The 115,343-nt window shown below is 36.9% G+C and carries 117 protein-coding genes, 2 pseudogenes, 1 riboswitch and 2 other annotated features (2 of these 122 running past the window's edge); of the genes and pseudogenes, 98 read left to right on the top strand and 21 right to left on the bottom strand.

Features of this window, described 5'->3' with window-relative positions; translation table 11 throughout:
- The 6 genes from V6S17_RS05370 to V6S17_RS05395 form a co-directional block, all read left to right on the top strand.
- On the top strand, window positions 1-470 hold the 3' portion of the coding sequence (locus V6S17_RS05370) for a helix-turn-helix domain-containing protein (protein WP_080712975.1). It extends 253 nt beyond the left edge of the window; only the last 470 of its 723 coding nucleotides appear in the window; its start codon lies beyond the left edge, outside the window; the stop codon is at window positions 468-470.
- A gap of 105 nt (window positions 471-575) precedes the next feature.
- Window positions 576-1,805, top strand: coding sequence for a BglG family transcription antiterminator (locus tag V6S17_RS05375; protein ID WP_080712974.1), 1,230 nt, complete (start codon window positions 576-578; stop codon window positions 1,803-1,805).
- Window position 1,806: 1 nt separating this feature from the next.
- Window positions 1,807-2,088 carry a PTS sugar transporter subunit IIB gene (locus V6S17_RS05380; RefSeq protein WP_029092553.1) on the top strand — a complete coding sequence of 94 codons (282 nt, stop codon included), beginning with the start codon at window positions 1,807-1,809 and terminating at the stop codon, window positions 2,086-2,088.
- 18 nt (window positions 2,089-2,106) lie between these two features.
- Window positions 2,107-3,468, top strand: coding sequence for a PTS ascorbate transporter subunit IIC (locus V6S17_RS05385; RefSeq protein WP_029092552.1), 1,362 nt, complete (start codon window positions 2,107-2,109; stop codon window positions 3,466-3,468).
- A gap of 11 nt (window positions 3,469-3,479) precedes the next feature.
- Window positions 3,480-4,322: a transketolase gene (locus V6S17_RS05390; protein WP_029092551.1), complete on the top strand. Its 843-nt coding sequence runs from the start codon at window positions 3,480-3,482 to the stop codon at window positions 4,320-4,322.
- Entirely contained in the window at window positions 4,315-5,241 is a 927-nt protein-coding gene (locus tag V6S17_RS05395; RefSeq protein WP_029092550.1) for a transketolase family protein, read from the top strand. Before V6S17_RS05390 ends, V6S17_RS05395 begins: the two co-directional genes overlap by 8 nt.
- A gap of 177 nt (window positions 5,242-5,418) precedes the next feature.
- Here V6S17_RS05395 and V6S17_RS05400 read toward each other — a convergent pair whose 3' ends face one another.
- Both V6S17_RS05400 and V6S17_RS05405 read right to left on the bottom strand, forming a co-directional pair.
- Window positions 5,419-6,528, bottom strand: a complete 1,110-nt coding sequence (locus tag V6S17_RS05400; RefSeq protein WP_141690174.1) for a hypothetical protein — start codon at window positions 6,526-6,528, stop codon at window positions 5,419-5,421.
- Between the two features lie 190 nt (window positions 6,529-6,718).
- Window positions 6,719-7,252 (bottom strand): hypothetical protein, encoded by a 534-nt coding sequence (locus V6S17_RS05405; protein WP_211250383.1) that lies wholly within the window; start codon window positions 7,250-7,252, stop codon window positions 6,719-6,721.
- A gap of 553 nt (window positions 7,253-7,805) precedes the next feature.
- Between V6S17_RS05405 and V6S17_RS05410 the strand changes: the two genes are divergently transcribed.
- Genes V6S17_RS05410 through V6S17_RS05420 form a run of 3 tightly spaced genes read left to right on the top strand, consistent with a single transcriptional unit; the run spans window position 7,806 to window position 11,511 of the window.
- Window positions 7,806-9,851: a BglG family transcription antiterminator gene (locus V6S17_RS05410; RefSeq protein ID WP_029092548.1), complete on the top strand. Its 2,046-nt coding sequence runs from the start codon at window positions 7,806-7,808 to the stop codon at window positions 9,849-9,851.
- A complete protein-coding gene (locus V6S17_RS05415; protein WP_029092547.1) occupies window positions 9,844-10,125 on the top strand; it encodes a PTS sugar transporter subunit IIB in 282 nt (93 codons plus the stop codon). Before V6S17_RS05410 ends, V6S17_RS05415 begins: the two co-directional genes overlap by 8 nt.
- 21 nt (window positions 10,126-10,146) lie before the next feature.
- Window positions 10,147-11,511: a PTS ascorbate transporter subunit IIC gene (locus V6S17_RS05420; RefSeq protein ID WP_029092546.1), complete on the top strand. Its 1,365-nt coding sequence runs from the start codon at window positions 10,147-10,149 to the stop codon at window positions 11,509-11,511.
- Window positions 11,512-11,665: 154 nt separating this feature from the next.
- On the opposite strand, the gene V6S17_RS05425 is transcribed toward V6S17_RS05420, so the two are convergent.
- Window positions 11,666-12,007, bottom strand: coding sequence for a DoxX family protein (locus V6S17_RS05425; RefSeq protein ID WP_029092545.1), 342 nt, complete (start codon window positions 12,005-12,007; stop codon window positions 11,666-11,668).
- Between the two features lie 142 nt (window positions 12,008-12,149).
- Between V6S17_RS05425 and V6S17_RS05430 the strand changes: the two genes are divergently transcribed.
- On the top strand, window positions 12,150-12,491 hold the full coding sequence (locus tag V6S17_RS05430; RefSeq protein WP_029092544.1) for a winged helix-turn-helix transcriptional regulator: 342 nt from the start codon (window positions 12,150-12,152) through the stop codon (window positions 12,489-12,491).
- 100 nt (window positions 12,492-12,591) lie between these two features.
- Window positions 12,592-12,852 (top strand): hypothetical protein, encoded by a 261-nt coding sequence (locus tag V6S17_RS05435; protein ID WP_029092543.1) that lies wholly within the window; start codon window positions 12,592-12,594, stop codon window positions 12,850-12,852.
- Window positions 12,853-12,948: 96 nt separating this feature from the next.
- On the opposite strand, the gene V6S17_RS05440 is transcribed toward V6S17_RS05435, so the two are convergent.
- Window positions 12,949-13,509, bottom strand: a complete 561-nt coding sequence (locus tag V6S17_RS05440; protein WP_036027743.1) for a GNAT family N-acetyltransferase — start codon at window positions 13,507-13,509, stop codon at window positions 12,949-12,951.
- A gap of 131 nt (window positions 13,510-13,640) precedes the next feature.
- Window positions 13,641-15,128: a DHA2 family efflux MFS transporter permease subunit gene (locus V6S17_RS05445; RefSeq protein WP_029092541.1), complete on the bottom strand. Its 1,488-nt coding sequence runs from the start codon at window positions 15,126-15,128 to the stop codon at window positions 13,641-13,643.
- Between the two features lie 194 nt (window positions 15,129-15,322).
- Between V6S17_RS05445 and V6S17_RS05450 the strand changes: the two genes are divergently transcribed.
- The 15 genes and pseudogenes from V6S17_RS05450 (at window position 15,323) to V6S17_RS05520 (ending at window position 28,218) form a co-directional block, all read left to right on the top strand.
- Window positions 15,323-16,219 carry a TetR/AcrR family transcriptional regulator gene (locus V6S17_RS05450; RefSeq protein WP_051536021.1) on the top strand — a complete coding sequence of 299 codons (897 nt, stop codon included), beginning with the start codon at window positions 15,323-15,325 and terminating at the stop codon, window positions 16,217-16,219.
- 97 nt (window positions 16,220-16,316) lie between these two features.
- Entirely contained in the window at window positions 16,317-17,438 is a 1,122-nt protein-coding gene (locus V6S17_RS05455) for a glycerate kinase (RefSeq protein WP_029092540.1), read from the top strand.
- Window positions 17,439-18,212: 774 nt separating this feature from the next.
- On the top strand, window positions 18,213-18,407 hold the full coding sequence (locus tag V6S17_RS05460) for a hypothetical protein (RefSeq protein ID WP_211250381.1): 195 nt from the start codon (window positions 18,213-18,215) through the stop codon (window positions 18,405-18,407).
- A gap of 47 nt (window positions 18,408-18,454) precedes the next feature.
- Complete coding sequence (locus V6S17_RS05465; protein WP_211250379.1) at window positions 18,455-19,192, top strand: helix-turn-helix domain-containing protein; 738 nt, start codon at window positions 18,455-18,457, stop codon at window positions 19,190-19,192.
- Window positions 19,193-19,207: 15 nt separating this feature from the next.
- Window positions 19,208-20,068: pseudogene (locus tag V6S17_RS05470) on the top strand (transcriptional antiterminator); the annotation flags it as partial.
- Window positions 20,069-20,083: 15 nt separating this feature from the next.
- Window positions 20,084-20,416 carry a PRD domain-containing protein gene (locus tag V6S17_RS05475; RefSeq protein ID WP_029092539.1) on the top strand — a complete coding sequence of 111 codons (333 nt, stop codon included), beginning with the start codon at window positions 20,084-20,086 and terminating at the stop codon, window positions 20,414-20,416.
- A gap of 25 nt (window positions 20,417-20,441) precedes the next feature.
- Window positions 20,442-20,792 (top strand): glycine-rich SFCGS family protein, encoded by a 351-nt coding sequence (locus tag V6S17_RS05480; protein ID WP_029092538.1) that lies wholly within the window; start codon window positions 20,442-20,444, stop codon window positions 20,790-20,792.
- A gap of 23 nt (window positions 20,793-20,815) precedes the next feature.
- The gene (locus V6S17_RS05485; protein WP_029092537.1) at window positions 20,816-21,181 is read left to right on the top strand and encodes a DUF4312 family protein; all 366 of its coding nucleotides are present in this window, start codon (window positions 20,816-20,818) and stop codon (window positions 21,179-21,181) included.
- 33 nt (window positions 21,182-21,214) lie between these two features.
- Window positions 21,215-21,997, top strand: a complete 783-nt coding sequence (locus tag V6S17_RS05490) for a DUF4311 domain-containing protein (RefSeq protein WP_029092536.1) — start codon at window positions 21,215-21,217, stop codon at window positions 21,995-21,997.
- 18 nt (window positions 21,998-22,015) lie between these two features.
- Window positions 22,016-22,666 carry a DUF4310 family protein gene (locus V6S17_RS05495; protein ID WP_029092535.1) on the top strand — a complete coding sequence of 217 codons (651 nt, stop codon included), beginning with the start codon at window positions 22,016-22,018 and terminating at the stop codon, window positions 22,664-22,666.
- A 15-nt stretch (window positions 22,667-22,681) separates the two neighbouring features.
- Complete coding sequence (locus V6S17_RS05500) at window positions 22,682-23,788, top strand: amidohydrolase/deacetylase family metallohydrolase (RefSeq protein WP_029092534.1); 1,107 nt, start codon at window positions 22,682-22,684, stop codon at window positions 23,786-23,788.
- Entirely contained in the window at window positions 23,775-24,884 is a 1,110-nt protein-coding gene (locus V6S17_RS05505; RefSeq protein ID WP_029092533.1) for a DgaE family pyridoxal phosphate-dependent ammonia lyase, read from the top strand. Before V6S17_RS05500 ends, V6S17_RS05505 begins: the two co-directional genes overlap by 14 nt.
- 15 nt (window positions 24,885-24,899) lie before the next feature.
- A complete protein-coding gene (gene dagF / locus V6S17_RS05510) occupies window positions 24,900-25,640 on the top strand; it encodes a 2-dehydro-3-deoxy-phosphogluconate aldolase (protein ID WP_029092532.1) in 741 nt (246 codons plus the stop codon).
- A 428-nt stretch (window positions 25,641-26,068) separates the two neighbouring features.
- Window positions 26,069-27,409: an aldehyde dehydrogenase family protein gene (locus V6S17_RS05515; RefSeq protein ID WP_051457377.1), complete on the top strand. Its 1,341-nt coding sequence runs from the start codon at window positions 26,069-26,071 to the stop codon at window positions 27,407-27,409.
- Between the two features lie 185 nt (window positions 27,410-27,594).
- The gene (locus V6S17_RS05520; RefSeq protein ID WP_029092531.1) at window positions 27,595-28,218 is read left to right on the top strand and encodes a GyrI-like domain-containing protein; all 624 of its coding nucleotides are present in this window, start codon (window positions 27,595-27,597) and stop codon (window positions 28,216-28,218) included.
- Window positions 28,219-28,423: 205 nt separating this feature from the next.
- On the opposite strand, the gene V6S17_RS05525 is transcribed toward V6S17_RS05520, so the two are convergent.
- Window positions 28,424-29,167: a helix-turn-helix domain-containing protein gene (locus V6S17_RS05525; protein ID WP_029092530.1), complete on the bottom strand. Its 744-nt coding sequence runs from the start codon at window positions 29,165-29,167 to the stop codon at window positions 28,424-28,426.
- Between the two features lie 247 nt (window positions 29,168-29,414).
- Here V6S17_RS05525 and V6S17_RS05530 point away from each other — a divergent pair, with 247 nt between their 5' ends.
- From V6S17_RS05530 to V6S17_RS05540, 3 genes are all read left to right on the top strand, one after another.
- Window positions 29,415-30,767, top strand: a complete 1,353-nt coding sequence (locus V6S17_RS05530) for an aldehyde dehydrogenase family protein (RefSeq protein ID WP_036027773.1) — start codon at window positions 29,415-29,417, stop codon at window positions 30,765-30,767.
- A 258-nt stretch (window positions 30,768-31,025) separates the two neighbouring features.
- Window positions 31,026-33,191: a DUF2339 domain-containing protein gene (locus V6S17_RS05535; RefSeq protein WP_029092529.1), complete on the top strand. Its 2,166-nt coding sequence runs from the start codon at window positions 31,026-31,028 to the stop codon at window positions 33,189-33,191.
- Window positions 33,192-33,208: 17 nt separating this feature from the next.
- A complete protein-coding gene (locus V6S17_RS05540; protein ID WP_029092528.1) occupies window positions 33,209-33,712 on the top strand; it encodes a DUF1648 domain-containing protein in 504 nt (167 codons plus the stop codon).
- 83 nt (window positions 33,713-33,795) lie between these two features.
- Here the strand turns inward: V6S17_RS05540 and V6S17_RS05545 are convergent, their stop codons facing one another.
- The gene (locus V6S17_RS05545) at window positions 33,796-34,332 is read right to left on the bottom strand and encodes a hypothetical protein (RefSeq protein ID WP_029092527.1); all 537 of its coding nucleotides are present in this window, start codon (window positions 34,330-34,332) and stop codon (window positions 33,796-33,798) included.
- A 220-nt stretch (window positions 34,333-34,552) separates the two neighbouring features.
- On the opposite strand from V6S17_RS05545, the gene V6S17_RS05550 reads away from it, so the two are divergent.
- The 8 genes from V6S17_RS05550 to V6S17_RS05585 all read left to right on the top strand — a co-directional run bounded on the left by V6S17_RS05550 (window position 34,553) and on the right by V6S17_RS05585 (window position 43,836).
- A complete protein-coding gene (locus V6S17_RS05550) occupies window positions 34,553-34,876 on the top strand; it encodes a hypothetical protein (RefSeq protein WP_141690173.1) in 324 nt (107 codons plus the stop codon).
- 20 nt (window positions 34,877-34,896) lie between these two features.
- Window positions 34,897-36,138: a Y-family DNA polymerase gene (locus V6S17_RS05555; RefSeq protein WP_029092526.1), complete on the top strand. Its 1,242-nt coding sequence runs from the start codon at window positions 34,897-34,899 to the stop codon at window positions 36,136-36,138.
- A 183-nt stretch (window positions 36,139-36,321) separates the two neighbouring features.
- Window positions 36,322-37,482: an MFS transporter gene (locus V6S17_RS05560; protein WP_029092525.1), complete on the top strand. Its 1,161-nt coding sequence runs from the start codon at window positions 36,322-36,324 to the stop codon at window positions 37,480-37,482.
- 129 nt (window positions 37,483-37,611) lie between these two features.
- On the top strand, window positions 37,612-39,186 hold the full coding sequence (locus tag V6S17_RS05565) for an ABC transporter substrate-binding protein (RefSeq protein WP_029092524.1): 1,575 nt from the start codon (window positions 37,612-37,614) through the stop codon (window positions 39,184-39,186).
- Window positions 39,187-39,274: 88 nt separating this feature from the next.
- Complete coding sequence (locus V6S17_RS05570) at window positions 39,275-40,225, top strand: ABC transporter permease (protein ID WP_029092523.1); 951 nt, start codon at window positions 39,275-39,277, stop codon at window positions 40,223-40,225.
- Between the two features lie 7 nt (window positions 40,226-40,232).
- Entirely contained in the window at window positions 40,233-41,123 is an 891-nt protein-coding gene (locus V6S17_RS05575; RefSeq protein WP_029092522.1) for an ABC transporter permease, read from the top strand.
- Window positions 41,124-42,059: 936 nt separating this feature from the next.
- Window positions 42,060-42,659: an ECF transporter S component gene (locus V6S17_RS05580; RefSeq protein WP_029092521.1), complete on the top strand. Its 600-nt coding sequence runs from the start codon at window positions 42,060-42,062 to the stop codon at window positions 42,657-42,659.
- Window positions 42,660-43,536: 877 nt separating this feature from the next.
- Complete coding sequence (locus V6S17_RS05585) at window positions 43,537-43,836, top strand: rhodanese-like domain-containing protein (protein WP_036027739.1); 300 nt, start codon at window positions 43,537-43,539, stop codon at window positions 43,834-43,836.
- 38 nt (window positions 43,837-43,874) lie between these two features.
- Here V6S17_RS05585 and V6S17_RS05590 read toward each other — a convergent pair whose 3' ends face one another.
- Window positions 43,875-44,591, bottom strand: coding sequence for a DsbA family oxidoreductase (locus V6S17_RS05590; RefSeq protein WP_080712973.1), 717 nt, complete (start codon window positions 44,589-44,591; stop codon window positions 43,875-43,877).
- A gap of 249 nt (window positions 44,592-44,840) precedes the next feature.
- Between V6S17_RS05590 and nagA the strand changes: the two genes are divergently transcribed.
- The 3 genes from nagA (at window position 44,841) to V6S17_RS05605 (ending at window position 47,283) form a co-directional block, all read left to right on the top strand.
- On the top strand, window positions 44,841-45,986 hold the full coding sequence (gene nagA, locus V6S17_RS05595) for an N-acetylglucosamine-6-phosphate deacetylase (protein ID WP_029092519.1): 1,146 nt from the start codon (window positions 44,841-44,843) through the stop codon (window positions 45,984-45,986).
- Entirely contained in the window at window positions 45,987-46,697 is a 711-nt protein-coding gene (locus V6S17_RS05600; protein ID WP_029092518.1) for a glucosamine-6-phosphate deaminase, read from the top strand.
- A gap of 175 nt (window positions 46,698-46,872) precedes the next feature.
- On the top strand, window positions 46,873-47,283 hold the full coding sequence (locus tag V6S17_RS05605; RefSeq protein ID WP_029092517.1) for a GNAT family N-acetyltransferase: 411 nt from the start codon (window positions 46,873-46,875) through the stop codon (window positions 47,281-47,283).
- A gap of 291 nt (window positions 47,284-47,574) precedes the next feature.
- Here the strand turns inward: V6S17_RS05605 and V6S17_RS05610 are convergent, their stop codons facing one another.
- Both V6S17_RS05610 and V6S17_RS05615 read right to left on the bottom strand, forming a co-directional pair.
- On the bottom strand, window positions 47,575-47,964 hold the full coding sequence (locus V6S17_RS05610) for a tautomerase family protein (protein ID WP_029092516.1): 390 nt from the start codon (window positions 47,962-47,964) through the stop codon (window positions 47,575-47,577).
- Between the two features lies 1 nt (window position 47,965).
- Entirely contained in the window at window positions 47,966-48,745 is a 780-nt protein-coding gene (locus V6S17_RS05615) for a DeoR/GlpR family DNA-binding transcription regulator (protein WP_029092515.1), read from the bottom strand.
- 310 nt (window positions 48,746-49,055) lie between these two features.
- Between V6S17_RS05615 and V6S17_RS05620 the strand changes: the two genes are divergently transcribed.
- The 11 genes from V6S17_RS05620 (at window position 49,056) to V6S17_RS05670 (ending at window position 60,907) form a co-directional block, all read left to right on the top strand.
- The gene (locus tag V6S17_RS05620) at window positions 49,056-50,516 is read left to right on the top strand and encodes a CoA-acylating methylmalonate-semialdehyde dehydrogenase (protein WP_029092514.1); all 1,461 of its coding nucleotides are present in this window, start codon (window positions 49,056-49,058) and stop codon (window positions 50,514-50,516) included.
- 15 nt (window positions 50,517-50,531) lie between these two features.
- Window positions 50,532-51,338: a 5-deoxy-glucuronate isomerase gene (gene iolB / locus V6S17_RS05625; RefSeq protein WP_029092513.1), complete on the top strand. Its 807-nt coding sequence runs from the start codon at window positions 50,532-50,534 to the stop codon at window positions 51,336-51,338.
- A gap of 21 nt (window positions 51,339-51,359) precedes the next feature.
- A complete protein-coding gene (iolC, locus tag V6S17_RS05630) occupies window positions 51,360-52,337 on the top strand; it encodes a 5-dehydro-2-deoxygluconokinase (RefSeq protein ID WP_029092512.1) in 978 nt (325 codons plus the stop codon).
- Window positions 52,338-52,352: 15 nt separating this feature from the next.
- The gene (gene iolD / locus V6S17_RS05635) at window positions 52,353-54,260 is read left to right on the top strand and encodes a 3D-(3,5/4)-trihydroxycyclohexane-1,2-dione acylhydrolase (decyclizing) (RefSeq protein WP_029092511.1); all 1,908 of its coding nucleotides are present in this window, start codon (window positions 52,353-52,355) and stop codon (window positions 54,258-54,260) included.
- 11 nt (window positions 54,261-54,271) lie between these two features.
- Window positions 54,272-55,153 carry a myo-inosose-2 dehydratase gene (gene iolE, locus V6S17_RS05640; RefSeq protein ID WP_029092510.1) on the top strand — a complete coding sequence of 294 codons (882 nt, stop codon included), beginning with the start codon at window positions 54,272-54,274 and terminating at the stop codon, window positions 55,151-55,153.
- A gap of 43 nt (window positions 55,154-55,196) precedes the next feature.
- The gene (locus V6S17_RS05645) at window positions 55,197-56,585 is read left to right on the top strand and encodes a sugar porter family MFS transporter (protein ID WP_029092509.1); all 1,389 of its coding nucleotides are present in this window, start codon (window positions 55,197-55,199) and stop codon (window positions 56,583-56,585) included.
- A 65-nt stretch (window positions 56,586-56,650) separates the two neighbouring features.
- Entirely contained in the window at window positions 56,651-57,664 is a 1,014-nt protein-coding gene (locus V6S17_RS05650) for a Gfo/Idh/MocA family protein (RefSeq protein WP_029092508.1), read from the top strand.
- 26 nt (window positions 57,665-57,690) lie between these two features.
- Entirely contained in the window at window positions 57,691-58,566 is an 876-nt protein-coding gene (locus V6S17_RS05655) for a sugar phosphate isomerase/epimerase family protein (protein ID WP_029092507.1), read from the top strand.
- A gap of 13 nt (window positions 58,567-58,579) precedes the next feature.
- Window positions 58,580-59,410, top strand: coding sequence for a sugar phosphate isomerase/epimerase family protein (locus tag V6S17_RS05660; RefSeq protein WP_029092506.1), 831 nt, complete (start codon window positions 58,580-58,582; stop codon window positions 59,408-59,410).
- 39 nt (window positions 59,411-59,449) lie between these two features.
- A complete protein-coding gene (gene fba, locus V6S17_RS05665; protein WP_029092505.1) occupies window positions 59,450-60,304 on the top strand; it encodes a class II fructose-1,6-bisphosphate aldolase in 855 nt (284 codons plus the stop codon).
- A gap of 138 nt (window positions 60,305-60,442) precedes the next feature.
- Window positions 60,443-60,907, top strand: a complete 465-nt coding sequence (locus V6S17_RS05670) for a GNAT family N-acetyltransferase (protein WP_029092504.1) — start codon at window positions 60,443-60,445, stop codon at window positions 60,905-60,907.
- A gap of 57 nt (window positions 60,908-60,964) precedes the next feature.
- Here the strand turns inward: V6S17_RS05670 and V6S17_RS05675 are convergent, their stop codons facing one another.
- Window positions 60,965-61,594: a 3D domain-containing protein gene (locus V6S17_RS05675; protein ID WP_029092503.1), complete on the bottom strand. Its 630-nt coding sequence runs from the start codon at window positions 61,592-61,594 to the stop codon at window positions 60,965-60,967.
- Between the two features lie 110 nt (window positions 61,595-61,704).
- Window positions 61,705-63,150: an amino acid permease gene (locus V6S17_RS05680; RefSeq protein ID WP_029092502.1), complete on the bottom strand. Its 1,446-nt coding sequence runs from the start codon at window positions 63,148-63,150 to the stop codon at window positions 61,705-61,707.
- A gap of 202 nt (window positions 63,151-63,352) precedes the next feature.
- Between V6S17_RS05680 and V6S17_RS05685 the strand changes: the two genes are divergently transcribed.
- From V6S17_RS05685 to V6S17_RS05710, 6 genes are all read left to right on the top strand, one after another.
- A complete protein-coding gene (locus tag V6S17_RS05685; RefSeq protein ID WP_029092501.1) occupies window positions 63,353-63,919 on the top strand; it encodes a histidine phosphatase family protein in 567 nt (188 codons plus the stop codon).
- A gap of 12 nt (window positions 63,920-63,931) precedes the next feature.
- Entirely contained in the window at window positions 63,932-64,939 is a 1,008-nt protein-coding gene (locus V6S17_RS05690) for a YcjF family protein (protein ID WP_051536019.1), read from the top strand.
- 200 nt (window positions 64,940-65,139) lie between these two features.
- The gene (gene alsS, locus V6S17_RS05695) at window positions 65,140-66,828 is read left to right on the top strand and encodes an acetolactate synthase AlsS (RefSeq protein ID WP_029092499.1); all 1,689 of its coding nucleotides are present in this window, start codon (window positions 65,140-65,142) and stop codon (window positions 66,826-66,828) included.
- A 16-nt stretch (window positions 66,829-66,844) separates the two neighbouring features.
- A complete protein-coding gene (gene budA / locus V6S17_RS05700) occupies window positions 66,845-67,567 on the top strand; it encodes an acetolactate decarboxylase (protein WP_029092498.1) in 723 nt (240 codons plus the stop codon).
- A gap of 288 nt (window positions 67,568-67,855) precedes the next feature.
- On the top strand, window positions 67,856-68,368 hold the full coding sequence (locus tag V6S17_RS05705; RefSeq protein ID WP_029092497.1) for a GNAT family N-acetyltransferase: 513 nt from the start codon (window positions 67,856-67,858) through the stop codon (window positions 68,366-68,368).
- Entirely contained in the window at window positions 68,365-68,850 is a 486-nt protein-coding gene (locus V6S17_RS05710; protein ID WP_036027734.1) for a DUF6884 domain-containing protein, read from the top strand. Before V6S17_RS05705 ends, V6S17_RS05710 begins: the two co-directional genes overlap by 4 nt.
- Window positions 68,851-68,894: 44 nt before the next feature.
- Here the strand turns inward: V6S17_RS05710 and zwf are convergent, their stop codons facing one another.
- Window positions 68,895-70,364, bottom strand: coding sequence for a glucose-6-phosphate dehydrogenase (zwf, locus tag V6S17_RS05715; RefSeq protein ID WP_029092495.1), 1,470 nt, complete (start codon window positions 70,362-70,364; stop codon window positions 68,895-68,897).
- 317 nt (window positions 70,365-70,681) lie between these two features.
- Here zwf and rnz point away from each other — a divergent pair, with 317 nt between their 5' ends.
- The 12 genes from rnz to V6S17_RS05775 all read left to right on the top strand — a co-directional run bounded on the left by rnz (window position 70,682) and on the right by V6S17_RS05775 (window position 84,646).
- The gene (gene rnz, locus V6S17_RS05720) at window positions 70,682-71,608 is read left to right on the top strand and encodes a ribonuclease Z (protein WP_029092494.1); all 927 of its coding nucleotides are present in this window, start codon (window positions 70,682-70,684) and stop codon (window positions 71,606-71,608) included.
- 40 nt (window positions 71,609-71,648) lie between these two features.
- Window positions 71,649-72,416 (top strand): SDR family NAD(P)-dependent oxidoreductase, encoded by a 768-nt coding sequence (locus V6S17_RS05725; protein WP_029092493.1) that lies wholly within the window; start codon window positions 71,649-71,651, stop codon window positions 72,414-72,416.
- Between the two features lie 89 nt (window positions 72,417-72,505).
- Entirely contained in the window at window positions 72,506-73,579 is a 1,074-nt protein-coding gene (gene dinB / locus V6S17_RS05730) for a DNA polymerase IV (protein WP_029092492.1), read from the top strand.
- Window positions 73,580-73,594: 15 nt separating this feature from the next.
- Window positions 73,595-74,368 carry a DNA repair protein RecO gene (gene recO, locus V6S17_RS05735; protein ID WP_029092491.1) on the top strand — a complete coding sequence of 258 codons (774 nt, stop codon included), beginning with the start codon at window positions 73,595-73,597 and terminating at the stop codon, window positions 74,366-74,368.
- 57 nt (window positions 74,369-74,425) lie between these two features.
- Window positions 74,426-74,596 (top strand) — a binding site (T-box leader).
- 80 nt (window positions 74,597-74,676) lie between these two features.
- Window positions 74,677-75,552 (top strand): glycine--tRNA ligase subunit alpha, encoded by an 876-nt coding sequence (glyQ, locus tag V6S17_RS05740; RefSeq protein WP_036027733.1) that lies wholly within the window; start codon window positions 74,677-74,679, stop codon window positions 75,550-75,552.
- Window positions 75,553-75,556: 4 nt separating this feature from the next.
- The gene (glyS, locus tag V6S17_RS05745; RefSeq protein WP_029092489.1) at window positions 75,557-77,623 is read left to right on the top strand and encodes a glycine--tRNA ligase subunit beta; all 2,067 of its coding nucleotides are present in this window, start codon (window positions 75,557-75,559) and stop codon (window positions 77,621-77,623) included.
- A gap of 102 nt (window positions 77,624-77,725) precedes the next feature.
- Window positions 77,726-78,193 (top strand): YaiI/YqxD family protein, encoded by a 468-nt coding sequence (locus tag V6S17_RS05750; RefSeq protein WP_051457218.1) that lies wholly within the window; start codon window positions 77,726-77,728, stop codon window positions 78,191-78,193.
- Between the two features lie 16 nt (window positions 78,194-78,209).
- Window positions 78,210-80,027: a DNA primase gene (dnaG, locus tag V6S17_RS05755; RefSeq protein ID WP_029092487.1), complete on the top strand. Its 1,818-nt coding sequence runs from the start codon at window positions 78,210-78,212 to the stop codon at window positions 80,025-80,027.
- A 21-nt stretch (window positions 80,028-80,048) separates the two neighbouring features.
- The gene (gene rpoD, locus V6S17_RS05760) at window positions 80,049-81,137 is read left to right on the top strand and encodes an RNA polymerase sigma factor RpoD (protein WP_029092486.1); all 1,089 of its coding nucleotides are present in this window, start codon (window positions 80,049-80,051) and stop codon (window positions 81,135-81,137) included.
- A 310-nt stretch (window positions 81,138-81,447) separates the two neighbouring features.
- Complete coding sequence (locus V6S17_RS05765) at window positions 81,448-81,822, top strand: lactococcin 972 family bacteriocin (protein WP_051457217.1); 375 nt, start codon at window positions 81,448-81,450, stop codon at window positions 81,820-81,822.
- A gap of 72 nt (window positions 81,823-81,894) precedes the next feature.
- Window positions 81,895-84,027 carry a DUF1430 domain-containing protein gene (locus V6S17_RS05770; RefSeq protein WP_029092485.1) on the top strand — a complete coding sequence of 711 codons (2,133 nt, stop codon included), beginning with the start codon at window positions 81,895-81,897 and terminating at the stop codon, window positions 84,025-84,027.
- A 1-nt stretch (window position 84,028) separates the two neighbouring features.
- Window positions 84,029-84,646 (top strand): ATP-binding cassette domain-containing protein, encoded by a 618-nt coding sequence (locus V6S17_RS05775; RefSeq protein ID WP_029092484.1) that lies wholly within the window; start codon window positions 84,029-84,031, stop codon window positions 84,644-84,646.
- Window positions 84,647-84,962: 316 nt separating this feature from the next.
- Here the strand turns inward: V6S17_RS05775 and yidD are convergent, their stop codons facing one another.
- Entirely contained in the window at window positions 84,963-85,235 is a 273-nt protein-coding gene (gene yidD / locus V6S17_RS05780) for a membrane protein insertion efficiency factor YidD (RefSeq protein WP_080712972.1), read from the bottom strand.
- Between the two features lie 102 nt (window positions 85,236-85,337).
- On the opposite strand from yidD, the gene V6S17_RS05785 reads away from it, so the two are divergent.
- From V6S17_RS05785 to V6S17_RS05805, 5 genes and pseudogenes are all read left to right on the top strand, one after another.
- Complete coding sequence (locus V6S17_RS05785) at window positions 85,338-85,832, top strand: NUDIX domain-containing protein (RefSeq protein WP_029092483.1); 495 nt, start codon at window positions 85,338-85,340, stop codon at window positions 85,830-85,832.
- A gap of 68 nt (window positions 85,833-85,900) precedes the next feature.
- Window positions 85,901-86,009, top strand: a riboswitch (SAM riboswitch).
- A 152-nt stretch (window positions 86,010-86,161) separates the two neighbouring features.
- On the top strand, window positions 86,162-87,358 hold the full coding sequence (metK, locus tag V6S17_RS05790) for a methionine adenosyltransferase (protein ID WP_029092482.1): 1,197 nt from the start codon (window positions 86,162-86,164) through the stop codon (window positions 87,356-87,358).
- 86 nt (window positions 87,359-87,444) lie between these two features.
- Window positions 87,445-88,131: pseudogene (locus tag V6S17_RS05795) on the top strand (uracil-DNA glycosylase).
- Between the two features lie 96 nt (window positions 88,132-88,227).
- Entirely contained in the window at window positions 88,228-90,129 is a 1,902-nt protein-coding gene (gene asnB / locus V6S17_RS05800; RefSeq protein WP_029092481.1) for an asparagine synthase (glutamine-hydrolyzing), read from the top strand.
- 125 nt (window positions 90,130-90,254) lie between these two features.
- A complete protein-coding gene (locus tag V6S17_RS05805; RefSeq protein ID WP_029092480.1) occupies window positions 90,255-90,644 on the top strand; it encodes a DUF2283 domain-containing protein in 390 nt (129 codons plus the stop codon).
- A gap of 81 nt (window positions 90,645-90,725) precedes the next feature.
- Here the strand turns inward: V6S17_RS05805 and adhP are convergent, their stop codons facing one another.
- Both adhP and V6S17_RS05815 read right to left on the bottom strand, forming a co-directional pair.
- A complete protein-coding gene (gene adhP, locus V6S17_RS05810) occupies window positions 90,726-91,736 on the bottom strand; it encodes an alcohol dehydrogenase AdhP (protein WP_029092479.1) in 1,011 nt (336 codons plus the stop codon).
- 203 nt (window positions 91,737-91,939) lie between these two features.
- Complete coding sequence (locus V6S17_RS05815; RefSeq protein WP_029092478.1) at window positions 91,940-92,515, bottom strand: class I SAM-dependent methyltransferase; 576 nt, start codon at window positions 92,513-92,515, stop codon at window positions 91,940-91,942.
- Between the two features lie 284 nt (window positions 92,516-92,799).
- Between V6S17_RS05815 and V6S17_RS05820 the strand changes: the two genes are divergently transcribed.
- From V6S17_RS05820 to leuS, 11 genes are all read left to right on the top strand, one after another.
- Window positions 92,800-92,997, top strand: a complete 198-nt coding sequence (locus V6S17_RS05820; protein ID WP_029092477.1) for a hypothetical protein — start codon at window positions 92,800-92,802, stop codon at window positions 92,995-92,997.
- Between the two features lie 310 nt (window positions 92,998-93,307).
- Window positions 93,308-94,123: a hypothetical protein gene (locus V6S17_RS05825; RefSeq protein WP_338515863.1), complete on the top strand. Its 816-nt coding sequence runs from the start codon at window positions 93,308-93,310 to the stop codon at window positions 94,121-94,123.
- A gap of 21 nt (window positions 94,124-94,144) precedes the next feature.
- A complete protein-coding gene (locus tag V6S17_RS05830; RefSeq protein WP_141690612.1) occupies window positions 94,145-94,333 on the top strand; it encodes a hypothetical protein in 189 nt (62 codons plus the stop codon).
- Window positions 94,334-94,619: 286 nt separating this feature from the next.
- A complete protein-coding gene (locus tag V6S17_RS05835) occupies window positions 94,620-94,910 on the top strand; it encodes a hypothetical protein (protein ID WP_141690171.1) in 291 nt (96 codons plus the stop codon).
- 24 nt (window positions 94,911-94,934) lie between these two features.
- Window positions 94,935-95,111, top strand: a complete 177-nt coding sequence (locus tag V6S17_RS05840; protein ID WP_154657750.1) for a hypothetical protein — start codon at window positions 94,935-94,937, stop codon at window positions 95,109-95,111.
- A 45-nt stretch (window positions 95,112-95,156) separates the two neighbouring features.
- Entirely contained in the window at window positions 95,157-95,351 is a 195-nt protein-coding gene (locus V6S17_RS05845; protein ID WP_029092474.1) for a hypothetical protein, read from the top strand.
- A gap of 274 nt (window positions 95,352-95,625) precedes the next feature.
- A complete protein-coding gene (locus V6S17_RS05850) occupies window positions 95,626-95,811 on the top strand; it encodes a hypothetical protein (protein ID WP_029092473.1) in 186 nt (61 codons plus the stop codon).
- A 285-nt stretch (window positions 95,812-96,096) separates the two neighbouring features.
- On the top strand, window positions 96,097-96,378 hold the full coding sequence (locus V6S17_RS05855) for a hypothetical protein (RefSeq protein WP_051457214.1): 282 nt from the start codon (window positions 96,097-96,099) through the stop codon (window positions 96,376-96,378).
- Window positions 96,379-96,882: 504 nt separating this feature from the next.
- Window positions 96,883-97,164, top strand: a complete 282-nt coding sequence (locus V6S17_RS05860) for a hypothetical protein (RefSeq protein WP_338515864.1) — start codon at window positions 96,883-96,885, stop codon at window positions 97,162-97,164.
- 30 nt (window positions 97,165-97,194) lie between these two features.
- Window positions 97,195-97,371, top strand: a complete 177-nt coding sequence (locus tag V6S17_RS05865) for a hypothetical protein (protein WP_157679053.1) — start codon at window positions 97,195-97,197, stop codon at window positions 97,369-97,371.
- A 513-nt stretch (window positions 97,372-97,884) separates the two neighbouring features.
- Window positions 97,885-98,103: a binding site (T-box leader), on the top strand.
- Window positions 98,104-98,189: 86 nt separating this feature from the next.
- Window positions 98,190-100,607: a leucine--tRNA ligase gene (gene leuS / locus V6S17_RS05870; RefSeq protein WP_029092471.1), complete on the top strand. Its 2,418-nt coding sequence runs from the start codon at window positions 98,190-98,192 to the stop codon at window positions 100,605-100,607.
- Between the two features lie 920 nt (window positions 100,608-101,527).
- Here the strand turns inward: leuS and sdaAB are convergent.
- The 3 genes from sdaAB to V6S17_RS05885 are packed head-to-tail and all read right to left on the bottom strand — an operon-like array spanning window position 101,528 to window position 103,581.
- Window positions 101,528-102,199 (bottom strand): L-serine ammonia-lyase, iron-sulfur-dependent subunit beta, encoded by a 672-nt coding sequence (sdaAB, locus tag V6S17_RS05875; protein WP_029092470.1) that lies wholly within the window; start codon window positions 102,197-102,199, stop codon window positions 101,528-101,530.
- Window positions 102,196-103,098, bottom strand: a complete 903-nt coding sequence (gene sdaAA, locus V6S17_RS05880; RefSeq protein WP_029092469.1) for an L-serine ammonia-lyase, iron-sulfur-dependent, subunit alpha — start codon at window positions 103,096-103,098, stop codon at window positions 102,196-102,198. Before sdaAA ends, sdaAB begins: the two co-directional genes overlap by 4 nt.
- A 21-nt stretch (window positions 103,099-103,119) precedes the next feature.
- The gene (locus tag V6S17_RS05885) at window positions 103,120-103,581 is read right to left on the bottom strand and encodes an Lrp/AsnC family transcriptional regulator (protein ID WP_029092468.1); all 462 of its coding nucleotides are present in this window, start codon (window positions 103,579-103,581) and stop codon (window positions 103,120-103,122) included.
- 255 nt (window positions 103,582-103,836) lie between these two features.
- Here V6S17_RS05885 and V6S17_RS05890 point away from each other — a divergent pair, with 255 nt between their 5' ends.
- The 3 genes from V6S17_RS05890 to V6S17_RS05900 all read left to right on the top strand — a co-directional run bounded on the left by V6S17_RS05890 (window position 103,837) and on the right by V6S17_RS05900 (window position 106,690).
- Window positions 103,837-105,468 carry a putative polysaccharide biosynthesis protein gene (locus V6S17_RS05890; protein WP_029092467.1) on the top strand — a complete coding sequence of 544 codons (1,632 nt, stop codon included), beginning with the start codon at window positions 103,837-103,839 and terminating at the stop codon, window positions 105,466-105,468.
- An 8-nt stretch (window positions 105,469-105,476) separates the two neighbouring features.
- Window positions 105,477-106,193, top strand: coding sequence for a pseudouridine synthase (locus V6S17_RS05895; protein WP_029092466.1), 717 nt, complete (start codon window positions 105,477-105,479; stop codon window positions 106,191-106,193).
- A 77-nt stretch (window positions 106,194-106,270) separates the two neighbouring features.
- Window positions 106,271-106,690 carry a Fur family transcriptional regulator gene (locus V6S17_RS05900; RefSeq protein WP_029092465.1) on the top strand — a complete coding sequence of 140 codons (420 nt, stop codon included), beginning with the start codon at window positions 106,271-106,273 and terminating at the stop codon, window positions 106,688-106,690.
- A 359-nt stretch (window positions 106,691-107,049) separates the two neighbouring features.
- On the opposite strand, the gene V6S17_RS05905 is transcribed toward V6S17_RS05900, so the two are convergent.
- Window positions 107,050-107,418 (bottom strand): DUF4064 domain-containing protein, encoded by a 369-nt coding sequence (locus tag V6S17_RS05905; protein ID WP_029092464.1) that lies wholly within the window; start codon window positions 107,416-107,418, stop codon window positions 107,050-107,052.
- A 223-nt stretch (window positions 107,419-107,641) separates the two neighbouring features.
- On the opposite strand from V6S17_RS05905, the gene V6S17_RS05910 reads away from it, so the two are divergent.
- Entirely contained in the window at window positions 107,642-108,187 is a 546-nt protein-coding gene (locus V6S17_RS05910) for a GNAT family N-acetyltransferase (RefSeq protein WP_029092463.1), read from the top strand.
- A gap of 136 nt (window positions 108,188-108,323) precedes the next feature.
- Here V6S17_RS05910 and V6S17_RS05915 read toward each other — a convergent pair whose 3' ends face one another.
- Window positions 108,324-108,905, bottom strand: coding sequence for a DJ-1/PfpI family protein (locus V6S17_RS05915; protein WP_029092462.1), 582 nt, complete (start codon window positions 108,903-108,905; stop codon window positions 108,324-108,326).
- Between the two features lie 131 nt (window positions 108,906-109,036).
- On the opposite strand from V6S17_RS05915, the gene V6S17_RS05920 reads away from it, so the two are divergent.
- The 9 genes from V6S17_RS05920 to pyrR form a co-directional block, all read left to right on the top strand.
- Complete coding sequence (locus tag V6S17_RS05920; protein WP_029092461.1) at window positions 109,037-109,453, top strand: Lrp/AsnC family transcriptional regulator; 417 nt, start codon at window positions 109,037-109,039, stop codon at window positions 109,451-109,453.
- A gap of 98 nt (window positions 109,454-109,551) precedes the next feature.
- On the top strand, window positions 109,552-110,484 hold the full coding sequence (locus tag V6S17_RS05925) for a LacI family DNA-binding transcriptional regulator (RefSeq protein WP_029092460.1): 933 nt from the start codon (window positions 109,552-109,554) through the stop codon (window positions 110,482-110,484).
- Window positions 110,485-110,521: 37 nt separating this feature from the next.
- Window positions 110,522-110,743 (top strand): DUF3006 domain-containing protein, encoded by a 222-nt coding sequence (locus tag V6S17_RS05930; RefSeq protein ID WP_029092459.1) that lies wholly within the window; start codon window positions 110,522-110,524, stop codon window positions 110,741-110,743.
- A 59-nt stretch (window positions 110,744-110,802) separates the two neighbouring features.
- On the top strand, window positions 110,803-111,114 hold the full coding sequence (locus tag V6S17_RS05935) for a winged helix-turn-helix transcriptional regulator (protein ID WP_029092458.1): 312 nt from the start codon (window positions 110,803-110,805) through the stop codon (window positions 111,112-111,114).
- A gap of 109 nt (window positions 111,115-111,223) precedes the next feature.
- Window positions 111,224-111,856 (top strand): NAD(P)-dependent oxidoreductase, encoded by a 633-nt coding sequence (locus V6S17_RS05940; protein WP_029092457.1) that lies wholly within the window; start codon window positions 111,224-111,226, stop codon window positions 111,854-111,856.
- 183 nt (window positions 111,857-112,039) lie between these two features.
- A complete protein-coding gene (locus V6S17_RS05945; protein ID WP_029092456.1) occupies window positions 112,040-112,879 on the top strand; it encodes a ComEC/Rec2 family competence protein in 840 nt (279 codons plus the stop codon).
- An 81-nt stretch (window positions 112,880-112,960) separates the two neighbouring features.
- Entirely contained in the window at window positions 112,961-113,455 is a 495-nt protein-coding gene (gene lspA / locus V6S17_RS05950) for a signal peptidase II (RefSeq protein WP_029092455.1), read from the top strand.
- Complete coding sequence (locus V6S17_RS05955; RefSeq protein WP_029092454.1) at window positions 113,448-114,380, top strand: RluA family pseudouridine synthase; 933 nt, start codon at window positions 113,448-113,450, stop codon at window positions 114,378-114,380. The genes lspA and V6S17_RS05955 overlap by 8 nt, the downstream gene beginning before the upstream one ends.
- Before the next feature lie 540 nt (window positions 114,381-114,920).
- Window positions 114,921-115,343, top strand: partial view of a bifunctional pyr operon transcriptional regulator/uracil phosphoribosyltransferase PyrR gene (gene pyrR / locus V6S17_RS05960; protein WP_029092453.1) — the 5' portion only. Its footprint extends 132 nt past the window's final position; 423 of the gene's 555 nt are visible here — the first part of the coding sequence; the start codon lies at window positions 114,921-114,923; its stop codon lies off the right edge, out of view.

Consider the following 115,343-nt stretch of genomic DNA (forward strand, 5'->3'; position numbering starts at 1 on the left):
TAGTCTATAGTGAGTCTGACAGACAAGCACTACTCTATTTAATTACTTTTACTGAGTTAGAAAATTTATCAGTTTTTCATTATCAGTCTTTTTTAAGAGTTAGTCGTAATACAGTGTTGGCTGATATAAAAAAAATGCGAAAAAAATTAGAGAGAATGAATATTCAATTAACATATTCTCGTAGAACTGGTTTTCATCTCGTGGGTAATGAAAAAAATGTAAGAACTGTTGCACGAAAATACATTCTTAAAATAGCTATAACTGAGACAGGAAAGTGGGGACTTTCACAAATATTGAAAATAAAAACGAATACCTTTTATTGGGAATTAACAGCAAATTTTGAAAAATTTATTCAAAATAATGAATTGTCAGTTGTCCCAAGTCGTATTGAGGAAACTATTTGGTTTATTGGTTTGTTACTATGTCGAAGACTACAACATCCAGTTATTTTTTCTAAGCAAGAACTTTAAGAGTTAGAACAACTTAATATATATAAACTAAGTGAACTTTTTTTAAAAGAGTATACCGAGGATGAAGATAATAGTAGTGAAATTGCTTATTTCACAATCATTTTAATGACAATTGTACAGGGTGATATTAGTGATACTTCGCTCAATCATTGGATGCAAACTGCTGATAAAATCATCCGTAATATGGAACGATTAGCAGTTGTGAATTTTAGTAATCGACAAAAATTCGCAATTGATTTGTTTAGCCATCTTGTCCCTGCTATCTATCGAATCAAATATAAAATGCCTCTAAGTAATGTCATGATTGATCAGATTAAAGAGTCGCATGAGGAACTTTTTGAATTGACGAAGAGTGCACTTTATCAACTAGAAGAAGAGATGAAAACAGTTATTCCCGAAGATGAAGTAGGTTATTTTACAATTCTATTTGGTGGTCAAATTGCTCACCAAACACACACAGAAAAAATAAGTAATTACAGAGGTATTATTGTTTGTCCTAATGGTATTAGTTCTTCTCTTATTATGTCAGCAGAGTTAAAAAAATTATTCCCCACAATTGAATTTAAAGGTATTTATTTAGTTAGTGAAGTGTCTCAACTATCAGATGCAGAATACGATATGATTTTTACAAGTGCTCCAATAGCATCGCCCAAAAAGGGTTATCAGATATGCCCCCTTTTAACGACAAAAGAAAAAAATCAATTATTACATGAAGTGCAACATGATTTCTTAATTCCTGGACTAGTCGTTCCCTCTATTAATGAAATTGTTGAAATAATTTTAGATCATGTCGATTTACGCAAAGGCATAACCAAAGAAAAACTCTTACGTACCGTTACAAATAAGGTGATGAAAGAGGTTAGAGGAATGAAGGAGGACGGCCCTATGTTGAATGAAATATTAGATAAAGATACTGTCCAAGTATCCGATGAAAAGCTTGATTGGGAGGAAGCTATAGCTCTCAGTGCAAAACCATTAGTGAACAATGGTAGTATTGAAAAAAAATATATCGAAGCGATGATAAATAAAGTGAAGGAATTTGGTGCTTTTATTCATATTGGCGAAGGTGTTGCCTTACCGCATGCACGTCCAGAAGATGGCGTTAATAAGTTAGGAATGTCATTGCTTAAAATGAAAGAACCAGTTTTTTTATTAGATGATGAAAAACATCCGATCAGAATTTTTATTTGTTTAGCAGCGGTGGATAATGAGATGCATCTTAGAGCATTATCTGATTTGACAAAAATCTTGTCCCATAAAGAAAAATTACAGTGTTTATTAGAAGCAAAGACGCAAACAGAACTATTGAAAATTATAAATGAAGGAGTGATTTAGGATGAAAATTGCAGCGGTATGTGGATCAGGACTAGGGTCAAGTTTTATGGTTGAAATGAACATTAAAACAGTGCTAAAAGAGCTTGGATTAGAAACTGTCGAGGTGAATCATTATGATTTGGGGAGTACAACACCCGATTTAGCAGATATCTTTTTTGTAGCGGCAGATTTAGCAGATAGTGCGGGACATCTGGGAAATGTTGTTGTTTTAAATAGCATTATTGATATGGATGAACTGAAAGAAAAGGTTACAAAAGCATGTCAGAACTTTGGAATTTTATAAAAATGAGGAGGGAATAACATGAAAAGTTTTTTGAATGTCTTAATCGATGTCGCAAGTACACCAGCTATTTTAGTAGCATTAATTGCTGTGCTTGGTCTTGTTTTACAAAAAAAATCAACAAGTGATATTTTTCGAGGCGGTATTAAAACATTCGTAGGTTTCCTGGTCGTCACCGCTGGAGCAGGTGTTGTACAGGCATCATTAGAGCCATTTGGCGAGATGTTTAAAGTTGCCTTTAATATGCAAGGAGTTGTGCCAAACAATGAGGCGATTGTAGCGATTGCACTTACCAAATTTGGAACATCAACGGCTCTTATTATGTTAATTGGAATGATATTTAATGTCCTCATTGCGCGTTTTACACGCTTTAAATATATTTATTTAACAGGGCATGCCACTCTTTATATGTCATGTATGATTGCGGTTATTTTATCAGTGACAGGTTTTACAACCGCACCACTGATATTATTAGGCGGTTTAGCACTGGGTATTGTAAATACCTTATCTCCTGCGATCTTACAACCTTTTATGAAAAAAATCACAGGTAATGACACTGTTGCATTAGGTCATACAGGAGGTGTGGGTTATGCATTAAGCGGCTTAGTTGGTAAATTATTTGGAACTAAAAGCAAATCAACAGAAGATATTAATTTTCCAAAAGGTCTTGCTTTTTTACGTGATTCTACGGTCAGTATTACAATTACGATGGGAATCATTTATATTATTGTGGCGTTATTTACAGGTAGCAGCTACATTACTGAAAACCTTAGTGGAGGAACAAACTACTTGATCTATGCTTTACAGCAAGCTGGTACTTTTGCTGCAGGTGTATTTGTTATTTTATCTGGAGTACGTTTAATACTTGCTGAAATTGTGCCCGCATTTAAAGGTATTTCCGAGAAACTTGTCCCTAATGCAAAACCGGCGTTAGACTGTCCGATTATTTTTCCATATGCACCTAATGCAGTTTTAATAGGCTTCTTTTCTAGTTTTGCTGGTGGTATTGTCAGTATGATGATCATGATTTTTTCAGGGGGTGTCATTATTATCCCAGGCGTGGTCCCGCATTTCTTCTGTGGTGCAACTGCAGGTGTTTTTGGCAATTCAACAGGTGGTTTAAAAGGAGCTATATTTGGTTCATTTATTCAAGGAATTCTTATTAGTTTTTTACCTGTATTATTAATGCCTGTTTTAGGGAACCTAGGTTTTGCGGATTCCACATTCTCAGATGCAGATTATGGCATTGCTGGTATTTTCTTAGGTGGCTTGTCCTCCATTGGAGGGAAAATAGCCGTTATCATTGGTATTATGTTAGTTTTAGCAGTGATGTTTGTTTTGACATATATGAAAAAAAATAAAAATACAGAAGTAATAAAATAGGAGGAATCAATATGAATTTAGAAGTATTTGCTGATAAAATTCGATATTATACTTTACGAGAACTTCATACGTTAGGTTTTGGGCATTACGGTGGCAGTCTTTCAATTGTGGAAACATTAGCCGTTTTATATGGTGAAGAAATGAACACATCAGTTGCTCAAAAAGATGATGTTCAACGCGATTATTTTGTGTTATCAAAAGGCCATGCAGGACCATCTTTATATGCAACGCTATTTTTGAAGGGTTATTTTGATGAACAGACACTGTATAGTTTGAATAAAAATGGTACAAGCTTACCATCGCATCCGGATCGTAATAAAACCCCAGGAATAGACTTAACGACAGGTTCATTAGGTCAAGGTATATCAGGTGCAACTGGTATCGCTAAAGGACATAAAATTGCAGGACGATCTAATAACACCTATGTTATTGTTGGAGATGGTGAATTAAATGAAGGGCAATGTTGGGAAGCTTTTCAATTTGCAGCACATCATCAATTAGACAACTTGATTGTTTTTATAGATGATAATAAAAAACAACTAGATGGCTTCACCTCTGAAATATGCGAACCGTTTGATTTTGTAGAAAAAATGACAGCTTTTGGTTTTGCAAGCTGGCGAATAGATGGAGGAAGTACTAAAGCAATATCTGAAGCTGTGAAAGAAGCAAAAAAAATGATAGGAAAACCAATAGCAATCGTGTTGGATACAGTTAAAGGTCAAGGTGTGCCTTTTTTAGAAAACTTGAAGGATAATCATCATCTTCGACCAGATGAAAGCATGCAACAACAAATTAATGATGCGATTCAAGAGTTAGGATTAAGACTAGGGAATGAGGTGTCGAATCATGTTTAACCTGGAAATGAGACAAGTTTATTCACAAACATTGCTTGAACTGGCACAAAAAGATGAGCGAGTAGTCTGCTTAGAAGCCGATTTATCAAGTTCGATTAGCACGAATAAAATAAAAGAAGAGCTAGGAAAAAGATATATAAATGTCGGTATTATGGAAGCAGAGGAAATGGGTGTCGCTGCGGGTTTGTCAGTAACGGGCTATATCCCTTTCATCCACACATTTGCTCCTTTTGCGACACGACGTGCATTTGATCAGGTGTTTATTTCGTTAGGGTTTGCTCAAAATCATGCCATTATTGTCGGTAGTGATGCCGGAGTGACTGCAGAGATGAATGGTGGTACACACATGCCATTTGAGGATCTTGCTTTAATGAGAGCCATCCCTAATATTTCTGTTTATGAAGTATCAGATCCACATCAATTCAAATATATTTTAGAGCATTGTTATAAAACGAAAGGTTTGCATTATATTCGTACTGTTCGTAAAGTGACACCACCTATTTACGAAGGAAATGAAGCTTTTGGAGAGGGATTGTTAACGGTAGTAGAAGGAACCGATGTTACAATAGCAGCGTCGGGTATCATGGTGAGTGAAGCAAGGTGTGCGGCTGAAACCCTACTGAAAAAAGGTATTTCTGCAAAAGTAGTAGATGTGTTTCGTATTAAACCGATAAATCAATCGAAAATCGTTGAAATTGCCCAGATGGGACCCATAGTAACCGCAGAAAATCATAATGTTATTGGTGGTTTAGGTAGTGCAGTTGCAGAAGTTGTTGTCGAACAGCATCCTGTAAAAATGAGTCGTATTGGTGTAAAAGAACAATTTGGTCAAGTCGGAACAATGGCTTATTTGATGGAAGAATATGAGCTGACAAAAGAAGCTATTGTAGCGGCTGTTGAACAAGTTTTGAATAAATAAAACATAATATAAAAAACAGCACATGACTGAAGCGACCCCCAAAAGCTAGACTTAAAATCTAACTTCTGGAGGTCGCTATTTTTATGGGGAAATATAGTTTTGAATTTAATTTGAAAATTGTTAATGACATTTCAAACGGATAAGGAGGTTATAAAATGTTTTTTTAAAAGATGGCGGCTATTTTTTAACCTTAAAGTTAGAGAGGTACATACCGGAGATCGTTAACGGAAACATAACGTTAGTCGTGCTTTTCAAATGCAATGTTCCATCAGATTTTAATGTGTATTCTTTCAGCAAATTATTTGTATCATTTTCCTCAAAGAGATACAGCGAATCTTTCTTAATATCAATATATCTATTTGTCGTATCGTTTGCTAATGTTTGTTTGGTTAATGTGAGCGTTTTTAAATCTACTTGGTGTAAAATACCTGTGGCATCTAAAAAATAGCAATTTTCTTTAAATAGAAAGACAGAATTAGTATTACTATAAGGTGTTAATTCAGATATTTCATCGCTTGTTTTATAGCTTAAAAGCTTTTTCTTAGTTATTTTATTATCAGGAAGATTAATCATCACGAAGTTCACTTTGCCAATACCATCATCTTCGACAAATAAGAGTGACTCATTATAATAAATTAAATCGCCAATGATATGAGACTCACCATTGTTAGTTCCTTGAAAATAAAGTTTTTTAGCAGGGGTGAGTTGGTCATTTTTTGATGTAACAGTGTAAATAGTCATCCGATTGTTTTCATCCCGATCAGACATTAAAAATAGTGTATTATTTGAATGACCGACATTCGAGATTATATCTTTAATTATAAGCTGATTATTTTTTGTAGCGTTATATAACGTTGTATTGTAGGAGTTGTCATCGCCATAACCACTATTATTTATATGAACTATATCACTTCCAAATTTAAATGAACTGATACTCATGCTTTCAAACTTACGCTTCTTTTTATACGTTTGAAGATTATTTTCATCATAGGCAAACATTGTTTCTGTATCTGATGAGTGTAGTGTGTTTTCATCGTAAAAAATAATGCCATTATCAATCCCTGTAGTAGAAATTTTATTTTTTATTGTGGAGTCTTGATATGAAATTATTTTACCTTTGTTGATGCCAGAAGTCATATCTTTCGTGAAATATAAGGAGAATGCTATTTTGTTATTATCAGTTGTTGAGGTATCTGTAGTGTTCGTTATTATGTGATATAAAACCACAGTCAAAATAATGATGAGCGTACTGCTTATTAGTGTGACCTTTATTTTTCTATTCATCATTTAATCGTTTTATAGGTGTGCGTATAGTTCGAATCACGAATATCTTTTGGATAAACACCAGCACCCTTATCTTTATCAATATCGATATCAGCTTTTAAGATGTAAGCACTCCAAACAAGTTTAGAACAATTTTTTGCACCATATTTGCCTGTTTTTCTATTTGTAGCAAAGTTTTTAGAGTATTTTTCACCTACTTGTGAGTTTGCCCAATTAGCGGCGGCAGTGCATTTTTTTTGAGATACTTTGACATCTTGCATGACTGTGTTTTTTCAACATTACGCCCGTTGTAGGCAATATTGCGTACACCAGTTTTAGGAATACTTTCAACTATACGATCCTTTTTGACATAGATACCGTTGTGTCCATGAGGGATCCCTAAAGTAGAAGAGGGTGTATAAAAGACATCACCAACATATTTGGACTTAGAAAGCTTATACTTGCCAGAGCTAGCTCCTCTAGTTGTGTGAGTTTGGTTCATTTGTTCGGAACGATCCTCTTTAATTTTAGACTCAAGCTCAGCTGTTAATTGTTTTTCTGCTTCATCAACGCTTAACGACGTATTTGTTGCATAGTTAGCAACGATTATTTTTGCTTCGTCCAATGTTAAAGTGGTTTCTAATGCTTTTAAATTAGCTCCAGTAGTGTTGGCGTTTGTTTCTTGTATCGGTAAACATACTGTGAAAATAGTTGCTAAAACAACGAGTGATATAACTTTTTTAATCATCTAATCCCTCCTATTTTTAATGTCTATTAAACATATTGCTAATTATAGCTTAATAGTGTGAATAGTTTTGGTTATTTTTTGACACGCTTTAAGTTCTAATATAGCAACTTAGAGATACTGAACACTTTTTTTAAAAAAGTATTTACATAAAGCCCATTTTACAATAATAATGTCCTGTTTTTTCTTATAACAAGAACGTTTTTAACTGTAAAAAAATGACAAACGCAAGCTATTAAATAGAGTCAAACTGTTAAAAGGCGGATAAAGCCACTTTTTAAGTCAAACGCTTATAAAATATCGTTTAGATATAGAACGAAAGAAGAAGGTTAACGACTATTCAAAGGGTCTTATCGTTCTCAAAAACGCATCAATCAATTGTAATTGGTTTGGTATACTAGAAAATAAGCACAGCATCTAAAGTCATGTGGGATAAGGTCTTATAAACCATCCGCCCAATAAAAAGGAAATTGGCTCTAATATTTAGTGCTTAAAATAGATTGAATAAAGAAAGCGGTTACAATAGACTGAAAGTAGAGATAGGAGAGGCATACACATGTTAGATTCTAAATTTGTTACGACAGTGACATTATTGTTGACGCACTCAACTTTGTCGATTGCAGAGTTTGCAATTGAGCAGCAAGTAACGAAAAAACAAGCGTGGTATGAAATAGAGCAGTTAAATAAGCGACTTGCTGCGTTATCACTCCCACGGGTTACGATTAAAGAGGGACATATTAGTGTACCAGCCACATTAAAAACTGACTGGACGACAATACAAGCACAAGAACTTTTGCTAGACGGCGAAGAGCGTATACATATGGTGATCTTATATACGTATTTGAGGCAAGAGTGGGTGTCTAACGCACATTATCAACAGTTATTGAATATGAGTAAGAACTCAGTCGTGCTCGCCTTAAAAAGAGTGAAGTCCTCTTTATCAGTATTTGATTTAACGCTAAAATACTCACGTAAAGAAGGGTATGTTATTTCAGGTCCTGAACACGATATTCGTCGATGTATTGATGCCAGTTTAAACAGCTTACGAAAATCACCGCACGCGGGTCAATTACTCGATTTAATTTTTGCGAGATGGCAGCTACCAGATGATAAACAGGCATTAAGAGAATTTGTGATGTCACTTGCTGCAAAATATGATGTGCGTTTCGTTAATGAACGGTTTGAACATGTGATTCAGCTCCTACTTTTTATCAAACATGGTGAACAGCAACATGAATTAGTTTATTCGCCACAACAATTGCAATACATTCAAAGCGTAACCATGCAACAAATGGCTGAAGAGGTGGCGACGTATCTAGGCTTAACTAACGATAGGTCTGGTAACGTGATTTTCGTCACCGCTCAGTTATTATCAAGTTTGCAAGGTAAGCAAGGATTGGTGCAAGAAAAAGCGTTTTTAGTATTAACAGAGGCTATCATAAATGAGGTGCAACGCTACACGTTAAACAGTTTTGAAGCATCACAAACATTAATTGATAGTTTATATGAGCATTTAGTCCCTTGCTATTTTCGTCTATTATTTGGAACACCGCTTCATAACCCTTATGTTAAAACGATACAAGACGAGTACACGGATTTATATGAACTTGTAAAAAAGGGATTGCGACCTTTAGAGGAAGCGGTCAAACAACCGTTAACCGCTGATGAAATTGCTTACTTTACCATTCATTTTGGTGGACAGTTACAATTGCCGACTGAAACTAAAAGTATCCGCGCATTGGCAGTATGCCCTAACGGTGTCAGTTCTTCTTTGATCATGGTATACCAACTGCGTTTGTTATTCCCAAATATTACGTTTCAACCCGTACACAGCGTATCAGAAGTAGCAGATTTAGCAGCGGGTACATTTGATTTAATTTTCTCGACTGTTCATTTTGTTACAACACAACCCTTATACGTTATTAAACCGATATTGAACCCTGTTGAAAAAGAGATGTTAAAAAAACAATTACGTCATGATTTTAATTGGCAACCTGCACAAGCAGCTGTCAATGTCAGTGATGTCATGTCAGTTGTACAGCGTTATGCTTCAGTGAAAGATGAACAGGCGCTCTTTAAGGCACTATCTGACTTGATGAATTTAAAAAGACAAGATCAAGGAGGGATTAACTTGCATGAATTAGTAACCACAGACTTTATTCAACAAACCGAGCAGCAACTCACATGGCAAGAAGCAATCAAACAAGCAGCACAGCCATTATTAGTGAATGATTATATTAGTGACGGTTATATTGAAGCGATGATAACAATGGTGGAAGATGTTGGACCTTACATCGTGATTGCACCACATGTTGCCATTCCGCATGCTCGACCAGAAAGTGGCAGTAAGAAATTAGGGATGAGTCTTTTACAATTAAAACACCCCGTCGATTTTGATTTACGACATGACGGTGATGATGATTATCAGGTGCAATTGGTGTTCGTATTGAGTGCAGTAGACAGTGAAAGTCATTTAACGGCTTTGAAGCAATTATCCAATATCCTCGAAGATGAAGAAACGATTGCCGAACTGGTAGTCGCTCCAACAATTGAAGCAATTTATAGCATTATTAAAACAAAAGGGAGTGTTGACAATGATTAAAGTTGTAACAGTATGTGGGAATGGAATTGGTAGCAGTTTAATGTTGAAATTAAAAATTGAAGAATTAGCGAAGGAAAATGGCATTGAAATTGATGCGGAATCTATTGATTCTAATGCAGCGGTAGGCAAAGATGCTGATTTATTTGTGACAGTGAAAGAATTTGCTGATATTTTTAAAGCGGATCAAAAAGTTGTTTTTACACGCAGCTACATGAACCGCAAAAAAATTAAAGAAGATGTGTTACCAACACTATTGGAAATGGCTCAAAAATAAACGTACAGAGGAGGAACTAAAATGGCATTTTTAGAATTTCTTAAAGATATGTTAAGTGAACCGGCAATTTTGATGGGGCTTGTGGCGATGGTAGGTTTGATTGCATTGAAGTCACCGGGTCATAAAGTGCTGACAGGAACATTAGGACCGATTTTAGGTTATTTGATGTTAGCGGCCGGTGCCAATGTAATTTCGAGTAATTTGGAACCGCTTTCGAAGATGATTGAAGCAGGTTTCCATATTAAAGGTGTTGTTCCTAATAATGAAGCGATCACTTCAGTGGCTCAGGATTTATTAGGTGTCGAAACGATGAGTATTCTCGTTGTAGGTCTTTTATTTAACTTATTAATTGCACGTATTACGCGTTATAAATATGTTTTCCTAACAGGTCACCATAGTTTCTTTATGGCTTGTCTCTTATCAGCTGTTTTAGGTGCAACAGGCTTCAGTGGCTGGAAAATGGTCTTGTTAGGTGGTTTCTTCCTCGGTGCATGGTCAGCAATTTCACCAGCAATCGGGCAACGCTTTACGCTTAAAGTGACTGATGGTGATGAAGTTGCACTGGGTCACTTTGGCAGCTTAGGCTATTACTTGTCAGCAGTGATTGGTAAAGCTGTAGGTGGAAAAAGTGCGAGTACAGAAGATATTAAAGTGCCTGAAAAATTTAGTTTCCTACGCAACACAACAATTTCGACAGGTTTAACAATGGTTGTCTTTTATCTGATTGCTGCGATTGCAGCAGGTAGCGATTTCGTCTCTACTATATCGGATGGTAAGTCACCTTATATCTTTGCTGTATTAAGTGGTTTACAATTTGCAGTCGGTGTAGCCATTGTTTATGCAGGTGTTCGTATGATTCTTGCAGATTTAATTCCTGCTTTCCAAGGAATTGCAACAAAACTAATTCCTAACGCAGTACCAGCAGTTGATTGTGCTGTCTTCTTCCCTTATGCACCAACAGCAGTCATTATCGGGTTTGTTAGTAGTTTTGTAGGTGGTTTAGTTGGAATGTTTATTCTTGGAGCTGCCGGAGGCGTTTTAATTATTCCAGGCTTAGTACCGCATTTCTTCTGTGGTGCAACAGCAGGTATTTTTGGAAATGCAACAGGTGGGCGTCGTGGAGCTATGGTAGGTGCGTTTGTTAACGGTTTATTACTTGCATTCTTACCAGCACTATTATTACCAGTGCTTGGTGACCTTGGATTTAGTAATACAACCTTCGGTGATGTTGACTTTGGTGTTATCGGAATTGCACTCGGTAAATTGGGCGACATGATGGGATCATTTGGTGTATACGGTTTAGCGATTGTACTTGTCATTGTATTAGCTTTACCAAGTATTCTCCGTCCTTCAAAAGTAGCAGTCAATAATATTGAAGAAGAATAAAGATGGGTAGTAGATTCGGTTGATAACATTAATTTTGAGAGATAGTATCTAGCAAAAATAGTATTTGAAACAATCAGGTAGTATACAAAATAAAACCTATAGAGATCACTTTTTAGTGCCAACTCTATAGGTTTTTTTGATTGTCATTTTTAGGTTAGGCAATGATTACAATAATAATAGCAAAAATCCCAACGAAAATAATCGGTAACATTTTAACAAAATCATCTTTTGCACGTATATGTGCCAAAGTGCCTCCGATAGCTACACAGATAGTAAGCACAGCTCCAATTAATAGTGTGATAGGGAACCAAAATCCTAGTATTAATAAAATAACAATTAGAATTTCAACAATACCAGTAACACGCACAAACCAAGCAGGTAAACCGTAGGCTTCGAAGCCTTTTTCATATTCGGTACCACCTTTTACTTTTCCAGCGCCAGACATTAAAAATATAAGTGCTAATATGACTTGTAGTATCATTTGAAAAATAACCATTCCTCACGCATCCTTTAATTATAATTTAATCACTATCAAAAATAATAACTTGTTATCGATAAATGACTAAGGTTATAATACAATATATCTTTTAAGTTTGTAAGGAGGCACTTTATAGTGACCTGGTATCTAAAGAGTAACCATGGATGAAAAAATCGGCACAAATGCGATTGAAAAATCATTAGAAATTTTCACCGGGAAATGGAAAGTCATCATTTTATTTCAAATTTTTCAATATGAAACGCTACGATTTAGTGAATTACAACGACTGATTCCTTCAATCACGAAAAAAATGTTAAGTGGGCAACTACGAGATCTAGAAAAAAACGGTATTTTGAAAAGAGAAGTATTCCCTGAAATCCCGCCAAAAGTGGAGTATTCAGTTACTGCACATGGAAAAACACTAACCCCTTTACTTTCAGAAATGCATCGATGGGGAAGTGAACATATCGATTACATTGAAGAAGGTAATCCCCTCAACTAAAGATTACGTGTAATTATAAAACAAACGAGTAGATATGGCTCTCACTAGTTGATTGAATCTGTCTACGTCTTTTGATTTACGACAAAAAAGAGGTGAAACGGTGTTTATTATTGATATGAAAAAAGATGATTATCAATTTTTAATGGAAGTATCTCCTACAATTTTTGAAGGGTTTATCCAAGATATCAAGGTTGAGGAAGATAAGTTCAGGTTGTATTTTGAAAATTATGCTAGTTACGATAAATTTGACACGAACTACAACTGTGCAATTGTTCATTTTGGGATGATTAATCAAGATTTTTTGAATGAAACAGGTGAAAGAATGCAAAGAATTTATGATTTAATGATATATGCAGACTAACTTTTAATTTATTTTTATAGTTAGTTTTTTTATGGGGAAATTTAAACAGCCACGCTATAGTTACGTGGCTGTTTAAGTAAGGTAAACACAGAGTCATTAGTGATATTCTGTTTTTAAGATAGAGTAATAACTGTAGTCACAAAATTTCCCTTTAAAGAATTTATCTTGCCGTAAAGTACCTTCATAGGTCATATTAAGTCGTTTCATCACTGCCCCTGATTGGGGGTTTTTCACATCATGTAACGAAAAAACTTTATTTAAACGTAAGGTATTGAAAGCTAAATCAAGTATTAATGCACCGGCTTCGGTCATATACCCGTTTCCCTGACAGGCTTTATTAAGAACATAACCAATTTCTGCTTTTGAATCGTTTTCATTAACACGTAAATCAAACGTACCAATCATTTTGTTTTCTGAACGTAATTCAATGGCAAATTTTCCAATGGGATCAGACATAAAATAAGTACCAATACCCAAAATGCTTTCTTCAATAGTGGCATGTGTTTCAAAGACGAATTCAGTTGTTTCAGGATCATGTCCATATTCATATAAATCAGCGGCATCATCGAATGTAATAGGACGTAGAATAATTCTTTCGCCAGGAATAACAGTGTTTTGTGCCAATAAAAGTTGTGTTTGCGTACGTTCTGCTGTCATAATTAGCCTCCTATCAGTTAAATTGAGACTAGTATACCATATATATTAGTGGTCTTACAAAATAGAAAAAGCATCTTGACAAGAATCGTCAAAATGCTAATTTAATTCGTTTCATTGTTCTGCAGTTCGTCTTACTTTTCAGAAGTAGGTGCTTTTGCGCGTTTAATAAAGAATGAGGCAATTAACGCAATGACAGCTACAAATGCTGAAACTAGGAAAGCATCATTAATCCCTTCGATAGTTGCTTTCATTGTGATTAATTCTTTTAAGTGTGCTAAAGCTTCTGGAGACGTTGCGGCTTGTAATTGTTTGGCAGCATCTGCAAACAGTTCTTTACCGTGGGTGACACTTCGATTCGACATAATCGTTACGAGTAATGAACCACCAATCGCACCAGATACTTGTTGAATGGTTGAGTTTACAGCAGTACCATGTGGCGTGTATTTAGCTGGTAAAGCATTAAGACCATTTGTCATAACAGGCATCATTACCATTGAAATACCAAACATACGAATAGAGTAAAGCCAGATTAACTGAGTATAAGTGGTATCTAATGTAAGTTTTGCAAAGAAATAGGTGGTAACAATTGTAATTGATAATCCGATAATAGCCAAGATGCGGCCACCAAAACGATCAAATAAACGTCCTGTAATAGGTGACATAATCCCCATTACGATTGCCCCCGGCAATAATAGTAAACCAGAGTCTAACGGTGAAATGCCTCGAATGTTTTGTAAGTAGATGGGCATCAACAGCATTGCTGAGAACATTGCCATGTTGAGTGTGAATGAAATGACAGTTGATAAGGCAAACATTGGGTATTTAAAGACATGAAAATCGAGCATAGGTTCTTCTAATTTGAATTGACGCCATACGAGTGAAATTAAGCTGATAACACCTACTACTAAAGATGTAATAACAATCGCATCGCTCCAACCTTTATTACCTGCTGAACTGAAGCCGTATAAAATACCTCCGAATCCAAATGTTGAGAAGATAACCGATAAGATATCAATACTACCAGGGAGACTTTCTTTTTTATCATGTAATCTAAAGACAGCGATTAATAAGATGATAAATGCAATCGGTGCAATCATGAAGAATAACATCGGCCATTCATAATTTTGGATGATCCAACCTGAAAGTGTAGGTCCAATTGCTGGAGCGAAAATCATTACAAGACCAAAAAGTCCCATCGCGCTCCCGCGTTTTTCAGGTGGAAAACTTGTTAACATTACGTTCATCAAAAGTGGCATCATAATTGCTGCCCCAGAAGCTTGAACCATACGACCCGTTAATAGAATACTGAAACTTCCTGCAAAACCGGCAATTAAAGTACCTGTTGTGAACAACGCCATCGCAGTAATGAACAGTTGACGCGCAGAGAATTTTTTAATTAAAAAGGCTGTGGTTGGCACTAAAATACCATTAACGAGCATATAACCCGTAGATAACCATTGTACCGTTGCAGCTGAGACGTTAAAATCCTTCATAATTGAAGGCAACGCGATGTTAAGTAGCGTATTGCTGAGTAACGCTACGAAAGCCCCTAACATTAAGACCACTAGGACCCCGTAGGCTACTTTAGGTTTGTTGGTTTGTGTGTGTGTTTCTGACATTATATTCATTTCTCCTTTTAATTGAAATTACGATTGGAACGATAGTACATTTTATGAACTATCAGTTTATGTATGAGCTAATAGTACACCGATTATTAGTGGATTGCAAGGTTTTTATACTAGCGGTTTATTATTGGACTAATTGTACATGTGTTATAATAACCCTATTATTCGATTGAAAGGATGCGCTCAATATGAACAAACGCAAAATGCATGTCATCGATACTGCCCGTGAGCTTTTTATAAAACACGGTTATCATGCCACATCAATTCAAGATATATTAGAAGCAAGTGGTATTTCAAAAGGTTCATTCTACAATTATTTTTCATCAAAATCTGAATTATTTCAGTCGGTTTTTTCATCGATGTTTGCACTGTTACGTGAACGCCGAGATGCTTTGGTAGTAGGCAAAGACTTGAAAGATCCCACTATTTTCATTGAACAAATGGTATTGTTGATGGGGAATAACGATAAAATTAAAATACAAGAATTAATTAATGATGTGATGATTTCAAATGATTTAGAACTCATCGCCTTTATTAAAAATTTCCGCTACTTTATGATTGTTTGGGTCAATGAGCGTTTGATGGATATTTTACCATCAGACAAAAAAGAACATTCCTTTGATGTGACACTGCAATTCATGGGATTAACGCATATGATGTTTGAAATGAATCGTGCGGTGAATAAAAAATACACAAATGAGGAAATGATACGGTACGCATTGGATCAGTCATTATTATTGGTACAACATAGTGATGTAATGGCGACACCTTTGTTTACCAATCAAGATATCGCTGATTATTTTCCGCAAATTGAAGGCGGTATTGATAATAAACGTCGTTTAACTTTAGTTACGATGAATTTAAAAAAAGCGCTAGATACTAAAAGTAATCTTTCAGAAGGTGATAACGATTATCTAACAAAAATGTTGTTCTTTATCCAAAAAAATATTTTGGACGAAAATTTCAGTGACGATTTTATTTTTGAAAGTTTTACACTATCGATAGAGAAGGTTTTACATAATAAAGAGATAGAAGAATATTGTGTCTATAGAACATTTTTAAGAGAATTATTAAACGAACGTTAAATGAAGTCTATTTATATTCGAAAAATAGGTTAATTATTACTATAAGAGGATATATAACTAAGAGAGAAGGTTTTTAAAACAACAATGGGGTGAGTCTATGAATATTATCATTGCGATGGATTCAATGAAAAGTGCGTTAACAAGTGAAGCAGCTAATCGTATTATTGCAGATATTGTGACAACAAGAGGTCATCATGCACTATCATTTACAATGGCGGATGGTGGCGAGGGTACAGCTGAGGCCTTCATGTCAGGTCAATCAGACGGTGAATGGTGTCATGTCGTTACGGTATCACCCGCTTTTAAAAAAATCGAAGCAAAGTATGGCTGGGTCCCTACTGAAAAAACGGCTTATATTGATGTGAGTGCTGCGTCAGGTATTCAGTATGCATCAGCTGATACACATCCATTGAATCGTACAAGTGCAGGAACCGGTCATTTAATGCGCGATGCATTGGATAAAGGGGCACAAAAAATTGTGCTTGGTTTAGGTGGTAGTGCAACAATTGATGGGGGGATTGGCTTAGTGACTGTTCTAGGCGGTCAATTTTTTAATCGACGCGGTGAACGTTTACAGGGGTGTGGTGCTGATCTCGGTGAAGTGGCTTATATTGATTTATCTCTCTTAGATAAACGATTAGCCAACACAACCATCATTGGTGCCAGTGATGTTACGAACCCTTTGATTGGTGAGAACGGTGCAGTGCGAGTATTTGGCGCCCAAAAAGGCTTATTACCTGATGAAGAAATTGCCTATGATGAAGCAATGCAGCATTATTTAGAAGTAGCAACTGGCGCGCTTACAAGCGAAGCGGGTGATGGGGCAGCTGGTGGGATTGGTTTTGCGCTCCGTTTCTTTCTAAAAGGTCAACTGCAATCTGGCGCTACGATGTTAGTAGAAGCTAATCAATTGCAGGAAGCATTGGAAACAGCAGATTTACTGATTACAGGTGAAGGTCGAATGGATAGCCAGAGTTTAATGGGAAAATTACCGATTACACTCGCACGTCAAGCTAAAGCTGCAAAAGTACCAGTTATTGCGTTTGTTGGCGGATTTGAAGGTGATGTTGCAGCAGTTGCATCTGAAGGAATTAGAGCTGTGGTACCCATTGTGCAAGGGCCAGTGACTATCCCTGAAGCGATTTCTGCGGCAGCAACTAATTTGGCAGCTGCAGTTGAACGTACTTTTATCCTATTAGAATGGGATAAAAAAAGCTGACGTACAAAAAAGTTATCATCAAATGAGTTATATTGTCGGTTATAGCTTCAAATTTAATTGATAAATAAGCTGGTTTTAATTAAGCAAACAGTCGATTCTTCAATATTGTAACTTAAATAGCTAAAATTGAAGAATAATAATGGGGTCAAACGTGTTAAATTAAAACAGTGCTAGTTAGATGTTTATCTCAAATTACACTCTCCCCAACCCTATAGGTGTAATTTAGTATCCCCAATACAGTAGATATTTAACGAATTTTTTTCCCAACTCCCTATTATAATTAATAGCACACAAAGCAACTGTGTAGAATAAAGTCATCACTTTATTCTGTGCAGTTGTTTTTTTGTTTACAAAGAATAGCGGAACCACTAATTTTCAACAAAGAAGTAGTCGATAAATAGATCTAAAAAGTAGTTCTGAAATGGACTGCTTTTTTATTTGAGTTGCAAATAGATTCCGCTAATAAGTGCATTTTATTTCAGAATAGGTGCAACATACGCAAAAAAATTTGAACAAGCAATGTATTTTTTGTATTAAAACAAGTGTGTGGATGAAAAAATAGTTACTTTTACATAAATTGTTGTCCATTAGTCACCATTTGTTCTTAATATTTGGAAGTATAATAAAAACGACTTATTAATTAATGCAATGTAATCGTTCCAAAAACTGCGCATTGCACTACTAAAAGTGCAATTAATTTGTATTGTATTGATGCAATTCCTGGTCTATATTGAATGTAGAGTGATATCACTACTACAAAAACGAGGTGACACAGTGCAGCTTTCAAAGCGCGAAATCAGTATTACGCTTACGCTCATTGATGCAAACGGACCGTTGATGACTGCCTTATTAGCAGAACAGTTCGAAATGAGTGTGCGCAGCATCAAATATGATTTAGATAATATTCGTGCGTGGTTAGAACAAAAAAACTCTCGCTCGTATCTCGAAGAAATAAAGGTATTTGGTTAGAATGGCCCGATTCAAAAAAACTTGAAATCAAAAATGAGTTGTTACATGTGGCACGTTATGCACTTTTCCCTGATCAGGAAGTACGCATTTACCGTCTGATTTTAAGGTTAGCACTAGCAGAAACGTTTTTAACTTCAGATACATTGGCTGAGGACATGTCCGTGTCACGCAATACGATTTTAAGCGACCTTGAAAAAATGGAACTTCTACTTTATGAATATGACGTTACGCTACAACGACGTAACCACTATGGTTTTTGTTTAGCAGGCGAAGAAAGTCAGATTCGATTGTTGATGGAAATTGTTATCCAAAAAGGTATGACTGATTATGATGTTTATAACATGATGCAAACGATTGTTAATCAAGAAAAAACACAAGCAACTAATTATGGAATGCCACATGAAATGGCAACGATTTTTAACGTCACATTAACAGAGATGGCACAGTTGGTTGACCAAGAAATGCTCGATCAATTTAATTACAGTGAAATTTTAGCCATCATTTTACGCGTTGCTATAGCGACAGGTCGTTTAAAAAATACGCATACAATGAAAAGTTATAAAATTCTAGATAATCAGCAACAGCTTGAACAAAAACGAGAACTGCCATTCTTATTGATGCAAGCTGTGTTTAACTACTATCACTTTCCTAATTTAGAAGATGAATATATTTATATCTTTAGTGACATATTGATTAATTATCAAGATGCCAATATTGCAGAGTTAACTACCGCATTAATTGCAGAGGTAAGTGAAAAAGAACAAGTGCCATTTAATGCAGATTAGCAGCTTTTTAATAATCTCTTTGCTCATTTATCATTAAAACTACATAAAAAACATGTTTTTGTTAATGAATACAATCCCTTTGTGGATGATATAAAGTCGAAAGATTCACACTTATTCAGACATATTCAGTTCGCTTCAGAAAAACTGATTGCCAGTTCGGCAGTGATTGTGAACGATTCGTTTGTATCTTATATAGCATTACATTTTTTAGTAGCCTATGAAAAAGCACAACCCAATCGTGATGTTGTTTCAATTGTCTATATCTGTTCAACAGGTTTGGGTGTGACAAGTTTAATCCAGCAAAAGATTATGGAAGAAGTAGCAAATGTTGAATTAGTTAGTTTTGCATCTGTCCTTAAAGCACAGGAAGTTATTAAGGAAAAAAATCCAGATTTAGTGGTTAGTATTTTTCCATTAGAAGGCATTCAACGTCCTTTTATCAAGGTACAGCCATTACCGACCGCTCAAGATATCACGATGATTAATGAGCTTGTACAAGGTGTGTTGCAAAACCGTTCCGGTGAACATAAATTAACGCGTTTAGTTGCGCGTCAACAAGTCCCCAATAAACAGGGCGTAGAAGATGAAAGTCGTGATCTTTTACTGAGTGCGTTTGTGGTTTATGAGGAATTGAAACGCCTGTTTGAAGGGCAAATTCAAAGTGGTTATGAAGAAGCTTTCTTGTTGCACGTCATGATGATGGTACATCGTATACATTTTCAATCACAGTATCAAAATGAGGACAATGTTGTCCCCGAAACATTAGTAACAAATCAAACAGATGTCTGCGCCATTGAAAAAATTATGGCTCATAATAAACTTGCAATTAATCGTGCTGAAATAACAGCACTATTACAATATGTATGCATTGAATGAAGGAGGTAAAATGTGATGATTTTACCAATAGACGCACAAATGATAATTGATGAAAGTGAAGACCGTGAGCGAACAGCAGAAGTAGTCGCTCATACATTAGCTTTAATGTCAGTCCAAGCAATAGTACCGACAGAAATACAGGTGGTTGTACTAACGAACCATCTTAATGAAATGGTTAAACGCGCGCGTTTATCAGAAAAAATGATGACGATTGATCCGAGCATGTTCAGTGACGTTTCAAGTGAATCATTAGCACTCGCAACTGAGGTTGTACAAATGATTGGTAATCTACCTGAAGATGAATTGTATTTATTATCCATTCATTTCGAAACAGCAAAATATAACTAAAAAACAATTAGAGGAGGAAATAATAATGATAACAGTCGTAATAGCAGATCGTTTAGGAAAAGGACAAAATGTAGCAAAAGGTGTGGAAGCAGCAGGCGGACGTGCCGTTGTAGTACCAGGAATGGGCGCTGACATGCGTTTAGGTGATGTGATGCAAACAGAGAAAGCTGATATTGGCATTTCCTTTTGTGGAAGTGGCGGCGCGGGCGCAATTACAGCTGCAACAAAATACGGTTATGCGGAACGTCATGGTATGCGCTCTGTAGAGGAAGGTGTTACAGCTATTAATGATGGTAAAACAGTGCTTGGTTTTGGTTTTATGGATCAAGAAGAATTAGGCCGTCGTCTTGTCGAAGCTTATATGAATAAAAAATAAAAGTGGTGAAAGAGGGATAACAGATGGCAAATGTGAAAGAAAAAACAACGGAAATTGTAACAGTTAAAGGCTCTGGCTCGCAAAAAAAACAGGCATTTGCCAGCGCTTTGAATACGATTCATAATCAAATTTTAAAATCAGCCAATGATGTCATTGTCAGAATCGAGCTCATTGATATTGAAATTATAACGGCAGAAGCTGTGAATAGTACAGAGCGCTTTCTGTTCTTCTTTATGCCACGAAAACGCGTTGATTATCATGTGGAGTTGAAAGTAACGATTGAATTAACAAAAATTATTGTTGATAAAGTGCCATTTGTTAATAAGCAAAAGAAGACATATGAACGTTTAAGTTTACCAAAACGCAAACGTAAAAAACTTGAAGTGTAAATCATACAAAAAGAAGGATAGGTGAGTACGAAAATGGAAATCCTGATTGTTTTAATGAAATCTTTACTCATTGGGGGATTGCTTGGATTTGCGGCAGCAGCAGGTGCAGCACGAATGTTTCACGCGCCAGCAAGTCAAGGTCTAGGTGCCTTTCGAACATTGGGTGAAATGAATGCCTGTGAGGGAGATGCCGCTTCGCATTTCTCATTCGGTTTAGGTTTCTTCTTCAATGCTTGGGCATCAAGTGTTGGAGCAGGTGCCTTCACACAAGATGTTACGCATCGAGTGATACCTAACTGGGCAACCGCTGTTTTACTAACGAAAAATAAAAATGTAGCAGAAACAATGCATAATCCTAAAAAAATGGGTATAGTCGGTGGTTTAATTGGAATGGTGCTAGTCGCGTTCTTAAATACAACCGCTTCAGCAATCCCAGAATCGTTACAAGTCGCTGCTGTTGCAGTATTGGTACCGGCAGCAACGATTTTAATCAATACAGTGATGCCTGTTCTATTTTGGTTAGCTGCCATTGATGCCGGTCGTCGTTCTGGTTTTTGGGGAACGATCTTGGGCGGGTTATCTCAACTCGTAATGGGTAACGCTGTACCAGGTGTTGTTTTGGGTATTTTGATTGGTAAAGGTGTGGATGATATTGGTTGGAACCGTGTGACTAAATCAATTATGGTAGCCATCATATTATTGTTCTTATTTAGTGGTTTCTTCCGAGGTTTTGATATGCAAATGATTGAAAGTTTTAAATTAACGATTCCAAACTGGTTAAACGATGTGCATAACGTCTTTAATTTCGGTAAATAATAAAAGAGGTGAAAAAGGATGACAGAAGAAGGATTGAAACGTAATTTTTGGTACGCGGATTGGTCGTTTCCCATTTTCGTAGGAATAATGGCAGCTGCCGTTTTTGCAGGAACGCACATGTATTATGTGTATGGTGTGGGTGCTTTTAACGAGGTATCGATTGTTGCAATGCTAAAAGCGGGTATGGACGGTGGTTCTTATGGTGCAGCTGCCGCTTTTGGTGCAAGTTTCTTATTTGCGCGTATTCTAGAAGGGTCACTCGTAGGGATTCTTGATTTAGGTGGGTCCATTTTAACGGGTGTAGGTATCGGTATACCAGCGATTTTTTTGAGTATGAATATCGTCGCACCGATTACTAACTTTGGTTTGGCATTATTGACGGGTGCTATTTGCGGCTTGTTAATTGGTGGTATCATCATTCTTATTCGTAAAGTCACTATTAATGGATCGAGTTCTACTTTTGGTGCAGATGTCATGATGGGTGCTGGGAATGCGGCTGGTCGCTTTTTAGGACCACTATTAATTTTATCTGCATGTACAGCGTCGATTCCAATTGGTATGGGTTCAGTACTAGGGGCATTGATTTTTTATATTTGGCGTAAACCGATTGCAGGTGGTGCGATATTAGGTGCCATGATATTTGGCGCAATTTTCCCAATTGCGTTATAAGAAAGGGTGATAAAAATGTATGATTTATTGATACGACAAGGCCGTTTAGCGACGGATGACATCGTCGATATCGCTATTAAAGATAAAAAAATTATAGCAGTTGCTCCCTTAATAGAAGCAGACGCTCAGGAAGTCATTGATTTGGCAGGCGAAAGTTATGTGTCAGCGGGCTGGATCGATGATCATGTTCATTGTTATGAAAAGATGACACTTTATTATGATTATCCTGATCAAATTGGAATTCCTAAAGGTGTAACAACAGTGATTGATGCTGGTACAACAGGTGCGGAGAATGTGGGAGATTTTTATGAATTGGCACAACAGGCAAACACCAACGTTTATGCGCTCTTGAATATTTCTAAATGGGGAATCGTGGAACAAGATGAACTAGCTGATTTGGCTAAAATTCAATCTGCATTAATCACTCAATCGTTGGCAGATTACCCTGATTTTATAGTAGGGTTGAAAGCGCGTATGAGCAAAACTGTTGTGGGTGAAAATGGTATTGTCCCCTTACAAATGGTAAAAAAAATACAGTCTGAATGTAATCACTTACCATTGATGGTACATATCGGTTCTGCTCCTCCTGAATTAGAGGACGTCCTAACCGAAATGTCAGCGGGTGATGTCATGACACATTGTTACAATGGTAAACCGAATGGTATTTTTAATACAGCAGGTCAGTTGAAACCTTTTGTTCGTGAAGCCTATGATAAAGGTATTCTCTTTGATATTGGTCATGGGACGGACAGTTTTAATTTTAACGTTGCCGAACAAGCGAAAGCAGCAGGAATTATCTGTCAAACGATTAGTACCGATATTTATCATCGCAATCGTGAAACGGGTCCTGTCTATGATTTGGCGACAACAATTGAAAAAATGTTAGTGATAGGCTATTCATTGGCTGAAGTGTTACCGATGATTACTGAAAACCCTGCAGCAGCATTCCATTTGGATAATAAAGGGCAACTAGCAGCAGGATATGATGCTGATATTACTATTTTCAATTTAAAAGAGCGTCGTAAAACATTGGTGGACTCGAATGGGAACACGCGTGAAACAACGACGGTTATTGTACCATCTCATACTATTATTGGAGGGAGCGTGTATGACTGTGACTGAAGGAATAAGTTATCAAAAATACGGTTTAAAAGAAGTGATTAATGCCTCTGGTAAAATGACGATTTTAGGTGTATCAAAAGTGTCTGACAACGTATTAGCCGCACAACAATTTGGCGGGCAACATTTTTTTGAAATGAGTGATCTCGTCATCCAAACAGGTCGACATATTGCGCAGTTATTAGAGGTTGAAGATGCAATCGTTGTTTCAAGTGCTTCTGCTGGGATTGCACAAAGTGTGGCGGGAATAATTGGCCAAGGTGATTTATTCCATGCGTATCATCCTTATACAAAGAAAGTGAGTCGACGTGAGATCATTGTACCGAAGGGTCACAATGTTGATTATGGGACACCCGTTGAGGTCATGGTTGGTCTGGGTGGCGGTAAAATAGTCGAGGCGGGGTATGCTAATATGTGTCATGCAGAGCATATTGAGATGATGGTGACACCAGAAACCGCTGCTATTTTATACATCAAGAGTCATCACACTGTTCAAAAAAGTATGTTGAGTGTAGCAGAAGCGGCAGCTATTGCCAAAAAATATCAGTTGCCCTTAATTGTTGATGCAGCAGCCGAGGAAGATTTAGAAAAGTATACAGCTGAAGGTGCAAACCTTGTCATTTATAGTGGAGGCAAGGCCATTGAAGGACCGACATCTGGCTTGGTTATTGGTGATGCAACACTTATTGAGTGGGTGCGATTGCAAACTAAAGGTATTGGACGTGCGATGAAAGTAGGCAAAGAAAACATTTTAGGGTTTACGACGGCAATCGAGGATTATATCCAGAACGATAGTGAAAGTGGACATGCGATGAAAGCGCGGTTACAGCCATTTTTAGCGGATTTAAATACAATTGCGGGCATTGAGGCAACAGAAGAACAAGATGGCGCTGGACGTGATATATACCGTGCCAAAGTAGCAGTGAATGGTCCAGTAACGGCACTTGCAGTTGTTAAACAGCTTAAAGAAGGTCAATTGGCAATCTATACACGTGAATACCGTGCAAACAATGGTGTGATTGAATTTGATATTCGTGCAGTTAATCAGTATGAGATGACTCAAATTGTTGAACGTTTACGCAGTATTTTAAATAACTAGAGAAGAGGAAATGATATGAAAAAAACACCCCAATATATGTCAGATCGTTTATGTTTAAATGTTTTAGCAGGTTCAGTGGAAAACGCAAAAGATTGTTATGAGGCGGCAAACGGTCAAATCGTTCTTGGTGTGCTCTCTAAAAATTATGAAACGGATGAAGCAGCAATCGCTGATATGAAAAAATATGCTCATGCAACCAACAACGCTCTTTCAGTCGGTTTAGGTGCAGGTGACCCAAATCAGAGTCAAATGGTGAGCCGTATTTCAGCTATTTTACAACCCCAACATGTGAATCAAGTATTCACTGGTATTGGCGCAAGCCGTGCGTTACTAGGGCAAAATGAAACAATTGTTAATGGTTTGGTGTCACCGACAGGTAAAGTAGGGTACGTTAATATTGCAACAGGCCCTTTAAGTAGCCAAGCGCCTGCAACAGAAGTGCCAATTGAAACAGCAATTTCATTGTTAAAAGATATGGGTGGTAGTTCTATTAAGTATTTTCCAATGAAAGGTCTTGCGCATAAAGAAGAATACATTGCTGTAGCAAAAGCGTGTGCAGACTATGATTTTTATCTTGAGCCGACAGGTGGCATTGATTTAGAAAACTTTGAAGAAATAGTGCAAATTGCGATTGATGCAGGTGTGAAAAAAGTGATTCCACACGTTTATTCTTCTATTATTGATTCAGAAACTGGACTTACGCGTCCAGAAGACGTTAAAACCTTGATTCAAATGATGGAAAAAACGCTGAGTTAAGTAAATTAGAGCTAGTTGATCTGTATAAACAGTATTTTGACGTTTTCGTTGAAATACTGTTTTTTAGTGTTTTTTTGCAACAGGAGAGGTCTGCTTATTCTTAATAAAGCTAATTATGTCCTTTTTATCAGCAAAAACATACAATATTTACGAACTGTTATAGTACAGATTTAAATAGAAAGACGATTTTTAGTTTAAATATGGCGAAATTGTTACTTTTATGTGATAACGCTTACTTATTGTGTTGTTAAGGTTGGAAACCCTTACAAAATAACAACTAAAAAGAGCGTTATGATTATATGGATGGAAATTGCGAAAAACGTTGTCAAATCAGTGTTATTTGTCATTTTTTGTCCCCATCAATTAGCGATATTATCTGCTATGATAAGGATGTAAACAAATAAAACATTTGAAAAGAGGCGCTTAAAATGATTAAAATTACAGACGCTACACTTGAGGTCAGCCAGTTAATTGAAGCTGCTAAGGATGCCCAACGCTCTTATGAAAACTTTACACAAGCACAAGTTGATGAAATTATTACAGCTGTATCAGTACAGTTGGGAACAGTTGCTGAAGAGTTAGCAACACTTGCTCATAATGAAACAGGTTTCGGTAATATTAAAGATAAAATAACAAAAAATATTTACGCAAGTGAACATGTTTATAATAGTATCAAGGACATTGCAACAGTTGGTGAAATTGCACGTGATGAAGAAAATAAAATTATGGATATCGCTATTCCAATGGGTGTAGTTGCAGGATTAATTCCATCAACAAACCCGACATCAACAGTTATATTCAAAGCGCTTATCGCTCTGAAATCACGTAATGCGATTGTATTTTCACCCCATCCAAAAGCATTACAATCAATTTTAAAGGCTGCGCATTATGTTGAAAAAGCAGCAATCAGTGCAGGTGCACCTGCAGGGCTCATTCAAGTAATCGCACAACCGAGTTTGGATGCGACCAACCAACTAATGACACACGACGATATCGCTTTGATTTTAGCGACAGGTGGTGGAGCAATGGTTAAAGCTGCTTATCGCTCAGGAACCCCAGCAATTGGTGTAGGCCAAGGTAATGCGCCTGCATATATTGAAAAATCTGCAGATATTAATAAAGCGGTAACAGATATTATCAACAGTAAGACATTTGACTATGGAACAATTTGTGCTTCTGAACAATCAATCGTTGTGGATGTGGAGATTAAAGAAGCAGTGAAACAAAAACTGGAAGCAGAAGGCGCTTATTTCTTATCTCGTACAGAAGCTGATCAATTAAGCCGTTTCATTATGCGAGAAGGCGGTGGTATGAATCCTGAGCTTGTTGGTAAGCCGGTTGAGACACTTGCGGCAATTAGTGGTTTAGACATTCCAGCAGGGATTAAAGTATTGATTTCAGAGGAAACTGAAATTGGCGAACATAATGCGTATTCATGTGAAAAATTGATGCCTGTTTTAGGGATGTACACCGTTCATTCATGGGAAGAAGGCGTAAGAACTTGTAATATGTTATTGCATAATGAAGGTGCAGGACATACGGCCTTACTACATACAAGTAGTGAAGAACTTGCATTGGAATATGGCTTGAAAATTGCTGCATCGCGTGTGTTAATTAATACGTACGGTTCACTTGGTGCAATTGGTTTCACAACTAACTTAATGCCATCGCTCACTTTAGGTTGTGGGGCAGTCGGCGGTAGTAGCACAACTGACAATGTTAGTGTGATGAACCTTTTAAACATCAAACGTGTCGCGTTTGGTAAATAAGTAAAAAATAAAACACCTCAAAAGACAGCTATTAAGTCTGCTTTTGAGGTGTTTTTATTTTAAAAGCGCGTGTGATGAATAAAGGGATAGTTTAGGCATGATTTCACACACTATATAAACAAACAATTATTTTTCTAATTGATATAATGAATAAAGTGAAATATAAATTGAAAAGGAGTATACAAATGAAATATGAATGGAGAAAAAGAGAAAAAAGCCTGTATATGACAACAGGCATTCAAATGCTTAAAATTCCAAAAATGAAGTTTATTACGATAGCAGGGGAAGGTAATCCAAATACAGCACAGTTCACCCATCAAATCGAAGCGTTATATGGGTTGTCTTATGCCATTCGAATGAAGTACAAAACAGGATATTATGAAGATCCCTTTATTTACACCGTTTACCCATTAGAAGGTGTATGGACTTCTAAAGAAAAACCAATAGATGGTGTTGTGGATAAAGAGGGCTTGGTTTATCAAATTATGATTCGACAACCTGATACTTTTAATGCTGAAAGATTTGATGAAATTGTTGAAGAAACGTATGCTAAAAAAAATAATCCGTTTATAAAAGTAGCACAGTTAATTGAGTATGAAGAAGGGCATGTCATTCAAGGGTTACATATTGGTTCATTTGATACAGAAAAAGAAACGTTTGATCAAATGGAGCAATTATTGGCTACAAATAATATGAAAAAAACGGTTATTATGGAGAAGTATCAGCATCGTGAAATTTATTTATCCGATGCGAGAAGGGTACTGCCTGAAAAGCAAAAAACGTTACTGCGTTATAAAATAATAGAGTAAGTCTAAACCTATTTTCCTTGTCGATAATTAACAAATAAAAGTAGCGCGGAAAATCCTGCGCTACTTTTATTTTTTTTGCTATTATCTAAAAAATGATAAAAAAGCTCCTGCCGAACGATGTTTTCATTAATAGTTTAATGACCTAAGGGCAAAGTATACATTTAATTTATGTAACGAAAACAAGCGGTGATTAATGTAATGAGAATTAATCGATATGATAACGTTGTCGATATTGTAAGGGGGTAAGGAGTGTATCTTTTTTAAACACGCGACTGAAATATGTCGGTTCAATATAGCCAACGGCCATAGCAATATCAGTTATATTATCAGTGGTTGATCGCAATAAATCTTTCGATCGTTGAATGCGATAATTTGTTAAATAAGCGATAAAAGTCATTCCCACCGTTTCTTTGAATAAGCGACTGACATAATTTTTGTTTAAATGTACATGATCGGCTAAATCATTTAATGTCAGATTTTTTTGATAATTGGAGTGTAAGTAAATAAACATACGGTCAACGCTTTGTTTTGTTTTATAAGTTGTTAACTTTCCGTCTCTATTAAGTAAAGATACATGGTTAAGGTTTATAATTGCTCGATGAATTGCATTTTTAACATCAGTTGACTGAAGAGGGCGCACTAAATAATCAATTGCACCTGCCCTCAAGGCAAATTGTGCACGTTTAAAATCACCAACATCATCAAATAAAACAACTTTGATAGACGGATGTAATGCAAGAATTTCTTTATATAAGAGCGAACTTTCTTCATCGGGCAATGTTAAGCTGAGTAGCAATAACTCAGGTTGAGATAATTGTGCGATTTTTAATGCTTCAGTTGCGGTTGCTGCTTCAGGAAGAACAACAGCATTTAAAAAATCTTCATTCAGAACTTGATGCAAATATTGACGTTCTTTAATATCGTTGCTGACGATCATCACGTAACACATGGACTGCCCCCTGTAATACAAATTAGTTAATATAATGTAATTTTAGCACATTAGCATAGTTATTTATAGTGTATTTAGTAGATGTTAAACAATCTAAAGTAATAAATGAAAAGGTGTATAAGATGGGGGTCGAAAAGTGGATTTAATCCAGAAAGACCAGAATAAAATCCTAACATTAAAGACATATTATTTGATATGATTATTTTGTAAGCGCAAACAAAAAGGGTGTAAGAGGGAGAGATAATCAATGGTTGAAACAATGTTTAAAGACGTAGAAGCAGTTGAAGTCGTAGATGAATTAATATCAACTGCGCAGAAGGCTCAACAAATATATGCAGGGTTCTCACAAAAACAGGTGGATCATTTAGTAGCAGTTGTATCGCAAAAACTAGGTGAACAAGCAGAAAAATTAGCAATTCAGGCTCATGAAGAGACGGGTTTTGGTAATGTAAAAGATAAGATAATAAAAAATACTTTTGCCAGCGAACACGTATACAATAGTATTAAAGATATACCGACTGTTGGGGAAATTAAGCGTGATGATATCAACCAAATTATTGAAATTGGCATTCCAATGGGCATTGTTGTGGGGTTAATTCCGTCGACAAATCCAACGTCTACTGTTATTTTCAAGGCACTCCTAGCTTTAAAATCAAGAAACGCGATTATTTTTTCACCACATCCCAAAGCGTTGAAAGCAATTATGATGACGGTCGAAATGATTGAAAAAGAGATTGTAGCAGAGGGGGCACCAGCTGGCTTAATTCAAGTTATTAAAAAACCTACTTTGGAAGCGACTCAGTACCTTATGCAACATGATAAAGCGGCTTTAATATTAGCTACTGGTGGAGGAGCAATGGTCAAAGCGGCCTATCAATCAGGCACACCCGCAATTGGTGTTGGACAAGGAAATGCGCCTACATATATCGAAAAAACTGCAAATGTTAAAGAAGCTGTGGCAGCTATTATTGAAAGTAAAACGTTTGATTATGGTACTATCTGCGCCTCTGAACAGTCACTAGTAGTAGATAAAGAAATTTGTAAGGATGTCATAAAGGCACTCGAAAACAAAAAAGCTTACTTTTTATCTGCTGAAGAAGCACAGAAAGTAGGTGCCATCATTATGCTAGAGAATGGTGGGATGAATCCTGCAATTGTTGGAAAACCAGCTGTATTTGTCGCAAAATTAAGTGGTATCGAAGTGCCAGAAGATACGAGTGTATTAATTGCTAAGCAAACAAATATCGGTAAAGAGTATCCGTTCTCACGTGAAAAATTAACGCCCGTATTGGGTTTTTATACGGTAGAGACATGGGAAGAAGGCATGACAACTTGTAATGCATTATTAGCAAATGAAGGCGCTGGACATACTGCGATATTACATACTCAATCAGATGAACGTGTATTAGATTATGGCTTACAGATTACGGCATCACGAGTACTGATCAATACGTTAGGCGCGTTGGGTGCCATTGGTTTTACCACGAAATTGGCTCCTTCATTAACATTAGGATGCGGTGCAATCGGTGGAAGTAGTACAACGGATAATGTCAGTGTATTGAATCTTTTAAATATCAAACGCATTGCTTATGGCGTATAAGATGAATGTGAATAAACGATTGAAATTGAAAATTAGTCTATAGCGTTTACTGACACGTAATCATTGATTGCGTGTTTTTTGTTGGAATAGGTACCTAAAGTGAAGAGTGACAAGGGATAGGCTGTTGATAAAACAGTATAAATAGACTATAATTAGCAAGAAAACCTAGTTAATATTTGGTGCTGACATCTACCTATGTAAGTGTATTTATTAGTATGGATTAAAATAATAGCATAAAGGCTAAAAGGAAGTGGTAGCATGGATAAAAAATTATCTATTTCGGAACGCTTAGCGCAAGTAGAACAAGAATTAGCTGAATTGAAGCTTCAAGTTAAGAAAAATGCAGCGTCTGTTAGTATAGAGCGAGAGGTGCCTCGACGTACGGATGAAAAAAATGCATTAAAGGAGAAACCTGCGATTCAAACGAAAAAAGTGACTGTGGTACAAACGCCCGTGCAAAGACGTCTTGCGCAACAAGCTGACAGTGCTAAAGGTCACACAACGTTAACATCAACCAAAGTAGAGACACTGCGTAATGAAGAACCTTTAAAGAAAGAACCTATAAAGACTACTTCAATTGAAGCCATGATTCGTAAAGTATTACCTAAAGTGTTTATTACCATGATAATATTCGGCGTTTTATGGGGACTTAAAATTGTAAATGATTATGGTGTGTTTGGTTTCGGTTTAAAATTGGGAATCGCCTATATTATATCGATAGCAACAGGTGTTTATGCTTACCGTATTTATCAAAAAAACAGTGTGCTCTCAAGTCACTTACTATTTGCACTTAGTTACATCATTGGTATCTTAACAACAGCCGCAGGAACTTTTTTATATGGAGCGTTTAGTCAGGGTGCAGGTTTAAGTATTGCACTACTGTATATTGTATATGGGTTGTTATTAGCGTACTATAAACGTTATCAACCACTAACAATTTTCATCGCTCTTACATCGTTGTTATTGCCATATCTATTGGAATATATGGCCGTTTCAAATAATTATATATACGCCTATGTCCTTTTAGTATTTATTGCCCTACAGTGGCTCACCGTGTCGCAATCACACGTGATGGCTTTTATTGTTAATCATCTATTCTCACTACTGGCAGTTATCTTTTTGAATGTAGCAAATTATGGTGACAATGACACGATGGGTATCATTACTCTGATGTGCTTATTGATACTTACAGCAATTACTTGGTTAGGGATGAATCAACGTTGGGGAAATAGCAGTTCATTCCATAGCGGTTTGATATATTCACTCTTAATGGTAACATTTGCTGTTTTTATTCTGATGGCAGGCTTTGAAAATTTAATTTCACATCTCATTTTGATAATTTTCTTCATCGCTATTACAGCATGGAGTTGGAAAAAAGTGATGCCGCGTGTATCTGATATTTATCTTGTTATTACACTAATGACAATAATCACATTAGTTGGTTATTTTACAATTAATGCTGCCTGGATGCTTATCTATACGACGTGTGGTTTTGTTTTTGCGCTACTACTGGCTATTAGGTTACAAGCGCCATTCTTATATGCAACGAATGGTATTGGTTTTTTCATCTATATTTATTTGGTTATATTTAACACCCATCGACCCGTTTTTACAGTGTTAAATTTGAATGTCGTGTTAATAATTGTTGGATGTTACCTTATTTATAGTTACTTGAAAAAGACAACGAAGCTTAATAGTAAGGCAACGTTTAGTATTATTAATAGTAATATTGCTGTCTTGGAGTGGTTGCCACTTGTTACAATCGGTTTAACCTATTTCTTCATTAATCAATTATCTATTATTAGTTTCAATTATCCACTGTATTTAATTATTTTATTAGTAACAGTTGTGTTATTGTATGATGAGAAGGTTCGATTTGGAAGCCTAATGACAATTTTCCATTTGGCATTAGCTGCTTTTATTTATTGTCGTACACTAGTCAGTTTTACGTTTGGACAATCTATCTGGGTATTTTTACTTGTAGGTATAGGACTCTTAATTGTGCTGTCTTTCTTAATCTATCATGTGAAACAGCAACGGATTCTTGAAGGTCATTATGGTTTACAAACACCATGGGATAAACGTTTATCAGCAACCATCTTATTTGGGTTAATGCTATTGTTGGCGCTGAAACTGTATATGCAAACCGTGTACTATTACAATGGTAGCCAATCGATTCTTTTTATGGGGCAAACGTTATTGATTTTTGTATTTGCCTTCTATATTATGCATTGGGGATTAACTGAAAAAGTAAATGTGTTACGCATTGCTGGTTTTAGTTTAGTCATCTTAGCGCTGTTTAAACTCATTTTTATTGATCTATGGTACTTGGGCTTGTTTGTTCGCTCACTGCTGTTTATTGGTATGGGTGGTATCGGCTTATGGTTAACGTTAAAAGGGAACGAATCACGAAAAAGTAATTGATTGAGGTGAATAATTTAATGAAGGAAAAGACTGAAAGTTATCAACGCACACCTCTACAACAATGGTGTACTTGGATTAGTTTAGCAATCACTGCAGCAACAGCGTTTTATGTCGCATTTATGTATCAACAGTTGCCACAAGTGGTACCGATGCATTTCAATTTTAGCGGTGAAATTGACGGGTGGGGTGGAAAAGGCAGTGTTTGGTTCTTACCTGCTATCTCACTATTTATGTGGGTGTTACTCTTTATTTTGAGTGATCGGCCAGAACTGCATAATTATTATTACTTAAGAGAAGAAAATAAAACGGCTCAATACCGGTTTTCATGTTCACTATTAGCCGTTACGAATTTATTTATTAGTGTTGTATTTGCATTGCTTTCTCTAGATGTGATGAACCGGGCGTTAGGGGATGTGTATCCGCTCCTTTTCCAAAGCATTATTATCGTCGTTATTTTAGGAATACTTGCGATGATTGCTGCACTAGTCAGTTTACGACGCTTTAAACCAAAAAAACAATAAAAAAACGCTTCCCCTCTTTTAGAGGTAAGCGTTAACTTGTAAATGAAGTGTCAACCTTATCGGAAAATCGATGGGTTGGCGCTTTATTTATTTTTTTTTGGCCAAAAGTAGAATGTTAGTGAATATAAGAAATCAAGTGATAAAAAGAATAGCCACAGGTTAATAACATCGGTGAGCCCTTTTGTGTGACTCGTGTTGTCAATTTGAAGCACCATAATAATTAACAAAATTGATCCAAAGAAACAAGCGTACAGATGGCGAAGCGAGCCCTTTAATTTATAACGGGCTAAAGACTTTCCAGTTAATTGTTGTGCGATAGGCAACTGTTTTTCGGTAGCAGGCTTAAATTTATTGTCAATCCAAGCAAGAATAGAACGGCCACAAAAAAGCACAAGACCAATATATACTGCTGCTAGTCCATGATAGATTGTTGCGATTGTTCCATCTTTTATTGCAATTGTGGTTGCAAATAGTAACGCAAAATCAATGAATAGAGTGCCGATAAATAAGGTGACGCTTAATTTCTTTGATTTGAAGAGATAACGGCTGATAAATGCTGAAAAAAACACAAGCCAAAATAGAATTTGAGCGAAGAAAATAAACCAAAAGTTGTGATTCATGAAGTTACTCCTTTTTTTTACATAATAGTATTATTATAGCATTATTTCAGTTGAAGGACGACTAAAAGTAAAGTAGTAATAGCACGGATATTTCGTTTGATGATTGTCGCAAAAGAAGTTTAATTTGCATAAAGAAGGTGAGTTCGTGTAAAATGAAGTAAAAAGCGAACGTATGTTCCTGTTTGTGAGAGGTGATGGAATGCTATATAATGATCGGAAAATGCTGAAGTGGCAAGGTTTTTTTCTTAGTGAACACAATGAGGCCTTAGCGTTGTCAAATGAAAAAGGTCCAGTTGAGGAACAACAATCTTTAGATGTTATCAGTAAAAGGTTAGAGGCTAGTTGGTTGAATAAAACCCCTGTAAACATTCAACAAAATATTATGATAAACGGTAGTTATCAATCTGCTATGAGTGGAATCGTCATGGGTTATCATTCAACGGTGGTGTATCTATTAGATGAAGAGACAAATGGTTATTGCAGTGTTCCTCTTGCAGAAATAAGGCATGTTACTCTGACAACAGAAAAAAAGTGGTATGAATGAAGAACTTTATTTATGAAGAAATGCCAAAACGCGATATTCTTTGCATAGACTGTAAATCTTTTTTTGCAAGTGTTGAAAGTGTTAGAAGAGGTGAGCATCCTTTAGAAAGTTTAGTGGTCGTAATGAGTCGTGGTGATTCAGCGGGAGGACTTGTTTTAGCATCTTCGCCGCGAGCAAAGGCAGAATATGGCATTAAAACGGGTACGAGACGATATGAGATACAACCAGAATGGCCTGTTACCATCGTTGAACCAAGAATGAATGATTATATAAAGATGAATTTAAAAGTTAATACGATTTTAAAACGTTATACGGATGATATTAACTGGTTTCCATATAGCATTGATGAGAGCTTTATTGATGTCACGCATTCTCACACGCTGTTCGGAACAACTTTAGAAATTGCGAGAGCTATTCAAACAACTATTTTTAAAGAACTGGGTTTGGTTGTTTGCGTTGGAATTGGTGATAACCCTTTATTAGCTAAGTTAGCATTGGATCATGAGGCAAAAGAAAAATACCCTTACTTAGCATATTGGAGCTACCAAGATATAGCGAAAATTTGGGCGATTCATCCATTATCTGCGATGTGGGGGATTGGTCATCGTACAGAAAGAACATTACAAAAAATGGGTATCTTTACTGTCAAAGCATTGGCAGAGACAGATGTGGCAAGTCTGCAAAAAAAATTAGGTATTATAGGCGAACAACTTTATTATCATGCGCATGGAATTGATTATTCTATCTTAGCAGAACGCATACAACCAGTAAGTACAAGTTATGGTACGTCTCAAATTTTGGAACGTGATTATCATAATCCAGCAGATGTGCTGGTTGTTATTCGTGAAATGGTTGATAAGGTTGCTACGCGTTTACGAAAACATCAACGAGATTGTGAAGTTTTGCATCTAGCAATCAATTATTCAAAAGGCAGTGAAGTCGCTAGCTTTTCTATTCAACGCAAAATTAATGCAACGAGTTCCACGACAAAGTTACAAGTAGTCGCCGTTAAATTATTTGAAGATAATTATCAAGAGGGACCGGTGCGTCGTATATCTATAAGCTGTGGTAAAACCGCAGCTAAAAAAACTTCGCAGCTTAACTTGTTTGAAATAATAGAAGAAACTGTCGCAAATGAACGTTTAGAACGTACGATTGACTTGATTAGAGAACGTTATGGTTATCGGGCATTAATACATGCTAGCAGCTTGTCTGAAGGGGCGACCGCGATTAAACGTTCACGCCTTGTAGGCGGTCATTAAAAATAATTTGTTTTTTCGAGACAAAATACTAACTTGATGACAGATAAAATGATAGAATTAGTTTCGACATAAAGAAAGTTACTATCAAAAAATAAGAGAGACGTTTGTATATTAGGCAAATTGTTTGATAAATTGAAGTTTCAAACTAAACGAGTTTACATATATAAATGAAAGGTATCGTGTATGAAAAAATACCCATTGCCAATTTGGATGCTCGTGATTGGTGCATTTGCTATCGGAATGACAGAATTTGTTATTATGGGACTATTAACCGAAGTAGCAACAGATTTGAAAGTAAGCGTGACTCAAGCAGGACAATTGATTACAATGTATGCACTAAGTGTGGCTATAGGTGGTCCAATTGTTGTTTTACTGACCTATAAATTAAAGCGAAAAACAACGCTTTTAATATTAATGGCCATCTTTATAATAGGCAATGCCATCGCAGGTGTTGCTGATAACTATGGCGTGATGATGTTAAGTCGAATTGTCACAGCTTTTGCTCACGGGTCATTCTTTGGCTTAGGTGCGATTATCGCAGCGAGTCTTGTTCCAAAAAATCGCCAAGCAAGTGCAATGGCGTTAATGTTTTCTGGTTTGGCCGTTGCTAATATTATCGGGGTACCCTTTGGGACGATTATTGGTCAACAATGGGGATGGCGTGCAAGTTTCTTGATTATTTCTGTTATTGGTATCATTGCTTTTGCGGGCATATGGAAGTTTGTTCCAGCAGCCGAACAACGTAAAGAAGTCTCGATTAAAACAGAACTGAGTATTTTGAAATCCGGTAGTATGTGGACGACGCTATTGATTTCGACATTCAGTTTCAGTAGTGTGTTTGCCTTTTTCACTTATATTTCACCGATTTTACGAGAAGTAAGTGGCTACGACGATAATGGTGTTGCTCTTGTCTTGATCATTTTTGGTGTGGGTGTAACGATTGGTAACTTGGTCGGTGGTAGAATTGCTGACTGGAATATTAATAAAGGTCTGATTATTCTGCTTGTATTATTAGAAATCTGGTTTGTAGTCCTTTATTTTATACAATTCAATTTCTATTTGGTGCCGTTTGGTGTATTTATCTTTGGTATCATCGCTTTTGGTTTGACACCAAGTTTACAATTTAGAAGCATGAAATTATCTCTACAAGCGCCAACGCTGGGGAGTACATTGAATCAGTCGGCAATGAATGTGGGAAATGCATTAGGAGCTTTCTTTGGAGGAATAATTATTACAGTATTGCCTTTACAATTCGTTGTTTTAACAGCACCGCTTTTATCTTTGGTTGGACTTGTCTTACTTTTAGCTCAGATATCTTACGACAAACGGAAACAGATTGTTTAAAAGAAGATAAAATAAAAAGATAAGAAGCTTGACAATTAGTCTAAATAATTGTAAATTATATTTAATTCACACTCGTTCACTTGGAATTGGAAAAGTGTAGAAAAAGAGATGTTTAGGGGGAGAAATAAAATGAAAAAAGTTTTATTAGGTACGTTAATCGCTGTTTTTGCAGTGGTGTTAGCGGCGTGTGGTAATTCAGGCAGTTCAACAAAAGAGTCGTCTGGTAAAGGTGGGGTAGATCCAGATGGTTCACTCATTATTGGTGTAGCAGGTGACCCGAGTGTTATGAACCCAAACTACGCTTCAGATCGTGTTACTTTAACTTTGCAAGAAGCACTTTATGCACCGTTATTTTGGGAACTTGATGGTAAACCAGCATTAGCTAAAAGCCTCGATGTTTCTGATGACAGTCTTGTGTATACAGTTAAATTAAAAGATGGCTTGAAATGGCATGATGGTAAAGATTTAACAGCTAAAGATGTTGTATTTACAGTTGAATCAACTTTAGATGAGAAACAAAACTCTTCTAACCGTGGTAAATTTGTATTTGATGGTAAACCATTAAAAGTAGAAGCAGTAGATAAAACAACCGTTAAATTTACATTACCAACAGCATCTCCAGCTTTTGAAGAGACATTAAACACATTCTACCCAATTCCTGAACATATTTTTGCAGGTGTTGACAATATTGAGAAAAGTGATAAAAATAAAAAACCAGTAGGTTCTGGACCTTTCCAATTTGTTGAATATAAATCAGGTGAATATGTTGCATTAAAACGTTTTGATGATTATTTTGGTGGTAAACCAAAATTAGCTAAATTAACATTCCGTATCACAAAAGACCAAAATGCAGCAAATCTAGCTTTACAAAACGGTGAAATTAATTTAAAATCAATTCAACCAGCTGATCGTAAAAAGGTTGAAAAAGCTAGTGATGTTGATATTATCACATACCCAGAAAACCGTTTAAGCTACTTAGCATTTAACCAAAATCAAGAAGCTTTAAAATCAAAAGAATTACGTCAAGCATTATCTTATGCACTTGATCGTAAAGAATTAATTGATGCAGCATATGGTTCAGATGAATATGCAAAACCAGCAAGTTCATTCTTAACAGAGAACACAAAATTCTTCACTAAAGACGTTGAAACTTATAATACTAACCTAGATAAAGCAAAAGAGTTAGTTGATAAAAGTGGTTTTGATAAATCAACGAAATTAAGTATTTATTACTTGAACAACAGTAAAGCACAAGAAAGTATTGCGCTTTATGTACAACAAGAATACAAAAAAATCGGTGTGAACTTGGAATTGAAACCAACTGACCCGAATGCGTTAAGCAACATTACGTTAGACCGTAAAAATAAAGATTACTCAATTGCAATTAATGGTTATATCATGGGTAATGATCCAGATGCATACAAAACATTATTCCTTAGTGATTCACCATATAACTATAGTAACAACCACGATAAAAAGTTAGATGAACTATTCAATAAAGGTGCCGTTACTGTTGATGATAAAGCGCGTGAAGCAGTTTATGTTGATGTTCAAAAAAACATTGCTGACAATGCAGTCATTTACCCAATTTCATATGATAATGCGGTATTGGCATTAGATAAACGTTTTGCAGGTGTTAAAGAAGCAGAACCACAACCTGTATCAATGTTTAAAGATTACTCTAAACTTTATTTGAAAAAATAACAGGCATCAGCTGTTAAAAAAACTGGTCGACCACCTCTGTGTGGGTGACCAGTTTTTTACTCTTTAGGAAAAAGGTAGGAGATATAGAATGATCCGAACAATAATAAAGCGCGTCTTACAAATGATACCGATGTTATTTGTCATTTCGTTAATTTCATTTGCGCTCATCAAACTCGCACCTGGTGATCCGATTAACTCCTTTGTGACACCTGACATGAACCCTGATGATGTCGAACGTATTCGTCAAAGTTTAGGATTAGATCAACCCATTTATGTGCAGTATATTCGCTGGTTAGCCAATGTATTCCAAGGAAACTTTGGGTATTCAATCAGCAATAGCCAACCTGTGCTGGAACAAATTTTGGAACGTATTCCTGCAACTTTAGGTTTAATGGGAACATCGCTCTTTTTAACATTGTTATTATCAATCCCATTAGGATTGGTAGCAGCAGCTTATGAAGATCGTTGGATCGATAAGTTTCTGAATGGTCTTTCGTATGTAGGTATCTCGATACCAGTATTCTGGTTTGGGATGATTTTAATTGATTTCTTTTCGATTCGACTAGGATGGTTCCCTAGTTTAGGGATGCGAACGATTGGCGAAACCTCGTTTTCGGATATGGCATGGCATGCTGTTTTGCCTGTAGTCACATTAACTTTTCAAGGGTGCGCTTCGTATTACCGTTACGTACGTTCGAATACAATCAATCAATTAAAAGAGGATTACGTGTTGTTTGGTTATGCAAAAGGCTTATCTAAATTACAGGTTTTAGCACGACACGTATTAAAAAATGCGTTGTTGCCAGTTATTACGTTATTAGGTATGTCTTTGCCGCAAATTATTAGTGGCGCGTTTATTACTGAAAGTATTTTTTCATGGCCGGGTATGGGAAGTTTAGGTATTAATGCCATCTTCCAATTAGATTATCCAGTTATCATGGCAATTACTTTATTCTCGGCATTATTATTAATAATCGGAAACTTATTAGCAGATATAGCATACACAATAATTGATCCACGCATCAGGGAAAAGGAGTGAGGGAACGATGTCAGGCTTTGAATTTGTAAAAAAACATAATGAAGGCTTTGTTAAAGAAGCAGGCGTTGTGCAAAAAACACGTAATAGCAGTACTTGGCGATTTATTTTAGCAGATAAACGTGCAATATTTGCAATCAGTGTACTAGTGATTTTGAGCGTTGCCTCACTGTTAGCCTTTTTAACACCCTATGATCAAAATGCTTTATCCATCCAAGATAAGCTCTTACCGCCTAGTGGTTCTCACTGGTTTGGAACGGATGATCATGGCCGTGATTATTTCACGAGGGTTCTATATGGTGGGCGTATTTCAATTGCAGTAGGTGTATTATCGATGATAATCGCCATTGTTGTAGGTACGCTTGCAGGAACAATCAGTGGTTATTTTGGCGGAGTGATTGATAATTTAATGATGCGATTCCTTGATATTTTTATGTCAATTCCATCATTTTTCCTTTTGATGATTTTAAATGCTTACTTAAAACCAGGAATTGGAAATATTATCGTTATCATTGGTTTGCTTTCGTGGATGGATGTTGCGCGGATTGTTCGTGCTGAAACACTAACCTTAAAAGGGCGTGAATTCGTCATGTATGCTCAATCCTCTGGTGCAGGATTTATGCGTATCATTTTGAAGCATATTATTCCTAATGCGATACCTTCTATAGTAGTTGCAGCATCTCTTAATGTCGCTGGGGCTATCTTAACAGAATCAGCATTGAGCTTCTTAGGACTAGGCGTTCAACAACCAAATGCTTCATGGGGAAGTATGTTGAACAATGCACAAGGTTACATGGGAGATGCTACGTACCTAGCTATTTTCCCAGGACTGCTAATTTTACTGACAATTTTGTCGTTCAACATTTTAGGAGATGTATTTAGAAAAGCAATGGCTAGATAAATGCGAAAGCAAAACCAAACGTTTAGCTCCAAAGAAATTGGAACACTTGAATGAGCGACTCTTTTCATCGGGGTGAGAGAGTGAAATTTAGCAGGAGTTGTTTGGCATTTGTTAGACACAAATAAAGGCACTCTCAAGCCCACTCAGAACTGAAGAGATTGGAAAAGAATGATTAGCGATTATTTTTATCGCTATGAGTCTCTTTGAAATCTCACAAGTTTTGGCTTGAAGTGCTAGATACAAATAAAAGCAAAACCAAACGTTTAGCTCCAAAGAAATTGGAACTCTTGAATGAGCGACTCTTTTCATCGGGTTGAGAGAGTGAAATTTAGCAGGAGTTGTTTGGCATTTGTTAGAGAATAGCGAAAGCACTTTCACACCTATTTAAAACTGAAGAGGCTTGAGAAAATACCATTTTGACATTTTGTCAGGATGGTATTTTTGAAATTACTGTTATCGTAGCGAATTTATTCGCTTACGAGAACAGTATGGGTGCTACTACCGTAGCGGATTTATCCGCTTTACGGGAGTAGTATGGGACGGAGCGAAAGCGAGTACCAAACGATGTGTTAAGCAGTAAGAGCACCAAACGGACGGAGCGGAAGCGAATACCAATCCTTATATCAATTCCTTAAGAGTACTAATCCAATGTTTTAGTTTTGGATTTTGGAGACAAAAAGCGGTAGAGACCTTGCTATTTAAAACTTGATTTTTAGATCTGATTTTTTGATTATGAAATTTTCATAAGAGAGACACCTTTGAAAATGGTCTGTTTTAGGAGGTTGCTATTTTTCAAGAAATATATATTTAAAAACAGGGCTACTCTGAGATGTTATAGAACAGGCGTTTTTCATTACATTTGTAATGGGTAAAATGACAGGATAGCTAAAAAGTGAAATATAGTCTATAATTATTTTTTATAAAGGAGGAGACGCTATGCAGAATTCAAAAAACAAAACATTACGTTTAACGTTACTCGGTGTATTATCAGCAATTATTATTATTCAAACTTTTGTGCCTTTTCTTGGATATATTCCATTAGGCGTATTAAATATTACAATTATCCCTGTAACGGTAATTGTAGCAGCAGTAGTTTTAGGACCGAAAGAAGGAGCCATTATTGGAGGTGTTTGGGGACTCATTGTTTTTATACGAGCTTACACAATGCCAACAAGTCCAATGGCTGCTTATGTTTTCACAAATCCGATTATTTCTATTTTGCCAAGAATTTTAATTGGATTATTGGCAGGTTATGCCTATAATGGGTTTACTAAGTTAAAGATGCGACGCTCGTTGGCGTTAGTATTATCAGGAGTGATAGGTTCACTTGTTAATACTGTGCTAGTCTTAGGGTTGATCTATGTGTTTTATAAAGAAGTTTATGCAAGTGTTTCAAACATTGCTAACGATCAGGTTATAGGAGCGTTATTAGCAATAGTAGGTACTAACGGTATATTTGAAGCAGTCTTCGCCGGAATTGTTGTACCAATTATTGCACGCCCATTAATGGGACGCTGGCGAAACCGACTGAAGTGAAAATAAAAGTGGAATAAGTGAAAGAACGATAAGCTGCTGGCATTGTTGCGTGAGCAATTGAGTGCCATTTCATTTGTTTATAACTTAAGAGTAACGTTCTACCTGCTTTATCTCAATTGGAATACCATAAAAAATAAGGCGCTTTAGGCTAGAAATTTTAATCGTCATAGACTGGTCACCGAAAGAAAGATAAGCTCGTTCTACTTTATCCCAATTGAAATACTAAAAATCTCACTCATTAGACTAATGAAATTAAATTGTTATAGACTGGTCACCGAAAGAAAGGGAAACTCGTTTTACTTTCATCCAAATTGAAATGCTAAAAAAATCACTCATTAGACTAAAGAAATTAAATTGTTATAGACTGGTCCATGTCTATACTCCAATTTGATTTTCAGGTCTAGTGATTTTTTTATGTGTTTATGAAATTTTGATAAAGTAAGTTTAGGTTGCTAGAGGATGTCTATACTCCAATTTTATTTTCAGGTCCAGTGAGTTTTTTTATGTGCTTATGAAATTTTGGTAAAGTAAGTTTAGATTGCTAGAGGATGTCTATTTCTGATTTAAATTTCAGGTCTCGCCGTATTTTTTTACGTTTATGAAGTTTTGATAAAGTAAGCTTGGAGTTCTGGATGCAGAAAGCAACATTAAAGATATTAATATTTAGAGGTAACGAGTTTTAATCTTGTTTGTATTAGATGAGGTAGCATTAGAAAAAAGCATATATTCTGTTAGGTTGTGAGAACATTGTTTTGAAAACACTGAGCTTGTTTGTTATGAATTAAAAGTAGTGCTTGTTATAATAGTAAGTGGATGTAGGGTGAATAGGCTCAGCCTGTATTAGACCCATAGACAAGTAGAAAAGGTGGAATAACTAATGAAATCAGTAACAATGCCAGCATTTGAACAAGCATTCAAACAACAACCGCTTATGCTTCTTGATGTTCGAGAAAGCGATGAATTTAGTGATGGTCATATAGAAGGTGCTATATCAGTGCCACTATCAATTTTAAGTGAAGAATTAGCACGTTTAGATAAAAAAGAGTCTTATCATGTTATCTGTTTAGCAGGAGGCCGTTCAGCTCGAGCGTGTGAACTTTTAACGGACGAGGGGTATGATGTGACAAATGTAATGGGCGGCATGTCAGCATGGCCTGGAGACGTTGTTGAAGGTTAATCAAGCAGATAGTGATAATAAAAAAAGAAGACTTTCCTTTAATGAGGAAGTCTTCTTTTTTTGTTAGATATTACAAGAACCATCTGCACAATCAGCTGCATCAGGAATAAGTTTTTCGGGTTGAGCAATTTTTTTTTTTCTTTGATTTGTTGAATCACTGCTTTAAATTGAGCAGTCGGTTGAGCGCCAGAAACAGCGTACTTACCGTCGAATAAGAAGAAAGGAACACCTGAAATACCTAAATCACGTGCACGTTGTTGATCATCACGAACACCTTTTGTGTATGCATCTGAACGTAAGACTGCTTCTGCTTTTTCAGAATCAAGTCCTGCTGCATCCGCAAGTTCTAATAAAGTACTGTTGTCATTAAGATAAGCACCTTTTGTGAAATAAGCATCAAGTCCTTTTTCAGTCAACTCGGCTTCTTTGCCTTCTTCACGAGCGTAATGACTTAAACGATGCATTTTTAAAGTGTTTGTAGGTTTGATATGATCGAAATCATAATCCAAACCAGCTTGTTTTGCCATATTAATAACATTTGCGTTCATGGCATCAGCTTCTTCAACAGAAACATTATATTTTTCAGATAACATTTCGCGTAAGGGTGCTAATTTTTCAGCAGGTGCAGTAGGATCAAGTTCAAAACTACGATAAGAAACTTCAATGTTCTCATCACCATCCACAGCGGCCTCAAAGTTACGTTTACCTATATAACAAAATGGGCAGGCATAATCAGACCAAATTTCAACTTTCATAAAAACGCTCCTTTAATAATTAGTAGTCACTTCTAAAAAGTAAGTGTATAACTCTAGTTTAGCTAAATTAACAGGAAAAGCAATTATGTTGCTCAAAAGAGGGTAAAACTAAGTAATTGTGAATATTTCGTGTGTTTATTCTTCGAAAAGAAATTAATTTCAAAATTATAAGCGGAAAAGGTTTACAAATAGTGTAATTCGTTTTATTATATTGGTATAGACCTTTTATTCTGAATGGAGGAGAAGTAGATGTTAAAAGTAATGAAAGACGTAACTATTTATACACATGATGGTGTTATTGAAAACGGATACATTCGCTTCGATGAAAAAATAAAAAAAATAGGCATTATGGATGAGTACGTGGCTGTAGCCGGTGAAGAAATCATTAACGCGCCAAAAGGTAGTCGATTGATTCCAGGGTTCATCGATGTGCACACTCATGGTGGTTATTCATTTGATGTAATGGATGCTGATCCTGAAAAATTAGAAATTCAAATTAATTCAATGTTACAAGAAGGGATTACATCAATTTTCCCAACGACAATGACACAAGCACCAGAAGCAATTGAAAAAGCTTTAGCAAATATTGCGGAGTCTGCAACGCGTATTCCACAAATTCAAGGGATTCATCTTGAAGGCCCTTATGTATCAGTATTACATAAAGGTGCTCAACCAGAAGAATATATTAAAGCGCCTGATTTAGAAGAGTTTAAACGCTGGAACGCAGCAGCAAACAATTTAATTCGTTTGGTAACATATGCACCAGAAAATGAAAACACACGTATTTTTGAAGATTACCTTGTTGAACATCATATTATTCCGTCAATGGGACATACTGATGCGACTCGTGCACAGCTTGCGCAAAGTAAAGTCAGTCACGCAACGCACTTATTTAATGCCTCACGTGGACTTCACCACCGTGAAGCTGGGACAGTAGGACATGCGTTATTAGAACGTAATATTATGGCCGAGTTGATTGTTGATGGTATTCACGTGACACCTGATATGGTGAAGTTAGCCTATCAAATGAAAGGTGTTGACCACATTACGGTTATTACCGATTCAATGCGAGCAAAAGGTTTAGAAGAGGGTGTATCTGAACTGGGTGGTCAAACTGTTTATGTTAAAGATAAACAGGCACGTCTTAAAGACGGCACATTAGCAGGTAGTGTTTTAACAATGGATGATGCATTCCGCAATATGATGTTATTTACAGGTTGTTCAATTGCAGACGCGATCCAAATGACATCATACAATCCAGCAAAAGAATTTAATTTAGCACATAAAGGCGATATTGTTGAAGGCAAAGATGCGGATTTCGTACTTTTAAATACGGAAATGCAAGTTTCTGAAACTTATTCAATTGGACGCCGTTATCAATGGGAGGAAAAATAAATGAAAATTTTTGTAAGTAAAACAAAAGCAGAAGCATCAAAAGAAGCGTACGAGGTATTTGCTAACGATATTAGTAAAGGTGACATTAAAACAATTGGTTTAGCAACAGGTTCAACACCGTTAGATTTTTACAAATATGCACGTGAAGCACAACCAAATTGTGAAAATATCACAACAGTTAACTTAGATGAATATGTTGGTTTAGCGCCAGACCATGATCAAAGTTACAATTACTTCATGCATGAAAATCTTTTTGATTCAGTTAAATTTGAAAAACATTATTTACCAAATGGTTTAGCTGAAGATTCTGAAGCTGAATGTGCACGTTATGATAAAGTATTAGATGAAAACCCACTTGATTGGCAATTATTAGGTATCGGTGGAAACGGTCATATTGGTTTTAACGAACCAGGAGCTTCTTTTGAAGGAACAACACAACGTGTTAAATTAACAGAAGCAACATTAGAAGCAAATGCTCGCTTTTTCGATTCAATCGATGAAGTGCCAACAGAAGCTTACTCAATGGGAATTGGTTCAATTTTGAAAAGTAAGAAAATTGTTTTATTAGCTTTTGGTGAAGAAAAAGCAGCAGCAATTAAAGCGATGATTGAAGGACCAGTAACGAATGAAGTGCCTGCAACAGCATTGCAAAGCCACGATAACGTTATGGTGTTCTTAGACGAAGCAGCTGCAAGTTTGTTGTCGAAGTAATACATACTAAATAATAATAAGTGACATCCTGATAAATTTTATTGGGGTGTTTTTTTTGTTCAATTAAAGTGCTTTAAATTAGTTTTTTTCAAAGCGCGAATCATTGAAAGGGTAAAAGTAAATATGCTAGTATAGAAAAGAAATAACAATTGTAACTGAAAAAGGGGGCTAGCAGATGAGAGTGCTTTATGATACACCAACGGCAACAGAGTTTGTTGGTTTAAGGGTAGCGGCAGGTTTATCACCACGTAAAATAGAACATGCTGAAATAGGGCTAGCAAATAGTATTTTCACGGCAACGATTCGTTCGGATGACAATGAATTGATTGCAATGGGGCGTATTATCGGTGACGGCGGTTGTAATTTCCAAGTGGTGGATATTGCAGTGCGACCAGATCATCAAGGTAAAGGACTAGGAAAGAAAATTATGGAACATATTACTACATATATTGAGACGGCAATATTTGAAGACAGTTATGTGAGTTTGATTGCCGATGGCGAAGCGCATAAATTGTATGCGCAGTATCGTTTTGAACCGGTTGGTCCAAGTGGCCGTGGAATGTATTATGAACGTCAAAAAAAGTAGATGATGGATGTTTCATCGTCTTTTTTTATGCAAAAAAAGAAACTAGAAATTATTCTAGTTTCAAATTGTAGACAAAGTCTCGAAAAACTACTTTTTTATTTTAAGCTGATTTAAAGAACTTTGACTACGATATGAGCAGGCTGATTAGAAATGCTGTTATCGTAGGAACGACGAGTGAATGATGGTGCGCGTACTAATTGCACATAATCCAGATTGAGTAAGGAGTGACGACCTGGAATAGCGTTTATCTTCAGCCTCAAGCTCTAATAATTTCTAGTTTCTTATCAATTATTAGAGCTTTCCAGTAATAAATTGTGCTTCTCCATGGCCGAAACTCCAATCGACGTCGGTGTTTTCAACCATTGAGAACATCACATCGTCTTTTGAAATACCGCATTCTGCTTCTAGTCTTTCAGTAACTAATTGATAAAGTTTTTGTTTCTTTTCGGGTGTGCGTTTATTGCTAATAATCGTTATTAAAACAAAGTTTTTTGAACGTGTGAAGCCTAAACCTGTGTCATGAATAACCATTTCAGCAGGTTTATGTTGGTTAACAACTTGGTAACGATCTAGCTCAGGTACTTCAAGTGCTTCAACCATCGCTACATGAGTGACATCTAACAGCTGACGGAGTTGTTCGTCAGTACGACCTTCTAATACATCAAATTTAAATAATGGCATGTTATATCCTCCTGGTTTCAGTAATATTTGTATCGATAACATCGATATGATGGGTGTGACAGAATTGTTGGTATTCCGCAGTAAGTCTTTGATCAGTAATAATACCATCGATTTGTTCAAGAGCGGCATAAGTTAAGAGTGTAGATTTATCAAATTTTGAATGATCTACTAATAAGTATATGTTCGTTGCTCGGGCAACGACATTGCGTTTAATGTCATATTCCATTAAATCGGAATTAGTTAAGCCGTTCTCGATTGAAACAGCACTTGCAGCCATAAACGCTTTTGAAATATTATATTTGCCGATGATACTTTCGATGTTTAGCCCCACAAATGAGCGTGTTTCGGGTTTATATGTGTTGCCGACTAACAGTAAGCGGATGTTTTCAAAAGCCGATGCTGAATTGATAATATCTAAACTGTTTGTCAAAATGGTGATATTGATATTTGGTGGCAATTGATCAATGATACCAACGGTAGTCGTGCCGGAATCGATGAAGATAAAATCATCATCTTCTATTAAAGTGGCTGCTGCTGCTGCGATATGATGTTTTGTTGTCTGGTTTGTAATGTGGCGATGTTCAAATGCAACGAGCTCGCTATTAACTAATGATTTAACACCGCCATATACTTTTTCAACCTTACCATTTTCGATAATGAGATTAATATCTCTTCGAATCGTATTTTTAGAGACATCAAAATGTTCACAGAGTTCATCGAGCGAAACAGAACCTTTTAACTCGATGTAATTTTCGATTTCTATTAATCGCTTGGCCTTCATTTGCTATCCTCCTTAGTGATTCGCTAATTGAAGTGACACATCTTCTTATAAAAGATAACATATACTCAAAAGTTAATCAATATTTAACTTTAATATAGGCATAAAAGTCTTTTTTTATCAATTTTTAGAAATTTTTTGTAATATTTAAGGACAAGTGTTGACAATTGTTGCTAAAAAATGTACGATGTAATCGAAAGGTAACCAAAACATTACCAAAAACAAGAAGGTAGATGATCAGGTAATGTTTATCTATTTTCTTCTATAGTGTAAGCGTTAACAAATAATTAAACAATCTGAGGAGGAAAAAAACATGGTACAGATTCAAGAGTTGAAAAATTTTATTGGTGGTAAATGGGTAGCTAGTGAAACAGATAAATTCGAAGAGGTAACTAACCCAGCTACGAAAGAAGTGATTGCACGTGTTCCTTTATCCACAAAAGCTGATGTTGATCATGCAGTTGAGGTTGCGCAAGCAGCATTTGAAAAGTGGAAGAACGTGGCCGTTCCAAAACGTGCACGTATTCTTTTTAAATATCAAAACCTTGTAGTTGAGCATAAAGAAGAGTTGGCAAAAATCATCACTGTCGAAAATGGTAAAAATTTATCGGAAGCGCTTGGCGAAGTTCAACGTGGTATCGAAAATATTGAATTTGCAGCAGGTGCGCCTTCACTATACATGGGCGATTCGTTGGCGTCGATTGCAACGGATGTTGAAGCAACAAACTACCGTTATCCAATTGGCGTTGTTGCAGGCATAACGCCTTTCAACTTCCCGATGATGGTGCCGTGTTGGATGTTCCCGATGGCTGTTGTTCTTGGAAATTCATTTGTATTAAAGCCGTCAGAAAAAACACCATTGCTTACAGCGCGACTAATTGAACTGTTCCAACAAGCTGGTTTGCCAGATGGCGTGCTTAATATGGTTTATGGTGCTCATGACGTGGTTAATCGTTTAGGCGATCATCCAGATGTAAAAGCATTATCATTTGTTGGTTCGAAACCAGTAGGAGAATATGTTTATAAACTAGGTAGTGAAAATTTAAAACGTGTTCAAGCGTTGACAGGTGCTAAAAACCATACCATTGTTTTAAAAGATGCAGATTTACCTGAATCGGTTAAAAACATCGTTTCGGCAGCATTTGGATCGGCAGGCGAGCGCTGCATGGCTTGTGCGGTAGTCGCTGTAGAAGAAGAAGTAGCAGACGCTTTCATCGCTGAACTGAAAAAACAAACAGCTGAAGTAACAATTGGTAATGGTTTAGAAGATGGCATTTTCTTAGGTCCTGTGATTAGTGATGAAAGTAAAGTACGTACAGAAAAATATATTGAAATTGGTTTGAATGAAGGTGCTGAACTTATTCGTGATGGACGTGGCGAAGGGAGTGGCGATGGTTACTTTGTTGGACCAACGATTTTTGATAAAGTGACGCCTGAAATGACAATTTGGAAAGATGAAATTTTTGCACCCGTTTTATCAATTGTTCGCGTAAAAGATTTGAAAGAAGGCATTGCAATTGCAAATGAATCAGAGTTTGCGAATGGCGCGTGCTTATTTACCAACAACGCTTCAGCAGTGCGTTACTTCCGTGAGAACATCGATGCAGGTATGTTAGGGATCAACTTAGGTGTTCCAGCACCGATGGCTTTCTTCCCATTCTCTGGATGGAAATCATCGTTCTTTGGTACGTTGCATGCGAATGGAAAAGATAGCATTGATTTTTACACTCGCAAAAAAGTTGTCACAGCACGTTACCCTAAATCATATATTTAAAGAGGAGTGAACCAGATGGCGGATAATAAATTATTAGTCAAACCAAAAAAAGGACAAGTCGTTCATGAAGTGAATGAAACTAATTCAGAGCTCTCTTATGTGAGTTTGAAAGTTTTAGAGCTAGAAGTTAACGAAGCCTATATCGAAACATTAAAAGACAAAGAGTGCTGTATTGTAGCCCTTACAGGTCAAATAACAGTGACTGAAGGTGATAATAAGTTTGAGAATATCGGCACGCGTCACTCAGTATTTGAAAAAATACCGACAGATAGTGTTTATGTCTCAAACGGCCGTCAATTTGGAATCCGTGCAGATAGCGAGGCAAAAGTTGTCCTCGCTTATGCACCATCTGCAAAACAGTTGCCCACTACGCTCATCTCTGCAGCGGATAATACAGTTGAACATCGCGGGAAATATGCGAATAAGCGTATGGTACACAATATATTGCCTGATTCTGTCACGACAGCAAATAGCTTACTAGTCGTAGAGGTTTACACAGAGGCTGGTAATTGGTCGAGCTATCCACCACATAAGCATGATCAGGATAATCTGCCAGAAGAATCGTTACTTGAAGAAACGTATTATCATGAAATGAACCCACCACAAGGCTTTGTCTTCCAACGCGTTTATACTGACGATCGTTCAATTGATGAGACGATGACGGTAGAAAATGGTGATGTGGTCATTGTTCCTGCTGGTTATCATCCAGTTGCGGTACCCGATGGTTACACTTCTTACTATTTAAATGTAATGGCTGGGCCAACAAAAAAATGGCAATTCCACAATGATAAACCACATGAATGGATTTTAACAAGAGATTAATATAAAGGAGTGTTGAAGAGAATGCTGATTAAAACGGATGATACTAAAAAATATGATTTAATTGCAGTGGGACGAGCGTGTATTGATTTGAACGCTGTAGAATTTAACCGTCCAATGGAAGAAACAATGACTTTTGCAAAATATGTGGGTGGCTCTCCAGCTAACGTCGCTATCGGTTTAGCCAAACTAGGTTTAAAACCAGGCTTTATTGGAAAATTAGCAGATGACCAACACGGTCGTTTTATTAAAACGTACATGACAGCTGCAGGTGTTGATATGGAAGAAACTGTTCTAGATACAGCAGGTCATAAAACGGGATTGGCTTTTACAGAAATTAAAAGTCCATCAGAATGCAGTATCTTAATGTATCGAGATGAAGTAGCTGATTTATATCTTGAAGCAAGTGAAGTGGACGAAGCGTATATTAAACAAGCACGCTTATTATTGGTCTCAGGGACAGCGTTATCAATGAGCCCATCACGTGAAGCGATATTGACAGCAGTAGCCTATGCCAAAAAGAATGATGTACCCGTTGTGTTTGAATTAGATTACCGTCCTTATACATGGCAATCATTAGAAGATACGGCTGTTTATTATAGCTTAGTTGCAAATCAAGCAGATATCATCATCGGAACACGTGATGAATTTGATCGTCTAGAGAATAAAGAAGGGGGTAAGAACGAAGAAACGATTGCTGCATTATTCCAACATAGCGCACAATTAATTGTCATTAAGCATGGTGTAGAAGGATCGTATGCTTACACCAAAGCAGGTGATGTCTATAATGGTAAAGCTTATAAAACAAAAGTTCTTAAAACATTTGGTGCGGGTGATTCCTATGCAGCTGCATTTATATATGCCGTTCTGGCTGGAAAATCAATCGAAACAGCATTGAAATATGGTAGCGCATCGGCTTCAATCGTTGTGAGTAAACACAGTTCCTCTGATGCTATGCCTGATGTTGCGGCAATCGAAGCATTGATTCAAAGTCACGAATAACAAGGAGGTACATAAATGGAAACGATTCGTTTAACGACATCACAAGCGTTGGTGAAATTTTTAAATCAACAATATATTGAAATTGATGGTATTGAAACGCCCTATGTTGAAGGTGTTTTTAATATCTTTGGGCATGGTAACGTGGTGGGGATTGGTCAGGCTTTGCAAGAATCTCCGGGTCATCTGAAAGTGTATCAAGGTAAAAATGAGCAAGGCATGGCGCATGCGGCAATGGCCTATAGTAAGCAATTGAATCGTCGTAAAATCTTTGCAGTAACAGCCTCTGCAGGCCCGGGTTCGGCTAACATGGTAACAGCAGCAGCGACAGCGTTTGCTAATAATATACCCATGTTACTCTTGCCTGCTGATACTTTCGCTACACGTCAGCCTGATCCGGTTTTACAACAATTGGAACATGAGACAAGTTATGCGATTACGACGAATGATGCTTTTCCAGCGGTATCGCGCTATTTCGATCGTATTCAGCGTCCTGAGCAACTGATGAGTAGTTTGTTGCGAGCGTTTGAAGTGATGACAAATCCAGCAACAGCAGGTCCTGCAACTCTTTGTATCTCGCAAGACACTGAGGGAGAAGCGTATGACTATGATGTGAACTTCTTCCAAAAGAGAGTGCATTATATCAACCGTCAAGTCCCTACGACACGTGAAATTGAAGGTGCTATTCAACGCATTCAACAGAGCCAACGTCCTGTTATTATCGTAGGTGGTGGTGCTCGCTATTCTGAAGCGGCAGAGATATTAAAAGCATTATCGCTTAAACATAATATCCCATTGGTAGAAACACAGGCAGGGAAATCAACTGTCACCAGTGCGTTTGAGAATAATTTGGGAGGTACCGGCATATTGGGTACTTCAGCAGCAAATCAGGTGATTTCAGAAACAGATTTAATTATTGGGGTGGGTACGCGTTATACTGATTTCACCACATCATCAAAGACGGCATTTGATGAGAAGACAGCTTTTTTAAATATAAATATTAATCGTATGCAAACCTATAAATTAGAAGCGTTTCAAGTGGTCGCAGATGCGCGTGCTGGCTTAGAAGCAATTGCTAATGGATTAGGTGATTATACAACAACATATGGCGAAGACTTTCGTAATTATAAAGCGAAGTGGAATGTTGAGCGTGAGCGATTAGCCAACGTTAAATTTAACCGTGAAGCGTTTACGCCTGAGATAAAAAATCAATTTGATCAAACAATCATGAACGAATACGCCGATGTGCTAAAGACGGAATTCACACAAACGGCAGCTTTGATAACGGCGAATGAAACGGTGAAACCAGACAGCATTGTCATTGGTTCAGCAGGCTCATTGCCAGGTGATTTACAACGCCTCTGGAATACAACAGTACCTCATACATATAATCTAGAGTATGGTTATTCGTGCATGGGGTATGAAGTCGCAGGTGCATTAGGCGCAAAATTAGCAGCACCTGAACAAGAGGTTTACGCAGCGCTTGGAGATGGTAGTTTCTTAATGCTCCACACGGAGTTGGTTACGGCTTTACAATACAATAAAAAAATTAATCTATTATTATTTGATAACGCTGGTTATGGCTGTATTAACAACTTGCAGATGGAACACGGAAGTGACAGCTACCACTGTGAGTTACGTGATAATAACAACACGATCATGAACATTAACTACGCTAAAGTAGCCGAAGGTTATGGCGCTAAAGGTTATACCGTCAGTACGAAAGAAGAATTAGTAGCCGCAATCAAAGATGCAGAAAAACAAACAGTTTCAACTGTCATTGAAATTAAAGTATTGCCAAAAACCATGTCAGATGGTTACGATGCTTGGTGGCATGTGGGTGTATCAGAAGTGTCGGATAAAGCGAGTGTTTTAGCAGCGAATACGACAAAAGAAGAAAAATTACAGCAGGCTAAAAAATACTAGGAGGTTCCATAATGACAATTAACTGGGGAATCGCGCCGATTGGTTGGCGAAATGATGATATACCTGAAATTGGTAAAGATAATAATTTGCAACAGCTTTTAAGTGATATCGTTGTTGCTAATTTTGAAGGGACAGAAGTGGGCGGCTTCTTCCCAGACGCTGAAACACTCAACAAAGAGTTGGCGTTACGTGATTTGAAAATTGCTGGGCAATGGTTCAGCAGTTTCATTATCCGTGATGGCATACAAAAAGTTGAAAGCGCATTCAAAGAACACTGCGAGTATTTGCGAACAGTTAATGCTGCCGTAGCGGTAGTTTCAGAGCAAACGCACAGTATTCAAGCATTAGGAAATAATGTATTTACAGAGAAACCCACTTTTACGGATGAAGAATGGGATGTATTAACAACAGGACTTGATCGTTTGGGAGAGATTGCAACAACTTACGACCTGAAACTTGTTTATCATCATCATATGGGGACAGGTGTACAGACCGCTGAAGAAGTGACGCGGTTATTAAATCAAACAACACCAGAAAAAGTGCATTTATTATACGACTCAGGTCATATTTTTGTATCCGATGGTGATTACCTCACGTTGTTTGATGAACATGTTGATCGTATTGCACATATTCATTTTAAGGACGTGCGTGCTGACGTTTTAGAAATTTGTAAAGCAGATGGAAAATCATTTTTAAATTCTTTTCTAGAGGGAATGTTTACCGTACCAGGCGATGGTATCATTGATTTCACGCAAATCTATGCTCGCATAAAAGCAGCGGGCTATAGTGGATGGATTGTGATTGAAGCAGAGCAAGATCCAGCAAAAGCAAATCCGTTAGAATATGCGTTAAAAGCGCGTCGTTATATTGATGATAAACTGTTGGAAAACTAACCCAATCTAGGAGGTTTTTGTGATGAGTGCAGACGGTAAGATGATGAAGCAGCAACGGTCACCCAAGAAAAAATTAAGTCTGGTGACATGGATTTCAACTTTTGGTGGGCTATTATTCGGTTACGATACAGGCGTTGTGAATGGAGCCTTGCCTTACATGGCAGCTTCTGATCAACTAAATCTTACACCTGTAACTGAAGGATTAGTAGCGAGTTCTTTAACTTTTGGTGCCGCTTTTGGTGCGATTATCGGGGGGCAATTCTCTGATAAAAAAGGACGCCGTAAATTAATTATGTACTTAGCAGTTATGTTTTTTATTGCAACAATTGGTTGTTCCATTGCACCGAATATTGAAGTGATGGTTATCAGTCGTGTATTGCTTGGTTTAGCAGTCGGTGGTGCTTCAGTTACTGTACCAGCTTATCTGTCAGAGATGTCGCCAGCCAATCGACGTGGACGTATGGTCACCATGAATGAATTGATGATTGTTACAGGGCAGTTAATGGCCTTCACGTTTAATGCGATTTTAGCGACAACGTTTGGTGACGTCAGCCACATTTGGCGTTACATGTTAGTGATTGCGACACTTCCAGCTGTGATTTTATGGTTTGGGATGTTAGTGATGCCAGAAAGCCCACGTTGGCTAGCTTCAAAAGGCCGGTTTGGTGAAGCGTTAGCGGTGTTGCTACAAGTGCGTGAGAAAGAAGAGGCGCACGAAGAGATTGAAGAGATTAAGCAGCATTTAGAAGAAGAAGACGCTATCCAAAAAGCACGTTGGAAAGATTTATCAATTCCATGGATACGCCGAATTGTTTTTATCGGTATCGGTATTGCCGTTGTGCAACAAATCACTGGAGTTAACTCGATTATGTACTACGGAACCCAAATTTTGAAAAATGCTGGTTTCGGAACACAAGCGGCCATTGTGGGTAACATTGCAAATGGGGTCATCTCTGTAGCCGCAACCTTTGTTGGTATTTGGTTATTAGGTAAAATTGGTCGACGCCCCATGTTAACCATTGGTTTAATTGGAACGACCTCCGCACTGACATTGATTGGTATATTTTCATATGTACTCGAAGGATCAGCGGCACTGCCATACGTCGTCTTATCGCTCACAGTTACGTTTTTAGCTTTCCAACAAGGTGCTATTTCACCAGTCACCTGGTTAATGTTATCTGAAATCTTCCCCTTGAAATTAAGAGGCTTGGGAATGGGTGTAACAGTCTTCTGTTTATGGATTACCAACTTCTTAGTCGGTTTTTCATTCCCGATTTTACTGGATGCTTTTGGATTGTCAAACACGTTCTTCATGTTTGCGGTTCTGGGTATAGGGGCTATCATCTTTGTACGAAAAGTATTGCCAGAGACAAAAGGTTATTCATTAGAGCAATTAGAATATTTCTTCAAAAATCATGTGAAATTCAAATAAAAAGGAAAAATGGCTTTCCTTAGAACATTTTGTTCTAGGGGCGCTATTTAGAGGAGGAACTTAAAATGGTATTAAACATTGGAGTTATCGGAACAGGCGCTATTGGACGCGAACATATTGGTCGATTAACAAACACATTAGCAGGATCTAAAATTGTAGCAGTGACAGATGTCAATCAAGAGGCTGCTCAAGATGCAATTGCGACGTATCAATTAGATGCCGTTGTTTATCCGGATGACATTAGTTTGATTGCAGCAGATAATGTGGATGCGGTTGTTATTACAAGCTGGGGGCCAGCACATGAAGGGAGCGTTCTAGCAGCGATTGCAGCTGGTAAATATGTTTTCTGTGAGAAGCCATTAGCGACAACTGCAGCTGGTGCACGACGTATCGTTGACGCTGAAATTGCAGCCGGTAAAAAATTAGTACAAGTTGGCTTTATGCGTCGTTACGATGAAGGGTATCTAGGGTTAAAACAAGCGATTGATAATAACGAAATCGGCGCACCGTTAATGTTACATTGTGCACACCGTAACCCAACAGTTGATGAACGTTATTCAACAGATATGGCAATCTCAGATACATTAATTCATGAAATTGATGCCTTGCATTGGTTGATTGATGATGATTATAAATCGGTGCGAATTGCTTTCCCACGAAATACTAAAAATGCACGTGAAGGGTTACGCGATCCACAAATTGCTACTTTGGAAACAAAAAACGGCGTGATTATAACGGTTGAAATTTTTGTTAACTGTCAATATGGTTACGATATTCAATGCGAAGTAGTAGGTGAAGAAGGAATTGTGAAATTACCGGAATTCTCAAACATTGTCACACGAAAAAGTGGGAAATTAAGCCAAGAAATTTTATCTGACTGGAAATACCGTTTCACACGAGCTTATGATGTTGAGTTGCAAGATTTTGTTGATTCTATTAAAACAAATGGTGCGCCACAAGGTCCTACTTCATGGGATGGCTATATTGCAGCGGTGACTGCAGATGCTTGTATCGCTGCTCAAACAAGCGGCGCAGTTGAAACAATTGCTTTGGATGAAAAACCGGCGTTTTATAATTAAAAATTAAGCTTATTGGAGGGTGACTGATGAAATTAGCATTTGATCCAAGTATGTATCGCGACAATATAAGCATAGAAGATATGATTTATAAAACAGCAGATTTAGGTTATAAATACATTGAAATGAGTCCGCGTGAAGATTTTATTCCTTTTTACAAATATCCTAAAGTAGACAAGGCAAAAATACAATCCATTAAACGTTGTTTACGTGATACGGGATTAGAAATATCTTCATTACTACCTGTTCAGTATTGGGCAGGTCCAGATGAATCAGCCCGTCAATCGGCCGTTCGAAACTGGAAACGAGCGATTGAAATTGCAGTGGAGCTAGATGTTGATTTAATGAACAGTGAATTCAGTGGTTCTAAATATCAACCCGTTGAATGTGAAGCGAAATTTATCCAATCAATGGATGAGTTGATGCCGGTGTTTGAAAAAGAGGGGATACGTTTGAATCTACAGGCACATCCCTATGATTTCATTGAAACAAATACAGGTGCGATTGATATGATTCGTGCATTAGATAAAGATTGGATTAAACTGGTATATTCAATTCCTCACGCCTATTTTTATGATGATGGTATTGGCGATGTAGGTAAACATTTAGATGACGCGGGTGATTTGCTTGACCAAGTGCTATTTGCGGATACGTATAACCATAAGGCAGCTTATGGTTTACGCTATATTGTCAACCCGCCAGATGCAAAAGTAACCGTGCACCAACACTTAAATATTGGTGAGGGTGAAATTGATTTTGATACTATTTTTCGTAAACTAAGAGAAACGAAATTTGATGGTATTGCGACAAATGCTGTATTTGCTTGGGCAGATCAACCAAAAGCATCAAGTGATTTTATGATTAAAGCAATGAAAGACGGTTTACGCGGTCTCGATATACGTTAAGGAGGATGAGAAAATGAAGTTAGCATTCAATCAGGCAACGACACTAGAAAATTCAACGCTCGAAAAAGATTTAGAACTCTGTGAACAACAAGGTTATGACTATATCGAGATACGGACGATGGATAAATTACCTGAGTATCTGGAAACGAATACGATGGCAGACTTAAAAAACTTTTTTGACACACATCAGCTTAAGCCGTTGGCATTAAATGCGTTGGTCTTTTTTAATAACCGTGATGAAGAGGGGCATCAAGAAATTATCCAAGAATTCAAAGCGATGTTAGTTACAGCTCAGGAGCTTAATGTGCCTTATATCGTGGCGGTGCCATTGGTTACAAAAACTAAATTTCACAAACAAACGATTCAACAAGATTGTGTTGCTGTATTACGCGAAATGTCTGACTTAGCAAAAGCTAGTGGTGTTAAAATTGCGCTTGAATTTGTTGGTCATCCTGAATGTACAGTCAATACGTTTGGTCAAGCGTACGATATTATTGAGGCAGTAGATCGTGAGAATGTTGGTGTAGTCTTTGATTGTTTCCATTTCCATGCAATGGGCTCTAATATCGCTGATTTGGAACGGGCAAAAGGCGATAAAATTTTCATATTACATATGGATGATACCGAAGACTTTCCAATTGGTTTTTTAACAGATGATGACCGTGTTTGGCCAGGGCATGGCGCTATCGATTTAGAGACACATCTGAAAACACTGCGTAAAATCGGTTTTAAAGGAGTCGCATCAGTCGAATTATTCCGTCCGGAATATTATCAAATGTCTGCTGAAGAAGTGATTAGGAAAGCAAAAGATACCACTCGCGAAGTATTGCAGGCATATTATTAAACTGAGGCATCTTGATGCTCAGAGAAAGGTGGGGCTTTAATGACAATTGTTAATATGAAGGCGATGTTGAATCATGCCTTGGAGAATGAATACGCTGTGCCACAGTTTAATTTAAATGGGTTACCGTGGGCAAAAGCATTTTTAAAAAGTGCACAAGCTGAGCAATCTCCGGTTATTATCGCGGCCTCTGATCGTGTTGTTGATTTTCTTGGTGGTTTTTCAACTATCTTTGTCATGGTAAATGAATTAATGAAAGAATATAATATAACGGTACCTGTTGCTTTGCATTTGGACCATGGCCGCAGCGTTGAACGATGTAAAGCCGCGATTGATGCAGGTTTCACTTCCGTTATGATTGATGGGTCACATGCGACGATTGCTGAGAACATTGAAATGACGAAAGCGGTGACCTCATACGCGCATTCACGTGGCGTTACAGTAGAGGCTGAAGTTGGTACCGTAGGTGGTAATGAAGATGGCTTGATAGGCGGTATACAATATGCTAAATTGGAAGACTGCGTGGCATTGGTGGAAGAGACGGGTGTTGATGCATTGGCGGCGGCATTAGGTTCAGTTCATGGGCAGTATGTCGGTGAGCCGAAACTAGGGTTTAAAGAAATGTCTGCCATTTCAGTAGCAGTAGGCATTCCGCTAGTATTGCATGGGGCATCGGGAATTCCAGAAGATCAGGTCAAGCGAGCAATTAAGTTAGGGCATGCAAAAATTAATATTAACACGGAAAATAATATTGCTTTTGCAGAAGTGTTGCGACACATGCTGACAAAAAATCAAACGTTGTTTGATCCACAAGCCTATTTAAATCCTGGACAAACAGCAATCGAGGTTGCTGCAATTGCAAAAATGCGAGAGTTTGGTTCAAGTGGAAAAGCATAATATGACATGAGAAGCAGGAAAAGGTAACCTTGACAATGAGTTGTCGATGTTGCCTTTTTTGCATTTATAATAGATGATCAACCTGTTCGTTGGAAAAATGTTAGAATAGTAAGGTGAAAAGTGGAGGGAGTTGAGTCAATGGAACTGAAACAGTATACAAGTGACGATTTTATGCTTTATTACGCGTTAACGCAACATGAATCTGTCATGCGCTATATTACAGGTAATGCCTTAAATGAGGATGAGACAGCACGTAAGTTTGACAAAGTCATGAGATACAACGAAAACAATCGAACAACAGGGCATTACCGTGTCTATTTTGAGGGGAAATATATCGGGTATGGAAAAATCACTATATCGAATAAAGAGATTGAAGTAGGTTATATGCTGTTGCCAGCATACATTGGCCGTGGTCTTGGCAAAAAATTGTTAGCGACATTAATTGATTATGCGAAGAAAGAAGATACGGTGTATGTCATATTTGCGATTATTCAATCTGAAAATGATATATCGCGAAACTTATTAAAGTCGTTTGGTTTTCAAACGGTCGCAGTGTATGAAGAAAATGGTACGCGGTGTGAACGTTTAGAATTAGCTAATTAATTGAAAACGTAGAAAAGGCATCAAACTCGATGAGGAGCTTGATGCCTTTTTGTAGCTTTATTTATAAACTTTAACGTTTACTGTACGGCGTCCCCAGTTATAACATGCGTTTACTGAGTTCATATGAACATCTATTTTTTTGCCACGAATAGCGCCGCCGGTATCGCCTGCAATTGCTTCACCGTAACCTGGCACATAAACTTTACTTCCAAGTTTAATTACTTTTGGATCAACAGCAATTACTTTTGATTTTTTTCTTAAGTCAATTCCAGTCGCAGTATAATTGCTCATGCCTCGTTGTGCGCGACTGTATGCAGATGAACTAACGCGGACCGTTTTAAGAACTTTCTTAGCAGGTGCTTTTTTCTTAACAACTTTTTTCTTAGCAGGTACTTTTTTCACTGCCTTTTTCTTAGTCGTTGTTTTTTTAGCTGCTGATTTCTTAGCAGGTAGTGTCAATACTTGACCTACGCGAATAGTATTAGCGTTTTTAATTTTATTTTTCTTTTGTAATTCAGATGCATTCACATTATGACGTTTAGCAATAAGGCTGAGTGTATCGCCACTCTTTACTTTAACGCTAGCTGCATTTACTGAAGTTGTTGGTAATAAGCCAGAAATAGCAATAGCTCCAATTAATAAGCCACTAATTATATTTTTCTTTAATCGATTATTTTTGGTTTGCAATTTAAGCGACCACCCTTTTACGTATTGAATAACTATTAGTAATTATAACCATAAAAGAGTGTTGCTATGTTACAAACATGTAACGATTAAATAATAATATGAAGTCAAGCTCATTTTTCTGACTGATAATCAGTGTTTTGTGTGAGATCAACATCTTTTAATGGAATGATATGAGTTTTATTTTTGAATTTGAATGAAAGGTAAAGAATAATAAAAATTGGCAAAGCAGCATAGCTAATGAGCACTTCATCCCATTTGAAATTAAGAACTGATTGATAGTTTTGACCGATGATAACTAATAAACAAAGTGCAAGTGCAATGATGGAACCAATCGGGAACCAAGGCGCTTTGTATTTAAGCAGTGAGAGGTCTTTGTTTTGTTTAACATAGGCACGTCGGAAGCGATAATGGCTAATAGCGATGCCTGCCCATGCTATAAAACCTGTCAATCCGCTGGCGTTAACGAGCCACAAATAAGCGTTAGGGCTGACGAATGAAAGGCTATAAACTGCGAAAGTCGCAACAAAGCAAATGATTAACGCGACGAATGGAATACCAAAACGATTTGTGCGTTGGAAAATTTTGCCAGCAGCACCGTCATGTCCCATTGAAAATAACATACGAGAAGCTGCAAATAAGACAGAACTTCCAGAAGAAAGGATAGACGTTAAGATTATTGCATTCATGATAGAAGCGACGAAAGCTAAGCCAGCTCGTTCGAATACTAAAGTGAAGGGGCTAGTTGTAATATCGCTCCCACCCATTAGAGCAGGGCTTGTATACGGGATAATAAGGCCGATTACTAATATTGTTAAGATATAAAACAATAAGATGCGCCAAAACACTTGTTTAATGGCCTTAGGAATACTTTTTTCGGGTGTTGCGCTTTCTCCGGCCATGATTCCAACGGATTCACTGCCTTGAAAAGAAAATCCGGCAATGAGGAAAATACCTAAGAAAGCCAAAAAGCCACCGTTAAAAGGCGCGTTTCCTGTTGTGAAATTTTTAGTTCCAATAAATTCTCCACCAAGAATACCAAAAATAGTTAGAACGCCAATAATCAGAAATAAGATGATTGTAATTACCTTGATTAAAGCAAACCAAAATTCACTTTCGCCATAAAATTTTACTGAGAAGGCGTTGAGTGTGAATATTAAAGCAAAGAAGAGTAAACCCCAGAGTAGTAATGAAGTGTGCGGGAACCAATAACGCATGACGAGGGCTGCCGTAGAGATATCAACAGCGATTGTAATGATGCCGTTCAACCAATAGTTCCAACCAACGGCAAATCCAAAGGCTGGGTCGACAAAACGATTACCGTAGGTGGCAAATGATCCCGATACAGGGAGGTAAGTTGCCATTTCACCAACGCCTGTCATTAAAAAATACACCATCGCGCCGATTAAGACGTAGGCAAGCAAAGCGCCACCTGGACCCGCTTGAGAGATTGCTAGTCCGCTGGACATGAATAAACCGGTTCCGATTGCACCACCAATGGCGATCATTGAAATATGTCTTGTTTTTAATTTACGTTTTACTTTTACATTTTTTTCCATGTGTACATCACCCATTTCCAATTATAGCCATTCGAAAATAAAACATTTTGCTTTATCACGCTATCAGACTAAAGTGTTTTTGATAATCCTATTAAACACCATAAAATGCAAAGTGTCAATGGCTTATGAGAATAAGTACAATTCTCGTGTTAAGAAGCGATATCATTTATAATAAAAGTAACAAGGATAAAGGGGAGACATCATGACTAAAATTATATTTGTTCGACATGCTGAAAAGGAAAAAAATATTGAGGTTGCTGATCGAGAGCGTCCGCTCACAGCTGCGGGGATTTTAGCAAGTGAGGCTTTGGTTCAGCAGTTAGAGGCTTACTGTTTTGATCGTATTTTTAGCAGTCCGTTTAAACGAGCGATGGATACTGTCGAGCCGTTAGCGAAAGCGAATAAACTTAATGTAGAGGAAGTTATAGCTTTGCAAGAGCGTTTGGTTAAACGAGCAGGAATAGAAAAACCAGATGATTATGTTGCGCGCCAATGGGAAGATTTTAATTACAAATTAGCTGGTGGTGAAAGTTTGAATGAAGTTCAAAAACGATTAATTGATACGATTGAACAATTAGTCATTGCCTTCCCAACAGAAACAGTATTAATTGGAACACATGGCACAGCATTAGCAACAATTTTAAATTATTATGATGAAACATTCGGTATCGAACAATATAAGAAATTGAAACCTAAGATGCCTTACGCTGTAGAAATGATCTTTCAAGGAAAGAAATTAATAACAACCAACGTGTTAAAATTAAGTTAAGGGGTGATGATTATGGTAGCTAAAAATATATTTAGTCGCTTATTTGATCAAGAATCTGCAAAGGTTGAAAAACAATTACAGCAAAAACTAATCATTACAATGGTAGGAGATGTGAATGCGGGGAAATCTTCAACCATTAACCGCATCTTAAATCAAGAGGTTGCTGAGGTGGGTGCTAGCCCGGGTAAAACGACGAGTATTTCCGAGTACGACTATGGTGATGGTGTAGTATTGGCAGATACGCCAGGGTTAAATGATGTCGTGACAAGTAATTCGGCCGTAACGCAGGCGTTTTACCAATCGTCAGATATGATATTGTTTTTCTTGAATGCTGCTGGTACTGTTTTCTCGGAAGTAGAAGACAAGGCTTTAAAAATAGTAGCTGCTGAAAATCCTAACATTATTATTGTGTTAAATAAAATAGATGCTTCTGATGATGTGCCTACACAAATCGCCTTCATTAAAGAAAAAACGAATAATAGTTATCCGGTTATTCCTGTAAGCTCACGTACAGGTGAAAATATCGATCAACTGGAAACTGAAATGCTTAATCTAGCAACTGAAAATAAAAAGGATTTGGTGTTGGCAAAAAAGTTCAAAAGTAGGTCATCTGTCGCGAACAAATGGATTGTAGCGGCAAGTGCATCAGCTGGAGGTGTGGGTGTAACGCCTATTCCTTTTGCCGATTCGTTAGCTTTGTCAGCCTTACAGATTAGTCTCGTGCTTAAGTTGGCCAATTTGTATGAATACTCAATTACTAAAAAAAATCTGCAAGAAATGATGCTTCCTTTAATTACGACCACAGTTGGACGAACCTTAGCGGGATCAATAGCGAAAATTGTTCCAGGTGTAGGTACGTTAGTGGGTGGCGCAATAAATGGGGGTGTAGCTGCTAGTATTACGGCAGCGATTGGATATTCATTTAAAACCATTTTTGAAAAAGAGTGGAAACTTGATGCAAGCACTATTCAATCCGTTTTTTATGATTTTCTAAAGAAAGAAAAAAAGATTAAAAAGTAATGTGTGTTATATCTGTACTAGTCTAACGGAATATGAAAATATAACAGAAAGTTAACTAAACTGTAACAGTTTTACTGTTTTTCCTAATGTAATCAAGCTTTTTTTATTGTATAATGGTGATGTAGTCATTCGTTAGAATAAATATAAAAACTGTATCATATCTATTGTGGATATAATTAGTACAATAAAATGAAAAGGTGATGATTGTTATGACAAAGGAAATAAAACCCGTATCGACAGGCGCAGATCTTTTTGTAGATACATTAATCAATAATAAAGTGGATTATGTTTTTGGTATTCCAGGAGCTAAAATCGATAAAGCGTTTGATGTTTTAGCTGAACGAGGACCAGAGGTTATTGTTTGTCGCCATGAACAAAATGCAACGTTGATTGCACAAGGCGTGGGGCGTATTACAGGGAAACCAGGCGTTGTATTAGTAACGTCGGGCCCAGGTGTTACAAATTTGGCAACAGGATTAGTAACGGCGAACGCTGAAAGTGATCCTGTTTTAGCAGTCGGAGGTAATGTAACCCGTAAAGATAGCTTGAAACGCACGCACCAATCAATGGACAATGCTGGTTTTATGAAACATGTTACAAAATCAAGCGTTGAAGTTTTAGACGCTGAAGCCATTCCTGAAGCGATGACAAATGCTTACCGTGAAGCAATGATGGGCCGTCCTGGCGCAACGTTTGTTAGTATTCCGCAAGATGTTATTAGTGCCAAGGATGTTCACGCGGCAGCTATTCCAGCGGTATCCGCACCACACTTAGGTTCTGCATCAAAAAAAGATGTTGAAAAATTAGTTGAGCGTTTAAGCGAAGCTAAATTACCAGTCTTTTTATTAGGAATGCGTGCAAGTTCTGTTGAAGCAACCGCAGCTATTCGTGATTTTTTAACAAAACACCCTATGCCAGTTGTTGAAACATTCCAAGGTTCAGGAATTATTTCACGAAAATTAGAAAATAATTTTTATGGTCGTGTAGGTCTCTTCCGTAACCAACCAGGCGATGTTTTACTGAACAAAGCAGATTTGGTTATCACGATTGGATATGACCCCATCGAATATGATCCGATTACTTGGAATCCTGATAATGATAGTACAATTATTCATCTTGATACTGTTCCAGCTGACATCGATCACAATTATCAACCTGTTACAGAACTTGTTGGTGATATCACAGAAACACTTGAATTAGTGACAGAAAAATTAAGTCGTTTAAACTTCGGTGAAGAAGCACAAGCGATTTTGAAAAATGTCCGTGACATGCAAAATAACCGCCCAATTAAAGCACCTGCACTTGAGGATCAAACACGAGTTCACCCAGTGACATTGGTGAATACACTTCAAAAAATGATCACTGATGATATGACAGTAACCGTGGATGTTGGTTCTATCTATATCTATATGGCACGTTTATTCCGCAGTTATGAACCACGTCGTTTATTATTCTCTAACGGGATGCAAACTCTTGGTGTCGCATTGCCTTGGGGTATTGCAGCGTCACTCGTTCGTCCGACTGAAAAGGTTATCTCAATGTCTGGGGATGGCGGCTTCCTCTTTTCAGGTCAAGAGCTTGAAACAGCTGTTCGTCTAAAATCGAATCTTGTTCACTTAGTTTGGAATGATGGAACATACGATATGGTTGCTTTCCAACAACAAAAAAAATATGGTAAAGATGCTGCCGTTAAATTAGGACCAGTCGACTTCGCTATGTATGCAGAATCAATGGGCGCAAAAGGCTTACGTGTGGATAAAGTTTCTGATTTAGAAGCGGTATTAGCAGAAGCATTAGCAACAGAAGGTCCTGTTGTTGTAGATATTCCGGTCGATTACCGTGACAACATCAAATTAGCAAATATTGTCATGATGGATACAATGAACTAGAAAGAAGGTTGTGGAAATGTCTGAAACAAAAGCGAACCATTTATTTCAACACTCGACAATGGGTGCATTAGTTGGCGCTCAATTTGCTGGCTCAATCACATTTTCAGAGTTGTTGAAACAAGGTGATATTGGAATTGGTACATTACATGATTTTGATGGGGAATTAATCGTTATTGACGGGAAACCGTATCAAATTAAATCTGATGGTCAAGCCTATCTCAAAACACCAGAAGAAACAACGCCCTATGCGACAGTGTCTCACTTTCAACCGAAATTAAGTTTTGAAGTAACGGGTGGTAAAACACGTCAAGAAATCGAAGCGAAAATACGTGAGTATGAAACAATCAGCCCGAATATCTTCTTTGCTGTAAAATTAACCGGTGTGTTTCGTTCAGTCGATACACGCGTTGTTCCTAAACAAACGCGACCTTATCAACCGCTTGTTGAAGCTGTGAAAAAACAACCCGTTTTTCATTTTGAAGAAGTAAAAGGGACTGTATTAGGTTTTTGGACGCCGACCTATTTTCAAGGTATCGGTGTTGCAGGCTACCATCTTCATTTTATTAATGAAGACCGTACAGCAGGAGGACATGTATTTGCTTATGACATGTTAGAAGGTACAGTCGAAATTGCACCACAAACCGATTTTCATCTCCAAGTACCCAATACAAAAGAATATTACGAAGCCGATTTAAATAACCCCAATATGGTGGCTCAAATTGAAGAAGCTGAAAACTAACGATTAGCGTTAAAAATTATAAGACAATCTTTTGATTAAATATTTATCAAAAGATTGTTTTTTTTGTTTTAAAATAGAGGGAAGTTTCATCATTTTTTATTTCACAAAGACGAGCGGGCTATTTTTTTAATGTGCGTTATGAGCGTTTTATCATTGGGAACAAGTTGTGTTTTCTTTTTGTAGGTTAACGGAATTTAAACCGCTTTATGCAGGGTTAATATTTAAATTAAGCGTTTTTTTTGGTATGATGTGATTGAGGAGGTGAGTAAAATGGAAGAAGTACAGCTAATCGATCCGATAGAAACGAAGCGCTTGCTTTTAATTCCCTATTACAGAGAATATGTTGAAGCAACAATAGAGGGGCATGCTGCATTAGAAAAGCGCTGTGGTTATAAAGTTGCTGAAGAGTGGCCGGGGATTGATTTTTTCTTTTACTTACCATTCGCTTTAGAACAGATGCGTGATAATCCGATGGATGCTCAATGGACACGTTTAATTGTCTTAAAAGAAACAGGCGAAGTTATTGGTGAAATTGGGGGACAAGGGACACCAACTGAAACAAAAGAAGTCGAATTGGGTTATTCGATTGTCCCTCGCTGCCAAAATAAGGGCTATATGACCGAAGCGATTGAAGCGATGATACGTTGGTTTATCTCAGAAAAAATGACACGTATTACAGCGAAGTGTTTTACATACAACCTTGCATCCAAACATGTGTTGCAAAAAAGTGATTTTGAGTTAGATTATTGCGACAAAGATATTATTTATTGGTACTACCCATTGCTAGAGGACGTCGTATGACGGTGATAATTGCCAGTGGTAAACCGAAGTGTTGGGATAAAACAGTTGAAACGGTACCTACTAAAGCAAGTGATGTTTACACAGGTACTTTTCATCGATTATGTCGTGATTATACAAAGCATTTTTTAACAACCGAAACAGTACTGATTTTATCACCTTATTATGGTTTAGTTGAGTTAGATAAAGTATTAACAGAAACTTATGATGTGCGCTTTAATGCCAGTGGTATAAATAAGAATACAATCCAAGCATCACAATTAAAAGCACAATGGTTAAAATTAAAAGAACCTGAACAATCAATCTATCTTTTTGGTGGAGAAAAGTTCATTAAAGTTGTGAAGGCTTTTATGACAGAAGACGAAGCGAATCGGGTTGAATACCCATTAGTTGGTTTAGGAGGCATTGGCTATATGCAACAGAAAATGAAGTTATCTCTTTTAGCTAATGAACCCTTTCACAATACCAAGGATAAAATGATGTAACAGAAAGCCACAAAGCATAATTTGCTTTGTGGCTCTTTTTAGTTTTAAGATAATGGGTACCATTTAAAACCGTCTTTTGCTAACAATTCATTAGCAGCTTCAGGTCCTGTGCTACCAGATGCATAGTTTGGTAACGATGTTGGATGTGTTGCCCAACCTTCGTAAATACGATCAACAAGTTGCCATGAAAGTGCTACTTCATCCCAATGAGAGAAGTAAGTTGCGTCACCACGTAAACAATCATGAATAACTTTTTCATACGCTTCTGGTGCATTAGGATCAACTGAGTCAGCTGATGTTTGTAATACAGTTGGTTGTGTAACCAAGCCTTGTCCAGGTACTTTTACATTGATATTGAGTGAAATGCTTTCGTTTGGAGCAATTTCTATCACAAGTGTATTGCTGATTTGTTCATTTGAATCATCAAACAAGTTAGGACGGTCATTTTTGAATTCAATCACAATACTTGTTTTCTTCGTTTCAAGACGTTTCCCTGTACGGATATATATCGGTACACCGTTCCAACGATCACTATGAGAAGTGAGTTTTCCAGCGACAAAAGTCTCTGTTGTTGATTTAGGATCAACGTTATCCTCAGAACGATAAGCTTTGTACTTAGTCGCATCTTCAGGATTCGCATCATATTGGCCAGGGACGAAGAAATTGTTCACTTCATCAACTTCAGGTACATCAAACGAGCGTAATAGACGAACTTTTTCAGCACGAATATCTGACTTGTCTAATGAAAGAGGGTAATCCATTAAAACCAGTGAAACAACTTGTAAAATGTGATTTTGGAACATGTCACGTAAAGCGCCACTGTTGTCATAATAACCACCACGCTCTTCCACACCTAAATCTTCAGCTAAAGTCACTTGGATGTTGCTGATATGACGATTATTCCATAGCGCTTCAATCATTGGGTTTGCGAAACGAATAGCTGATACATTTTGAACCATCTCTTTACCTAAATAATGGTCGATGCGATAAATTTGATTTTCGTTAAACGCAAGGCCTAAGGCATCATTTAGTTCCTGTGCGGATTCAAGATTATGACCAAATGGTTTTTCAATCATTAAACGTTGGTAACCCTCTGTATCCACAAGACCTTCAGATTTTAAACGGACCGCAATTTCATTAAAGAAAGTCGGTGCCATCGCAAGGAAAAAGATACGATTGCCCTTGAGGCTATATTTTGAATCGAGTTCGTTTGATAAATCAAGTAATACTTTGTATGATTCTTGGTTAGTAACATCATGTGAACGGTAATAAAAGTGTGAAACAAATTCTTGGATTTGCGATTTGTCGGCAATTGACGTAATGGAAGAAGCGACCTGTTGTCTGAATAACTCATTAGTTAACTGACGACGCGCTGTTCCGATAACTGCGAAGTTTTCTTTTAAAAATCCTTTTGCATACAAACGGTAGATTGCCGGATATAATTTTCGGTTAGCTAAATCTCCTGTGCCACCAAATATCGTTATAAGCGTTGTTTCTTCTTTTATAGTTGTCATATTGATAAGCCTTCTTTCATTCTCATTTAGATGCGTTTTTGCTTGCACCTACTAATATAACACGAAAGCTAAAAGTGGTATAGTAAGTGAATCGATAATTTTTAGAGAAATCTGATTTTTCATTGAGATAATAGAAAGTACGGGCTTTTTTTAATTGTAAAATTGGTCGATAATATAATCAGTTAGCTAATATTATGTTAAAATAAGTGGTACACCTTTTAGGGTGTTTAGCGTTGATAAATAATTTAAGTGTCTGATATAAATAATCATTTAATTGAATGAATAAAAAATAACAGTGATAGAAACGAGGCATAAAAATGGAACTGACTTTTTTGGGTACAGGAGCAGGTGTACCAGCGAAAACACGTAACGTCACAGCTATTGCGTTACAATTATTGGATGAACGCAGTGTTTGGTGGCTATTTGATTGTGGAGAAGCAACACAGCATCAATTATTGAAGAGTTCTTTAAAACCAGGGAAAATCGAAAAAATATTCATTACACATTTACACGGCGATCATATTTTTGGTTTGCCTGGCTTGTTAAGTAGTCGTTCATTCCAAGGCGGGGACACAGCGTTAACAGTCTATGGCCCTAAAGGAATTCGTGCTTTTATTGAGACAAGCTTAAAAGTGTCTCAAACACACTTATCGTATCCGTTGATCATTGAGGAAATGCAACCAGGTGTTATTTTTGAAGATGAACAATTTAAAGTCGAAACAGCACTGCTCAGCCATGGAATCGATAGTTACGGCTTTAGAATCGAAGAACGTGATAAAGTAGGGAAATTAGATGTTGCAGGGTTAACAAAACTTGGCGTTAAACCAGGCCCTGTATTTAAAGTAATCAAAGACGGTGGCGATGTGACGCTTGAAGACGGTTCAGTTATCTCAGGTAAAGATTTTGTAGCTCCTTCCATTAAAGGGCGGATTGTTACCATTCTAGGAGATACGCGTCCAACCGACACATCTGTTAAATTAGCGCAAGGTGCGAACGTTTTAGTTCACGAAGCAACATTTGAAGCTGATAAAAGTAAAATGGCCCGCGCTTACTATCATTCGTCAACAACTCAAGCAGCAACAATCGCACTTAAAGCTAATGTAACACACCTTATTTTGACTCATATTTCATCGCGTTATATGTTTGATGACTTGAAAAAACTGGCGCAAGAAGCGCGAAGTGTTTTTGAAAATACAGATATTGCAGATGACTTTTCAACGTTCGAGATACCTTATCAAAAGTAAAAAGTAGGGTTGTCTATTTAATGGTTAAGGGAGGTTTAAGATGGAACGTACAATTATTGTGACAGGGGCATCTAGCGGTGTTGGTTTTGAAATAGCAAGTCAGCTTTTAAAACAGGGAGACACGGTTATTTTGTTGGCACGACGTATCGAAACGATGACAAAACTAGTAGAAGATTATCCTGCTAAAGGGTATGTTTATACCTGTGATGTAAGTAACTCCGATGCTGTTAAAATAACAATAACGAGTATTCTAGAAAAATTCCCAAGAATTGATGGGGTGATTCATTGTGCTGGTTTTGGTTTATTTGAATTAGCGGAAAAAACACCAATTAAAAGCGTGGAAGGTATGTTGTTAACCAATGTTAGTGGGGGGATTCATATCAATCAACTTTTATTGCCACGTTTTAAAGCGCAACAAGCAGGTCATATTATGATGGTAGCCTCTGTAGCAGGCAAGCTAGCGACACCGAAAACAAGTGCATATGCTGCGAGTAAATTTGCTGTGATCGGTTATGCTAATGCGTTGCGGATGGAGGTAGCGGCCGATAATATTTTTGTGACAACAATTAATCCCGGCCCGATTACAACCCCATTTTTTGATATTGCAGATAAAGAGGGGACATATTTAAAAGATGTCGCGCGTTTTAGCTTACAACCAGAAGTAGTTGCGTCTAAAATGATTAAGCTGATTGGCAAGCGTAAAAGAGAATTGACTTTGCCATTTACAATGGCTTTAGGCGCTCGATTACACTCGCTTTTCCCACGTACTGTGGAATGGATTGCAAAACCCTTTTTCTTGAAAAAATAAATGGAAATATCTAGCTCTATCGATATACTTTTACGAACTTTGGTGCTAAACTTAAATAGAACAGATGTTCTGTTTGGGGAGGTGATAGAGTGGAAACGAAACGTAAAATTATTCATATTGATATGGACGCTTTTTATGCACAAGTAGAACAGCGTGATTTGCCATCATTAAAAGGGAAGCCTGTTGTGATAGCTAGTGATCCACGTGTTTCAAAACGAGGCGTTGTAGCAACTGCCTCTTACGAAGCGAGAAAGTTCGGCATTCACTCAGCGATGCCGAGTGTTGAAGCGTTGAAACTTTGTCCACAAGCGGTTTTTATCTCCCCACGAATGTCGCGATATCAAGAAATATCGGTCAAAATTCATGAAATATTCCATCGTTTTACGGATGAAATAGAACCGTTATCATTAGATGAAGCTTATCTTGATGTAACAGTTAATAAAATAAACGAACCTTCAGCTAGCCGGTTAGCGCAAAAGATTCAAGCGACCATTTATGATGAATTGCAACTGACAGCATCAGCAGGGGTCTCCTACAATAAATTTATCGCTAAGATGGCATCTGATTATAAAAAGCCAGCAGGTAGAACAGTGATTACGCCAGAAAAAGCACTTGCTTTTATCGCAGCCTTACCGATAGATGCTTTTTATGGTGTGGGTCATGTAACTGCTGAAAAAATGCACACACTAGGCATTCATACAGGTGCCGATTTATATCAATGGTCAGAATGGGATTTAATCATACAGTTTAAAAAAAGAGGGTACCAACTCTATCGATTAGTTAGAGGTATTGATGACTCGCCAGTTCGCTCACAACGTACACGTAAATCGTTTGGACGTGAAACAACCTTTGCCGCAGATGTAGTGGATGAAGCGGAGTTACAATTAGCTTTACGCTCTTTCTCACAAAGAATATCAAAAACCTTGGTTGATAAGCAGATGAGTGCACAGACGATTGTTTTGAAAATTAGATATAATGATTTCACGACTCAAACACGTCGTTTAACTTTGCCAATGCGTTTGACTGAAAGTCATGAACTTTATTTTTATGGGATGCAAATTTTTGAAGAAATGTGGGAACAACGACCGGTGCGTTTGATTGGTTTAACAGTGACAGGACTAGAAACGAGACAGTTTGAAAATATGAAATTGGTAGGGTTGTAAACGGGGGCGTTAAAAATGGAACGATGTGAAGGATTAATTATTCGCGTGATGGATTACCGTGAATCAGATAAAATCATTCGGCTCTATACAAAAGAGTTTGGGAAAATCAGTCTGGTTGCACATGGGGCAAAAAAAAGTAATAGCCGCATTGCTGCAGCCACACAGTTGTTTACCTATGGAGAATTCATGTTTTTTGGAAATAAAGGTTTGGGTACTTTGCAACAGGGTGAAGTAATCGAACGATTCCCAACGATAGCTAGTGATATTTTCACAACAGCGTATGGTTCTTATTGTGTTGATTTATTGGACAAGGCTGTTGAGGAACGTGAACCTAATCAAGCGCTTTTTCAATTAATTTATCAGGTGTTAGAGAGCATGAATGCGGGTGAAGATGCGCAAGTATTGTCTCAAATTTTTGAAATGAAAATGCTGAATACGTTAGGGCATTATCCAGAGCTGCGAGGGTGTGTACTTACAGGTGATACGGAAGGGCCGTTTGATCTCTCCATTAAAAATAATGGTTTGATTACGCAACGTTGTTTTGAGGATGATCCTCATCGAATGCATTTATCGGATAAAGTAGTTTATCTCCTGCGATTATATTATTTATTAGATTTTAGCCGTATTGGCAAAATTGATGTTAATCAAGCGACGACAGATGAAGTGCAACGTGCAATTGATGCTTACTATGATGAAGTTTCAGGATTAAATTTAAAAACCAAACGCTTTTTAAAACAAATGTCAACTTGGAGTACTGATTTACAGAAAAAAGATGGCGGAACAACCTGATTATTGACAGTGAAATTCTTGACAAAAACCACTATTTACAGTATCTTTATAGAAGTATATAAAGCAATGAAGAGCAGTAGTAGCAAACTGAACCGGTTGAAGTGAGTATGGGCTAGTGGGAACCATATAATACGGCATTTGTGAAGGCAGCTTGGAGCTTATTTTCTTGAGGTGGATGATTGTAAAATCATCAAGTAGGGTGGAACCGCGATATTTATCGTCCCTATGTTAGTCATTGTGATTAGCATAGGGACGTTTTTTTGTGCTTATTCAAACAATGCGAAAAAAAGCTAAAAGGAGAATGTGAAATGAACGTACAAACAATGATTCAAACACTGCAAGCTTATTGGGCAGAACAAAATTGCTTACTATTACAATCATACGATGTAGAAAAAGGGGCCGGAACAATGAGTCCGTATACTTTTTTACGTGCAATCGGACCAGAACCTTGGGCAGCTTGTTATGTAGAACCATCACGTCGTCCTGATGACGGTCGTTATGGTGAAAACCCTAACCGTTTATTCCAACATCACCAATTCCAAGTGGTCATTAAACCATCACCAGATAATATTCAAGAATTGTATTTAAGTTCGTTGGAAGCAATCGGTATTGATCCGCTTAAACATGATATTCGTTTTGTTGAAGATAACTGGGAAAATCCGTCAATGGGTTGTGCTGGTTTAGGTTGGGAAGTTTGGTTAGATGGTATGGAAATCACTCAATTCACTTATTTCCAACAAGTGGGTGGTTTAGAATGTTCACCTGTTACAAGTGAAATTACTTATGGAATTGAACGTCTTGCTTCGTATATTCAAGAAAAAGAAAGTGTTTTTGAATTAGAATGGAACAATGGTGTCACATATCGTATGTTGTTTGGCCAAGCAGAGTATGAGCATTCGAAATATGCATTTGAAACATCTAATCAAGAGATGTTATTAGAAAACTTTACGACCTTTGAACAAGAGGCATTAGCACAATTAGAATTAGGGTTAGTACACCCAGCTTATGATTATATTTTAAAATGTTCACACACATTCAACTTGCTTGATGCTCGTGGTGCAGTTTCGGTCACAGAACGCGCGAATTACATTGGCCGTATTCGTAAACTAGCACGCGGCGTTGCTAAAACGTATGTCGCTGAACGTGAAAAATTGGGCTTCCCAATGTTGAAAAAGGAGGATTAAGCAGATGACACAAGATATTTTATTAGAAATTGGTTTAGAAGAAATGCCTGCAAAATATGTGCAAGCTTCTGAAATTCAATTGAAAGAACATGTACAAGCATGGTTAACAGAACAAGGATTAGAACATGGCGAAGTATCATCTTATTCAACACCACGTCGTTTAGCAGTGACAGTGCAAGCCGTTGCAGAATCACAAGCTGACCGTGAAGATGAGGTGCGAGGACCTGCTAAAAAGACAGCTTTAGATGAAAACGGCGAGTGGTCACGCGCAGCACAAGGTTTTGTAAGAGGTCAAGGTGTATCAACAGATGACATCTACTTTAAAGAAGTGAAAGGGACGGAATATGTGTTTGTTTTGAAAAAAACAACGGGTGTTTCGACAACCGAACTTTTAAAAGAATGGGACAAAATTGTCTTAGGTTTAAATTTCCCAGTTAACATGCATTGGGCTAATCACCATGTTAAATACATTCGTCCAATTCACTGGATCGTTGCTTTATACGGTGAAACAGTCGTGCCATTCCAAATTTTAGATGTTGAGACAGGACGCACATCACGCGGACATCGTTTTTTAGGTAAAGATATTGAAATTAAATCGGCAGCAACCTATGAATCACAATTAGAAGAAGTATTTGTCGTTGCAGAACAAACAAAACGCCGTGAAATGATTGCGGGTCAAGTGGCTGCATTAGCAACTCAAAAAGGTTGGACTGTTCCAATAGATGAAGATTTACTTGAGGAAGTAACAAACCTCGTTGAGTACCCAACTGTTTTATTCGGTAACTTTGAAGAGAACTATCTTGATTTACCGGCAGATGTATTGATAACGATTATGCGTGAACACCAACGTTACTTCCCAGTTACAGATGCGGCGGGTCAATTATTACCGTTCTTCATTACTGTTCGTAACGGAAATGATCAATACCTTGAAACGGTTGCTAAAGGAAACGAGAAAGTCTTACGTGCCCGTCTTTCTGATGGTGAGTTTTTCTATCAAGAAGATCAAAAAATTACAATTGCTGCAGCGTTAGAAAAATTAGAAAAAATTACGTTCCACCAAAAATTAGGTTCAATGTCAGCTAAAATTGAACGAGTGGGTAAAGTCGTTGCAGCATTAGCTGATCGTTTTGGTTTTACAGCAGATGAAAAAGCAGATGTACAGCGTGCCGCAGCTATTTATAAATTTGATCTTGTGACTAATTTAGTGGGTGAATTCCCAGAATTGCAAGGCGAAATGGGTTATAAATATGCCTTGTTGCAAGGTGAAAAAGAAACGGTTGCCACTGCCATTCGTGAGTCATACCTTCCTAAAAGTTCAGAAGGTGAATTACCTAGCAGTAAAATCGGTGCGTTGCTTGCATTAGCTGACAAATTAGAAACACTCGGTGGTTTCTTCTCTGTAGATATGGTTCCGACGGGTTCAAATGATCCATTTGCACTTCGTCGTGCGATGATTGGTGTTGTACGTATTTTAATTAACCAAGGATGGGAATTGCCATTCGACGGCACTATTCGTGAAATTATTACATTACAAGAAAATGCTGGCGTTAAAGTGATGCCAATTGATGAAACGCTTAACCAATTCCATCAATTCTTAGGTCGTCGTTTACGTAATCTACTAAGCGGTGAAGCTGTTCGTCATGATATTGTTGAAGCAATGGTCGGTGGTGAAACACGTGATTTATCACAGTTGTTTAAACGTGCGACTGCTCTTAATAACGTGAGTAAAGAAGAGTGGTTCCGTCCAACGGTAGAAGCATTAACACGAGTGATGAACTTATCACAAAAATTAGAAGTACCATGTGCTATCGAAGAAGAATTGTTTGAAAATGAAAGCGAAGCAGCGCTTTACACAGCTATTACACAAGTAAAACAATCATATAAAGCGGCAACACCTGAAGAAAAATTAGCTTTATTCAAGTCTTTAAAACAACCCATTGAAGCGTTTTTTGAAAATACATTAGTCATGGTAGATGATGAAAAGAAACGTAATAATCGTTTATCAATGCTTGCCGAGTTAGCTTCTGTATTACGCAGCTTCGCTAATTTTGATGAAATTATTGTTAAATAAAATATTTTATTAATAAAAAAGGGTTTTAGCTAGCAATGTCGAATATTAGTTATATGACTCTTTTGAAAACGAGTTAATAGCTATTAATGAGGTGACAACAAATTGTTTAATGGGAGAAGTTATCCAGCAGTAACAGATGTTATTGTGGATGCAGATGCCTGTCCGGTTAAGGAAGAAGTCGCAGAAATAGCGGCGAATTTTAATATACCTGTTGTCTATGTGGCTTCTTACAATCATTTTTCAATCAATCGTTCAGGGAACTGGGTGTACGTTGATACAATGAAAGAAGCAGCTGATATGAAAATTGTAAACTTAGCAAAAAGAACGACATTAGTAATCACACAAGATATCGGTTTAGCGAGTTTATTATTGGCTAAAGCAGCGCTAGTGATTAATCAGTATGGTGTCATTTACGATGAGAATACCATTGATGGCAGTTTAGGAAGACGTTATCTGGCAGCAAAACAACGCCGCCAAGGCGTGCATTCTAAAGGACCTAAAGCTTTCACATTCGAAAATCGTTTAGACTTCAAAAAACGATTTGTGTCTTATTTAGAAACTATGGAATGAAATGATGTGGTAAAAAGTGTCTAGACGTATACCAGAAGAACTCGTCACACGCATTCAACAAGAGAATGACATTGTTGATGTAGTCAGTGATTATGTTCAACTGAAAAAGCAGGGCCGCAATTATAGCGGCCTCTGTCCTTTTCATAATGAAAAAACCCCTTCGTTTTCCGTTTCACCTGAAAAACAAATTTTTCATTGTTTTGGGTGTGGAAAAGGTGGGAACATGTTTACTTTCTTGATGGAATCTGAAGGAATAAGTTTTCAGGAAGCTGCGCTTAAATTGGCGGAACGAAGTCATATTCCAATTGGCGATTTAAAAGTCACTACTAGTGGTGATCAAACTTTCCAAGAGCCACCGATTGAGGATCAAGAAACGCACAGTATGATTGAAGCCCATGCATTGGTGGCGCAACTTTATCATTATATTTTAACGAGTACTGAAGAAGGAACAATCGCGTTGGATTATTTACATGAGCGTGGATTAACCGATGAAGTCATTCGTGAATATAATATTGGTTTTGCACCTAAAAGTTGGGAATTAGTAACCGCCTTTTTAGAAAAAAGAGGTTTTGATTACAATGTAATGATTGATGCAGGTTTATTAGCAAGACGTGATGACGGTAATGCAGTCGATCGTTTTCGTGAACGGGTTATGTTCCCGATTACCAATGACCGTGGTCAAACTATTGCTTTTTCGGGTCGTTTATTGCCCGATGTAGAGGGTCCAAAATATTTGAATAGTCCTGAAACGCTTTTATTTAATAAGCGAAATGTTCTTTTTAATTTTGCAGCTGCGCGTAAAGCGATACGACAAACTAAATCTGTTACAATCTTCGAAGGATTTATGGATGTCATTGCTGCAAGTCAAGCAGGTGTAACAAATGGTGTTGCATCTATGGGGACATCACTTACGCCGGAGCATATTGCTAAGTTAAAAAGAGTGACTGATCGCCTAATTGTATGCTATGATGGTGATTCTGCAGGTCTGAATGCAACTTACAAAGCAGTGCAGTTGATTCAGGAGGCACGTGGACTTAATGTAAAGATTATTTCTTTGCCGGAAAAACTTGATCCAGATGAGTATATCCGTAAAAAAGGTGCTGAAGCGTTTAAAGATTTTTATGAACAGCAACAAATTGAATGGCCGATGTTTTTAATGCGTTATTTAGGAACAATACAAGATTTAAATCAAGCCGATGAAATAGCTAACTATGTGGATACATTGTTGGATGAAATATCGAGAATTGATCGGCCAATCGAGCAAGAAGTTTATTTAACTGAATTAGAACAACGTACCAAAATTGATAAGGCTGTTCTACGACAACAATTAGCAACACGACAACCACAAACGGCTTATGAAGAGACTTTTTTTCAACCGCAAACACAACAAGTTGTTAAACGGACAGCTTTGGATAAAATGGAACGTTATTTAGTTTTATTGATGCTAAAAGATACACAATTTTTCGACCAAATACAGCAAAAATTTGAAGCGTCTACTTTGAGTTTTTACCACGATGATTATCAAGCTATCTATACTTATTTATTGCCATATTATCTCCAAGGTAATATCGCAGATGTTGCACAGTTTTTAATCGAGGTTAAAGATGAACGCGTTAAAAATATTATTGTTGAGATGGAAATGGAAGAATTGCCTAATATTGAAGATGTTGATATTGCTGACTGTTGTTATCAATTAGATAAATTGCAACGTTTACAAGATTTCAAAAGGCTAAAACAAGAACAAATCGATGCGTTAAATGCAAATGATAGTGATAAAGTGAGAGCAATTTCACTAGAAATAATTTCAAAAAAACGCGCGTTAGACAAGCTGTAATATTTAAAGGGGGACATACGAGTGGCTAAAAAAGCTGTAGAAAAAAAATTAACACTTGAGCAAACGAAAGACGCACTTCTTGCCCGAGGTAAAAAAGAAGAAACATTAACATATGACGAAGTTTCTAAACAACTAGCACCTTTTGATTTAGATGTTGAATTGTTGGATGAATTTATCGAACATTTAACAAATGAAGGTGTTGAATTAACAGACGAACCAGCTCCAGAAGCTGAAAAAGACGAAAAATTAGATGTCTCTGATTTAAGTGTGCCGCCAGGTGTTAAAATAAATGACCCTGTACGTATGTATCTTAAAGAAATTGGTCGCGTTGATTTATTATCAGCTGCTGAAGAAGTTTCTCTAGCGAAACGTATCGAAGCTGGCGATTTAGAAGCGAAAGCACAATTAGCAGAAGCAAACTTACGTCTTGTAGTATCAATCGCTAAACGTTATGTTGGGCGTGGTATGCTGTTCCTTGATTTAATTCAAGAAGGAAACATGGGATTAATGAAAGCAGTAGAGAAATTTGATTTCTCTAAAGGTTTCAAATTTAGTACTTATGCAACATGGTGGATTCGTCAAGCAATTACCCGTGCGATTGCGGATCAAGCGCGTACAATTCGTATTCCTGTGCATATGGTTGAAACAATCAATAAATTGATCCGTGTGCAACGTCAATTATTACAAGATTTAGGTCGTGAACCTTCACCAGAAGAAATTGGTGAGGAGATGGATCTTACAACAGAAAAAGTTCGTGAAATTCTTAAAATCGCACAAGAACCTGTATCACTTGAAACGCCAATCGGTGAAGAAGATGATTCACATCTTGGTGATTTTATTGAAGATCAAGAAGCGACATCACCAGCTGAACATGCTGCGTATGAATTACTTAAAGAACAACTAGAAGATGTATTGGATACATTGACTGACCGTGAAGAAAACGTTTTACGTCTTCGTTTCGGCCTAGATGACGGACGTACACGTACATTAGAAGAAGTTGGTAAAGTATTCGGTGTTACCCGCGAACGTATTCGTCAAATTGAAGCGAAAGCATTGCGTAAATTACGCCATCCAAGTCGTAGCAAACAACTAAAAGATTTCTTAGAATAAAAACGATGAACCGTAAACATCTTTCGAGATGCGTACGGTTTTTTTATATTTAAAAGAAGTACTCTCGTGACTGCAAATATATCTTTGTAGTCTTTTTCTTGTAATTAATAGATTGAAAATAGTGATTTGGAGATGATTGATTAATGAAATATAAAGATATAAAAAGTTATAAATAAAGATATAAAATTAATGTGTAAATGCTTTTGAATCAATGTTCATGACACGTAAATGTATTGACTTTAAGAAAGAGAATGTGCTATATTTGATTTCAAATTAAGCGGTATAGGAAATCAAAGGAGGTGAAGTAATCGTGTTAGTACAAAAGGTGAGCAGAACAGGAAGGTGCATACGTATACTATCAATATTTACTCTCACATTCAGTTTGTTTGCAGCGATGCCATTAAATGCGAAAGCACTTGACGCACAAGGTTCAGATATGGCTCGTGTCGCATCAGGTCCGAAAGATGGTGGGTATTGGATTAGAGGCTATAAATGGGCATGGCCACTTGAGCAAGTTGTCTCAGAGTACAAACATTATACAAAACGGTCACATGGCAGTGTTGTAAATGGTAATGGCACTTATAATTCGGGTGGCTGGACAAAATCAAAAAATCGTTTTAGTCGAGCGACAGCTAACTGGACTCCTTGGGGGACTAATAAAGCATATTATGATAGCACGAAATAACTTAAAGCATTTTAGCCCGAAGGCTAAGATGCTTTTTCTAAGTTTAACTGACTTACTTTTAGGGGGACATTGATGAAGAAAATCATTTTTGTAGTGCTAACGTTACAAATGGTATTGCTGAGTGTATTGCTCGTGACGTTGGAAAAAAGACAAAGTCGACAGCAATTATTATACAATGATGTGACAATTATGAGTATTGATACTGATGGAGCAAAAGGAGACGTTGCGACTAAGATTATCGATAGCGCTAATAAGCTTGATTTGACAATCGCTGTTTATATTCACCCTGACGAAAAAACACAGAAAATAGTGACGAATGATGTGAGTTTAGGTGGGCGAATACCAATAAACGATGTTAAACTCACTAAACCAACGGATTTTATTAGTTCACAAAAAACAATCGAGTCGCAACAAAAAGGGCAATTTGCTTTGTTTGATCAAACGTTGCGTTTAGATATTTCGCTAATGAAAGATAATCGTAATTATCAACCATCCAGTCTATATTATTTATTCACAACTAATAAGAAAACACTCGATCAGTTTAAAACAGTTTTAACTAAAGAAGGCATGAGTGTTAATGAAGGGAAGATAGATGCGCAAGCGCAAATGTGGTTACAGCATTTATCACAGCAGTGGGATTGGGTATTGCTCAACTTGTTGGTTAGCATAGCGTTATGTGTTGTGCTGCTACATGATGGCTTTTTACAACAACGAACACGCTATCTTTTAAGTTTGCAAGGTTACGCAAAAGGCAAGATTTGGTGGTATGGTATCAAACGTTTACGTGGACCTTTGTTGTATAGTTTCTTGGTAGCATTATGTTTTATCGTTGTGTGGCAATTTAGCCAATCCGGTAGCGTATTTATCGATAAAGTGTTACTAATCGTTAGTTTCACCGCAGTTCTTATTTTATTCAGTAGTATAGTAATCATTGGTTTAACCGTGTTATTCGATAAACAAGCCTTAGATAGTGTCAAAGGAAAACGTCCAGTAAAGAGACTTTTTATCCTTTATCTGTGTTTGAAAATTTGTTTTTTAACTTTAATTGCTGGGCTCGTGCATGTATACGTCAGTAATCAAGCAATGTTAACATCTGCTTTAGAAGAAACAGCTGATTGGAAGAAAATGCGCGGTATTTATACACCAGAGCAAAGTTATGTTGGGCAAGAAAATCGTGCTATTAGTGCAAAAAGTGGGCAAAAATTAAAAAAACTGTATGAAGCAATGCAACCACTAGGTGGCTATTTAATGGCGTCCAATGATTTTAAACTTGACGATGGTGTTGATGAAAAAGCCTTTTTAGCAGAAAAAGATGTCAGTCTTATTAATCCAGATGAACGTAAAGTGATACTTGATCTTAACTATTTGAAACGACATCCGCTTAAAGGGAGTATTCAGTATGAAGATATTGTTGCAGCAGTCAATTGGGATAAACGAGTGCGAAACGTACTTGTACCACAAAAGTTTAAAGTGCGCGAAGCAGAAATCAAAAAGATTTTTTTAGAAGATTTTGTGTCGAGTCGAATTGATGTGATGGATTATTACAATGATTTTTTAGATTTACCACGAACGACTGAGAAAGCGGCTGATTTAAGTGTGAATTTAATTTACATTGACGATGACAACGACTATTTTTCGTATGGTAATGGTATCCCACTATTGCTTCCGAATGCCTTTGCCACAATTGAAACAGGTAATATAACTCCGTTAGATTACAGTTGGTATTTTTCTGGCAACGTCTATTTTGAAGCAAAAGGTGACCCCTATGCCACCATTTTTCCAGCGATTCAAAAATCTAAAACAGAAGGATTGGTTCGTAGTGTCGCTTCGGTTTATAATCGTAAAGGCTTTATAATTCAACTTTTGAATGAAAATAAAGCGAAATTAGCGCTCTTTTTAGGGCTGCTTATCGGCAGTTCACTACTATTAACGTATACGCTAACGGCACTTTATTTTAGGAGATACCAGCGCAGAATTGTCATTACGTATTGTCACGGCTACAATTATTGGAAGATGCACTACCCGTTTTTAAGGTTGCTTATTATCTTAAATGGTTTATTGTTTGCTGTCTTGTTGTTAACAACTAAAATGGTCATAATATGTAGTTTTTTATGCTACGTTATGCTTGAATTTGCTTTAGTCTATGGCTTCCATCGTTTGTTTGAAAAACGTCAATTAGCTAAAAGTTTAAAGAGGGGGAGTTAATGTGATTGAAACGCAAAAATTAACAAAAAAATTCGGTAACAAGGTTGTATTACAACCGTTATCGTTAATAATAGAAGAAGGCGACTTTGTAGTCATAACAGGAAGAAGCGGTTCAGGAAAAACAACCTTGTTGAATATTTTATCGTTGTTGGAAGCACCGAGTAGCGGAATACTCAAACATAATGGGGAAATGAATTTGTCTCGTCGAGCAACGCGACAGTTGAAACGTGATTCATATGCTTATTTATTTCAAAATTATGGCTTAATTGAAGAAGAAACAGTTGCTGCTAATATCAGTATCGCACTTGCAAAAAAGGGTAAACAACAACACTCACAAATTATTTCAAGTGCTTTAGCAAAAGTGGGATTGAAAAATTATGAGAAACAACACATTTATGAGTTAAGTGGTGGACAACAGCAACGTGTTGCTTTGGCTCGGGTGATTGCTAAAAAAACGCGTTGGTTATTTGCAGATGAGCCGACAGGTAACTTGGATGAAGCAAATCGTGAACTTGTATTTAAGCTCTTAAAAGACTTGCATACAAAAGGTTGCACAATTGTATTAGTTACTCATGACTCATACATGGCAAAATTGGCGACAAAAACAGTTCATTTATAGTGTTTAACCGGTAACTATTAATAATAGCTGTTTAAATCATTCAGTGCCGTTATTCTACTATCAATCTGTTAATATACAATCCAACATTCTTATCAGATAGCTATATAACAATTAGAAAAAAATAAAAAAGAGTGCAGATTAATCCTGCACTCTCTTTTTTTTGTATGATAGGATTAAATTTTCACTTACGCCTATTTCTTTACGAGAGATACTACCATAACACCTAAGTAAAGCTATAAAAAGGCTTTATTCTTACAAAAAAGAATCAAATATTAGCACATTTAAAAAACTTTGTTATAATGAACAGTGGTAGAAATTATTTATGTGTGTGATCACACGAATGATGATCATGTGCTTTTTTCGTACGGAGTGAAAATTCATCTGGCACCATGTCAACTCCGCCAGGATGAAAAGGATGGCACTTAAGTATTCGTTTTATGGCAAGATAACTACCCTTAAAGGCACCGAATTTTTCAATGGATTCTAATCCATAAGTTGAACAAGTCGGATAAAAACGACAGCTAGGTGGGAACAAGGGTGATATTAACTTGCGATAACACTTAATAAGGAACAATAATATCTGTTTCAAAACAATCAACCTTTCAATTAATTCATCTAGCTCCATTGTATACTAAAATACGGTGTAAGACGCTAGATATGATTGCTGATTGAAGAAAAAGGGGAATGAACTATGATAGAATATACTGATTTAACAGGTGGAAAAGTACAAATGACTTTCGAAAAAAACCAATTAGGCACTGATGTGAAAGATATTTTAGTGATACCTTACATTAAAACAGGTCATTGGCTTATGACTGAAAATATCGTTCGTGGAATTGAGTTTCCCGGAGGAAAAATAGATCCTGATGAAACTGTCGAGCAAGCTGTTGTCCGTGAATTATGGGAAGAGACAGGTGTGCATCTGAAAAGTGAAGATAAATGGACCTTTTTAGCTGATTACGAGTTTCAAGATAAAAAACGTGGTCGAGTGATTAAACGCGCTTTTTTAATAGAGATGGCAACATACGAAGAAGCACCACTGCCTGAAGACTATGAAACGAGCGGTGTGCACTTATTAACAGAAGCAGAATACCTTCAATTGGAGACCTCTTCATTGAGTTTTTATATGAAAGATGCCGGAATGGAATTACTTTGGAATAAAGCGAAGGAAATCATCAAACATTAGTCTAATTTCATTGACAAGACAAGGTTTGTTTGAGATAATCAAAATATATCATGATGAAACAATTATGAATCTTATCAAGAGTGGTTGAGGGACTGGCCCTATGAAACCCAGCAGCCTACACTAAGGTGTAAGGTGCTAACCTGTGGCAAGATACAAAGGTATCTTGAGCGATAAGAGAAAAAAGGTATAGCTATAAGTATGCTATTAGGACCTTTTCTCTTTTTAGTGAGAAAAGGTTTTTTAATGCAGTTTATTGCCACTTTTTTACGATTGCATAAGAGGTTATAGCGTTTCTAAATCGATGCATGATAAAAAATGGAGGATTTAACATGACAAAAAACCGTCGTCTTTTCACATCAGAATCTGTAAGTGAAGGACATCCAGACAAAATGGCAGATCAAATTTCAGATGCAATTTTGGATGCGATGTTAGAGAAAGACCCAATGGCACGTGTTGCCTGCGAAACAACAGTAACAACAGGAATCGTTTTAGTCGCAGGTGAAATTTCAACGAGCACTTACGTTGATATTCCTGCAGTCGTTCGTCAAACAATCCGTGAGATTGGTTACACAAGAGCGAAGTACGGCTTTGATGCGTCAACGTGTTCTGTATTGACAGCAATCGATGAACAATCGAGTGATATTGCACAAGGTGTAGATGTTGCGTTAGAGAGTCGTGATGGCGAAATTGTTGAAGAAGATATTGATGCAATTGGAGCAGGCGATCAAGGTTTGATGTTTGGGTTTGCAACTAACGAAACAGAAGAATTGATGCCGTTGCCGATTTCATTAGCACATGCATTAGCACGCCGCGTTGCAAAATTGCGTAAAGAAAACATTGTTGATTATTTACGACCAGACTCAAAAACACAAGTAACGGTTGAATATAACGAAGATGGTACACCTGCACGTGTAGATACCATTGTTATTTCAACTCAACATCATCCTGATGTAGAGCAATCAACCATCCATGAAGACATGCGTAAACTCGTTATTGACGAAGTGATTCCTGCAGCATTACTTGACGATGAAACAAAATATTTCATCAACCCGACTGGTCGATTCGTTATCGGTGGACCACAAGGTGATTGTGGTTTAACAGGACGTAAAATTATTGTCGACACTTACGGTGGTTATGCTCGTCACGGTGGTGGTGCTTTTTCTGGGAAAGATGCTACAAAAGTTGACCGTTCAGGTGCTTATGCTGCACGTTACGTTGCTAAAAACATCGTAGCAGCTGGTTTGGCTGATAAGGTAGAAGTACAAATTGCCTATGCAATTGGTGTCGCAAAACCTGTATCAATTTCAGTTAATGCTTTCGGAACAAGTTCATACTCTGAAGATGAGTTAATCGATGCCGTGAATGCAACATTTGATTTACGACCAGCAGGTATTATTAAAATGCTTGATCTTCGTCGTCCAATCTACCGCCAAACGGCAGCTTACGGACACTTTGGTCGTTTAGATCTTGATTTACCATGGGAGAAAACAGATCGTATTACAGCGTTGAAAGATGCACTGAAATAAAATTTAAAATCTCTGTCACGCACATGATTTAGTGTTGTTGTGGTCAGAGATTTTTGATGTTTAAAGCGAAAGGAAGCTGACGTTAAATGTTTGAGCAACAGCAGTTGTCAGGTTATTGGCAGACCGTTTTAGAGCAAGAAATGACGAAAGATTATTTTAAACAACTCACCCGTTTTTTAGAAAAAGAATATGCTTCAAAAACAATTTATCCACCAAAAGAAGAGGTTTTTAACGCCTTAGCACTAACCAACTATGAAGACGTGCGTGTGGTCATTTTAGGACAAGACCCTTATCATGGACCGGGTCAGGCAGAAGGGCTGAGTTTTTCAGTGAAAAGTGGAAGGCCATTACCACCATCTTTACGAAACATTTATAAAGAACTAGCAGATGATTTGAAGGTTACAACACCAACAGATGGAAGTTTGCAATCGTGGGCAAAACAAGGTGTATTGTTATTAAATGCGGTACTTACTGTACAAGCCCACCAAGCTCATTCTCATAAAAAGCAAGGGTGGGAAACATTTACAGATTGTTTAATTGATGAACTTAATCAGCGTGAAAAGCCAATTGTTTTTATTCTATGGGGTAAACCGGCACAAACAAAAAGTCAAAGAATCGATCAGTCGCGTCATTTTATTATAGAAGCGCCTCATCCCAGTCCTTTATCATCGTATCGTGGCTTTTTTTGAAGCAAACCCTTTTCAAAATCTAATGAGAATTTAATTTCGATGGGTGATAATGAAATAGATTGGTCGAATACAAGGAAATTCTAGTGTTTAACAAACATTGTATGATATTATAAGGATAGTTGTTTCAGGTAAAATGAATAAAAAATTAAATGGTAGTTTACGTATAGGAGAGAATATAATATGTGTGGATTTATAGGATGTATAAATAATAAACCAGTAGCGATATCAGCAGATGATAAAGCTGTTTTTGAAAAAATGAATAAATTTATTGAACACCGTGGCCCAGATGATGAAGGCTATTTTTATGAAGATCATATTTCAATGGGATTTCGTCGCCTAAGTATTGTTGATGTTGAAAATGGGCATCAACCTTTAGCTTATGATGATGGCCGTTATTGGATTATTTTTAATGGTGAAGTATATAATCATGTTGCTTTGCGCGAAGAATTAATCGCAAAAGGACATACTTTTAAAACTGAGAGTGATACAGAAGTTATTATTGCGATGTATTCAGAGTATAAGGAAGAATCCGTTAAACGTTTGCGCGGAATGTTTGGTTTCGTAATTTGGGATCGCGAAGAAAAAACAGCTTTTATTGCCCGTGATCAAATCGGAATTAAACCCGTTAATTATGTTGAGGTTGATGATAAATTATATGTGGGTTCTGAGAAGAAAAGTTTATTGTTAGCAATGAACAAACAAGCAATTGACGATGAAAGTCTACAACATTATATGACGTATCAATTTGTGCCAGAACCGGCTTCAATTATTAAAGAAATTCATTCATTAGAGCCAGGGCATTACATGGTGAAAAAAATTGGACAACCAGTAGAAATAACAGCTTATTGGAAACCAACTTTTGAACCTGTACAAAAAGCGGAAACTGAATACGTGAAAGAACTACGTGAAGCTTTAATGGATTCTGTTAAAATGCATATGCGTAGTGATGTACCTGTTGGTTCGTTTTTATCAGGTGGAATTGATTCGACAATTGTTGTAGCTCTTGCGAAAGAGTTTAACAAAAACATCGAAACTTTTTCAGTTGGATTTTCACGTGAAGGCTACAGTGAGATTGATGTTGCACAAGAAACAGCTGAAAAATTAGGTGTTAATAATACAAGTTATGTCATTACTCCAGAAGAATTTATGGAAGAACTTCCAAAAATTGTGTGGTATTTTGACGAGCCGTTAGCTGATCCAGCAGCAATCCCGCTTTACTTCGTGTCACGTGAAGCGCGTCGTAAGGTAAAAGTTGCGTTATCAGGTGAAGGGGCAGATGAATTGTTTGCCGGTTACACTATTTATAATGAACCGAATTCATTAGCGATGTTTGATAAAATTCCAAAAGTCGGTCATAAGTTACTGCGTGCTGTTTCTAATATCATGCCAGAAGGTATGAAAGGTAAAAGTTTCTTGATGCGTGGAACAACACCATTAGAAGAACGTTTTGTTGGAAACGCCTTTATCTTTAATGAAAAAGAGAAAAAAATATTATTGCCAAAATACCGTGAGGATGCACCTTATACAACTATCACAGCGCCGCTTTACAAAGCATCAGAACATTTAGACCCAATCCAACGTATGCAATATGTTGATATGCATACTTGGTTACGTGGCGATTTATTGCTAAACAATGATCGTATGTCGATGGCCAATTCATTAGAAGTACGCGTGCCGTTCTTGGATGTGAATGTGTATGATGTTGCGAAGCGTATTCCTTCATCAATGACTATTGCCAACGGTACTACGAAATCAATTTTACGAAAAGCATCAGAGTCATTTATTCCTGAGCATGTTTTAAATCGTAAAAAACTTGGTTTTCCTGTTCCGATTCGTTTGTGGTTAAAAGATGAAATGAAAGAATGGGCAACTGCAATTATTAAAGAAAGCCCTACAGAACATTTAATCAATAAGCAGTATGTCTTACAAATGATGGAAGATCATTGTGCAGATAAACGCGACAACAGCCGTAAAATCTGGACAGTACTCATCTTTATGATTTGGCATCAAGTATTTGTTGAAAAGAAATATGATTTTCAAACAGAGGGTGCAGAAATCAATTTTAAACCTGAAAGTAAATAATAAAAAATTTTATGCGGTCGATAAACCATAAATGAGAAAGAAGCATTTTGGCCTCAATGTCAACATGCTTCTTTTTCTATTTTTAGGTTTTAGTGATGCGAGTTAAAATATTAGGGGGTTTCTAAATGGAAACAAGAATTTTATTAATGGACGAAGTTGCAGAAGCGGGGTATCTCTATTTATTATCGAATCAAGTACCGATTCCAGTAGTAACAACAGAAGAATCGGATGCCACAGAATCAATTGTATTTGATTATGCTGAGAACGGTCGTATCGTCGGTATTGAGGTTTTTGACCTTGTCTATCGTAAATTGAAACAAATGCCAGAAATGAAGCGATATGAAGCGACAGATAACGGTTATTATTGGGGCTTTGATAAACCTGAAGCTACATTTGATTTTGCTGAAAAAGGTGTAACCATTCATTTCGCAGATCCGTTGTTTGAGGACTTTATTGGTTACACTATAACCGATACAAAATTATACTCTAAAAAAGAGCTGGACAAATTAATTTAAAGAATAACAAAAACAAAAAAGAGCCCATAAGGCTCTTTTTTTATGTTTAACCCAGGGGGGCTGGATTAAGCTATTTTATAATTAAAGTGACATGTCAATAACCATACGGCCATTGATTGTACCATCAATCATCTCTTGCATAATATCATTAACATCTTCAATTGGACGGTTGTGTACGATTGGTACAACTTTACCTTCAGCAGCAAATTGGAAAGCTTCACGTAAATCTTCACGAGTACCTACAAGTGAGCCCACAACTTCAATACCATCTAATACAAGTTTTGGAATGTTTAGATCCATTGAATCAGAAGGTAAACCAACTGCTACAACTCTACCAGCAGCTCTTACTGAGTTAACTGCTTGATTGAAAGCACCTTTAGAAACAGCTGTAATAACTGCTGCATGAGCGCCGCCTAATTTTTCTTGGATTACTTTTTCAGGATCTTCATTTTTAACGTTGATAACCATATCAGCGCCAAGTTCAGTAGCTAATGCTAATTTTTCATCACTGATATCGATAGCAACAACTTTAGCGTTAAATACTTCTTTAGCATATTGTAAAGCTAAGTTACCTAAGCCACCAACACCGTAAATTGCAAGCCATTGTCCTGGTTTAACATCAGAAACTTTAACAGCTTTGTATGTTGTAACACCAGCACACGTAATACTACTTGCAGCAGCAGAATCTAAGCCTTCTGGTACTTTTACAGCGTAATCAGCTGTAACGATACATTTTTCAGCCATAGCACCATCCACGCTATAACCAGCATTTTTAACGCTACGACAATATGTCTCTTTACCACTTACACAGTAGTCACATACGCCACAGCCTTCAAAGAACCAAGCGATACTAACACGGTCGCCGATTTTTAAGCTTGTTACGCCATCTGCTACTTCAATTACAGTTCCGATACCTTCGTGTCCTAGTACACGTCCTGGTACTTCACCAAAGTCACCATCTTTTACATGTAAGTCAGTATGACAAACACCACAGTGGCTTACTTCTACAAGTGCTTCTCCTGCTTGGATTGCACGGATTTCCATTTCTTTTACATCAACTGAGTGGTCTTTATTAACGATCGCTGCTTTCATTTTCATCAATATCTCTCCCTTAAGTTAATTTTCTGTACTAGTACAGTTTAATACTTATTCCACATATAGGAAAGGGGTTACAAGCGTATGTCGGAATATAGACACATATACACATTAAAGCGAAATAACTTATCCGATGTGAAATAAAGTGACACAAAGTAGACAAGGACAAAGTAGAAATTTAGCAACAGGTAAGCAATAAACTATTTTATTTCTATCGCGATCACCATTGGTGGGTTGTTTTTTTGATTGGTAAATTGATAGTTTAAAACAGCGTATTTATCCTGAGGTAATTGATTTGTAAACGCATACAAGTCCCGTCTTTCGACTTTACCCTCATTATGACCATCGTAAACGGTTAACACGATTAAACCACCAGTAGGCATTATTTTTAAAAGCTGTTCTATAGCAGCAAGTGTTGTCTCGCTCGTTGTTGTAATTTCCTTATCACCACCTGGCAGGTATCCAAGGTTGAAAATAGCAGCCGTTAGTTTGTGATGTAATGCAGAAGGCACAAGATCAGTGATATGATGGTGCCCTTTATCAGTGAGTGTAAGTGAGGCTAGAGTGATATTAGCATCAATCAAACGTTGTTTCGTATGGTTCACAGCGTCCGCTTGAATATCACAGCCGATTATATGGCCTTTACGACCAACAAGATTTGCGAGAAAAAGGGTATCATGACCATTACCAATTGTCGCATCAATGACGGCGTTGCCAGGTTGAACTTTTTGTTGCAATAAAGCATGTGAAAAATTTAGTGCGTTTTTAAGAATCAAGTAAATTCCTCCATATATATGTAATCAAAGTCTCTTAAATAGTTTACCATAAATGAAAGATAGGTAAATTGAGAAAAAGAACAGATGTAAATATTAAGTGCAACACATGATTATTGCGGATAGATTTAAGGTGGAAAATTTTGAAAAAAATAAACTACTAGCGTTATTGGGGCGCCCACTTTATCAAATGTTGTTGGGATGATTGCCAAACAAACAGACAAGTGAGACAAGAAAAAAATAATGGATGTAGAGGTATTTAATATAGAAAGAGGGTGGTTACCTTGATGAAAGATGTAAGCTTAGTATGTCTGATAGCATTATTTGTCACGATTACTGGTGAAACATTCTTCACACTTCCATCAGACAATCCTCAGCGGCTATTATTTTTATTGGGGAGTTTGTTATCACAATCGTTATTTATTCAGCTCTTACAGCAATTGTTAATAAAATCAGAAAGAAGCGCATTCCTAGCTGAGATGTAAAGAATTTAATTATAATGTGGTTATTTTCCTGTTAAAACAAGAATATCGACTACTTTGTTGCGCTTTATTCTGACATCTAAAGAGAGAAAGTATGAAGCTTATTGGATTGTAAATCAAATTAACCAGTAAAACAGAGAAAAACCTATTTTACAATACACTTAAATAAAGTTACTGAGGTAGCTCTAAAAAAGTTGCAAGCTATTTAATTTTTTTTTGAGTTTACACATGATTTATATATTAAAATTTATTTGGAAAAGGCAGTTTTCAGATAGTATTATTAAACTATTAAATTATCTAATAGGAGGGAATCATGAAAAAATTAACTACTAGCATTATTGGCGCACTATCATTGTCACTATTTTTATCTGTTGGGGTACCCGCTTTATCAAATGTGGTTGAGGCAGACGAAAGTGTCAATTCTGTCAATTCCATTTTGCTTTCTGATGAAGAGTCAGAAAAAATCGCATCTGAATTGGTCGGAAATTCAGATTTAGAAATTAACGAGGAGGCCTTGGAAAATGATTTTGATTTAGAGGATGCCGTAGCAGAAATCCCCTCTATCAACGAAATGACTACAGAAGAAAAAGAACTATTCGATTCAATTGTGAATGAGCAACTTCAGATTATGGGAGTAGATGACACAGAACTTGAAGAAGTATATAAAGATAACTTAGAGGGCTTTTTTGATGAAAACTCTGAAACATACGAGAGTCTCCAAGCGTCACAAGCTAAAATTGATGAAGATATAAAGGATTTAGAAGAAACTCACCTTTCTATGTTAGATAAAACAGCTAGTTTCATCACTGGTGATAAAAAAGTTCAAGCGTTTCGTTTGATGAGCAATAAGTTTGCAGGTGCTGTTATTAACACTGCTATCGGCCTTGCAATAGGTGGTGGTGTTGGAGCAATTGCTAGATATATTCGCAGTAAAGGTAAAAAAGAGGCTGCCAGAGTCTTTAGTCGTACTGTCAAAAGTAGATTGACTGCATGGGGAGCACCTAAACTGGCTTGGTCAGTTGGAGTAGCTGTTACATTTGCACTTAATTTTTCAGATATTGGTGGCGTGATCGCCAAACAAATAGATAAGCGAGACAAGAAAAAAAATAATGGCTATATAGATATTTAACTGAAAAAGGATGGGTTTAAATTGATGAAAGGTTTATTATTAGCCGCTTTTATAGCTTTTGCCGTCACGATTACTGGTGAAACATTCTTCACAATTCCAACAGAGAATCCCCAACGAGTATTCTTTTTTGTGGGAGAGTTTGTTATCACAATCGTTATTTATTCAGCTCTTACAGCAATTATTGATAAAATAAAGAAAAAGAATTCTTAGCTACAATGTAAAGAAAGAGAGAACGATTAATGCGCTCTCTTTTTATCTATACTTTTTAATGAACAATTTCAGATAATGGGAGTAGATGACACAGAAATTGAGGATGTGTATAAAGATAACTTAGAAGGCTTTTTTTGATAAAAACTATGAAACATATGAGAATATCCAAACTTCGCAAGCCAAAATCGATGAAGATTTAAAGGATTTAGAAGAAACTCGCCTTTCGGTATTAGATAAAACAGCTAGTTTCATCACTGGTGATAAAAAAGTTCAAGCATTTCGTTTGATGAGTACTAGATGGGCAGGTACAATGCTTGATGTTGCTATCGGCCTTGCAATAGGTGTTGGTGTTGGAGCAATTGCTGGTTATATCCGTAGTAAAGGCAAGAAAGAAGCTGCCAGAGTCTTTAGTCGTACTGTTAAAAGCCGACTGATTGCTTGGGGAGCACCTAAACTGGCTTGGGCAGTTGGAGTATCTGTTACAGTTGCACTTACTTATTCAGATGTTGGTGGCATGATTGCCAAACAAATAGACAAGCGTGACAAGAAAAAAAATAATGGTTATATTGATATTTAGTCTATAAAGTTAAGAGACGAATTGATGAAAAAGTTTTGGTTAGTAGCTCTTATATATATCACCGTCACAATTTCTGGCGAAATGTTCATCACAATTCCAACGCAAAATCCCCAACGAATATTATTTTTTGTGGGAGAGTTTATTGTAATTGCAATTATTTATTTAACGCTTACTTCAATTATTTATAAGATCAGACGTTAGCCTGATCTTATAGATATTTATTACAGAAAGGTCGGGGGTAAATTGATGAAAGGTTTGTGGCTATCAGGTCTTATAACTTTTACTGTCATTATTAGTGCTGAAACATTCTTCACGATTCCAACAGAGAATCCCCAACGAGTATTCTTTTTTATTGGAGTGTTTGTTGTAATAGTCATACTTCACTTAGTTATTACAGCTCTTATTAATAATATCAAGAAAAAAATACTAGTTATAATGTAGTTTTTTTTTGTTCAAACAATAATACAGCCTACTTTGTTGCACTTTATTCTGACATCTAGGAATTGAGAAAAAGAACAGATGTAAATATTAAGTGCAACACATGATTATTGCGGATAGATTTAAGGTGAAAAATTTTGAAAAAAATAAACTACTAGCGTTATTGGGACGCACACTTTATCAAATGTTGTTGGGATGATTGCCAAACAAATAGACAAGCGAGACAAGAAAAAATGGCTATATAGATATTTAACTAAAAAAGGATGGGTTTAAATTGATGAAAGATATATGGTTAGGAGCTATTACAATGGGTTCAGTCACTATGTCAGGTGAAATATTCTTCACAATCCCAACAGAGAATCCTCAAAGAATCATCTTTTTTGTTGGAGAGGGCATAGTGATGCTTATTATTTACTTTTCTCTTACAGCAATTATTGATAAAATAAAGAAAAAGAATTCTTAGCTACAATGTAAAGAAAGAGAGAACGATTAATGCGCTCTCTTTTTATCTATACTTTTTAATGAACAATTTCAGATAATGGGTGTAGATAATACAGAAATTGAGGATGTATATAAAGATAACTTAGAAGGATTTTTTGATGAAAACTCTGAAACATACGAGAATCTCCAAGCGTCACAAGCTAAAATCGATGAAGATTTAAAGGATATAGAAGAAACTCACCTTTCGCTGTGAGATAAAAAAGCCAATTTCATCACTGGTGATAAAAAAGTTCAAGCGTTGCGTTTGATGAGTACTAAATTTACAGGTGCTGTACTTAACACTGCTATTGGCCTTGCAATAGGTGTTGGTGTTGGAGCATTTGCTGATTATATCCGCATTAAAGGCAAGAAAGAAGCTGCCAGAGTCTTTAGTCGTACTGTGAAAAGTAGATTGACTGCATGGAGAGCACCTAAATTAGCTTGGGCAGTTTCAGGTGCTGTAATATTTGCACTTGATTTTTCAGATGTTGGTGGCATGATTGCCAAACAAATAGACGAGCGAGACAAGAAAAAAATAATGGCTATATAGATATTTAACTAAAAAAGGATGGGTTTAAATTGATGAAAGGTTTATTATTAGCCGCTTTTATAGCTTTTGCCGTCACGATCTCTGGTGAAATATTTTTCACAATTCCAACAGAGAATCCTCAACGAGTATTCTTTTTTGTAGGCGAGTTTATAGTATTTGTACTTATTTATTCATCCCTTACATTCTTTATTGATAAAATAAAGAATAAGAATTCCTAGCTACAATGTAAAGAAAGAGAGAACGATTAATGTGCTCTCTTTTTATCTATACTTTTTAATGAACAATTTCAGATAATGGGAGTAGATGACACAGAAATTGAGGATGTATATAAAGATAACTTAGAAGGCTTTTTTTGATAAAAACTATGAAACATATGAGAATATCCAAACTTCGCAAGCCAAAATCGATGAAGATTTAAAGGATTTAGAAGAAACTCGCCTTTCGGTATTAGATAAAACAGCTAGTTTCATCACTGGTGATAAAAAAGTTCAAGCATTTCGTTTGATGAGTACTAGATGGGCAGGTACAATACTTAATGTTGCTATTGGTATGGCTGTTAGTGTTGGTGTTGGAGCATTTGCTGATTATATCCGCATTAAAGGCAAGAAAGAAGCTGCCAGAGTCTTTAGTCGTACTGTGAAAAGTAGATTGACTGCATGGGGAGCACCTAAACTTGCTTGGGCGGTTGTAGGCGCTGTTACATTTACACTTAATTTTTCAGGTGTTGGTGGCATGATTGCCAAACAAATAGACAAGCGAGACAAGAAAAAAATAATGGCTATATAGATATTTAATAGAAAGGTATGGTCCTAATTTATGGGAAATTTTTTTCTAGGAGGCATTATCATTTTCACCGTTATGATTACTGGTGAAACATTCTTCACAATTCCAACAGAGAATCCCCAACGAGTATTCTTTTTTGTGGGAGAGTTTGTTATCACAATCGTTATTTATTCAGCTCTTACAGCAATTATTAATAAAATTAGGCGTTAGCCTGATCGATAGATATTTATCAGAGAAAGGTTGAGGTTAAATTGATGAAAGAGTTATTTATAGTAGCTATGATAATATTCGTCGTCACAGCGATTGGTGATATATGTTTTACAGTACCAACAGAAAACCCTCAAAGGATTTTCTTTTTTCTGGGAAAATATAGTGTAGTTACAATTATTTATATAGTGCTTACTTTAATTGTTAATAAAATCAGAAAGAAGCATTCCTAGCTATAAACAAAGAGAGAACGATTAATGCGTTCTCTTTCGCTTTATACAAAAAACAACAAAAGCGAATTCACTAATGGAGTAAGTTCGTTTTTGTTTGGTGCACGTTATTAAGGCATCTATAAAATCCTTAATAAGTAGTTCTAATGCATAAAAGAACAGTTTAATTTTTATTATGCACTTTTGGAACATACACCTAAGTGAGAATTAACCGCATATGTAAGTAGTTTTATTCAATCTGACACTTGCTTAATAGGCAGTTATTGACTACAATAAGGAGTATAGAATAAAAACGATGATAGGAACTAGTAGCAAGGCTGTGTTGTTGAGAGAGTTAGCGGGTGGTGCGAGCTAATCAACACGAATTGTGAACTCATCCTTAAGTGCTCCAGTGAAAAGAGTAGTTGGAGACGTGCATTTCGCGTTAAGAAATTGAAGTGGATACACTATATTTTGGTGTGTTAATGCCGGGTGGTACCGCGGGAAGCAAATTCTCGTCCCGAAAAGTCGATTGATGGCTTTTTGGGGCGTTTTTTTATGTCCAAAAACGGTAACTATCATCGTTAATAATATGAAAAAGGGGATAATAATATGACATTTAATCATCGTTTGATTGAACCAAAATGGCAATCATACTGGAAAGAACAAAGTACCTTTAAAACTGAAAAAGGCGGAACAGCAGGTAATTTTTACGCATTAGATATGTTCCCTTATCCCTCAGGCGTTGGTTTGCATGTTGGACACCCTGAAGGTTATACAGCAACTGATATTTTAGCGCGAATGAAACGTGCACAAGGTTTTAAAGTGCTTCATCCAATGGGCTGGGATGCTTTTGGATTACCAGCTGAGCAATACGCAATCGACACAGGAAATGATGTCAAGGAATTTACAGCTGAAAATATTGAAACATTTCGTCGTCAAATTAACTCATTAGGTTTTTCTTATGATTGGGACCGTGAAGTTAATACGACAGATCCAGATTACTATAAATGGACACAATGGATTTTTATCCAACTTTATAATAAAGGTTTGGCATACGTTGATGAGGTCGCAGTCAACTGGTGCCCAGAATTACGTGCTGTATTGGCGAATGAAGAAGTCATCAATGGCTTGAGTGAACGAGGTGGACATCCGGTTGTAAGACGCCCTATGCGCCAATGGATGCTTAAAATCACAGCTTATGCGGATCGTTTAGTGGATGATTTGGACTTGGTTGATTGGCCGGAAAGCATTAAAGAAATGCAACGTCATTGGATTGGTCGTTCTTATGGAGCAGAAGTTAATTTTGCCGTTAAAGACCATGATGCTTCGTTTGCTGTATTTACAACGCGTCCAGATACATTATTTGGCGCAACATATTGTGTGCTTTCACCAGAACATGCGTTGGTAGAAAAAATTACAACAGCTGAGAATAAATCGGCCGTGGAAGCTTATCAAAAAGAAGTAGCATTGAAGAGTGACCTTGAGCGTACTGACTTAGCAAAAGAAAAAACAGGTGCTTTTACAGGTGCTTATGCAATTAACCCAGTTAATGGTAAAGCAGTACCGATTTGGATTGCGGATTATGTATTATCAACATATGGTACAGGCGCTATTATGGCTGTTCCTGCACACGATGAACGTGATTATGAGTTTGCACAAACGTTTGATCTGCCAATTATTCCAGTGCTTGAAGGTGGCGATGTTGCAACTGAAGCTTTTACAGGCGAAGGGACACACATCAACTCTGAATTTTTAGATGGTTTGAACAAGGCAGATGCGATTGAAAAAGCAATTCAATGGTTAGAAGAAAATAAACACGGAGAAACAAAAGTTTCTTATCGCCTTCGTGATTGGGTATTCTCTCGTCAACGTTATTGGGGCGAGCCAATTCCAATTATTAACTGGGAAGATGGTACAATGACAACTGTTCCAGAAGAAGAATTACCAGTTAACTTGCCATACATGGAACATATAAAACCATCAGGTACAGGAGAATCACCATTGGCAAATGCCACAGAATGGTTGAATGTTGTTGACCCTGAAACAGGTTTGAAAGGACGTCGCGAAACAAATACAATGCCACAGTGGGCAGGATCAAGCTGGTACTTCTTACGTTATATTGATCCAGATAACAAAGAGATGTTAGCTGACCCTGAAAAACTGAAAGAATGGTTGCCAGTAGATATGTACTTAGGCGGGGCAGAACATGCGGTATTACACTTGCTTTATGCACGTTTCTGGCATAAATTCCTTTATGATATCGGAGTTGTACCCACACCAGAACCTTTCCAAAAATTGTATAATCAAGGTATGATTTTAGGGGAAAACAATGAAAAAATGAGTAAATCTCGTGGAAACGTTGTTAATCCTGATGATGTAGTTGAGCAATATGGTGCAGATGCATTGCGTGTTTACGAAATGTTCATGGGGCCATTAGATGCAAGTATTGCATGGAGTGTCAATGGACTTGATGGGGCACGTAAGTTCTTAGACCGCGTTTGGCGTTTGTTAATTGACGAACGTGCTGAAAAAGTACAAGATAAAATCGTAGCAACGAATGACGGCAGTCTTGACCGCGTTTATCATCAAACAGTGAAGAAAGTAACAGCTGATTATGAAGTGTTGCATTTCAATACAGCAATTTCACAATTGATGGTATTCATTAATGAAGCATATAAAGCAGATACAGTATATAAAGGTCACATTGAAGGCTTCTTACAATTGTTAGCGCCAATCGCTCCGCATATGAGTGAAGAACTATGGCAAAAACTAGGACATGAAGAAGACATTAGTTATGTAGCTTGGCCAGTACATGATGAAGCGATGTTGCACGAAGATATAGTTGAAGTTATTTTCCAAGTCAACGGAAAAGTGAAAAGCCGCGTTGAAATAAAAAATGGCTTAGCGAAAGATGAACTTGAAGCAATGGCGATGGCAGATGAAGCTATCCAAGAAAACATCGCTGGTAAAACAATCCGTAAAGTAATTGTTGTACCAAATAAATTAGTTAACATTGTAGCAAACTAAAAGCGAAAACCGTTCAATCAGCACCAAGTGAATTGTGATTTTCAAAGAACAAGTAGCACTCTGACAACATTGTCAGGGTGTTTTTTTTGTTTGTATAAAGATTTATAGCGGTTAAATAGACTTATGTTTTTCTAATAAGAATTACCTGTTGTAAAAAACAAAGGAAAGTTTCCTACACTCAGAAAAATAGAGAACGCGTATTACAACTGTTGAAAAAATTGAACCAAACAGGTTGTACCGTCATTATTGTGACGCACGATGCAGAAGTAGAAGCGGTTTGTGGAAGAATAATAAAGATATAAAAAAGAGCAACACCTATTGGGGAAGGTGTTGCTCTTTTATTATTCAATATTCCTATTGGGGGAGGAATAAATGAAAAAAATGAAGTGTATATAAGTTATGTGGTAGATAACCTATAAATATAGTATAGTCTGTAGATTTTGCGAAACAATTGCCAAATTATTAACAAATTGTGAATAATAGTTAAGCAAGTCTAACTGCCTTTTTTCTACGGATAAACTATTAAAAAGTGTAGGCTGTTTTTATCAATAAGAAACCCACCATCAAAATTGACGGTGGGTTTAATCTACTATTCCTATTGGGGGAGGAATTAGAGAAAAATGAAAAAGTTAAGTGGTAGTTAACTTATAAATTAAGTATAGTCTCTGGAATTTACAAAACAGTTACTAAATTATTAACAAACTGTTAAAGTATTATCGTATATAAAATAAAACTCCTCAATCATTAGAATTGAGGAGTAAATTTCATATTTTATTCCTATTTGGGGGAGGAATATTTTTAAATGAAAAGTATATAAGTTAGTGTGTTATGAACTTATACATTTATTATAGTACATCCACATTGCATTCGTAAGGCAATGATGTTAAGAGTGTGTAAAGGATTGTTACAGTTGGATTAAGTTAAACGGTTTGGATGAAACAACTTCTTGTAATTGCTGGTACTTCTTCATTAAATTCTTCCAATAAACTTTGAGAAACAACAGAATCAACAACACAGATAGAAATGGCTTTTCCGCCTTTATTCCATCTTTCATTGGCAAAACGCGCAATGTTATACCCACGTTTTGTTAACGCTAATGTTATATCAGCAATGAAACCAATTGAGTCATCATGATAGAAGACCAATGTAGGTTGTTCACCAGTGAATTTTAAAGGTAATTTTTCAATTTCTTGTACTTCAGCTTTACCGCCACCAAGAGAACTAGCAACGAGTGTGAGTTCTTTATTATCTTCGGAAATTAGAATAACGCGCACGCTGTTTGGGTGGAAATTACCCACAGGTACAGTATCGAAACTATAGCGGAGTTGGCGTTCTTCAGCAATTTTTTTAGCATCAGCAACTTCATCACTAAAAGTAGTGTAACCCATAACGCCAGCTAACAAAGCTAAATCCGTCCCATGTCCTAGATAGGTTTCAGCAAATGATCCCATCAATTCAAAGCGAACAACAGCAGGCTCAAATTCAGATAGTTGTCGTGCAATATTACCAATTCGTACCGCCCCAGCAGTATGAGAGCTGGAAGGCCCAACCATCACAGGGCCGATTATTTCAAAAGCACTTTCGTATTTCATTCGCTAATTCCCTCCATTCGTTGAGAATAACCAAAGATCTCTTTTTTTATACGTTCGCCTGTAGGTGTTCCTGCAAGTCCGCCGATACCAGTTTCTCTCAATGAGACCGGCATGTTTTGTCCGACTTCATGCATTACTTTAATCACTTCATCTGGAGGAATGATACTTTTAACACCAGCAAGCGCCATATCTGCGGCAGCTTCAGCTGTAAGTGCATGGAGACCGTTTCGAATGATACAGGGTATTTCAACTAATCCTGCGACAGGATCGCAAACGAGACCGAGACTATTTTTCATTGCGAGGCCCACAGCATTCCCGACTTGTTCAGGTGACCCGCCAGCTAATTCAACTAACGTACCAGCAGCCATGGCTGTTGCGGAACCAATTTCAGCTTGACAACCACCTTCAGCCCCCGAGATAGAAGAGGAGTTGGCGATGACTAACCCCAATGCAGAAGCGGTGAAGAGAGCTTCTACTAACTCGTTGCGAGCAAAGCGGCCCGAATCGAGGCAATGAACAAGGACTGCAGGCAAAATCCCAGCAGAGCCAGCTGTTGGCGTTGCAACGATACGTCCCATACTAGCGTTAACTTCGGAAACAGCCAAGGCATTAGCAATCACTGTTAGTGTCTCAGGCGCAACGAATGAGTGACCACGCTCTGCATACTGTTGTACGCGATAACCGTCGCCACCAGTTAAACCACTTTTGCTTTCGACTTCTGTATAGGTGCCTTTACGAACAGCTTCTTCCATGACATCAAATTGAAAAGCCATTTTAGTCATAAGTTGCGTACGAGTTTCACCTGTTTGATTTTCTTCTGTTTCGAGCATAATTTCGTAAACTTTTTTTTGCTCTGTAGTTGCTCGTGTCAATAATTCATTTAAACTAGAAAAAGCCATGACTTAACCTCCGATTTTCATTTATTCGTCGTTGCTTTTAAGTGGCACTGTCGTTGTTTCTTTTTGCGTATCCAATACAATCACCGTTTTTGTTTTAACGACGCCATGCATGCCTCTTAATTCTGTTGTAATGATACGATTTAAATCACGTGTGCCGTGGCAACGAACTTTCACAAGATAATTATCCTCGCCTGTTATATGATGACATTCTTGGATTTCAGGAATCTCTTTAATGAGATGTAAAAATTCAGCAGTATGTTCAGGGCGTTCCAATGTAATGAAAATAAATGCCGTTAAACCATAACCTGCTTTTTCTGGATCAATTTCAGCATGATAGCCTTTAATGATGCCTTTATCTTCCAAACGACGTACACGGTCAGCAGCAGCAGGGCTTGAAAGGTCCATACGTGATGCAAGTTCTGCCCAAGTAATACGACCATGGGCCATTAATTCGGAAAGTGCTTTTTTATCTAAATCATCCATTGCCATTCACCTCTTTTTATTAGTTAATTCAATTATAATATTTATTAAACTAAAGTCAATTCATATTTAACTTACTTTTTTAAAATTTCAAGCAATGTGAAAAAACAATGGAAGTTATCTGAAAACTTACAAAGAATTGTTATTCTCATTCAGATAGAGTAAACTCAACTATAGTGTAAAGTTTTTAAATAGAAGAAGTCGTCATCAATTAAATAAGTGTGTGAAAAAAAGTGAACGAAAGTGTCAGGTGAATTCATGGGGTCTAATTTATTAAGAGGAACATTTATATTATCAGTAGCAACGTTGATATCGAAAATATTAGGTTTGATTTATATTATTCCATTTACGGCAATTGTTAAAAATAATGATGCGATGTCGTTATATAACTATGGCTATATTCCGTATCAAATATTTTTAAGTGTTGCGACAGCAGGGTTGCCGTTAGCAGTTGCTAAGTATATTTCTAAGTATGAAGCACTTGGGGATTATGAAATTGGCCAACGCTTGTTTAAATCGGGTTTAGTCGTCATGACACTAACAGGTGTAGCGAGTTTCGTATTAATGTATGTCTTTGCACCACAATTTGCACACATGGTCAATCCAGTGGATGCAAAAGGATTAACAGTTTGGTCGGATAATGATATTACCCGCGTTATTAGAGCTGTCAGTTGGGCATTAATTATTATTCCTTCAATGAGTTTAATCCGTGGGTATTTTCAAGGGAAGGGCTCAATGGGGCCTTCTGCAGTATCACAAGTAATTGAACAGTTTGTTCGTATTATCTTTATGTTAGTCGCAACATTCTTGGTATTATATACCTTTAATGGTTCAATGGTTACCGCAATTTCTTATGCGACATTCGCAGCTTTTGTTGCAGCAGTGGCAAGTTTAGTGGTATTGATTGTGATGTATTACAAACGTAAACCCTACGAGGAAAAAGCAGCAATTCCAGTTCAGCAGTCACGTTCTAAAGTATCGCTCATTTCGATATACAAAGAAGTGCTTGTTTACGCAATTCCGTTTATCGCTATTGGAGTCGCAATGCCTGTGTATCAAATGATTGATCAATATACAGTCACTCGTATTTTACAGCACATGTCATATAGTGCAAAAGAAGCTTTGTATTGGTTTAACTTTTTAAATTTCAATGCAAATAAATTAGTATTGATTCCTGTAACTTTGGCAACCGCTTTTTCAATGGCACTGTTACCAGTCGTTACGACCTCATATGTTCAAGGGAAATTTAAAGAAATGCACAAACAATTGGATGATGTCTTTCAAGTGCTAATGTTCGTAACTATTCCAGCATGTATTGGGATGATGGTTTTAGCACGTCCAATCTATTCTGTGTTCTTTGGTGATTCAGCTGATGGAGCGACAGTGTTATTCTGGTACTCACCAGTCGCAATTTTATTTTCACTCTACATGGTGACGACAGCAATATTACAAGGGATTGATCAACAACGTTATACAGTTTTTTCACTTGTATTAGGTCTGTTTATTAAAGTCATGACACAGTACCCATTGATTGAACTATGGGGTATTTATGGCGCAATTGCATCAACAGCACTAGGTTTCATTGTTGGTATCTGGGTAACGTTAGTTGTTATTCAACGTGATGCAGATTATCATTTGGCAGTTGTTATTCGTCGAACAGTTTTAATGCTACTCATTTCAGCAGCGATGTTCGCAGGTGTATGGTTAGTTAACTACTTAATGGGCTTTATGTTCACGCCAAAAAATCGTGGCGAAGCATTATTAATGACCAGTGTAGGTGCAGTCATAGGTATGTTAATTTATGGTTATCTATCAATGAAATCACGTTTAATTGATCGTGTATTAGGTGAACGTGGCACAAGAATAAGAATGAAATTCAGAGTTAAATAGGAGGCACTATGCGTTTAGATAAATGGTTGAACGATTTAAAGATTTGTAGTCGAAGAGAAAGTGGTAAATACATTAAACAACACCGTATTGTTGTTAATGACGTTGTGATGACAAACGGAAAGCAACATATTTCACCTGAAACAGATACAATAACAATCGATGGCGAAGCCCGTCGTAGTTATGAACGTGATTTGTATTATATTATGCACAAGCCTGCTGGAGTTGTGACTGCAACGACAGATCGTATGCATGAAACAGTCATTGATTTAATTGCAGATGAAGATAACCGCAAAGACTTGTTTCCAGTCGGGCGCTTAGATAAAGATACAGAAGGTCTGCTGGTGATTACGAATGATGGTCCACTCGCACACCGTTTGTTATCACCTAAAAAACACATCGAAAAAGTCTACTATGCGCAAATCGATGGTGAAGTGACCGCTGCAGATGTAAAAACATTTGAAGAAGGCGTTGTTATTAACGAAGAATTCACAGCACAGCCTGCTAAATTAAACGTTCTAACAAGTGGTGAAGGCGTTTCTGAAGTAGAAATCACTGTTTATGAAGGCAAATTTCATCAAGTTAAACGTATGTTTATTGCTGTTGAAAAGGAAGTTACATACCTTAAACGAATTAAAATGGGTGGCTTTGATTTGCCTGCTGACCTCGAACTTGGTGAATACCGTCATCTAACAGCTGAAGAAATGGATCAGTTAGAAGGCAAATAAGAATCAATACGATTTGAATAAACATAGAATGATGTTATAATAAAACCAGATATAAATTAAGAAAGGGACTGATTTTCATGGGAATTAGTGTCGATCAAGCATTGACTACCCTTAAAGATAAGGGCTACAAATTTACAGATAAACGCGAGTTTATTTTAGAGTATTTTAAAACGGAGAATAAGTACTTAACAGCTAAAGATGTATTACATGCGATGAAAACTGATTTTCCAACATTAAGCTTTGATACTGTGTATCGCAATTTAAAACTATTTGTTGATTTGGATTTATTCGAAGAAACAGAATTGAATGGTGAAAAACAATTTCGTTTAACTTGTGTACATGGGCATCATCATCATTTTATTTGCATTCAATGTGGTTCAACAAAAGAAATTGATATGTGTCCGATGAATTTTTTGAGTCAAAGCTTACCCGGTTATCAAATCGATGGCCATAAATTTGAGATTTATGGCAAGTGCCCTGAATGTTTGGCAAGTTAAGCTATAAAACATGGGTAAAGTAGGAATTTTAGTTTTTTGATAATTTCCAAATGGTATGAATATTATTTTTTCTAAAAAAGAATCTCGTCTATATGACGGGATTCTTTTTGTGTAATTTAGCGACCATATTTCACGTGTTCTAATTGAATTTCTCCAGACATTTTCATATCGCGAGAAGTGGTTCTTAAAGATTCATCCTCTGACAAACCTTCATTTTCAATTTTATAAGATACAGGCGACATTCCATATTTATTTAAAAATCCAGTTAATGTAGTTTCCTCTCTAAGATACTATAAGAGAAGCATTATTACTGGATCTAATTTTCAGCAAGTGTTTTTCTATTGAAGAGGTAGTTTAAATTATTTTCTGCTTAAAGCAAGAATACCTGCTACAACAATGATAATTCCACTTAAAATACCAAGCACAGAAACGAAAATAATATTTAAAATACCACAAATAATTATTAGCCATCCGAATAAAATACGCTTTTTATTGATCATACAAGATAAAACTAATGCTAAAACTGATACGGCAATACAGGCTAAACCTAATCCAGCTACACCAGTACCACCTTCTGCATCTAACGCCGCACCGATTCCTCCCACGAATAAAGCCATAACTCCTGCAATCATACCAAAAATGCCACCGATAATACCTAAAACCATTTCAGCAACACGACTGGTAGTTGATTTCACTCGAACCTCTACTAAATCTACGTTCTTTGACATTATAAAACCACCTTTTATTTAATTGTATACGAGCTAAACGCTAGAACGTTGAAGCTAATATCACCCTTAATGGTACATCATAACTTGATAGATATGTATGTATTAGTATAAAATGTAAAAAAAGCGGATTAACTGTGTAGTGCATGACTTTATTCAACAAGTTATTTCTGTGAAAAGCTAATAATTAGTAAAATATACCAATAATTTCAAACGAGGTGTTTTTATGAAGAAACAAGGCATTGAGTTAAGGCCGATTAAACAGACTGATTTACAAAAACTGTGGGAGATTGGTTTTAAAGAAAATGATGCAAGCTGGAAAAAGTGGGATGGGCCATACTTTCAAAAAAAAACATTTACAAAGGCCATTTTTATGGCTGAGAAAGAACTAGAGTGGGTTGATAATCCAAATCGTTTTGTAATTATGTGTGATGATGAAATAATCGGGACCATTAGTGCGTATTGGTTAGATCCTGAACTTCAAAAGTGGTTAGAATTCGGCTTATGTATCTATACGGATAAATATTGGGGTCGCGGTGTTGGGGCGATTGCGTGCTCTATGTGGCTAGATTATTTGTTTGAAAGCCATTCTGAATTACGTCGCATTGGTTTTACTACTTGGTCAGGGAATAAGCGAATGATTAAGTTAGGGGAACGTTTAGGTATGACCTGTGAAGCGACCATTCGACAAGTGCGCTTTTTTGAAGGTGAATGGTATGATTCAATAAAATATGGTGTTTTAGCGACGGAATGGCAAGAATCTAGAAATTAATGATTGGATAGAGTGACAAAGAAGTGTCGCTTTTATCTAACCAAAAGAAGATACCTCAAAAATAAAGGTATCTTTTTTATATATTTGAAACATAATTAATGCACAAACAATACATAAAAAACAGCTTAATAAGAAGTTAAAAGCCCATCAATTCACGTACTTTATGACAATTTTCTTTTGAGGTTAATCTTTCTAAGGCTAAAAAGGCAACTTCGAAGGCGGTTCCTGGATTAGAAGAAGTAATAATATTATTGTCAACTACAATGGGAGCATCAACTAAATTTGCTCCAAAGTTGGCTAATTGGCGGCGGCGAATACTGGTAGGGTGATTGTATGTTGTCGCTTTGCGCCCTTTTAAAATACCGCTATTACCAAGGGCCAGTGAAGCAACACAAATCGTGGCGATTAGTTTATTATTATCATTAAAATGACGGATGATTTTACTAAATCGAGCATCAAAAGCATCGCTATAAAAACCTGCTTCTTCAAAGCCACCTGGAATAACTAGTGCATCAAAGTCATCTAGATTAACCTCGCTCACTAAAAATTCAGGCGTGACTGTGAAATTCCATGTGCATTTTAATTGGGGGTGAAGCCCCACAGTTATAAGTTCAGTAGTACCATCACCTTCCAGTTGATTCCAACCGAACACATCCGTAAAGACACTGGCTTCTACAGCTTCAAACCCGTTAGCGAGAAGTAATAAAGTTTTTGTCATATGAATCCCTCCTTAACAATAAGTTTACCGAAAAGACAGAAAACGATACAGTTATAAAATAAAGGATATGCTATAATTTGGTATATAATCTAAGGCTTTTTAATGAATAAACTATAGAAATGAGGGGTATAATGGATACAACGGATACAAAAATATTGGAATTAATGCAAAATAATGCGCGTATTTCAATGAAAGAGTTGGGGAGTGCAGTGTCACTCACAGCTCCAGCTGCTAAAGAGCGTGTTGTGAGAATGGAAGAAAAAGGTATTATTATGGGTTACCAAACACAAATTTCATTGCCAGCTCTCGGTAGAAATGTGGCAGCCTATATCTTGTTTGAGACACACAATTGCAAAGCTTTTCAAACGTTTTGTGTTGCATACCCGGATGTATTAGAATGCCATCGTTTAGCAGGGCAATACAGTTATTTAGTGAAAATCAATACGGCAACAATGGAAACGTTAGAGCAGTTTATCGACGAAGCGATTCGTTACGGTCAATCCTCAACACACCTTGTTTTTTCGTCTGTAGAAAACAATGTGATTTAAAGTTGACTTGGAACTGGTTTCATAAGTTAACCTAAGTATGTATGCCATTTGTAATTATGAAATGATAATAAAAGAACGTATAAAGGGGCGCGTAATGAATGAATATCAAAGACATTGCTAGAATATCGGGGTATTCTGTGACAACGGTATCACGTGTTATTAACGACCATCCCTATGTCTCTGATGAAAAAAGACAGCGGATAAAAAAGGTCATGCAAGATGTGGGTTATGTACCCAATAATACGGCACGTGCATTAAGTAGTGGACGTTCTAAAAATATAGGAATTGTAATGCCGTTTTCAAATTATCCTTACTTTGAAAGAATCATTGCGGGCGTGGTTGAAAGTGCCTTTGAAAAAGGGTATAAGGTCACTTTATTGCCAACCAACTATGATAAAAAAACTGAGGAAGACTACTTTAAACAGCTGCAAGCAAAAAGTTTTGATGGCTTAATTATTACGTCTAAATGTAATGATTTTTCGATGATTGCTCATTATCAAACATATGGTCCAATTGTATGTTGTGAAGAAACATTGGATTATCCAATATCTTCAGTTTCAATTGACCGTCATCCTGCACTCGTTAGTGCGTTGGTTTTTTTAAGAGAAACCGGTTGTCGACGGGTTGCAGTGACAGTAAGCCGTGAAGCATCTGAAAGCGCTAGTACACGAGCGATTATAAAAGCTTATAGAGAAGTTTATGGGGAACTACCAGAAACGTTATTTTATCGTGATTGTTCGATTATGGAAGATGGCGTTGCCGCAGTGCAACATTTTATGACGGAACAACCAACAATTGATGCTATATTTACAAATGGAGATGAGATTGCTGCTGGAGTAGTGAAAGCTTTAGAAACGTTTAAACGTTCAGATATACACGTGATGGGGCAAGGTGCGTCTTTAACGAGCGATATTCTACAAATACCAACGATTGATCATCATTTACACCAAATTGGCAAAGAAGCTTTTCGACATCTCTTTTTAATAGAACAGGAAAAAACAACGTTAGCTTCGACGTTTATAAGCCGTTAAGCGATTCAATCATTTGGAAGAGAGGAGGGCGGTAACTATGAATAAAAGAGGCATTATTGATCGTTTTGAAGGTGAATGGGCTGTTTTAGAATTTGAAACAGGTATGGAAGATATTTTGAAAACGACATTACCAAAAAATATCAACGTAGGTGATGTGTTAGTCTTTGGTGATACGACTATTACGATTGATACCGATGCTCGTAAACAGCGCGAAGCTGAAATTGACCGTTTAGCCGACGAGTTGTTTGAAGATGAGTGAGGGGTATTTTAAAAAAAGAGGTGAAAAAATGAGTGTGAAAGTGGGACAACAATGTCCAGTTGAAAAAAACAGTCAGTTTATTAAGCAATAAATGGAAGGTGTTAATCATCCGTGAATTATTAATTGAAACACAGCGTTTTAATGCCTTACAACGAACGCTTGGTGGCATTACACAAAAAGTATTAACGAGTAATTTAAAAGAGATGGAAAAATCAGGCTTAGTTAATCGCGAAGTTTTTCCTGTGACACCTCCTCATGTTGAATACAGCCTAACAAGTCGTGGAAGAAGTCTTGAACCGATTTTAGAAACAATGGCTGTTTGGGGATTAGCCTATATGGCTGAAGAAGAATTACAGTTAGAAGAAAGTTAACAGTTTCCATTTGGATACTAGGGCACTTTATTGTGCGTAATTTTCAAACACCTAGACGTTTGATATAGTGATAAGAGTAGTTCATCACATATCACATGGAGGTATTTTTATGAAAATAGGTATCATTGGAGCTGCAGGTCAAAGTGGCGTTTTATTAGTAGAAGAAGCACTTAAACAAGGTCATGAAGTGACCGCAATTGTACGTGATTCAAATAAAGTTTCAAATAAAGAGGTAGCTATTATTGAAAAGGATTTATTTGCTTTAGAGCTAGTGGATTTGGTAGACTTCGATGTTGTTATTGATGCTTTTGGGGCATGGGGAGAAAATATTCCGTTACACATTACATCACTAAAACATTTACGCTCTATTTTAAAAGGTCATAAAACAACCCGTTTAGTCGTTATTGGTAGTGCGGGAAGTTTGTTACTTGATGATAACGGCACACGTTTAATCGATTCACCAGATATGCCGGCAGAATTTAAACCATTAGCGACTGTTATGGCACAAGCCTATGATGAATTGAAAGGTGACTCAGAGGTAAATTGGACATACGTCAGTCCACCACCAGTATTTATCGTTGAAGCGCCGTTAACAAATAATGTACAATTAGGTGACGATTATTTGATGGTAAACGCTCAAGGCGAAGCCAAATTAAGTTATGCTGATCTTGCTGTGGTTGTGATTGCAGAATTACAAACGGCAAACTATCTTAATAAACGAATGAGTATTATTGAAAAATAGGAGTCATTTCATTGTTTATTTTCGAATAATAAATACTAAATAAGGCCGAAACCACACGAACTGTTTGTGTGGTTTTTTTATGTAAAAAGTAATAGTTATTTATTTTTTTGTATCAGCTCTTCTTAAAATAGAGGTAACTGTGTATACTGAAATAGATAGTTAAAAGATATTGGGGGCGTTTTTTTGAAGAAATTACGTATAATTATTGCAGCTGTAATGGTGTTGTTTTTGTTGGCAGGGGCGACACCAGCTAAAAATAGTTCTGCAGTTAAAGTACATATTATTAATGTAGGGCAAGGGGATGCCACTCTTGTGCAAACGGGGAGAGAAAATATTCTTATTGATGGCGGGAATAAAGGAAAAGGAAAAACGGTCATTGCTTACTTAAAGAAGCATAAGGTACGGACGTTAAATGCAGTTGTTTCAACGCATCCTGATGCAGATCATGTAGGTGGTTTAGCTGCAGTTATTGATGAAATGAACGTTAAGTCAGTTTATGCACCTCGCGTTACACATACAACAATTGCATACAGTAATTTTTTGAAAGCTGTTAAGCGTAATAAATTAAAAATTAAAGTAGCGAAAAAGGGTGTGACCATACCGACAGCACCTCACAACGTCAATATGACATTTATTGCGCCTGTTAAGGACTATCATAAAAATGACCTTAATAATTGGAGTGCCGTGCTGAAATTACAGCATGGAAAAAAACAGTTTTTGTTTACAGGTGATATTGAAACTAAAGCTGAAAATGATTTAGTTAAAGCGAAATTACTTAATAAAGTAGATGTATTAAAAGTAAGTCATCATGGTGCGAAGGAAGCAACAACAGCTAATTTTTTAGCCAAAACTAAACCAGCTTATGCGGCAATCAGTGTCGGTGGAAAGAATCGTTACGGGCACCCAACAGGTCCAACGTTAAAAAGACTCTCTAAAATTGGAGCAAAAGTGTATCGGACAGATAAAGGTGGAACAATCGTTTTTTCATCCAATGGTAAAAAAATTAAAGTGACTCGTAAATAACCCGCAAATTTTTCGAGGATAGTAGTAGACATGTGTTATAATCAAAGAGGACTTTATGCAACTGTAGAAGGGATCGACATTATGTATAAATATTTAATTTTAGCAGCAGGACTAATTGGAATTGATCAATGGACTAAAGCGTTAATCGTTAAAAATTTAAGCATTGGTGACCAAATAGAAGTCATTTCGAATTTTTTGTACATCACATCTATTCGTAATCGTGGTGCAGCCTGGGGTATTTTAGAAGATCATATGAGTATATTTTATGCGGTAACAGCTGTCGTAATTATAGCGGTTGTCTACGCCTTTTATAAATATAAATCAGAGCATTTCACTCTACATCTCAGTTTGTCGTTAGTTTTGGCAGGTGCATTAGGTAATTTTATCGACCGTATGCGTTATCAAGAGGTTGTCGATTTTGTACAAACAGTATGGGGCAATTACTATTTCCCGATTTTTAATGTCGCGGATATGTGCTTGTCGATTGGTGTTGTAATACTGATGTTTTATGTTTTGTTTGGTGATAAGTTAAACGAGAAGAAACGCAAGAAGAAAGGAAAATACTACTTTGAATAATAAATTAATAACAGTCACAGAAGAGGTTGTAGATCAACGTCTTGATAAGGCTTTAAGTACACTTGACCCTGAGGTAAGTCGTACACAAGCAGTAACAATGGTCAAAGAAGGTGCAATCACTGTGAATGATCAAGTGAAAAAACCGAAGTATAAAGTACAATTAGGCGATGTAATATCTTATAGCGTTAAAGAACCTGAAGTATTATCAATTGAAGCGGAAGACATTCCATTGGACGTTATTTATGAAGATGAAGATGTTATCGTTGTAAATAAACCACAAGGAATGGTTGTTCATCCTTCAGCTGGTCATACATCAGGGACATTAGTTAACGCTTTGATGTATCATTGTAAAGATTTATCAAGCATTAATGGCGTTGTTCGTCCAGGTATCGTTCATCGTATTGATAAAGATACATCTGGATTATTGATGGTTGCCAAAAATGATAAAGCGCATTTGGCATTAGCACAGGAATTAAAAGAACATAAAGCTGATCGTTATTACATTTCATTAGTACATGGTGAAATTACACATTCCAAAGGTACAATTGATGCACCAGTAGGTCGTTCAAAAACAGACCGTCAAAAAATGGCAGTCGTAGATCATGGTAAACCAGCTGTCTCTCATTTTGAAGTGTTAGAACATTTCCCAGCGTTTACGTTAGTCGAATGTCAATTAGAAACAGGCAGAACACATCAAATCCGTGTACACTTCCGTTATATTGAACATCCATTAGCAGGTGACCCGAAATATGGTCCGAAGAAAACATTAGCAGGTGAAGGTCAGTACTTACATGCTAAAACTTTAGCATTTACGCATCCTCGTACGGGTGAGAAAATGACGTTTGAAGCGCCGTTACCACAAAACTTCACGGATATGATTGAAACATTACGTAAAAGTCGTATCGTTAAACTTGAAAAAAATTAATAAAAGCGACTTCAACATCTAAAACCGAATGAAATTGGAGAAAAAATACTTTTGACGTATTTAAGTCAGGGGTATTTTTTTGAAATTTATAAAGGTTTTGTTGGATAGAAGCTAGAGAGATAAAAGCGACTGTCCACGTTCAGAAATGAACAAACTGGAAAGAAATTCTTCTTTGATGTTTTTTATCAAAGGGGAATTTTTTGAAGTTTTGGTTTTTTTTGTGGTTAGAAGCTAGAAAAATAAAAGCGACTGGCCGCGTTCAGAAATGAACAAATGAGAGAGAGTTTCATCTTTTTGAGTATATTTATCGTACGTTTGTTAAAAAGATAGATTTTCTCTTGACGTTTTCACATAAATACGATATATTATAAATAACTTAAATAACCTTTAAATTAGTCCAGAGAGGCTAAGAAGGCATTGAATCGGATACAGAGAGTGTATGTTCTCTGTAAAGCAGTGGCATGGTCACTGTTAAACGCTTATGCCCTCGGTATAAGCGTTTTTTTTCGTGCAAGGTTAAACAATAAACGAGGTGAAAAAATGACAACAACTGTAGAGATTATGGATCAACAAGCGATGCATCGAGCATTAACACGACTAACTTATGAAGTGATTGAAAAGAACAAAGGGATTGAAAATGTCGTGTTGATTGGTATCAAAACACGTGGTGTGTTTTTAGCACAACGCTTTGCTAAACGCCTTAAAGAAATTGAAGGCATTGAAGTTGAAGTGGGCGACATTGATATCACATTATATCGTGATGATGTTCACCATGTATCATCGTTAGAAATTGAGCCATCATATAACGGTCATGATATTCCATTTTCAATTGATGGAAAAACAGTCGTTTTAGTTGATGATGTCCTCTTTACTGGACGTACAGTTCGTTCAGCGATGGATGCGATTATGGATGTAGGTCGTCCGGCACAAATTCAACTTGCGGTACTTGTTGATCGAGGTCAT

It is taken from the genome of Brochothrix thermosphacta DSM 20171 = FSL F6-1036 (assembly GCF_036884295.1).
Classification (GTDB): domain Bacteria; phylum Bacillota; class Bacilli; order Lactobacillales; family Listeriaceae; genus Brochothrix; species Brochothrix thermosphacta.

Excerpts from the sequence above, each read along its gene's own strand:
- lspA (WP_029092455.1), top strand. The coding sequence starts at position 112,961 with ATGTATAAATATTTAATTTTAGCAGCAGGACTAATTGGAATTGATCAA.
- leuS (WP_029092471.1), top strand. The coding sequence starts at position 98,190 with ATGACATTTAATCATCGTTTGATTGAACCAAAATGGCAATCATACTGG.
- V6S17_RS05885 (WP_029092468.1), bottom strand. The coding sequence starts at position 103,581 with ATGGATGATTTAGATAAAAAAGCACTTTCCGAATTAATGGCCCATGGT.
- V6S17_RS05860 (WP_338515864.1), top strand. The coding sequence starts at position 96,883 with ATGAGTACTAGATGGGCAGGTACAATACTTAATGTTGCTATTGGTATG.
- sdaAB (WP_029092470.1), bottom strand. The coding sequence starts at position 102,199 with ATGAAATACGAAAGTGCTTTTGAAATAATCGGCCCTGTGATGGTTGGG.
- V6S17_RS05375 (WP_080712974.1), top strand. The coding sequence starts at position 576 with ATGACAATTGTACAGGGTGATATTAGTGATACTTCGCTCAATCATTGG.
- V6S17_RS05545 (WP_029092527.1), bottom strand. The coding sequence starts at position 34,332 with ATGAATCACAACTTTTGGTTTATTTTCTTCGCTCAAATTCTATTTTGG.
- V6S17_RS05770 (WP_029092485.1), top strand. The coding sequence starts at position 81,895 with ATGAAGAAAATCATTTTTGTAGTGCTAACGTTACAAATGGTATTGCTG.
- V6S17_RS05565 (WP_029092524.1), top strand. The coding sequence starts at position 37,612 with ATGAAAAAAGTTTTATTAGGTACGTTAATCGCTGTTTTTGCAGTGGTG.
- V6S17_RS05785 (WP_029092483.1), top strand. The coding sequence starts at position 85,338 with ATGATAGAATATACTGATTTAACAGGTGGAAAAGTACAAATGACTTTC.
- metK (WP_029092482.1), top strand. The coding sequence starts at position 86,162 with ATGACAAAAAACCGTCGTCTTTTCACATCAGAATCTGTAAGTGAAGGA.
- V6S17_RS05575 (WP_029092522.1), top strand. The coding sequence starts at position 40,233 with ATGTCAGGCTTTGAATTTGTAAAAAAACATAATGAAGGCTTTGTTAAA.
- V6S17_RS05415 (WP_029092547.1), top strand. The coding sequence starts at position 9,844 with ATGATTAAAGTTGTAACAGTATGTGGGAATGGAATTGGTAGCAGTTTA.
- V6S17_RS05680 (WP_029092502.1), bottom strand. The coding sequence starts at position 63,150 with ATGGAAAAAAATGTAAAAGTAAAACGTAAATTAAAAACAAGACATATT.
- V6S17_RS05915 (WP_029092462.1), bottom strand. The coding sequence starts at position 108,905 with ATGACAAAAACTTTATTACTTCTCGCTAACGGGTTTGAAGCTGTAGAA.
- fba (WP_029092505.1), top strand. The coding sequence starts at position 59,450 with ATGACAATTGTTAATATGAAGGCGATGTTGAATCATGCCTTGGAGAAT.
- V6S17_RS05495 (WP_029092535.1), top strand. The coding sequence starts at position 22,016 with ATGACAGAAGAAGGATTGAAACGTAATTTTTGGTACGCGGATTGGTCG.
- V6S17_RS05930 (WP_029092459.1), top strand. The coding sequence starts at position 110,522 with ATGAATAAAAGAGGCATTATTGATCGTTTTGAAGGTGAATGGGCTGTT.
- V6S17_RS05895 (WP_029092466.1), top strand. The coding sequence starts at position 105,477 with ATGCGTTTAGATAAATGGTTGAACGATTTAAAGATTTGTAGTCGAAGA.
- zwf (WP_029092495.1), bottom strand. The coding sequence starts at position 70,364 with ATGACAACTATAAAAGAAGAAACAACGCTTATAACGATATTTGGTGGC.
- V6S17_RS05420 (WP_029092546.1), top strand. The coding sequence starts at position 10,147 with ATGGCATTTTTAGAATTTCTTAAAGATATGTTAAGTGAACCGGCAATT.
- V6S17_RS05425 (WP_029092545.1), bottom strand. The coding sequence starts at position 12,007 with ATGGTTATTTTTCAAATGATACTACAAGTCATATTAGCACTTATATTT.
- V6S17_RS05670 (WP_029092504.1), top strand. The coding sequence starts at position 60,443 with ATGGAACTGAAACAGTATACAAGTGACGATTTTATGCTTTATTACGCG.
- V6S17_RS05445 (WP_029092541.1), bottom strand. The coding sequence starts at position 15,128 with ATGTCAGAAACACACACACAAACCAACAAACCTAAAGTAGCCTACGGG.
- sdaAA (WP_029092469.1), bottom strand. The coding sequence starts at position 103,098 with ATGGCTTTTTCTAGTTTAAATGAATTATTGACACGAGCAACTACAGAG.
- V6S17_RS05585 (WP_036027739.1), top strand. The coding sequence starts at position 43,537 with ATGAAATCAGTAACAATGCCAGCATTTGAACAAGCATTCAAACAACAA.
- iolC (WP_029092512.1), top strand. The coding sequence starts at position 51,360 with ATGCTGATTAAAACGGATGATACTAAAAAATATGATTTAATTGCAGTG.
- V6S17_RS05805 (WP_029092480.1), top strand. The coding sequence starts at position 90,255 with ATGGAAACAAGAATTTTATTAATGGACGAAGTTGCAGAAGCGGGGTAT.
- V6S17_RS05900 (WP_029092465.1), top strand. The coding sequence starts at position 106,271 with ATGGGAATTAGTGTCGATCAAGCATTGACTACCCTTAAAGATAAGGGC.
- V6S17_RS05385 (WP_029092552.1), top strand. The coding sequence starts at position 2,107 with ATGAAAAGTTTTTTGAATGTCTTAATCGATGTCGCAAGTACACCAGCT.
- glyS (WP_029092489.1), top strand. The coding sequence starts at position 75,557 with ATGACACAAGATATTTTATTAGAAATTGGTTTAGAAGAAATGCCTGCA.
- budA (WP_029092498.1), top strand. The coding sequence starts at position 66,845 with ATGTCTGAAACAAAAGCGAACCATTTATTTCAACACTCGACAATGGGT.
- V6S17_RS05505 (WP_029092533.1), top strand. The coding sequence starts at position 23,775 with ATGACTGTGACTGAAGGAATAAGTTATCAAAAATACGGTTTAAAAGAA.
- adhP (WP_029092479.1), bottom strand. The coding sequence starts at position 91,736 with ATGAAAGCAGCGATCGTTAATAAAGACCACTCAGTTGATGTAAAAGAA.
- V6S17_RS05530 (WP_036027773.1), top strand. The coding sequence starts at position 29,415 with ATGGTTGAAACAATGTTTAAAGACGTAGAAGCAGTTGAAGTCGTAGAT.
- V6S17_RS05835 (WP_141690171.1), top strand. The coding sequence starts at position 94,620 with ATGAGTACTAGATGGGCAGGTACAATGCTTGATGTTGCTATCGGCCTT.
- V6S17_RS05605 (WP_029092517.1), top strand. The coding sequence starts at position 46,873 with ATGAGAGTGCTTTATGATACACCAACGGCAACAGAGTTTGTTGGTTTA.
- V6S17_RS05390 (WP_029092551.1), top strand. The coding sequence starts at position 3,480 with ATGAATTTAGAAGTATTTGCTGATAAAATTCGATATTATACTTTACGA.
- V6S17_RS05440 (WP_036027743.1), bottom strand. The coding sequence starts at position 13,509 with ATGACAGCAGAACGTACGCAAACACAACTTTTATTGGCACAAAACACT.
- V6S17_RS05550 (WP_141690173.1), top strand. The coding sequence starts at position 34,553 with ATGCTGAAGTGGCAAGGTTTTTTTCTTAGTGAACACAATGAGGCCTTA.
- V6S17_RS05480 (WP_029092538.1), top strand. The coding sequence starts at position 20,442 with ATGATAACAGTCGTAATAGCAGATCGTTTAGGAAAAGGACAAAATGTA.
- V6S17_RS05570 (WP_029092523.1), top strand. The coding sequence starts at position 39,275 with ATGATCCGAACAATAATAAAGCGCGTCTTACAAATGATACCGATGTTA.
- V6S17_RS05485 (WP_029092537.1), top strand. The coding sequence starts at position 20,816 with ATGGCAAATGTGAAAGAAAAAACAACGGAAATTGTAACAGTTAAAGGC.
- V6S17_RS05395 (WP_029092550.1), top strand. The coding sequence starts at position 4,315 with ATGTTTAACCTGGAAATGAGACAAGTTTATTCACAAACATTGCTTGAA.
- V6S17_RS05590 (WP_080712973.1), bottom strand. The coding sequence starts at position 44,591 with ATGAAAGTTGAAATTTGGTCTGATTATGCCTGCCCATTTTGTTATATA.
- V6S17_RS05475 (WP_029092539.1), top strand. The coding sequence starts at position 20,084 with ATGATTTTACCAATAGACGCACAAATGATAATTGATGAAAGTGAAGAC.
- V6S17_RS05520 (WP_029092531.1), top strand. The coding sequence starts at position 27,595 with ATGAAATATGAATGGAGAAAAAGAGAAAAAAGCCTGTATATGACAACA.
- glyQ (WP_036027733.1), top strand. The coding sequence starts at position 74,677 with ATGAACGTACAAACAATGATTCAAACACTGCAAGCTTATTGGGCAGAA.
- V6S17_RS05430 (WP_029092544.1), top strand. The coding sequence starts at position 12,150 with ATGGATGAAAAAATCGGCACAAATGCGATTGAAAAATCATTAGAAATT.
- V6S17_RS05610 (WP_029092516.1), bottom strand. The coding sequence starts at position 47,964 with ATGCCATTATTTAAATTTGATGTATTAGAAGGTCGTACTGACGAACAA.
- V6S17_RS05710 (WP_036027734.1), top strand. The coding sequence starts at position 68,365 with ATGACGGTGATAATTGCCAGTGGTAAACCGAAGTGTTGGGATAAAACA.
- V6S17_RS05515 (WP_051457377.1), top strand. The coding sequence starts at position 26,069 with ATGATTAAAATTACAGACGCTACACTTGAGGTCAGCCAGTTAATTGAA.
- V6S17_RS05660 (WP_029092506.1), top strand. The coding sequence starts at position 58,580 with ATGAAGTTAGCATTCAATCAGGCAACGACACTAGAAAATTCAACGCTC.
- V6S17_RS05405 (WP_211250383.1), bottom strand. The coding sequence starts at position 7,252 with ATGATTAAAAAAGTTATATCACTCGTTGTTTTAGCAACTATTTTCACA.
- iolE (WP_029092510.1), top strand. The coding sequence starts at position 54,272 with ATGACAATTAACTGGGGAATCGCGCCGATTGGTTGGCGAAATGATGAT.
- dagF (WP_029092532.1), top strand. The coding sequence starts at position 24,900 with ATGAAAAAAACACCCCAATATATGTCAGATCGTTTATGTTTAAATGTT.
- V6S17_RS05685 (WP_029092501.1), top strand. The coding sequence starts at position 63,353 with ATGACTAAAATTATATTTGTTCGACATGCTGAAAAGGAAAAAAATATT.
- V6S17_RS05455 (WP_029092540.1), top strand. The coding sequence starts at position 16,317 with ATGAATATTATCATTGCGATGGATTCAATGAAAAGTGCGTTAACAAGT.
- V6S17_RS05500 (WP_029092534.1), top strand. The coding sequence starts at position 22,682 with ATGTATGATTTATTGATACGACAAGGCCGTTTAGCGACGGATGACATC.
- V6S17_RS05925 (WP_029092460.1), top strand. The coding sequence starts at position 109,552 with ATGAATATCAAAGACATTGCTAGAATATCGGGGTATTCTGTGACAACG.
- V6S17_RS05940 (WP_029092457.1), top strand. The coding sequence starts at position 111,224 with ATGAAAATAGGTATCATTGGAGCTGCAGGTCAAAGTGGCGTTTTATTA.
- V6S17_RS05560 (WP_029092525.1), top strand. The coding sequence starts at position 36,322 with ATGAAAAAATACCCATTGCCAATTTGGATGCTCGTGATTGGTGCATTT.
- V6S17_RS05490 (WP_029092536.1), top strand. The coding sequence starts at position 21,215 with ATGGAAATCCTGATTGTTTTAATGAAATCTTTACTCATTGGGGGATTG.
- V6S17_RS05890 (WP_029092467.1), top strand. The coding sequence starts at position 103,837 with ATGGGGTCTAATTTATTAAGAGGAACATTTATATTATCAGTAGCAACG.
- V6S17_RS05525 (WP_029092530.1), bottom strand. The coding sequence starts at position 29,167 with ATGTGTTACGTGATGATCGTCAGCAACGATATTAAAGAACGTCAATAT.
- V6S17_RS05855 (WP_051457214.1), top strand. The coding sequence starts at position 96,097 with ATGAGTACTAAATTTACAGGTGCTGTACTTAACACTGCTATTGGCCTT.
- V6S17_RS05905 (WP_029092464.1), bottom strand. The coding sequence starts at position 107,418 with ATGTCAAAGAACGTAGATTTAGTAGAGGTTCGAGTGAAATCAACTACC.
- V6S17_RS05920 (WP_029092461.1), top strand. The coding sequence starts at position 109,037 with ATGGATACAACGGATACAAAAATATTGGAATTAATGCAAAATAATGCG.
- V6S17_RS05910 (WP_029092463.1), top strand. The coding sequence starts at position 107,642 with ATGAAGAAACAAGGCATTGAGTTAAGGCCGATTAAACAGACTGATTTA.
- V6S17_RS05580 (WP_029092521.1), top strand. The coding sequence starts at position 42,060 with ATGCAGAATTCAAAAAACAAAACATTACGTTTAACGTTACTCGGTGTA.
- iolD (WP_029092511.1), top strand. The coding sequence starts at position 52,353 with ATGGAAACGATTCGTTTAACGACATCACAAGCGTTGGTGAAATTTTTA.
- V6S17_RS05600 (WP_029092518.1), top strand. The coding sequence starts at position 45,987 with ATGAAAATTTTTGTAAGTAAAACAAAAGCAGAAGCATCAAAAGAAGCG.
- V6S17_RS05410 (WP_029092548.1), top strand. The coding sequence starts at position 7,806 with ATGTTAGATTCTAAATTTGTTACGACAGTGACATTATTGTTGACGCAC.
- V6S17_RS05825 (WP_338515863.1), top strand. The coding sequence starts at position 93,308 with ATGAAAAAATTAACTACTAGCATTATTGGCGCACTATCATTGTCACTA.
- V6S17_RS05380 (WP_029092553.1), top strand. The coding sequence starts at position 1,807 with ATGAAAATTGCAGCGGTATGTGGATCAGGACTAGGGTCAAGTTTTATG.
- V6S17_RS05865 (WP_157679053.1), top strand. The coding sequence starts at position 97,195 with ATGGGAAATTTTTTTCTAGGAGGCATTATCATTTTCACCGTTATGATT.
- V6S17_RS05535 (WP_029092529.1), top strand. The coding sequence starts at position 31,026 with ATGGATAAAAAATTATCTATTTCGGAACGCTTAGCGCAAGTAGAACAA.
- V6S17_RS05820 (WP_029092477.1), top strand. The coding sequence starts at position 92,800 with ATGAAAGATGTAAGCTTAGTATGTCTGATAGCATTATTTGTCACGATT.
- V6S17_RS05690 (WP_051536019.1), top strand. The coding sequence starts at position 63,932 with ATGGTAGCTAAAAATATATTTAGTCGCTTATTTGATCAAGAATCTGCA.
- V6S17_RS05655 (WP_029092507.1), top strand. The coding sequence starts at position 57,691 with ATGAAATTAGCATTTGATCCAAGTATGTATCGCGACAATATAAGCATA.
- iolB (WP_029092513.1), top strand. The coding sequence starts at position 50,532 with ATGGCGGATAATAAATTATTAGTCAAACCAAAAAAAGGACAAGTCGTT.
- V6S17_RS05840 (WP_154657750.1), top strand. The coding sequence starts at position 94,935 with ATGAAAAAGTTTTGGTTAGTAGCTCTTATATATATCACCGTCACAATT.
- V6S17_RS05850 (WP_029092473.1), top strand. The coding sequence starts at position 95,626 with ATGAAAGATATATGGTTAGGAGCTATTACAATGGGTTCAGTCACTATG.
- alsS (WP_029092499.1), top strand. The coding sequence starts at position 65,140 with ATGATTGTTATGACAAAGGAAATAAAACCCGTATCGACAGGCGCAGAT.
- V6S17_RS05555 (WP_029092526.1), top strand. The coding sequence starts at position 34,897 with ATGCCAAAACGCGATATTCTTTGCATAGACTGTAAATCTTTTTTTGCA.
- V6S17_RS05645 (WP_029092509.1), top strand. The coding sequence starts at position 55,197 with ATGAAGCAGCAACGGTCACCCAAGAAAAAATTAAGTCTGGTGACATGG.
- V6S17_RS05450 (WP_051536021.1), top strand. The coding sequence starts at position 15,323 with ATGAACAAACGCAAAATGCATGTCATCGATACTGCCCGTGAGCTTTTT.
- V6S17_RS05615 (WP_029092515.1), bottom strand. The coding sequence starts at position 48,745 with ATGAAGGCCAAGCGATTAATAGAAATCGAAAATTACATCGAGTTAAAA.
- V6S17_RS05845 (WP_029092474.1), top strand. The coding sequence starts at position 95,157 with ATGAAAGGTTTGTGGCTATCAGGTCTTATAACTTTTACTGTCATTATT.
- rnz (WP_029092494.1), top strand. The coding sequence starts at position 70,682 with ATGGAACTGACTTTTTTGGGTACAGGAGCAGGTGTACCAGCGAAAACA.
- V6S17_RS05400 (WP_141690174.1), bottom strand. The coding sequence starts at position 6,528 with ATGATGAATAGAAAAATAAAGGTCACACTAATAAGCAGTACGCTCATC.
- V6S17_RS05540 (WP_029092528.1), top strand. The coding sequence starts at position 33,209 with ATGAAGGAAAAGACTGAAAGTTATCAACGCACACCTCTACAACAATGG.
- asnB (WP_029092481.1), top strand. The coding sequence starts at position 88,228 with ATGTGTGGATTTATAGGATGTATAAATAATAAACCAGTAGCGATATCA.
- V6S17_RS05650 (WP_029092508.1), top strand. The coding sequence starts at position 56,651 with ATGGTATTAAACATTGGAGTTATCGGAACAGGCGCTATTGGACGCGAA.
- nagA (WP_029092519.1), top strand. The coding sequence starts at position 44,841 with ATGTTAAAAGTAATGAAAGACGTAACTATTTATACACATGATGGTGTT.
- recO (WP_029092491.1), top strand. The coding sequence starts at position 73,595 with ATGGAACGATGTGAAGGATTAATTATTCGCGTGATGGATTACCGTGAA.
- V6S17_RS05620 (WP_029092514.1), top strand. The coding sequence starts at position 49,056 with ATGGTACAGATTCAAGAGTTGAAAAATTTTATTGGTGGTAAATGGGTA.
- V6S17_RS05725 (WP_029092493.1), top strand. The coding sequence starts at position 71,649 with ATGGAACGTACAATTATTGTGACAGGGGCATCTAGCGGTGTTGGTTTT.